103 protein-coding genes, 1 tRNA gene, 1 pseudogene and 1 riboswitch (2 of these 106 only partly in view) are annotated in these 113,920 nt (G+C 68.9%); of the genes and pseudogenes, 57 read left to right on the top strand and 48 right to left on the bottom strand.

The window, feature by feature from the left end; genetic code table 11:
- On the top strand, positions 1 to 892 hold the 3' portion of the coding sequence (gene arc / locus OG558_RS35290; RefSeq protein ID WP_329476840.1) for a proteasome ATPase. It extends 854 nt beyond the left edge of the window; only the last 892 of its 1,746 coding nucleotides appear in the window; its start codon lies beyond the left edge, outside the window; its stop codon occupies positions 890 to 892.
- Positions 893 to 955: 63 nt separating this feature from the next.
- Here arc and OG558_RS35285 read toward each other — a convergent pair whose 3' ends face one another.
- Entirely contained in the window at positions 956 to 1,807 is an 852-nt protein-coding gene (locus tag OG558_RS35285; protein WP_405066855.1) for an alpha/beta fold hydrolase, read from the bottom strand.
- A gap of 124 nt (positions 1,808 to 1,931) precedes the next feature.
- Between OG558_RS35285 and OG558_RS35280 the strand changes: the two genes are divergently transcribed.
- Both OG558_RS35280 and OG558_RS35275 read left to right on the top strand, forming a co-directional pair.
- The gene (locus tag OG558_RS35280) at positions 1,932 to 4,760 is read left to right on the top strand and encodes an AAA family ATPase (protein ID WP_405066854.1); all 2,829 of its coding nucleotides are present in this window, start codon (positions 1,932 to 1,934) and stop codon (positions 4,758 to 4,760) included.
- Positions 4,761 to 4,820: 60 nt separating this feature from the next.
- Complete coding sequence (locus tag OG558_RS35275; RefSeq protein WP_405066853.1) at positions 4,821 to 5,174, top strand: hypothetical protein; 354 nt, start codon at positions 4,821 to 4,823, stop codon at positions 5,172 to 5,174.
- Positions 5,175 to 5,189: 15 nt separating this feature from the next.
- Here OG558_RS35275 and OG558_RS35270 read toward each other — a convergent pair whose 3' ends face one another.
- From OG558_RS35270 to OG558_RS35260, 3 genes are all read right to left on the bottom strand, one after another.
- Complete coding sequence (locus OG558_RS35270) at positions 5,190 to 6,032, bottom strand: hypothetical protein (RefSeq protein WP_405066852.1); 843 nt, start codon at positions 6,030 to 6,032, stop codon at positions 5,190 to 5,192.
- A complete protein-coding gene (locus OG558_RS35265; protein ID WP_405066851.1) occupies positions 6,029 to 6,610 on the bottom strand; it encodes an RNA polymerase sigma factor in 582 nt (193 codons plus the stop codon). Before OG558_RS35265 ends, OG558_RS35270 begins: the two co-directional genes overlap by 4 nt.
- A gap of 154 nt (positions 6,611 to 6,764) precedes the next feature.
- Positions 6,765 to 7,256: an NUDIX domain-containing protein gene (locus OG558_RS35260; RefSeq protein WP_329484912.1), complete on the bottom strand. Its 492-nt coding sequence runs from the start codon at positions 7,254 to 7,256 to the stop codon at positions 6,765 to 6,767.
- An 82-nt stretch (positions 7,257 to 7,338) separates the two neighbouring features.
- Here OG558_RS35260 and dop point away from each other — a divergent pair, with 82 nt between their 5' ends.
- From dop to OG558_RS35225, 7 genes are all read left to right on the top strand, one after another.
- Positions 7,339 to 8,859 (top strand): depupylase/deamidase Dop, encoded by a 1,521-nt coding sequence (dop, locus tag OG558_RS35255; RefSeq protein WP_405066849.1) that lies wholly within the window; start codon positions 7,339 to 7,341, stop codon positions 8,857 to 8,859.
- Positions 8,860 to 8,918: 59 nt separating this feature from the next.
- Complete coding sequence (locus OG558_RS35250; protein WP_328520636.1) at positions 8,919 to 9,128, top strand: ubiquitin-like protein Pup; 210 nt, start codon at positions 8,919 to 8,921, stop codon at positions 9,126 to 9,128.
- An 8-nt stretch (positions 9,129 to 9,136) separates the two neighbouring features.
- Positions 9,137 to 9,979 carry a proteasome subunit beta gene (prcB, locus tag OG558_RS35245; protein WP_329476854.1) on the top strand — a complete coding sequence of 281 codons (843 nt, stop codon included), beginning with the start codon at positions 9,137 to 9,139 and terminating at the stop codon, positions 9,977 to 9,979.
- 38 nt (positions 9,980 to 10,017) lie between these two features.
- The gene (prcA, locus tag OG558_RS35240; protein ID WP_405066848.1) at positions 10,018 to 10,866 is read left to right on the top strand and encodes a proteasome subunit alpha; all 849 of its coding nucleotides are present in this window, start codon (positions 10,018 to 10,020) and stop codon (positions 10,864 to 10,866) included.
- Positions 10,863 to 11,477: an NUDIX hydrolase gene (locus OG558_RS35235; protein ID WP_405066847.1), complete on the top strand. Its 615-nt coding sequence runs from the start codon at positions 10,863 to 10,865 to the stop codon at positions 11,475 to 11,477. The genes prcA and OG558_RS35235 overlap by 4 nt, the downstream gene beginning before the upstream one ends.
- Positions 11,478 to 11,489: 12 nt before the next feature.
- On the top strand, positions 11,490 to 13,238 hold the full coding sequence (locus OG558_RS35230) for a beta-N-acetylglucosaminidase domain-containing protein (RefSeq protein WP_405066846.1): 1,749 nt from the start codon (positions 11,490 to 11,492) through the stop codon (positions 13,236 to 13,238).
- A riboswitch (ZMP/ZTP riboswitch) is annotated at positions 13,239 to 13,327 on the top strand.
- 29 nt (positions 13,328 to 13,356) lie between these two features.
- Positions 13,357 to 14,202, top strand: a complete 846-nt coding sequence (locus tag OG558_RS35225; protein WP_405066845.1) for a bifunctional 5,10-methylenetetrahydrofolate dehydrogenase/5,10-methenyltetrahydrofolate cyclohydrolase — start codon at positions 13,357 to 13,359, stop codon at positions 14,200 to 14,202.
- A 1-nt stretch (position 14,203) separates the two neighbouring features.
- Here OG558_RS35225 and OG558_RS35220 read toward each other — a convergent pair whose 3' ends face one another.
- Positions 14,204 to 15,079, bottom strand: coding sequence for a phytanoyl-CoA dioxygenase family protein (locus OG558_RS35220; protein ID WP_329476864.1), 876 nt, complete (start codon positions 15,077 to 15,079; stop codon positions 14,204 to 14,206).
- A 100-nt stretch (positions 15,080 to 15,179) separates the two neighbouring features.
- On the opposite strand from OG558_RS35220, the gene OG558_RS35215 reads away from it, so the two are divergent.
- The 8 genes from OG558_RS35215 to OG558_RS35180 all read left to right on the top strand — a co-directional run bounded on the left by OG558_RS35215 (position 15,180) and on the right by OG558_RS35180 (position 21,537).
- Positions 15,180 to 16,118, top strand: a complete 939-nt coding sequence (locus tag OG558_RS35215) for a helix-turn-helix domain-containing protein (RefSeq protein WP_405066843.1) — start codon at positions 15,180 to 15,182, stop codon at positions 16,116 to 16,118.
- A 32-nt stretch (positions 16,119 to 16,150) separates the two neighbouring features.
- Complete coding sequence (gene aroH, locus OG558_RS35210; protein WP_328520645.1) at positions 16,151 to 16,519, top strand: chorismate mutase; 369 nt, start codon at positions 16,151 to 16,153, stop codon at positions 16,517 to 16,519.
- Between the two features lie 118 nt (positions 16,520 to 16,637).
- A complete protein-coding gene (locus tag OG558_RS35205) occupies positions 16,638 to 17,702 on the top strand; it encodes a prephenate dehydrogenase (RefSeq protein ID WP_405066842.1) in 1,065 nt (354 codons plus the stop codon).
- Positions 17,703 to 17,750: 48 nt separating this feature from the next.
- Positions 17,751 to 18,437 carry a (d)CMP kinase gene (gene cmk, locus OG558_RS35200; RefSeq protein ID WP_329476870.1) on the top strand — a complete coding sequence of 229 codons (687 nt, stop codon included), beginning with the start codon at positions 17,751 to 17,753 and terminating at the stop codon, positions 18,435 to 18,437.
- Positions 18,438 to 18,453: 16 nt separating this feature from the next.
- Positions 18,454 to 19,182 carry a lysophospholipid acyltransferase family protein gene (locus OG558_RS35195; protein WP_405066841.1) on the top strand — a complete coding sequence of 243 codons (729 nt, stop codon included), beginning with the start codon at positions 18,454 to 18,456 and terminating at the stop codon, positions 19,180 to 19,182.
- Positions 19,175 to 20,554: a ribosome biogenesis GTPase Der gene (gene der / locus OG558_RS35190; RefSeq protein ID WP_405066840.1), complete on the top strand. Its 1,380-nt coding sequence runs from the start codon at positions 19,175 to 19,177 to the stop codon at positions 20,552 to 20,554. Before OG558_RS35195 ends, der begins: the two co-directional genes overlap by 8 nt.
- Before the next feature lie 81 nt (positions 20,555 to 20,635).
- Positions 20,636 to 20,709, top strand: a tRNA-Pro gene (locus OG558_RS35185).
- Positions 20,710 to 20,757: 48 nt separating this feature from the next.
- Positions 20,758 to 21,537, top strand: a complete 780-nt coding sequence (locus tag OG558_RS35180; protein ID WP_405066839.1) for a group I intron-associated PD-(D/E)XK endonuclease — start codon at positions 20,758 to 20,760, stop codon at positions 21,535 to 21,537.
- A 37-nt stretch (positions 21,538 to 21,574) separates the two neighbouring features.
- On the opposite strand, the gene OG558_RS35175 is transcribed toward OG558_RS35180, so the two are convergent.
- Complete coding sequence (locus OG558_RS35175) at positions 21,575 to 23,749, bottom strand: MMPL family transporter (protein WP_405066838.1); 2,175 nt, start codon at positions 23,747 to 23,749, stop codon at positions 21,575 to 21,577.
- A 69-nt stretch (positions 23,750 to 23,818) separates the two neighbouring features.
- Positions 23,819 to 24,367 carry a TetR/AcrR family transcriptional regulator gene (locus OG558_RS35170; protein ID WP_405066837.1) on the bottom strand — a complete coding sequence of 183 codons (549 nt, stop codon included), beginning with the start codon at positions 24,365 to 24,367 and terminating at the stop codon, positions 23,819 to 23,821.
- A gap of 119 nt (positions 24,368 to 24,486) precedes the next feature.
- Here OG558_RS35170 and OG558_RS35165 point away from each other — a divergent pair, with 119 nt between their 5' ends.
- The gene (locus OG558_RS35165) at positions 24,487 to 25,431 is read left to right on the top strand and encodes a trypsin-like peptidase domain-containing protein (protein ID WP_328520653.1); all 945 of its coding nucleotides are present in this window, start codon (positions 24,487 to 24,489) and stop codon (positions 25,429 to 25,431) included.
- Here the strand turns inward: OG558_RS35165 and OG558_RS35160 are convergent.
- Entirely contained in the window at positions 25,428 to 25,964 is a 537-nt protein-coding gene (locus OG558_RS35160) for a GNAT family N-acetyltransferase (RefSeq protein WP_405066836.1), read from the bottom strand. The two genes, OG558_RS35165 and OG558_RS35160, sit on opposite strands and share 4 nt — an antisense overlap.
- 23 nt (positions 25,965 to 25,987) lie before the next feature.
- Here OG558_RS35160 and OG558_RS35155 point away from each other — a divergent pair, with 23 nt between their 5' ends.
- A complete protein-coding gene (locus tag OG558_RS35155; RefSeq protein WP_405066835.1) occupies positions 25,988 to 26,623 on the top strand; it encodes a tetratricopeptide repeat protein in 636 nt (211 codons plus the stop codon).
- A gap of 6 nt (positions 26,624 to 26,629) precedes the next feature.
- Here OG558_RS35155 and OG558_RS35150 read toward each other — a convergent pair whose 3' ends face one another.
- Together OG558_RS35150 and OG558_RS35145 are read right to left on the bottom strand one after the other, a co-directional pair.
- Positions 26,630 to 27,004, bottom strand: coding sequence for a VOC family protein (locus OG558_RS35150; RefSeq protein WP_405066834.1), 375 nt, complete (start codon positions 27,002 to 27,004; stop codon positions 26,630 to 26,632).
- A gap of 76 nt (positions 27,005 to 27,080) precedes the next feature.
- A complete protein-coding gene (locus tag OG558_RS35145; RefSeq protein ID WP_405066833.1) occupies positions 27,081 to 27,740 on the bottom strand; it encodes an MBL fold metallo-hydrolase in 660 nt (219 codons plus the stop codon).
- A gap of 235 nt (positions 27,741 to 27,975) precedes the next feature.
- Between OG558_RS35145 and uvrA the strand changes: the two genes are divergently transcribed.
- A complete protein-coding gene (gene uvrA / locus OG558_RS35140; RefSeq protein WP_329476886.1) occupies positions 27,976 to 30,969 on the top strand; it encodes an excinuclease ABC subunit UvrA in 2,994 nt (997 codons plus the stop codon).
- 14 nt (positions 30,970 to 30,983) lie between these two features.
- Here the strand turns inward: uvrA and OG558_RS35135 are convergent, their stop codons facing one another.
- Positions 30,984 to 31,880 (bottom strand): hypothetical protein, encoded by an 897-nt coding sequence (locus tag OG558_RS35135; RefSeq protein WP_405066832.1) that lies wholly within the window; start codon positions 31,878 to 31,880, stop codon positions 30,984 to 30,986.
- 293 nt (positions 31,881 to 32,173) lie between these two features.
- Between OG558_RS35135 and OG558_RS35130 the strand changes: the two genes are divergently transcribed.
- Positions 32,174 to 32,731, top strand: coding sequence for a Rieske (2Fe-2S) protein (locus tag OG558_RS35130; protein ID WP_329476890.1), 558 nt, complete (start codon positions 32,174 to 32,176; stop codon positions 32,729 to 32,731).
- A gap of 62 nt (positions 32,732 to 32,793) precedes the next feature.
- Here OG558_RS35130 and OG558_RS35125 read toward each other — a convergent pair whose 3' ends face one another.
- Positions 32,794 to 34,017: a S8 family peptidase gene (locus tag OG558_RS35125; RefSeq protein WP_405066830.1), complete on the bottom strand. Its 1,224-nt coding sequence runs from the start codon at positions 34,015 to 34,017 to the stop codon at positions 32,794 to 32,796.
- 149 nt (positions 34,018 to 34,166) lie between these two features.
- Complete coding sequence (locus OG558_RS35120) at positions 34,167 to 34,637, bottom strand: DUF6194 family protein (RefSeq protein ID WP_405066828.1); 471 nt, start codon at positions 34,635 to 34,637, stop codon at positions 34,167 to 34,169.
- Between the two features lie 82 nt (positions 34,638 to 34,719).
- Between OG558_RS35120 and uvrC the strand changes: the two genes are divergently transcribed.
- Genes uvrC through yvcK form a run of 3 tightly spaced genes read left to right on the top strand, consistent with a single transcriptional unit; the run spans position 34,720 to position 38,554 of the window.
- Entirely contained in the window at positions 34,720 to 36,750 is a 2,031-nt protein-coding gene (gene uvrC / locus OG558_RS35115; protein ID WP_405066827.1) for an excinuclease ABC subunit UvrC, read from the top strand.
- Positions 36,750 to 37,616: an RNase adapter RapZ gene (rapZ, locus tag OG558_RS35110; protein WP_328520663.1), complete on the top strand. Its 867-nt coding sequence runs from the start codon at positions 36,750 to 36,752 to the stop codon at positions 37,614 to 37,616. The genes uvrC and rapZ overlap by 1 nt, the downstream gene beginning before the upstream one ends.
- On the top strand, positions 37,613 to 38,554 hold the full coding sequence (yvcK, locus tag OG558_RS35105) for a uridine diphosphate-N-acetylglucosamine-binding protein YvcK (protein WP_405066826.1): 942 nt from the start codon (positions 37,613 to 37,615) through the stop codon (positions 38,552 to 38,554). Before rapZ ends, yvcK begins: the two co-directional genes overlap by 4 nt.
- 1 nt (position 38,555) lies before the next feature.
- On the opposite strand, the gene OG558_RS35100 is transcribed toward yvcK, so the two are convergent.
- Both OG558_RS35100 and OG558_RS35095 read right to left on the bottom strand, forming a co-directional pair.
- Positions 38,556 to 39,995, bottom strand: a complete 1,440-nt coding sequence (locus OG558_RS35100) for a hypothetical protein (RefSeq protein ID WP_405066825.1) — start codon at positions 39,993 to 39,995, stop codon at positions 38,556 to 38,558.
- A complete protein-coding gene (locus OG558_RS35095) occupies positions 39,992 to 40,501 on the bottom strand; it encodes a SigE family RNA polymerase sigma factor (RefSeq protein ID WP_405066824.1) in 510 nt (169 codons plus the stop codon). Before OG558_RS35095 ends, OG558_RS35100 begins: the two co-directional genes overlap by 4 nt.
- Positions 40,502 to 40,637: 136 nt before the next feature.
- On the opposite strand from OG558_RS35095, the gene whiA reads away from it, so the two are divergent.
- The 9 genes from whiA to OG558_RS35050 all read left to right on the top strand — a co-directional run bounded on the left by whiA (position 40,638) and on the right by OG558_RS35050 (position 48,326).
- Positions 40,638 to 41,621, top strand: a complete 984-nt coding sequence (whiA, locus tag OG558_RS35090; RefSeq protein ID WP_329476904.1) for a DNA-binding protein WhiA — start codon at positions 40,638 to 40,640, stop codon at positions 41,619 to 41,621.
- A 91-nt stretch (positions 41,622 to 41,712) separates the two neighbouring features.
- Positions 41,713 to 42,099, top strand: a complete 387-nt coding sequence (locus OG558_RS35085) for a hypothetical protein (protein WP_329476906.1) — start codon at positions 41,713 to 41,715, stop codon at positions 42,097 to 42,099.
- A gap of 462 nt (positions 42,100 to 42,561) precedes the next feature.
- Positions 42,562 to 43,569 carry a type I glyceraldehyde-3-phosphate dehydrogenase gene (gene gap, locus OG558_RS35080; RefSeq protein ID WP_405066823.1) on the top strand — a complete coding sequence of 336 codons (1,008 nt, stop codon included), beginning with the start codon at positions 42,562 to 42,564 and terminating at the stop codon, positions 43,567 to 43,569.
- An 84-nt stretch (positions 43,570 to 43,653) separates the two neighbouring features.
- Positions 43,654 to 44,856 (top strand): phosphoglycerate kinase, encoded by a 1,203-nt coding sequence (locus OG558_RS35075; RefSeq protein WP_405066822.1) that lies wholly within the window; start codon positions 43,654 to 43,656, stop codon positions 44,854 to 44,856.
- 4 nt (positions 44,857 to 44,860) lie between these two features.
- A complete protein-coding gene (gene tpiA, locus OG558_RS35070; protein ID WP_405066821.1) occupies positions 44,861 to 45,673 on the top strand; it encodes a triose-phosphate isomerase in 813 nt (270 codons plus the stop codon).
- Entirely contained in the window at positions 45,670 to 45,903 is a 234-nt protein-coding gene (gene secG / locus OG558_RS35065) for a preprotein translocase subunit SecG (protein WP_328520671.1), read from the top strand. Before tpiA ends, secG begins: the two co-directional genes overlap by 4 nt.
- A 13-nt stretch (positions 45,904 to 45,916) precedes the next feature.
- Complete coding sequence (locus tag OG558_RS35060) at positions 45,917 to 46,276, top strand: RNA polymerase-binding protein RbpA (protein ID WP_405066820.1); 360 nt, start codon at positions 45,917 to 45,919, stop codon at positions 46,274 to 46,276.
- A gap of 178 nt (positions 46,277 to 46,454) precedes the next feature.
- Positions 46,455 to 47,435 carry an SMP-30/gluconolactonase/LRE family protein gene (locus OG558_RS35055; protein WP_329476912.1) on the top strand — a complete coding sequence of 327 codons (981 nt, stop codon included), beginning with the start codon at positions 46,455 to 46,457 and terminating at the stop codon, positions 47,433 to 47,435.
- Between the two features lie 36 nt (positions 47,436 to 47,471).
- Positions 47,472 to 48,326 carry an LLM class flavin-dependent oxidoreductase gene (locus OG558_RS35050; RefSeq protein WP_405066819.1) on the top strand — a complete coding sequence of 285 codons (855 nt, stop codon included), beginning with the start codon at positions 47,472 to 47,474 and terminating at the stop codon, positions 48,324 to 48,326.
- On the opposite strand, the gene OG558_RS35045 is transcribed toward OG558_RS35050, so the two are convergent.
- Together OG558_RS35045 and OG558_RS35040 are read right to left on the bottom strand one after the other, a co-directional pair.
- Positions 48,298 to 48,795 (bottom strand): DUF6328 family protein, encoded by a 498-nt coding sequence (locus OG558_RS35045; RefSeq protein WP_405066818.1) that lies wholly within the window; start codon positions 48,793 to 48,795, stop codon positions 48,298 to 48,300. The genes OG558_RS35050 and OG558_RS35045 overlap by 29 nt on opposite strands.
- Before the next feature lie 99 nt (positions 48,796 to 48,894).
- Positions 48,895 to 49,098, bottom strand: coding sequence for a cold-shock protein (locus OG558_RS35040; protein ID WP_012921273.1), 204 nt, complete (start codon positions 49,096 to 49,098; stop codon positions 48,895 to 48,897).
- Positions 49,099 to 49,546: 448 nt separating this feature from the next.
- Between OG558_RS35040 and OG558_RS35035 the strand changes: the two genes are divergently transcribed.
- Positions 49,547 to 49,822, top strand: coding sequence for a protealysin inhibitor emfourin (locus OG558_RS35035; protein WP_329476918.1), 276 nt, complete (start codon positions 49,547 to 49,549; stop codon positions 49,820 to 49,822).
- Here OG558_RS35035 and OG558_RS35030 read toward each other — a convergent pair.
- The 3 genes from OG558_RS35030 to OG558_RS35020 are packed head-to-tail and all read right to left on the bottom strand — an operon-like array spanning position 49,819 to position 53,272.
- Positions 49,819 to 51,276 carry a beta-N-acetylhexosaminidase gene (locus tag OG558_RS35030; protein ID WP_405072258.1) on the bottom strand — a complete coding sequence of 486 codons (1,458 nt, stop codon included), beginning with the start codon at positions 51,274 to 51,276 and terminating at the stop codon, positions 49,819 to 49,821. The genes OG558_RS35035 and OG558_RS35030 overlap by 4 nt on opposite strands.
- A 42-nt stretch (positions 51,277 to 51,318) precedes the next feature.
- Positions 51,319 to 52,092, bottom strand: coding sequence for a fructosamine kinase family protein (locus OG558_RS35025; RefSeq protein ID WP_405066817.1), 774 nt, complete (start codon positions 52,090 to 52,092; stop codon positions 51,319 to 51,321).
- A complete protein-coding gene (locus tag OG558_RS35020; protein WP_405066816.1) occupies positions 52,052 to 53,272 on the bottom strand; it encodes an MFS transporter in 1,221 nt (406 codons plus the stop codon). The genes OG558_RS35025 and OG558_RS35020 overlap by 41 nt, the downstream gene beginning before the upstream one ends.
- 51 nt (positions 53,273 to 53,323) lie before the next feature.
- On the opposite strand from OG558_RS35020, the gene OG558_RS35015 reads away from it, so the two are divergent.
- The gene (locus tag OG558_RS35015) at positions 53,324 to 53,968 is read left to right on the top strand and encodes a CGNR zinc finger domain-containing protein (protein WP_405066814.1); all 645 of its coding nucleotides are present in this window, start codon (positions 53,324 to 53,326) and stop codon (positions 53,966 to 53,968) included.
- A 175-nt stretch (positions 53,969 to 54,143) separates the two neighbouring features.
- A complete protein-coding gene (locus tag OG558_RS35010; protein ID WP_405066813.1) occupies positions 54,144 to 54,560 on the top strand; it encodes a VOC family protein in 417 nt (138 codons plus the stop codon).
- Between the two features lie 48 nt (positions 54,561 to 54,608).
- Here OG558_RS35010 and OG558_RS35005 read toward each other — a convergent pair whose 3' ends face one another.
- Positions 54,609 to 55,355, bottom strand: a complete 747-nt coding sequence (locus OG558_RS35005) for a phytanoyl-CoA dioxygenase family protein (RefSeq protein ID WP_405066812.1) — start codon at positions 55,353 to 55,355, stop codon at positions 54,609 to 54,611.
- Between the two features lie 70 nt (positions 55,356 to 55,425).
- Between OG558_RS35005 and OG558_RS35000 the strand changes: the two genes are divergently transcribed.
- Positions 55,426 to 56,259, top strand: coding sequence for an AraC family transcriptional regulator (locus OG558_RS35000; protein WP_405066811.1), 834 nt, complete (start codon positions 55,426 to 55,428; stop codon positions 56,257 to 56,259).
- On the opposite strand, the gene OG558_RS34995 is transcribed toward OG558_RS35000, so the two are convergent.
- A complete protein-coding gene (locus OG558_RS34995; RefSeq protein WP_405066810.1) occupies positions 56,260 to 57,108 on the bottom strand; it encodes a DinB family protein in 849 nt (282 codons plus the stop codon).
- A gap of 64 nt (positions 57,109 to 57,172) precedes the next feature.
- Between OG558_RS34995 and OG558_RS34990 the strand changes: the two genes are divergently transcribed.
- The gene (locus tag OG558_RS34990) at positions 57,173 to 58,114 is read left to right on the top strand and encodes a helix-turn-helix transcriptional regulator (RefSeq protein WP_405066809.1); all 942 of its coding nucleotides are present in this window, start codon (positions 57,173 to 57,175) and stop codon (positions 58,112 to 58,114) included.
- Here OG558_RS34990 and hrpA read toward each other — a convergent pair.
- From hrpA to OG558_RS34975, 3 genes are all read right to left on the bottom strand, one after another.
- Positions 58,111 to 62,205, bottom strand: coding sequence for an ATP-dependent RNA helicase HrpA (gene hrpA, locus OG558_RS34985; RefSeq protein ID WP_405066808.1), 4,095 nt, complete (start codon positions 62,203 to 62,205; stop codon positions 58,111 to 58,113). The genes OG558_RS34990 and hrpA overlap by 4 nt on opposite strands.
- A 43-nt stretch (positions 62,206 to 62,248) precedes the next feature.
- The gene (locus OG558_RS34980) at positions 62,249 to 63,118 is read right to left on the bottom strand and encodes an LLM class flavin-dependent oxidoreductase (RefSeq protein ID WP_405066807.1); all 870 of its coding nucleotides are present in this window, start codon (positions 63,116 to 63,118) and stop codon (positions 62,249 to 62,251) included.
- 79 nt (positions 63,119 to 63,197) lie between these two features.
- The gene (locus OG558_RS34975; RefSeq protein WP_329476939.1) at positions 63,198 to 63,605 is read right to left on the bottom strand and encodes a universal stress protein; all 408 of its coding nucleotides are present in this window, start codon (positions 63,603 to 63,605) and stop codon (positions 63,198 to 63,200) included.
- 245 nt (positions 63,606 to 63,850) lie between these two features.
- Between OG558_RS34975 and OG558_RS34970 the strand changes: the two genes are divergently transcribed.
- Positions 63,851 to 64,702 (top strand): LLM class flavin-dependent oxidoreductase, encoded by an 852-nt coding sequence (locus tag OG558_RS34970; RefSeq protein ID WP_405066806.1) that lies wholly within the window; start codon positions 63,851 to 63,853, stop codon positions 64,700 to 64,702.
- Here the strand turns inward: OG558_RS34970 and OG558_RS34965 are convergent.
- From OG558_RS34965 to OG558_RS34950, 4 genes and pseudogenes are all read right to left on the bottom strand, one after another.
- On the bottom strand, positions 64,689 to 66,293 hold the full coding sequence (locus OG558_RS34965; protein WP_405066805.1) for an AMP-binding protein: 1,605 nt from the start codon (positions 66,291 to 66,293) through the stop codon (positions 64,689 to 64,691). The genes OG558_RS34970 and OG558_RS34965 overlap by 14 nt on opposite strands.
- On the bottom strand, positions 66,290 to 66,703 hold the full coding sequence (locus tag OG558_RS34960) for an SDR family NAD(P)-dependent oxidoreductase (protein ID WP_405066804.1): 414 nt from the start codon (positions 66,701 to 66,703) through the stop codon (positions 66,290 to 66,292). Before OG558_RS34960 ends, OG558_RS34965 begins: the two co-directional genes overlap by 4 nt.
- An 82-nt stretch (positions 66,704 to 66,785) precedes the next feature.
- A pseudogene (locus OG558_RS34955) lies at positions 66,786 to 67,178 on the bottom strand (SDR family NAD(P)-dependent oxidoreductase); the annotation flags it as partial.
- A gap of 10 nt (positions 67,179 to 67,188) precedes the next feature.
- Entirely contained in the window at positions 67,189 to 67,983 is a 795-nt protein-coding gene (locus OG558_RS34950; protein ID WP_405066803.1) for an alpha/beta fold hydrolase, read from the bottom strand.
- Between the two features lie 76 nt (positions 67,984 to 68,059).
- Here OG558_RS34950 and OG558_RS34945 point away from each other — a divergent pair, with 76 nt between their 5' ends.
- Positions 68,060 to 69,187, top strand: a complete 1,128-nt coding sequence (locus OG558_RS34945; protein WP_405066802.1) for a M24 family metallopeptidase — start codon at positions 68,060 to 68,062, stop codon at positions 69,185 to 69,187.
- Positions 69,188 to 69,190: 3 nt separating this feature from the next.
- On the opposite strand, the gene OG558_RS34940 is transcribed toward OG558_RS34945, so the two are convergent.
- Positions 69,191 to 70,189, bottom strand: a complete 999-nt coding sequence (locus OG558_RS34940) for a helix-turn-helix domain-containing protein (protein WP_329476953.1) — start codon at positions 70,187 to 70,189, stop codon at positions 69,191 to 69,193.
- A 71-nt stretch (positions 70,190 to 70,260) separates the two neighbouring features.
- Between OG558_RS34940 and OG558_RS34935 the strand changes: the two genes are divergently transcribed.
- The 3 genes from OG558_RS34935 (at position 70,261) to OG558_RS34925 (ending at position 76,142) form a co-directional block, all read left to right on the top strand.
- Entirely contained in the window at positions 70,261 to 71,535 is a 1,275-nt protein-coding gene (locus tag OG558_RS34935) for an MFS transporter (RefSeq protein WP_329476955.1), read from the top strand.
- Between the two features lie 50 nt (positions 71,536 to 71,585).
- Positions 71,586 to 72,065: a redox-sensitive transcriptional activator SoxR gene (gene soxR / locus OG558_RS34930; protein WP_328520696.1), complete on the top strand. Its 480-nt coding sequence runs from the start codon at positions 71,586 to 71,588 to the stop codon at positions 72,063 to 72,065.
- Between the two features lie 1,947 nt (positions 72,066 to 74,012).
- A complete protein-coding gene (locus OG558_RS34925) occupies positions 74,013 to 76,142 on the top strand; it encodes a RecQ family ATP-dependent DNA helicase (protein ID WP_405066801.1) in 2,130 nt (709 codons plus the stop codon).
- Here OG558_RS34925 and OG558_RS34920 read toward each other — a convergent pair whose 3' ends face one another.
- A complete protein-coding gene (locus OG558_RS34920; RefSeq protein WP_405066800.1) occupies positions 76,143 to 76,934 on the bottom strand; it encodes an ArsR/SmtB family transcription factor in 792 nt (263 codons plus the stop codon).
- Between the two features lie 108 nt (positions 76,935 to 77,042).
- On the opposite strand from OG558_RS34920, the gene OG558_RS34915 reads away from it, so the two are divergent.
- The 3 genes from OG558_RS34915 to OG558_RS34905 are packed head-to-tail and all read left to right on the top strand — an operon-like array spanning position 77,043 to position 79,352.
- Entirely contained in the window at positions 77,043 to 77,834 is a 792-nt protein-coding gene (locus OG558_RS34915) for a GNAT family N-acetyltransferase (protein WP_405066799.1), read from the top strand.
- Between the two features lie 12 nt (positions 77,835 to 77,846).
- Positions 77,847 to 78,593, top strand: coding sequence for an SDR family oxidoreductase (locus OG558_RS34910; RefSeq protein ID WP_405066798.1), 747 nt, complete (start codon positions 77,847 to 77,849; stop codon positions 78,591 to 78,593).
- 18 nt (positions 78,594 to 78,611) lie between these two features.
- Positions 78,612 to 79,352, top strand: a complete 741-nt coding sequence (locus OG558_RS34905) for a TioE family transcriptional regulator (RefSeq protein WP_405066797.1) — start codon at positions 78,612 to 78,614, stop codon at positions 79,350 to 79,352.
- Here OG558_RS34905 and OG558_RS34900 read toward each other — a convergent pair.
- The gene (locus OG558_RS34900) at positions 79,297 to 80,859 is read right to left on the bottom strand and encodes an adenylate/guanylate cyclase domain-containing protein (protein WP_405066796.1); all 1,563 of its coding nucleotides are present in this window, start codon (positions 80,857 to 80,859) and stop codon (positions 79,297 to 79,299) included. The genes OG558_RS34905 and OG558_RS34900 overlap by 56 nt on opposite strands.
- A gap of 154 nt (positions 80,860 to 81,013) precedes the next feature.
- Between OG558_RS34900 and OG558_RS34895 the strand changes: the two genes are divergently transcribed.
- Complete coding sequence (locus tag OG558_RS34895) at positions 81,014 to 82,780, top strand: M1 family metallopeptidase (protein ID WP_405066795.1); 1,767 nt, start codon at positions 81,014 to 81,016, stop codon at positions 82,778 to 82,780.
- A 7-nt stretch (positions 82,781 to 82,787) separates the two neighbouring features.
- Here OG558_RS34895 and OG558_RS34890 read toward each other — a convergent pair whose 3' ends face one another.
- On the bottom strand, positions 82,788 to 83,651 hold the full coding sequence (locus tag OG558_RS34890) for a GNAT family N-acetyltransferase (RefSeq protein ID WP_405066794.1): 864 nt from the start codon (positions 83,649 to 83,651) through the stop codon (positions 82,788 to 82,790).
- Positions 83,652 to 83,742: 91 nt separating this feature from the next.
- Here OG558_RS34890 and OG558_RS34885 point away from each other — a divergent pair, with 91 nt between their 5' ends.
- Positions 83,743 to 84,420, top strand: coding sequence for a GntR family transcriptional regulator (locus OG558_RS34885; RefSeq protein WP_405066793.1), 678 nt, complete (start codon positions 83,743 to 83,745; stop codon positions 84,418 to 84,420).
- Here OG558_RS34885 and OG558_RS34880 read toward each other — a convergent pair.
- The 10 genes from OG558_RS34880 to OG558_RS34835 all read right to left on the bottom strand — a co-directional run bounded on the left by OG558_RS34880 (position 84,402) and on the right by OG558_RS34835 (position 98,595).
- A complete protein-coding gene (locus tag OG558_RS34880; RefSeq protein WP_405066792.1) occupies positions 84,402 to 86,159 on the bottom strand; it encodes a gamma-glutamyltransferase family protein in 1,758 nt (585 codons plus the stop codon). The two genes, OG558_RS34885 and OG558_RS34880, sit on opposite strands and share 19 nt — an antisense overlap.
- Complete coding sequence (locus OG558_RS34875; protein WP_405066791.1) at positions 86,156 to 87,148, bottom strand: ABC transporter ATP-binding protein; 993 nt, start codon at positions 87,146 to 87,148, stop codon at positions 86,156 to 86,158. The genes OG558_RS34880 and OG558_RS34875 overlap by 4 nt, the downstream gene beginning before the upstream one ends.
- Positions 87,148 to 88,140 carry an ABC transporter ATP-binding protein gene (locus tag OG558_RS34870; RefSeq protein WP_329476986.1) on the bottom strand — a complete coding sequence of 331 codons (993 nt, stop codon included), beginning with the start codon at positions 88,138 to 88,140 and terminating at the stop codon, positions 87,148 to 87,150. Before OG558_RS34870 ends, OG558_RS34875 begins: the two co-directional genes overlap by 1 nt.
- Positions 88,137 to 89,018, bottom strand: a complete 882-nt coding sequence (locus OG558_RS34865) for an ABC transporter permease (protein WP_405066790.1) — start codon at positions 89,016 to 89,018, stop codon at positions 88,137 to 88,139. Before OG558_RS34865 ends, OG558_RS34870 begins: the two co-directional genes overlap by 4 nt.
- A complete protein-coding gene (locus OG558_RS34860) occupies positions 89,018 to 89,971 on the bottom strand; it encodes an ABC transporter permease (RefSeq protein WP_405066789.1) in 954 nt (317 codons plus the stop codon). The genes OG558_RS34865 and OG558_RS34860 overlap by 1 nt, the downstream gene beginning before the upstream one ends.
- 64 nt (positions 89,972 to 90,035) lie before the next feature.
- Entirely contained in the window at positions 90,036 to 91,727 is a 1,692-nt protein-coding gene (locus OG558_RS34855) for an ABC transporter substrate-binding protein (protein ID WP_405066788.1), read from the bottom strand.
- A gap of 187 nt (positions 91,728 to 91,914) precedes the next feature.
- On the bottom strand, positions 91,915 to 92,415 hold the full coding sequence (locus tag OG558_RS34850) for a GNAT family N-acetyltransferase (RefSeq protein ID WP_405066787.1): 501 nt from the start codon (positions 92,413 to 92,415) through the stop codon (positions 91,915 to 91,917).
- 169 nt (positions 92,416 to 92,584) lie between these two features.
- Positions 92,585 to 93,703: an SWIM zinc finger family protein gene (locus tag OG558_RS34845; RefSeq protein ID WP_405072257.1), complete on the bottom strand. Its 1,119-nt coding sequence runs from the start codon at positions 93,701 to 93,703 to the stop codon at positions 92,585 to 92,587.
- A gap of 77 nt (positions 93,704 to 93,780) precedes the next feature.
- Positions 93,781 to 96,618, bottom strand: coding sequence for a DEAD/DEAH box helicase (locus tag OG558_RS34840; protein ID WP_405066786.1), 2,838 nt, complete (start codon positions 96,616 to 96,618; stop codon positions 93,781 to 93,783).
- 90 nt (positions 96,619 to 96,708) lie between these two features.
- Positions 96,709 to 98,595 (bottom strand): ABC transporter ATP-binding protein, encoded by a 1,887-nt coding sequence (locus OG558_RS34835; RefSeq protein WP_405072255.1) that lies wholly within the window; start codon positions 98,593 to 98,595, stop codon positions 96,709 to 96,711.
- A 171-nt stretch (positions 98,596 to 98,766) separates the two neighbouring features.
- Between OG558_RS34835 and OG558_RS34830 the strand changes: the two genes are divergently transcribed.
- Genes OG558_RS34830 through OG558_RS34815 form a run of 4 tightly spaced genes read left to right on the top strand, consistent with a single transcriptional unit; the run spans position 98,767 to position 104,062 of the window.
- Positions 98,767 to 99,537, top strand: a complete 771-nt coding sequence (locus OG558_RS34830) for a TetR/AcrR family transcriptional regulator (protein WP_405066785.1) — start codon at positions 98,767 to 98,769, stop codon at positions 99,535 to 99,537.
- A 42-nt stretch (positions 99,538 to 99,579) separates the two neighbouring features.
- Complete coding sequence (locus tag OG558_RS34825) at positions 99,580 to 100,251, top strand: TetR/AcrR family transcriptional regulator (protein WP_405066784.1); 672 nt, start codon at positions 99,580 to 99,582, stop codon at positions 100,249 to 100,251.
- A complete protein-coding gene (locus OG558_RS34820; RefSeq protein WP_405066783.1) occupies positions 100,251 to 101,984 on the top strand; it encodes an ABC transporter ATP-binding protein in 1,734 nt (577 codons plus the stop codon). The genes OG558_RS34825 and OG558_RS34820 overlap by 1 nt, the downstream gene beginning before the upstream one ends.
- Positions 101,981 to 104,062 carry an ABC transporter ATP-binding protein gene (locus OG558_RS34815; RefSeq protein WP_405066782.1) on the top strand — a complete coding sequence of 694 codons (2,082 nt, stop codon included), beginning with the start codon at positions 101,981 to 101,983 and terminating at the stop codon, positions 104,060 to 104,062. Before OG558_RS34820 ends, OG558_RS34815 begins: the two co-directional genes overlap by 4 nt.
- 188 nt (positions 104,063 to 104,250) lie before the next feature.
- On the opposite strand, the gene OG558_RS34810 is transcribed toward OG558_RS34815, so the two are convergent.
- The 3 genes from OG558_RS34810 to OG558_RS34800 are packed head-to-tail and all read right to left on the bottom strand — an operon-like array spanning position 104,251 to position 107,231.
- Entirely contained in the window at positions 104,251 to 105,063 is an 813-nt protein-coding gene (locus OG558_RS34810) for an alpha/beta fold hydrolase (protein ID WP_405066781.1), read from the bottom strand.
- A 48-nt stretch (positions 105,064 to 105,111) separates the two neighbouring features.
- The gene (locus OG558_RS34805; protein WP_405066780.1) at positions 105,112 to 106,314 is read right to left on the bottom strand and encodes a M20 family metallopeptidase; all 1,203 of its coding nucleotides are present in this window, start codon (positions 106,312 to 106,314) and stop codon (positions 105,112 to 105,114) included.
- Entirely contained in the window at positions 106,311 to 107,231 is a 921-nt protein-coding gene (locus OG558_RS34800) for a 5'-3' exonuclease H3TH domain-containing protein (RefSeq protein WP_405072253.1), read from the bottom strand. Before OG558_RS34800 ends, OG558_RS34805 begins: the two co-directional genes overlap by 4 nt.
- A 71-nt stretch (positions 107,232 to 107,302) precedes the next feature.
- On the opposite strand from OG558_RS34800, the gene OG558_RS34795 reads away from it, so the two are divergent.
- On the top strand, positions 107,303 to 107,743 hold the full coding sequence (locus tag OG558_RS34795) for an Lrp/AsnC family transcriptional regulator (RefSeq protein ID WP_328520724.1): 441 nt from the start codon (positions 107,303 to 107,305) through the stop codon (positions 107,741 to 107,743).
- 148 nt (positions 107,744 to 107,891) lie between these two features.
- Positions 107,892 to 108,575, top strand: a complete 684-nt coding sequence (locus tag OG558_RS34790; RefSeq protein WP_405066779.1) for an HAD family hydrolase — start codon at positions 107,892 to 107,894, stop codon at positions 108,573 to 108,575.
- Here OG558_RS34790 and OG558_RS34785 read toward each other — a convergent pair.
- Complete coding sequence (locus OG558_RS34785) at positions 108,569 to 110,227, bottom strand: hypothetical protein (protein ID WP_405066778.1); 1,659 nt, start codon at positions 110,225 to 110,227, stop codon at positions 108,569 to 108,571. The genes OG558_RS34790 and OG558_RS34785 overlap by 7 nt on opposite strands.
- 160 nt (positions 110,228 to 110,387) lie before the next feature.
- A complete protein-coding gene (locus OG558_RS34780; RefSeq protein ID WP_405066777.1) occupies positions 110,388 to 111,875 on the bottom strand; it encodes a KamA family radical SAM protein in 1,488 nt (495 codons plus the stop codon).
- 145 nt (positions 111,876 to 112,020) lie between these two features.
- Here OG558_RS34780 and OG558_RS34775 point away from each other — a divergent pair, with 145 nt between their 5' ends.
- Positions 112,021 to 113,064, top strand: a complete 1,044-nt coding sequence (locus tag OG558_RS34775; protein WP_405066776.1) for an L-erythro-3,5-diaminohexanoate dehydrogenase — start codon at positions 112,021 to 112,023, stop codon at positions 113,062 to 113,064.
- Positions 113,065 to 113,067: 3 nt separating this feature from the next.
- On the top strand, positions 113,068 to 113,920 hold the 5' portion of the coding sequence (locus tag OG558_RS34770; RefSeq protein ID WP_405066775.1) for an amidohydrolase. It continues 737 nt past the right edge of the window; 853 of the gene's 1,590 nt are visible here — the first part of the coding sequence; the start codon lies at positions 113,068 to 113,070; its stop codon lies beyond the right edge, outside the window.

The following is a 113,920-nucleotide window of genomic DNA, read 5'->3' as shown; positions in this document are numbered from 1 at the left end:
GAAGGTCGCCGAGCGGACCGGGGTGGACGGGCAGAAGTCCTTCTTCCTGAACATCAAGGGCCCGGAGCTGCTGAACAAGTACGTCGGCGAGACCGAGCGGCACATCCGGCTGGTCTTCCAGCGGGCCCGGGAGAAGGCTTCCGAGGGCATGCCGGTGATCGTGTTCTTCGACGAGATGGACTCGCTGTTCCGCACCCGCGGAAGCGGTGTCTCCTCCGATGTCGAGAACACCATCGTCCCGCAGCTGCTGAGCGAGATCGACGGTGTCGAGGGCCTGGAGAACGTCCTGGTCATCGGTGCCTCCAACCGCGAGGACATGATCGACCCGGCGATCCTGCGGCCGGGCCGGCTGGATGTGAAGATCAAGATCGAGCGCCCCGACGCCGAGGCGGCCCGGGACATCTTCTCGAAGTACCTGACCACCACCCTGCCGCTGCACGCCGACGACCTGAGCGAGTTCGGCGGCGACAAGGCAGAGTGCGTGAACGGGATGATCCAGCGCACCGTCGAGCGGATGTACACCGAGGCCGACGAGAACCGGTTCCTCGAGGTCACCTACGCCAACGGTGACAAGGAGGTCCTGTACTTCAAGGACTTCAACTCGGGCGCGATGATCCAGAACATCGTCGACCGGGCCAAGAAGATGGCGATCAAGGCCTACCTGGACGAGAACCAGAAGGGCCTGCGGGTGCAGCACCTGCTGCAGGCGTGCGTGGACGAGTTCAAGGAGAACGAAGACCTCCCGAACACCACCAACCCGGACGACTGGGCCCGCATCTCCGGCAAGAAGGGCGAACGGATCGTCTACATCCGTACCCTCATCTCCGGCAAGCAGGGCACCGAGCCCGGCCGCTCCATCGACACCGCCACCAACACCGGTCAGTACCTGTAAGAACACCGCGAACGGCCGCCGATCAGCCCCTGAGCTGACCGGCGGCCGTTCGGCATTCCAGGACTACCCGGCGACCCGCCGGCTGAGCGCGGCCAGTTCCCGGTTGAAGTGCTCGGGTTGCTCCAGGTGCACGGTGTGGCCGACTCCGTCGTACCAGGCGGCCTCGGCGGTCGGGCAGGTCGCCAGCACGTGTTCGGCCATCGCCGGGAGCACCACCGTGTCGGCGCGGCCGTGGGTGACCACGAGCGGCACTGTGAGGGTCCGCAGTACGTCGTCCTCGTCGATCTCGCGGGCCGCCAGGTTGGCCCGGATCCGGGCCGGGACGGTCATGCTCGCCGCGAGCAGCAGCTCTGTGTCTTCGGCCGTGAACGGGGTGGCAGGGAAGGCCTGGATCAGACCGCGTGCACCGCGGATGTTGGCCGGCAGGTCGTCGGCGATCAGGTCGGGGAAGTTGTCCAGGAAGCCGGGGCCGATCAGGGTGCCGTACGCCGCTGGACCGAGCCGGACCGTGCCGCCGACGAAGTCGATCCCGCCGATCCGGTCCTCGCCGTACGCTCGCACATAGTCGCAGATGACGAACGCGCCGTACGACCAACCGACTAGGACCGGCCGGTCGAGCTGCAGCCGCTCGATGACCGCCGCGAGGTCATCGGCCCACAGGCGGGCGTCGGTGTACTGCTCCTGCTCCAGCGGTGCCTCTGACATGCCGTGGCCGCGCAGGTCGTACGCGACGAGCCGGAACTCGCCGGCCAGCGCGCTCTCGTACTGCTTGCGCCAGCACAGATGGCTCTGCGACAGACCGTGGATGAACACGATCGGCGGCCCGTCCGTCCGGCCCCATTCGCGCACGTGCAGGCGCAGACCGCCACCGCCCGGCACGGTATGGATTGTCGGCTGCTCGATGACTGCTGTCATGGCCCCTCCTCGGCTCGTTCGGTCGACTCGATCGTGACCGTGCGGCGGCAAGAACGGCATCCGGAACGGGCTACGTATCCCTTCTCCGCCGCCTACGTAGCCGATGCGGCGTGATACTGACCAGATGAAGGCTCGCGCGAGCGATGTGTTCGTCGGCCGCGCCCGTGAACTCGAGGCGCTCGAGGGCGTACTGGACGCTGCCCGGACCGGCCGCGGCGGGACTGTCCTGATCGCCGGCGACGCCGGCATCGGTAAGACCCGCTTGACCGCCGAGCTGTCCGCACGCGCCCGGGACGCCGGCTTCGAAGTCCTGCTCGGGCGCTCGATCGACCTGGTCGGCACCGAGCTGCCGTACCAGCCGTTCGCGCAGGCGCTGCGTCCGGTCGGTGACCTTCCTCGGGCTGACGGCCAGCAGTTCCGTGTCTTCGAGAACATCCTGGGTCTGCTCACGGACCGGGCGGAGTCCGCACCGGTGCTGCTCGTGCTCGAAGACCTGCACTGGGCCGACACGTCCACGCTCGATCTTGTGGTGTACCTCGCGCAGTACTTCGACGACCGGTCGGTGCTGCTGGTGGCGACGTACCGGGCGGACGAGCCGTCGTCGAGTGAGCGCATGCTCCGGCTCGCCAACGGAGTACGCCGTTCGGGATCGGCAGTGCTCGTGGATCTCGGACCGCTCGACCGTGACGAGCTGGCCGCACTCGTCGCGGCGTACGACGTTCCGCCACGGGCCACCGCCAACGCTGATGCGATCGTGGTCCGGTCCGAGGGCAATCCGTTCTTCGCGCAGGAACTGATCGCCGCGGCCGGCGACGGCGGTCTGCCGCGAGGCCTGCGTGAGCTCTTGCTGCAACGGGTCGACCGGCTCGATCAGCAGGCCCGGGCGGTCGTCCGGATCGCCTCGGCCGCCGGCCGGGAGGTGGGATACGCGCTGCTGCGAGCGGTCGCGCTGATGCCCGAGCAGGACGTTCGCGCAGCGCTGCGGCAGGCGGTCGAGTACGGCGTGCTGGTCGCCGAGCCGACGGCGAGCAGCTTTCGATTCCGGCATGCACTGCTGGCGGAGGCGGTCTACGCGACTCTGCTGCCGGGTGAGCGCGAGGAGATCCACGAACACCTCGCTGAGGAGCTGGCGCGCACTGACGCGGCCGCGCCGGCTGAGCTGGCGCCGCACTGGGCGGCCGCGGGGCGCGCGGCGGAGGCGCTGGCGGCGTCGGTCGCCGCCACTCGCGAGGCGGTAGCCGTTGCCGGTCTCGCCGAGGCGCGCACCCATCTGGAAAGGGCGATCTCGCTGTGGCCGGCGGTTGCGAACGCGGCCGAGCTCGCCGGGTCCGATCTGGCCGGCATCTGTGCGTGGGCCGCAGAGCTCGCCGGCGAGACCGGCGAGGCGCCGCGGGCGGTCGAGCTCACGCGGCGCGCGATCGACCTGGCCGGACTCCGCGATCGGCGCCGGGCGGCGCTGCTGCAGGTACGGCTGGGTGAGTACCTCCACGGGGTCGGCAGCGACCTGTCCGGGCTCGCCGCGCTCGAGCGGGCGGTCGAGCTCGCACCGGCCGAGCCGCTGCCAGATCGGGCGTACGTACTCGCCTCGCTCGCCGGCGGCCTGATGGTCGCCTGGCGCCACGCGGCATCCGCACGGCTGGCCGAGGAGGCGTTGGTGCTCGCGCGTGACGCCGGGGCCGGCGAGGCATTGGTGCGGGCGCTGACTGTGCGCGGCGCCAGCCACGTTTATCTGGGCAGGACGGAGGAGGGTTTGTCCGACCTTGGCGCGGCGCTGCGGCTGGCCGAGGAGATCGGCGACCGGGTCGGGCTGGATCGGGTGTACACCAATCTGACCGATTCCCTGACGATGCTCGGTCGGCTACGGGAGTCCGTCCAGGTCGGCCGCCAGGGTCTGGAGGCGGTCCACCGGTACGGCATCGACAGCGCCGTACTGGTCTCGAATGTGATCGAGGCGCTGCTCGCGCTGGGCGAGTGGGACGAGGCCGACGCACTGAGCACGGCCGCGTTGCGATCGACCCTGGCGAGCTTCCCCTACATGCTGCTGATGCTTCGAGCCGATCTCGAGATCGGCCGCGGCGACTTCGCCGCGGCCCGGGAGCACCTCGACTCCGCGCTCGAGACCCTGCGTCCGGACCGTGGGCTCGGCATCTACGACGTTGACCTGGCCGAACTCGCGCTGTGGGAGCGGCGTTGGGCCGACGCCGCGGATCACACGAACGGGGCCTTGGAACGGATCGGCTCTGTCGGGGCCGCGCAGCTTCGGGTTTGGTTCTGTGCAAAGGGTTTGCGGGCACAGGCAGAGCTTGCCGCGGTCGCCAGGACCCGACGCGATGCCGCCGCGGAGCGGAGCGTGCTCGACCGCGCCGATGAACTGATCGCGCTCGCCCGCCGTGCTGCCGAGGACGCCGCATCGGTGACGCCGGTCGGCAGCGCCTGGTTCGGGCTGGCCGACGCTGAGTACCAGCGCGCCCGGGGCGTCGTCGGTCCTGAGCTGTGGGCCGACGTCGCGGGCCGCTGGGCAGACCTCGACCGTGTACCGCTCACCGCCTACTGCCGGTGGCGCCAGGCGGAGGCCTTGGTCACGGCCGGAGCGTCCCGGGCCGAGGCGAGCATTCCTGCCCGTTCGGCGTACGAGATCGCGGTCCGGATCGGTGCGCAGCCGTTGCGGCGCGAGCTCGAATTGCTCGCCGAACTGGCCCGCCTGCGGCTGGCAAACCCGTCGGCCGGGATTGAGCCCACCGAAGGTCTTGACGAGGTTCTCGGGCTGACAGGACGCGAGGCCGAGGTGTTGACCCTGCTGTCCCGCGGCTGCACCGACCGTGAGATCGCGGTGGCGCTGGTGATCAGCGTTCGGACGGTCGGCGTCCACGTGTCGCACATCCTGCAGAAACTCGGCGCGGCCAACCGGATCGAGGCCGCCGCGATCGCCCACCGGATGTCCGCGCCCAGCTGAAGGGTGCGACCGGGGTTTCCCCTGATTACGGGGAGGTGGGGGCGGGTTTAGCTTGCTGGTATGGCGACGGACGAGGTACGGAAGGACCTGCGTGCGGCGGTGGCCGCGCGGCAGGAGCTGGGACCGGAGTACGAGGCGGAGCTGATCGACAGCTTCCTGGAGAAGCTGGATGCACGCGCCGCCCAGGTCCCCGTCGCCGCGCCGGCCAAGCCGGTCAAGGAGAGCCGGGAGAGCGATCCGGGCGGTCTCGCGCTCGCCATCGTGTCGGTGGTCATGGGGATTCCGATCACCGCGATCGCGGCCACTCAGGAGGGCACGATCGCGGTGATCGTCTGCTGGGGTGGTCTGGTCGGGATCAACCTGGCTCGCTCGATCTCGCGGATCGCGGGCAGGCCGGACTACCGCCGGCGCTGACTCGTCCCGGCCCGGCTACCCCTTGACCGGAACCAGTTTGCCGGCGGCGTCGAACGCGCGGACCTCCGCCTTGAGGCGCTGGCCCACCGTGAACCTCCCGTGCGCCTGGACCTCCGTGTAGGCGAAGCCGCCGTCGACGACCCCCTTGGTCCACTCACCGGCCTTGCCGTTCAACACGTACCGGGCTTCGACTCTGGCGATATCCGGCCCGGCCCGGTAGATGGTCCACGCCTGCAGGGTGCCGAGGTCGTTCGTGAAGTCGGTGTCCGACCCGCCGAGCGCCACCAAGCCTCGCTCAGCCGTCGGGCGGGCGGTCCAGGCCTGATCGGCGACGATACCGACGCTGCCGACGGCGCCGAGCTTGGCGGACGGCGGCACGCGTGTCATGCAGAACCTGTACCCCAGCCTGGCGGATGCGGGATGACTGCCCGTTGAGTTCAGGGCCACCGCCACCGACGTCGTGCTGTCTTTGGTGATGCCTCGTACGTGGCGGCTCCAGAGGATCTTGACGATGCCCTTCTCCTCCGGGAACGTGCAGTCGCGGAGGAGCGTGGACGCGTCGCCCCGCGGCACCGCTCCGAGATCGACGCCGATCCTGGCGCGCGCCTGCGCCTGCGCCTGGGTCGGGGTCTGGGCCGGTGTGCCGGCGACTCCGGGATCGCTGGAAGGCTTGCCGGTGATCACGAGCGTGCCGGCGACCACGGCTGCCACGGCGGCGACGGCAACCACCGGCGCGACCCAGCGCCGGGTCGACTGGTCGCGCGTGGGCCTGGACTTGTCCATGACCCGGTTGCGGAGCTGGGACCGCTGGGACGAGGTCAACGGGGGGACGGGTGGCGGGTCGAGCCGGATGTTCATGAGAGCTCCTCGGTGAGCGCGACCCGCGTCAGCAGGTCCGGGAAACGGCGACGGGTGCGGTGAAGCCGGGCCTTGACCGTTCCGACCGGTACGCCGAGCGCGTCCGCGGCCTCGGCCATCGTGAGACCGGACCAGACAACGAGCTCGAGGGTCTCCCGTTCGTGCCTGGGGAGTTTGGCCACGGCACGACGGACTGCAGACATGCGGCGCTCGTCGTCCAGCCGGCGAGCGACCTCGGGGGCGTGATCGCCCTCGGGCGCCGGGTCGGGCAGACGATCCAGCAATTTGCGCAGCCGGCTCGCTGTACGGAAGAGGGTCCGGCACTCGTTGCTGGCTACCATCAGCAGCCAGCCGCGGGCGCTGGGCCCGGTCAGCGGGCCTGGTGGGTTGCGCTGGAATCGCCGCCAGGTGCTCAGGAACGTCGCCTGGACCACGTCCTCGGCAGTACTCCAGGAAGCGGTCCGCCGGAACGCGAAGGCGTGCACGTCGTCCCCGTAGCGGTCGAAGAGCTCGCCCAGCGCGAAGTGGTCGCCGGTGCGCAACCGCTCCCAAAGCTCCGGATCGGATCCCGTAGCCATGACCGGCTCCGTATCGTCAGTCAGGATGATCTTCACACCGGGTAATGACCGGACACCAACCCGATGGTTGCATCAGAGCGCGGCCAAGATGTCGCTGAGTCCGCGAACCACGGGCCCTCGATCCAGGCGTGGCTGTCCCAGCCCTGCGTGATCGTCACACCAGACTCCTGACCAGCGGGCCGAGCAGGGCGGCGGTGTCGGGCATGAAGGACCAGGTGGGGTCGTCCAGCTTGGCGACGAGGTCGGCCGGGGACATCCACGCGCCCCAATCGACCTCCTCCGGCTGGTGCTTCACCGGGCCGTCCCAGACGCAGCTGTACAGGTACGCGCGGTAGCGGGTGTGCTCGTCGGCATAGTCGCCCTCCGGCAACCGCACCAGCTCGGCACCGGTGATCCCGAGCTCCTCGGCCAGCTCTCGGACCACGGCGTCGTACGGGTCCTCGCCGGCCGCGACGACGCCTCCGGCGGCGAAGTCGTACCGGCCGGGGTAGACGTCCTTGGTCGGCGTACGACGGTGCACGTAGATGTCGCCGGCCGGATTCCGGACGAGTACGCCGGTGGCCGCGTGGCGCAGGTTGTCCCGGCGCATGACCGAGCGGGGCGCCGATCCGGCGACACGGTTGTCTTCGTCCAGGATCGCCACCATTTCGTCCACGGGCGCAGTTTCACACGTAACCCTGTGGACACGGCAACACCTTTAGTCGGCCGCACCGCGTAGGCTCGTTCGCATGAGTGTTCGGCGGATCATGGGAACCGAGACCGAGTTCGGCATCTCGGTGCCCGGCCAGCCCGGGGCCAACCCGATGCTGACCTCGAGCCAGGTGGTGAACGGTTACGCCCAGACGCAGCCGCTCGCGCGGAAGACCCGGTGGGACTTCGACGAGGAGCACCCGCTGCGGGACGCGCGCGGCTTCGACCTCAGCCGGGAGGTGGCCGATTCCAGCCAGCTCACCGACGAGGAGACCGGCCTGGCGAACGTGATCCTCACCAACGGCGCCCGGCTGTACGTCGACCACGCCCACCCGGAGTACTCCGCCCCCGAGTGCACCAATCCGCGCGACGTCGTGGTGTGGGACAAGGCCGGCGAGCTGGTGATCATGGAAGGCGCCCGGCAGGCCCGCCAGATCCCCGGCGCCCCGCCGCTGAACCTGTACAAGAACAACACCGACAACAAGGGCGCGTCGTACGGCTCGCACGAGAACTACCTGATGCGCCGGTCCACGCCGTTCGCGTCGATCGTGCGGCACCTGACGCCGTTCTTCGTGAGCCGTCAGGTGGTCACCGGCGCCGGCCGCGTCGGCATCGGCCAGGACGGCGCCGCCCATGGTTTCCAGATCAGCCAGCGCGCCGACTACTTCGAGGTCGAGGTCGGGCTGGAGACGACGCTGAAGCGGCCGATCATCAACACCCGCGACGAGCCGCACGCGAATCCGGACCGCTACCGCCGCCTGCACGTGATCATCGGCGACGCGAACCTGTCCGAGGTCTCGACGTACCTGAAAGTCGGGACGACGTCGCTCGTGCTGTCGATGATCGAGGACGGCTGGCTGACCGACGACCTCGGCGTCGACCGCCCGGTCAGCACGCTGCACGAGGTCAGCCACGACCCGACCTGCACACACCTGTTGACGCTCAAGGACGGCCGCAAGCTGACCGCGGTCCAGTTGCAGACGGAGTACCTCGAGCAGGCCCGCAAGTACGTCGAGGACAAGTACGGCGACGACGCGGATCGGCAGACCAAGGACGTGCTGCACCGCTGGGAGCAGGTGCTCGACCAGCTCGCCACCGACCCGATGAAGCTGGCCGACCAGCTCGACTGGGTGGCGAAGTACAAACTGCTCCAGTCGTACCGCGACCGCGACGGCCTGGACTGGGACGACTCGAAGCTCCATCTCGTCGACCTGCAGTACGCCGACCTGCGCCCGGACAAGGGTCTTTACTACAAGTTGGTGAAGGCCGGCCGGATGCAGCGGCTGGTGTCCGACGAGGAGATCCGGATGGCGGTCTCGCACCCGCCGACCGATACCCGGGCGTACTTCCGCGGCCGCTGCATGCAGCAGTACGCGCCGCAGGTGGCGGCCGCCTCCTGGGACTCGGTGATCTTCGATCTGCCCGGCAAGGAGTCGCTGCAGCGGATCCCGACGCTGGACCCGCTGCGGGGTACGAAAGCGCATGTCGGGGCACTTCTTGACCAATGCGACACCGCGAGTGACCTGGTTCGCACCATCACTGGGGGTGCCGCCGGGTAGGGTCGCTGTAGAAGGGTCGGTTGGGCGGCCTTTCCAGCGGTTCTAGGAGGTGTGTGGCCATGGCGAAGGACGGCGGTCAGCAGCACAAGCAGCCGAAGCGTTCGTCGACCGAGGAAGAGGTCGAACAGGTCGAGGCGTCGGAAGACGCCCAGGAGCGCAAGGAGCGGCTCGACGACGACGTCGACTCGATCCTCGACGAGATCGACGAGGTGCTCGAGGAGAACGCCGAGGAGTTCGTCCGCGGATTCGTGCAAAAGGGTGGGGAGTGAACCGCTCGATGACTTTTGATGCCTCCGGCCGGTTGCCGGAAGCCTTCCTGATCCCAGGTGGCTCGTCGTTCATGGACTTCCTGGCCGGGCACGCGCCCGACCTGTTGCCGGGACGGCGCAGCCTGGGATCGGCCGACTTTTCCGCCGACGTCCCGCACGGTACGACGATCGTCGCGGCCACCTTCCCCGGTGGCGTGGTGATGGCCGGCGACCGGCGGGCCACGATGGGCAACATCATCGCCCAGCGTGACATCGAGAAGGTGTTCCCCGCCGACGAGTACTCCGCGGTCGCGTTCGCGGGCACCGCCGGCTTCGGGATCGAGATGGTCCGGCTGTTCCAGGTGGAGCTGGAGCACTACGAGAAGCTCGAGGGCGCGACCCTCAGCCTGGACGGCAAGGCCAACCGGCTGAGCGCGCTGATCCGGGGCAACCTCTCGATGGCGCTGCAGGGCCTGACCGTGGTGCCGCTGTTCGCGGGCTACGACCCGGACATCAAGGGCGGCCGGATCTTCTCCTACGACCCGACCGGCGGGCGCTACGAGGAGCACCACTTCCACAGCGTCGGCTCGGGCTCGGTGTTCGCCCGCGGCGCGCTGAAGAAGCTCTACCGCGAGGACAGCTCGGTGACCGACTGCGTCACGGCCGTGATCCAGTCCCTGATCGACGCCGCCGACGACGACTCGGCGACCGGCGGTCCGGACATGCTGCGGCGAATCTTCCCGGTGGTCGGTGTGGTCACCGCGGACGGCTACCGGCGGATGCCGGAGGACGAGGTCGCCGCGATCGTCGACGCGGCCTGGGCCGAGCGCCACAATCGTCCGGACGGCCCGGCTTCGGCATCCCTGACCTGACCTTGATCCCGATCGACTGATAGAGGACGACACCTTCGATGAGCGTTCCGTTCTACGTCTCGCCCGAACAGCTGATGCGGGACCGGGCCGACTTCGCCCGCAAGGGCATCGCCAAGGGCCGCAGCGCGATCGCCCTGCAGTACGCCGACGGCATCCTGTTCGTCGCGGAGAACCGCTCGCCCGCGCTGCACAAGGTGGCCGAGATCTACGACCGGATGGCGTTCGCCGCCGTCGGCCGGTACAACGAGTTCGAGAACCTGCGGATCGCCGGCGTCCGGCTGGCCGACATGCGCGGGTACTCCTACGACCGGCGCGACGTCACCGGCCGGGCGCTGGCCAACGCGTACGCGCAGACCCTCGGTGCGATCTTCTCCTCCGGCGGTGAGAAGCCGCTCGAGGTGGAGATCCTGGTCGCCGAGGTCGGCACCAGCACGGCCGAGGACCAGATCTACCGGCTCACCTACGACGGCTCGATCGCGGACGTCCGCGGGTACGCCGTGATGGGTGGACCGGCCGAGCAGGTCGCGGACTACGTCGGCGAGCACTTCAAGGAGGGCATCTCGCTGGCCGGCGCGCTCCGGCTGGCCGTGGATGCGCTCGGCCACGACGGCACCGAGGTCCGCCAGTTGACCCCGGATCAGATCGAGGTCGCCGTCCTGGACCGGACCCGGACCCAGGTGCGCAAATTCAAGCGGATCTCCGAGGAGACGCTGGCGCGCATCCTGTCCGAGTCCAGCCCGGACAAGACTCCCACTGAGCCTGTCGAGGCGAAGCCTGCTGAGGACGCCACGCCGGCTTCCTCGGCCGACGACAGCCCGGTCGGGCCGGCGGACGACGACGTACCTATCGCGCCACCTGAGGAGCCGGACGACAACCGGCCGCTGTGAGCGAGTCAGCTGAAGGTTCAGCCGCCGCGGACTCCGCGGCGGCTGACCTGTCTCGTCCCGGCGATCCGCAGCCGTGGGAGTTGCTCGGCGAGGAGCCTGGGTTCCACCGGTTCCTGACCGTGAACCTTCGGCGCTACCGGCTGCCCGACGGGCGCGAGGTGGAGTGGGACGTGTTCGGCCCGAAGTCCGCCGAGGGCATCACGGCGGGCATCACTGTCCTGCCGCTGACCCCCGAGGGCCGGATCGTGACCGTCCGGATGTTCCGGGCCGGACCGGATCGAATCGTCACGAACCTTCCCGGCGGGCTGGTCGAGCCGGGGGAGGACCCGGCGCTGGCCGGCGCGCGGGAGCTCGAGGAAGAGACCGGGTACACCTGTGAGTCGCTCGACCTGGTCGGCTGGCAGTGGTCGTCCGCGTCCTCGATCTATCGCAAGTACGTCGCGATCGCGCGCGGCTGCCGTCCGGACGGGAAGCAGGCGCTGGACGAGACGGAGGACTGTGTCCCGGTCGAGCTGACGGTGGACGCGTTCCGCACCGAGCTCCGGACTCCTGGTGCGATGACGGGAATCGATGCCGCGTACCTCGCTCTCGACCACGCCGGACTTCTCTGAAAGCTTGGGATCGTGACTCCAGAACCGCAGCAGACCACCCGCCGCGACGACGGCTTCGACCTCGGCGACACGATCGGGCTGGTGCACGGTCCGACCACTGACCCGGACGCCGAGCGCGTCGTCCGCGAGACCCTGACGCGCGCCGGCGTACAGACGATCATCGACGGAGAAGCGGCCGTCACGATCCGGTTGGGCGGAGGCGGCCTCGACGTGCAGACCGCTGAAGGGCTGCCGGCCGAGGGGTACGTCGTTGCCGTCGGGAGCAATCAGGTCGTGCTCGAGGGCGTCGACGGGCGCGGTACTTTCTATGCCGCGCAGACCTTCGCACAACTTGTCCAGGGCAACCACCTGGACGGCGTGGAGATCCGCGACTGGCCGACGATGCGGTACCGCGGCTCGATCGAAGGCTTCTACGGTACGCCGTGGTCGCACGCGGACCGGCTCGACCACCTGGACTACCTCGGCGCGCACCGGATGAACACGTACCAGTACGCCCCGAAGGACGACCTGTACCACCGCGAGCAGTGGCGCGACCCGTACCCGGCCGACAAGCTGGCCGAGCTCGGCGAGCTGATCGAGCGCTCGCTGCGGAACAAGGTCGACTTCACCTTCGCGCTCTCGCCCGGCCTCTCGATCCGCTACACCGACGACACCGAGTTCCAGGCGCTGATCGCCAAGTTCGAGGCGCTCTACGAGCTCGGCGCGCGGGCGTTCAACGTGCCACTGGACGACATCGAGTACGAGAAGTGGCACTGCGCCGAGGACGAGGAGAAGTACGGCGCCGGTGGTGGCGGGGCCGGGAGGGCGCAGAGCGACCTGCTGAACCGGATCCAGCGCGAGTGGGTGGCGACCAAACCGGATCTCGCCCCGCTGCAGATGGTGCCGACTGAGTACTACGACGTGACCGAGTCGCCGTACAAGCAGGCGCTCCGGGAGCAGTTGGACAGCGCGGTCGTCGTGCACTGGACCGGGATCGGTGTCGTCCCGCACTCGATCACGAGCGCACAAGCGGCCGAGGCGAAGGCGGTGTTCGGGCACGACATCCTGATCTGGGACAACTATCCGGTCAACGACTACGCGCACGGCCGGATCCTGCTCGCGGACTACAGCAACCGCGAGCCCGGCCTGGCCGACCAGGTCGTCGGCGTGATCTCGAACCCGATGAACCAGGCCGGGGCCAGCAAGCTCGCGCTCTACTCGTTCGCGGAGTTCGGCTGGAATCCGGCGACGTACGACCAGCAGGCGTCGTGGCGTCGCGCGATCGCCGAGCGGGCCTCCGGCGACCCGGAGACGATCGCCGCGCTCGAAGTCTTCGCCGATCTGACGACCTACGACGGGAAGCTGCACCTGGCGAACGCGCCGGTGCTGGCCGCGAAGATCGCCGAATTCTGGGCGACCTGGGAGGGCGGCGACCTGGCCGGCGCGATCGCGGAGCTCGAGCCGTACTTCGAGGCGATCGAGAACGCTCCGGCGCAGATCCGCGCTGGAGTGTCCGACCCGTCCTTCGCCGACGAGACCGATGCCTGGCTCGACGCGAGCTTCTACTGGGGTCAGGCGCTCCGCGAGGCCCTCCGCGTCCTCGAAGCAGGAGCCGAGGGCAACAGCTCGGACGTCGCCACCAGCCAGGCCCAGATCAACCACCTGGTCACCCAGGCCGAGGAGATCCGCGACATCCGCCTCCCGCACTCCCAGACCTACCCCCGCATCGGCGACGGTGTCGCCGACACGTTCATCGCCGAGGTGACCGCCCGGGTATCCTGACCGGTGGGCCGCGACTGGCGTTGAGGTGGGTAACCACCGGGGAACGGCCTGCCGGAGATCCGGCTGCGCCGCGCGCCTGGGCATCTGACCTGTTGTCGACGCCCGAAGGAGTGCGCGCATGACCACCGCCGAACTGATGACCGGGACCCACCTCGCCGCGGAGATCGTGGCTCACGCCGCCGCCAGGGCGAAGGCCCTGCAGGAGAAGACCGGCGTGCAGCCGTGTCTGGCGACGGTGCTGGTGGGCGATGACCCCGCGTCGGCGACGTACGTGCGGATGAAGCAGAACCGGTCGAAGAAGGCCGGCATCGCGTCGCGGAGCGTCGTACTGCCCGCGGAGACGACCACCGACGAACTGGTCACCGAGATTCACAAGCTCTCCAGCGACCCGGCGGTGCACGGGATCCTGCTGCAGCACCCGGTGCCGGCGCAGATCGACGAGCGGGCCGCGTTCGAGGCGATCGATCCGGCCAAGGATGTCGACGGCGTGACGATGCGGTCGTTCGCCGCGATGGCGTTCGGCGATCCCGGGTTCCGGTCCGCGACGCCCGGCGGGATCATGCGCCTGCTCGAGGCGTACGACGTACCGATCGCCGGCGCGCACGCGGTCGTGATCGGCCGCAGCCCGATTCTCGGCAAGCCGGTCGGGATGTTGCTGCTGGCATCGAACGCGACCGTCACCTACACGCACTCGCGGACCGTCGGCCTGCCGGAGATCGTCCGGACCGCGGACATCGTGGTGGCGGCGGTCGGCAAGCCGAACTTCGTCCGCGGCGACTGGCTGAAGCCGGGAGCGGTCGTGGTCGACGCCGGGTACAACGAGGGCAACATCGGCGACGTGCATTTCGAGGAGGCGGCCCAGGTCGCCCGCCTGATCACGCCGGTCCCGGGCGGCGTCGGACCGATGACGATCGCCCTCCTGCTGGAGCAGGCCGTCGACGCCGCCGAGGCTCAGGCGGGCTGAGTCAGCGGTCGCACCCGCCGTCCTTGTCCCGCCGGGAGTGCGGGCGAGCGAGATCGTCGATGCCCTTGTAGGCGTACGGATCGGTCCCGGCCACCATCACGATGTCGCGGTAGTCGTGCTTGCCGACGTGGACTCCAGGTGGCACGGACTGCCAGGGGAGCAGCGACTCCGCGCTCATGTAGTGGTTGGCGAGCGCCCGGCGGAGTCCGTGCCGGCCGGTGTTCGGCAGTGATCGGTGCAGCAGATAACCGTTGAAGATCACCGCTGAACCCGCGGGCACCTCGACCGGGACGGCATCGTCGTCGGTGTACGGGAAGTCGAACGCCTCCACCGTGCAGTCGAAGCGGAGATCGTCCTGCTCCCGGTCGGGGTAGATGACACCGCGGCGGTGGGAGCCCGGCAGAACCCACAGGCAGCCGTTCTCCACGGTGGCATCGTCGAGCGCGATCCACACCGCGGTCAGCGAGCGGTCCCTGGTCGGAATGAAGAACTCGTCCTGGTGCCATGCCTGGCCCGGCTTCCCCTCGGGCTTGATGAACAGCATCGATTGCATGGCCTTGACGTTCGGCCCGATCACCGCGGTCAGCGCCGCGACCACCCGTGGCGCCCGTAACGCCGCGAGTGCCACGTCGGACACCTTGTGTGGTTGGTGGATGCACAGGTACTTGCGCAGGACATCCGCTGTCGGCTCGGCGGCTGGACCTCCGTCGATGACGCCCAGGTCACCGCGGCACAGAGCCTCGGCCGCGGCATGGAGCGCGGTGACCTGGTCGGGCGACACGGCCTGATCGAGGACGACGAAGCCGTCCCGCCGGAACGACTCGACCAACTCGTCGGTGACCTCGGCGAAGCTGTGTACGGCGGTGACAGACTGCATCTGATGCTCCATCCGGCCTTTGGGGGCGATGACCGGCTTCACGGTCTCAGAGCAGACCAGGCCCGGCCAATGTCGCGGGCGTGCGCATTACTATCTGTTCGTGACCTCGCGACCCCCGGTGATCAGCGTGAACTCCGTGGTCCAGGTCGCGGACTATCCGCCCGGGGCAACCTATGGCCCACGCACGCTGCCGAACTACGAACTGCTGTGGATCCTGAGCGGTTCGGCGCGGTGGCGGACCGAGGTGTACGACGATGCCGGCCTCCGGCAGGCGACCGTGGAGGAGGACCTTCGCCCGGGCACCGTGGCATTGGCTCGGCGCGGGAACCGGGATGCTTATATCTGGGACTGCGATCGCTCGTCGCGACACGCGTACGTGCACTTCCAGATCGAGGACTTCGGCGGACTCGGCGATCCGTCGAGTTGGCCGTCGGTGCGATCCCAGTCCGATCCGAGCCTGCTGGACGGGCTGTGCACCTACCTGCTGGACCTTGCCGGCGTACCGTCATCGTCGGTCCGGGGACACAGTGACCGGCTGGTGGCGACGATGCTGGAGGTCTTCCTCAGCGCTCCGGCCGGTCAGTCGCGCGAGGAGATGCCGGTTGCTGTCCGCCGCCTGGTCGACCATGTTGCGACCGTGTGGGCGAGGAGCGGCCCGCGAATCATCTCCGTCCCGGAGTTGGCCGCTGCGGCGAACCTGTCGGCAGGGCACCTGCACCGGCTCTTCCGGGAGCGGTACGCCTGCGGACCGGCGTACGCCCTGGATCTGATCCGGCTGGCCCGGGCCGCGACCGCGCTCCTGCGCACCAACGCGACGATCGCCGAGATCGCGTCCGACTGCGGCTACAGCAATCCGTACCACTTCTCCCGCCGCTTCTCCCTCACGTACGGCCAACCGCCGGGATCGTTCCGGCGTCGTCGGCAACTGACCGATCCGCTCGCGCCGGTCCGGGAGGCCGGGCTGCTTCCGGTGGCCCGGACGCTGCTCGAGGCGGCACTATCCGAGACGGCTGTCCACCCTCTGACCACTCTGCTCTAGGGTTGGAGACAGACGACCAAGGAGGCGAAGACGTGGCGGTACGGGCGATCCGGGGTGCCACCCAGCTCGACGTGGACGAGCGCGAGCATCTGCTCGAGCGGTCCGCGGAGCTGGTGCGGGCGGTCCTGGAGGCGAACGATCTGGAGAACGAGGATCTGATCAGCATCCTGTTCACCGTCACGCCGGATCTGCACTCGGAGTTTCCCGCCGTGGCCGGCCGCCAGATCGGGCTGACCGACGTACCGCTGATGTGCATGCAGGAGATCGCCGTCCCGCACGCCCTGCCGCGCGTGGTCCGGCTGATGGTGCACACCGAGACCCCGCGTTCCCGGGAGAAGATCCAGCACGTCTACCTGCACGGCGCGGTAGCTCTCCGTCCAGACCTGACGGGCGCCCAGTGACTGTGCTTTTGGCCGGGCCTCCGGCGCCGGCGCGGTCATGGGGCTGTGACTCCCGCCCTTCCCTCGTCGCTTCAGTCGCTTCGCTCCCTACGCTCCTCAGTCCAGGGCGGGAGGCCCCATGACCGAGCTGCGCGGTCCGGTTCGGATCGTCGGCACCGGACTCATCGGTACGTCGATCGGCCTGGCGCTGGCGCGGTTGGGTGTCGTGGTGGAGCTCGTCGACGCCGATCCGGACAACGCGCTGATGGCCGAGCGGATCGGCGCGGGTTCGCGGCTGGTCCAGATCGAGCCGCAGCTCGTGGTGGTCGCCGTACCGCCGGATCACGTCGGCGCGGTAATCGCCGAGCAACTGGAGCAGACCGACGCGGTCGTCACCGATGCCGCCAGCGTGAAGTCGAAGCCCCTCGCCGACGCGGGCAAGCTCACCGGTGACCTCAGCCGGTACGTCGGCAGCCACCCGATGGCCGGCTCCGAGCGGAACGGGCCACTCGCCGCCCGCGCGGACCTCTTCGACGGCGCGACCTGGGCGATCACTCCGCACGACACCAGCTCGCCCGAGGCGATCGAGCTGGTACGGCGGCTGGCCGAGGCGGCCGGAGCCCGGACCGTCGAGCTGTCTGTCGAGGACCACGACCTCGGCGTCGCCCGGGTGTCACACCTACCGCACCTGATGTCGGCGCTCGCCGCGGGCACGCTCGCCGACGCGCCGACCTCGCACCTGCAGCTGTCCGGCCAGGGCGTCCGGGACGTGACCCGGATCGCGGCCGGCGACCCCAAGCTGTGGACCCAGATCGTGTCCGCGAACTCGACCGCCCTGACGGGTCTGCTGGAGCAGATCCGCGGCGAGCTCGACCGCCTACTCGTTGCCTTGGGCAAGGAAGAGGCGGCGGAGGAGCTGACCTCGATCCTCGGGCAGGGCGTTTCCGGTGCGGTCCGGGTGCCGGGCAAGCACGGTACGCCGCACATCGACCTGGTGACCGTTCTGGTGACCATCCCCGACCGGCCGGGGCAGCTGGCCCGGTTGTTCGCGGACGCGGCCGAGTCCGGCGCGAACGTCGAGGACCTGCGGATCGACCACAGTCCGGGCCGTCCCGTCGGTGAGGTCGAGCTGGCGGTCAAACCCGGTTCGGTCGACCAGTTGGTCGACGTACTGACCGAGCGCGGCTGGGTCGTCCACCGGTAGCCGGTCCTGATCGGTGGAATGTCCCCCGCCACAGGTAATCTTCGGGGCATGATCATCGCTGTGGACGGCCCGAGCGGCTCCGGTAAGTCGAGCACCGCGCGAGGCGTCGCCAGCCGGCTGGGGCTGCGCTACCTGGACACCGGAGCGACGTACCGGGCGGTGACCTGGTCGGCGCTGGAGCACGGACTCGATCTGGACGACACCGCGGCGGTCGCGCAGCGGTCCCGGGAGCTGCGCCTCGAGGTCAGCATCGACCCGGCGAACCAGTTCGTGATCGCCGACGGGACCGACGTGACGACCGCGATCCGGGAGCCGCGGATCAGCGAGACGGTCTCCAAGATCGCCACCAACCTGGACGTCCGCAAGGAGCTGATCCGGCGCCAGCGGGAGATCATCGACGACGCCCAGCCGACCGGCGGGATCGTGGTCGAGGGCCGCGACATCGCCACCGTGGTCGCGACCGACTCCGAGCTCAAGGTGCTGCTCACCGCCGACCAGGACGCCCGGATGGCGCGCCGCGGCGCCGAGCTGGCGGCCGGGGCGGTGACCGCCGAGCAGCTCCGCGACCAGATCGTCCGCCGGGACGCCGACGACGCGACCGTGTCGGAGTTCCTGGTCGCGTCCGACGGCGCGGTCACCATCGATTCGACGCATCTGTCCCTGGAGGAGGTCATCGACGTGATCAGCCGTCTCGCGAAGGAGGCCGAGGCCGCCCCGAGAGGGCCGAAGTCATGACAGAGCGCATCGCCGCATGACCGCGGAGCTGACCGGGCACCTGGAGTTGCCACGCACCGACGATCTGCCTCGGCTGCCGTACCGGCTCGCGCTGCCGATGCGCACGGTCGCCAAGCCGTACTTCCGGCGCAAGTACAAGCTGACCATTCACGACGAGGACCGGTTCCCGCGGACCGGTCCGGTGCTGATGACTCCGAACCATCTGAGCCTGCTCGACGGGCCGCTGCTCGGGGCGATCGCGCCCCGGATGCTGCACCAGCTCGGCAAGATCGAGGTGTTCGGCGGGCTCCAGGGGAGGATTCTCCGGCGGATCGGGCAGATCCCGGTCGACCGATCGGCGTACGACGTCCTCGCGGTCCGGCAGTCGATCAAGGTGCTCCGCGACGGCCGGGTGCTGAACATCTACCCCGAGGGCACTCGCGGTCCGGGCGACTTCAGCCGGATCCGGACCGGCGTGGCGTATCTGGCCATGGTGACGGGTGCGCCGATCCTGCCGGTGGCCCTGCTCGGGACCAGGCTGCCGCGCGGCGACGTGGAGGGTTTCCCACCGGCCGGGAGCCGGGTCGATGTGGTCTATGGCGAGCCGTTCACGGTGGAGCGCGTACCCTTTCCCAGGAGGCATTCCGACGTACGCGCGGTTGCCGACCAGATCGGCGACGTGCTGCGAGCCCATGTGAGGGCGGCCGTCGAAGCCACCGGCCACCCCCTCCCGGGCGCGCCAGACAAGAAGGACCCTGATGACTGATCTGCCCACCGGCTACGACTTCGCCGAGCCTACGCACGACCGTGAGGACACCGGGCCGCTGCCCGTGCTCGCGATCGTCGGCCGGCCGAACGTGGGCAAGTCCACGCTGGTCAACCGCATCATCGGCCGCCGCGAGGCCGTCGTCGAGGACACCCCGGGCGTGACCCGGGACCGTGTCTCGTACGACGCCAACTGGGCCGGCCGCGGCTTCACGGTCGTCGACACCGGCGGCTGGGACCCGGACGCGGTCGGGATGGCGGCCCTGGTCGCGGCGCAGGCCGAGGTCGCGATCAACGCGGCCGACGCGGTGCTGTTCGTGGTCGACGCGACGGTCGGGATCACGGATGCGGACGAGGCCGTCGTACGGGTACTGCGGAAGTCCGGGAAGCCGGTCGTGCTCGCGGCGAACAAGGTCGACGACCAGCGGGTCGAGGCCGAGGCGATGAACCTGTGGAGCCTCGGCATCGGTGAGCCGTTCCCGGTCTCGGCGATGCACGGCCGCGGCACCGGTGACATGCTCGACGCCGTACTGGCAGCCCTGCCCGAGGCGCCGCCGGAGCGCGACCCCGAGACCGGCGGCCCACGCCGGGTCGCGATCGTCGGCAAGCCGAACGTCGGCAAGTCCTCCCTGCTGAACAAGGTCGCCAAGGAGGACCGCGTCGTCGTCAGCGACGTCGCCGGTACGACGGTCGACCCGGTGGACGAGCTGATCACGCTGGCCGGCAAGGAGTGGCGGTTCATCGACACCGCCGGCATCCGCCGCAAGGTGAAGAGCGCCCAGGGGCACGAGTACTACGCCTCGCTGCGGACCAACGCGGCGATCGAGCGGGCCGAGGTTGTCGTGGTCGTGATCGACGCGTCCGAGCCGATGACCGAGCAGGACCTGCGGATCATGAGCGCGGTCGAGGAAGCCGGCAAGGCGCTCGTGATCGCCTACAACAAGTGGGATCTGGTCGACGAGGACCGGCGGTACTACCTGGAGCGCGAGATCGACCGCGACCTGGTGCAGTTCCGCTGGGCGCCACGGGTGAACATCAGCGCCCTCACCGGCCGGCACATGGAGAAGCTGGTCCCGGCCATCGAGGCCGCGCTGGACGGCTGGCAGACCCGCGTCCCGACCGGCCAGCTGAACGCGTTCCTCGGCCGCCTGGTCGCGGCGCACCCACACCCGGTCCGGTCCGGCAAACAGCCGAAGATCCTGTTCGGCACCCAGGCGACGACGATGCCGCCGACGTTCGCGATCTTCACCTCCGGCCAGATCGAGGCGTCGTACCAGCGCTTCATCGAACGCCGCCTCCGCGAGGACTTCGGCTTCGTCGGCAGCCCCGTCCACGTCCAGATCCGAGCCCGCCAAAAGAACAAGAAGCGCTGACCCGCCGACCTGGAACCCGGTTAAGACCACTCCACAAGATGCGGTAAGGTTTACCCCGCTCGGCTCTTCGGAGGCGGGCATCGGGCTGTGGCGTAGTTTGGTAACGCGTCTGGCTGGGGGCCAGAAGACCGCAGGTTCAAATCCTGTCAGCCCGACCCAAGAGGGGCACCGATTCTGTCGGTGCCCCTCTTTAGGTTTCTTCCATGAAGACATCGGGGGACAGGCGCACCTGGGACGATCTGCAGCTACGTCAGGCAGTAGAGGAGAACCACTCGTGGCGCGCGGTCGCTCGCGCACTGGGATTGAACGGCACGTCCGCAGGCACAATCCGTGTGCTCAAACGACATGCGGACCGGCTTGAATTGGACACCGCCCACTTCACGGGCCAACGTCGGTGGTCTGACCGAGAGCTGCGTGCAGTGATGCGCGACGCCACCTGCTGGGCGGATGTATTTGCCGGGCTGGGCGTCAGCGACGGCACCGAGACCCGGGTTCGGATCAAGGGGCATGCGGTTCGGCTCGGCCTGGACTGCACCAATCTGAGGCCGTCCGAGCCGCGGTCACTGTCAGGTGAGGTGTTCGATCAGCCTGTGCGTCCTGAGCTGCTGCGAACTGCGGCGCCTGCGATGGCGATGGCCTGGCTCACCTTGCGGGGCTGCTCGGTGGCGTTGCCGATCGAGCCCGAGGTGTATGACCTGCTGGTGACTACGAGGAAGGGCGTGCAGCGCGTGCAGGTCAAGAGCAGCGCTCGCCCCGATGCCAAGGGGCACTGGGGTGTCGAGATCGGACGGCGGCCGTACGTGCTGGACAAGTCGGCAAGCAAGATGCCGTACGACCCGGACGATATCGATCTGTTCTTCATCGTGCTGGGCGACGGCAGCATGTATGTGATCCCCAGTTCGGTGCTGGCAGGACGAATCCGCATCTATGCAGAGACCTACGCGCCGTACCGGGTGGGTGATGCTTCGGGACTGTTGCGCTGAGGAGCACCGGCCACGTGCGGGTGCGCCTCACCACAGTTCAGTGGATGTCGGCGAGTTGTTTGGGCTCGGGGGTCTCGTCGATGTGGAGGGATTCGCCTTCGATGTCGACCTTGGGGGTGATGCGGTCAAGCCAGCGGGGGAACCACCAGGCGCGGTCGCCTAGGAGAGACAGCACCGCCGGCACGAGGGTCATGCGGACGACGAAGGCGTCGATGAGGACGCCGATGGTGAGGCCGAAGCCGATCGCCTTGATGATCGGGTCGTGGACCATGATGAAGCCGGCGAAGACCGACGCCATGATCAAGGCGGCCGCCGTCACCACGCGGGCGCCGTGGCCGAGCCCCTCGATGGTTGCCTCGGTCGCGTGTTTGCCGTGCACGAACTCCTCGCGGACCCGGGACACGATGAACACCTCGTAGTCCATCGCCAGCCCGAACAGCACGCCCAGCATGATGATCGGCAGGAAGCTGACCAGCGGCCCGGGGGAGTCCACGCCGAGCAGGTCGGCGCCCCATCCGAGCTGGAACACCGCGACCGTGATGCCGAACGTCGCCCCGACCGTGAGCACAAAGCCCAGCGTCGCCTTGAGCGGCACGAGCACCGACCGGAACGCCAACAACAACAGCAGGAACGACAGCCCGATGACAACCAGCAGGTAAATCGGCAATGCGTTGGACAGCTTGTTCGACACGTCGACCCCGACCGCGGTATTGCCTGTCACCGAGATGCTCGCGTCACCGGTGGCCAACGGCTGCACCGCCGACCGCAGGTTCTTCACCAGCTCTGCGGTCTCCTGACTCGCCGGGCCGCTCTTGGGGATGACCTGCAACAACCGCGTCGATCCGTCCGCACTGGCCGGCCCGGGCTGGGCCGCCACGACATCCTTCAGCCCTTGCGACTTCGCGAGTACCTGCTTGACCAGCGCATCGGACGTCGCCGGGTTGGTGCTCTTCACAACGACGACGAGTGGACCGTTCGCGCCCGGCCCGAAGGCGGCCGCGGTCAGGTCGTAGGCGACCCGCTGGTTCGTGCCGGCCGCAGCCGAGGCACCGTCCGGCAGCGCGAGCTGCATGTCCTTGACCGGGATCGCCAGCAATCCGAGCCCGAGGATGCCGACGGCAACGATCGGGACGCGGAACCTGGTCACGAGCCGGCCCCAACGGAAGCCGAAACCTTCCTTGACCGGAGCGGCCGTCGGCGCCTTGCGGATCTTGCGGGGGAGCACCCGGTTCCCGACGAACCCGAGCATGGCCGGCAGCAGCGTGAGCGCGACCAGCACCGCGGTGAGCACGGTCGCCGCGGCCGCCAGCCCCATCGCGGTCAGGAACGGTACGCCGACCACACTCAACCCGGCCAGCGCGATCACCACCGTCGCGCCGGCGAACAACACCGCCGACCCCGCGGTCGCTGTCGCTCGCCCGACCGACTCCTCCGGATCCATGCCCTGAGCAAGCTGTGTCCGATGCCGCGAGCTGATGAACAACGCATAGTCGATACCCACCGCGAGTCCCAGCATCAACGCCAGGATCGGCGCGGTCGACGACACATCAACGAACGCGGTGACCAGGAACAGCCCTGCCATCCCCGCCAGTACGCCGAGCAGCGCGGTCAGCAACGTCATCCCGGCCGCGACCAGCGAACCGAACGTGACGACCAGTACGACGGCCGCGACCGCGACCCCGATCACCTCGGTGGCTCCGATCTCGGGTACGCCGCCGGCCACCTGGCCGCCCGGGACCACCTGAAGATCCCCGGTGCTCAGTCCGCTGAGTCCGTCGTACGCCGTGGTGCTGTCCTTGGAGAGCTCGTCGGCGGGCTTGTCGAACTGGACGCTGATCAGGCCGGTCGTGCCGTCGGGACTGATCGCCTTGCTGGTGAACGGATCGATCGCGGCGATCACCTCCGGCACCTTCGCGACCTTGCCGACGGTCGCGCCGACGGCCGCCTTCACCGCCGGATCCGCGAGCGTCTTGCCGTCGGGTGCCTTCACCACGACCGTGGCCGAGGCACCGCTCGCCGCGGGCAGTTCCTGCTTCAGGGCGTCGAGCGCGCGCTGCGACTCGGTGCCCGGGATGGAGAAGGTGTTCGCAGTCTTGCCGCCCAGCGTCAACGCGCCGACACCGAGCAGGACGAGGAACAACGCCCAGACGGCGGCGACGAGGCGCCGGCGCTGGTAGGAGAACCGGCCGAGCCGGTACAGCAGATTGGCCATCGGGAGTGCGTCCGTTTCGAGTCGGTACGTGCGAGCAGGGGAGACCGTCCGCCGGCGGTCGGGATGGGTTCAGCTGCGTCCGAGCAGTCGACGGAGGGCGATGTCGCAGAGTCTCCGGAGTTCGTCGTTGGTGCGTTCGCCGGGACGCCGGCACTCGCCGAGCAGGCCGTTGACGGCGAACTTGGCCAGGTCGTGCTCGAGCGGGTCGTCCGAGCCGGCCAGGTAGTCGGTCATCTTCATGCCGTCGGCGACCAGTCCGGCGATCTCGGGCATCTCCACCATCACCGGGATGACGTCCTGGATGACGTCGATGACGCCGCGGTGCACCACGGCGAGGTCGATGAAGCGCTGGATCGCGAACTCCTGCGCCTCCGTCTGCGGCAGCGCGCCGGCCGCGGCGATGAGCTCGGCCAGGTCGGCGGCGGCCGGCTCGAGGACCGCGGCCAGGACGGCGGGCTTGCCGCTGAAGTGGTAGAGCACCGTCGCCTTCGAGCAGCCGGCCGCGCTCGCGATGTCCTGCAGTGACGTCGCGTTATAGCCCTTGGCCTGGAACAGGTCCATCGCCTGCCGCACGATCTCGTGCCGGGTCCGCTCCCGGGCGGGGGTGGTGACTGCCATGTCAGCCATCATCCTGACCGATCGGCCAGTTTTCAACCGATCGGTCAGGATTGTGGCTTCCCTCACGCGATGGCCGCGGCTTGCTTGCGGTGTAATGATGTAATTCGGGAGGCAGAACCATGGCTGATGAGATTGCCGGCGACGACGTACTGGATGCCTACTCCCGAGTGGTCTCGGGCGTGGCGGAACACCTCATCCCGCGGGTGGCGAGCCTACGGATCCACAGCCGGCGCGGCGACTCGTCGGGATCGGCGGTCGTGCTGACCGGCGATGGCCACCTGCTGACCAACGCGCATGTCGTCGGCGAGGGCGAGCAGGCGAACGCCGAGTTCGCGGACGGTACGACGGCGCAGGCCCGAGTGGTCGGGGTCGACCGGCTGTCCGATCTCGCCGTACTGCGAGCCGACCGGGAGATCCCAGATCCGCCGGAGTACGGCGATGCGGATCACCTCAAGGTGGGGAACCTGGTGGTTGCCGTGGGCAACCCGTTGGGGCTGGCCGGGAGTGTGACCGCGGGCGTGGTGAGTGCGCTCGGCCGGTCGTTGCCGGTGCGGAGCGGGTCGGCGCAGCGGATCATCGAGGACGTGATCCAGACCGACGCAGCGCTGAACCCGGGCAACTCCGGCGGTGCACTTGCCGACGGCAACGGCCGGGTCGTCGGCATCAACACCGCGGTGGCCGGCATCGGTCTCGGGCTGGCCGTTCCGATGAACCAGACCACGCGCCGGATCATCTACTCGCTCCTGCATGACGGTCGCGTCCGCCGCGCGTACCTCGGTCTCGTCACGACCCCCGCGCCGCTGCGGCCCGCCCTGGCCGAACGCTTCGACCAGCGCACGGCTCTCCGCGTCGTCGAGGTGATCGCGAACAGCCCCGCCGCCGACGCCGGCCTTCGCCCCGGCGACCTGGTCCTGGCTGTCGACGGCGCCCCGCTCCGCGACGCTCAGTCCCTCCAACGACTCCTGTTCGCCGACGCCATCTCCCGCCGCACCGAAATCACCGCCATCCGCAACAACGCCCTCGTGGATGTCATAGCCCATCCCACCGAACTGACCGACCGCTAGCTCAGTTCGGCCCGGAGGAGGACGCCGCTGCCGGGTTTGAGAGGGGCGCGGGGGAAGGTGAAGTCGCGGGTGACTTCGGTGAAGCCGAAGCTCTGGTGGAGGTCGAGGATCGGGCCGTTCGCGAGGTTCGCGAAGTAGTAGACGGCGTCGGCGCGCTCGGCCGTCCAGCGGATGCGAGCGGTGGTGAGGAGTTCCCCGATGCCGTGGCGGCGCCAGTCCGGGGACACGATCAGGCCGACAAGGTAGTAGCCGGTGGGGGCCGTGGTTGGCGGGTCGTCGGATGAGACCTCGTGGTGGATCACGGCGGCGTAGCCGACCACCTCAGTCTCGACGCACGCGACGACGGAGTAGCGGGTCGGATCCTGAAGGTCGGACAGCAGACGGCTTCGGCGCTCGGCGACAGATCCGCCGGTGCGCGAGACGATCAGTTCGGCGCAGGCGTCGAGGTCGTCGGCGCCCATCGGGCGGATCTCGATCGGAGTGTCCGGGACCTGACGGCCGGCGTCCGGCTCGTATTCGGCGAAGTTGCTCACGACGGCAGCCTAGGCTCTGGCGGGTGGACGAACATTTGGCGTGGGCGAAGGACTTGTACGAGCGGGCGATCTTCAACGGGGCATACGACGCCCTGTCGCAGGCCGATCGTGAGCTCGACGCGGTCGAGGCCGCGTTGTTGATCGGTCGTGGCCGGGTCATGCATGGCCGCTACCTGGAGACACGGATCGAGGTCCCCGAGGAGTTGCCGGCCTTCGAGCGAGCGGCCGACCTCTACCGCGCCCTGGGCGACGAGCGCGGCGAGGCCGAAGCCCAGTTCTGGATCGGCTGCTTCCACCAGGTCGTCCGCGACGACAACACGTCCGCCGTCCCACCCCTGACTGCCGCGAGCGAGTTGGCCAGGAAGACCGGGGACCAGCTGACCCTGTCCAACGCCCTCCGCCACCTGGGCATCGCCGCCCACACGGCCGGCGACCTCGACCGGGCCCGCGCCTTGCTCGAGGAGTCCACCGCTCTCCGCCGTACCCTCGGCTTCACGGCAGGTGTGGCCGCCAACTTGGTCGGTCTCATCTACCTGGCCGCCGCACAAGGACGCTCCGACGACGCGCAGGCGCTGGCAGATGAGGCGGCTGCCCTGGCCGCTTCGGTGGGAGCCGTGATGATCAGCGCCCAGATCGAAGCAGCCCGCTCGCGGAGCTGATTCAGGTCAGCGGCCGAGTTCCGGTTTGGCGGTGTAGTCGGTGAAGCCGATGACGTTGCCCCAAGGATCGCGGACCTCGAACGCCCAACCCGTAGGGATCCGGAACGGTTGTGCCAAGGGCGCCACTCCCTTGGCGGACAGCTCGTCCGCCGCCGCACGGGCGTCCGGTACCTCGAACCACACCTTCTGCCCACCGGCGGTCGGCGACTCGGAGACACCGACACCCAACCCGGGTGTCTCGTCCCCGATCCGGAAGAGAACCATGCCGATCTCGTCGAAGCGCTTGGCCACTGGTAGTCCCACCGCGTCCTGGTAGAACGCCACCGCCTGGGTGAGGTCCCCTACCGGCAGGAAGACATTGTCCACGCCGAGTACCTTCATTACAGCTCCCTTCGTCGGTCGATGCCATTCCCACCATCGACGGACCCAGGGGCTGGGGGCAGGGGCGAAGGTCCCGCTACCAGCCGCGTTCGCGCCATTCCTTCAGGTGGGGGCGTTCGGTGCCGAGGGTGGTGTCGGAGCCGTGGCCGGGGTACACCCAGGTCTCGTCGGGGAGGTCGGCGAAGAGTTTGGTCTCGACGTCGTTGATCAGGGACGTGAAGCGCTCTGCGTCACCCTGGGTGTTGCCGACGCCGCCCGGGAACAGTGAGTCACCGGTGAAGAGGTGAGGTGCGCCGTCCGGGTCGTCGTACACGAGGGCGATCGAGCCCGGTGTGTGGCCGACCAGATGGATGATGCGCAGGCTGCACCGGCCGACGGCGATGTGGTCGCCGTCGTCGACGAGTTGGTCGGTGGGGACCGGGATGCCCTCGGCGTCGTACCGGCCGGCGACCGTGGTGGCGCTGGTCCGGGCGACGACCTCGGCGAGCGCCTCCCAGTGGTCCTGGTGGCGGTGAGTGGTGACGACGCGGGCGAGCCCACCGTCGCCGATCAGCTTGAGCAGCGTATCCGCGTCGTTGGCGGCGTCGATCAGCGCCTGCTCGTCGGTCTGCCGGCAGCGCAGGAGATAGGCGTTGTTGTCCATCGGGCCGACCGCGACCTTGGTGATCATCAACCGGGCCAGCTCGTGTGTCTGAGCCGGTCCGCCGACCTTGACGTTCCCGTGGTACTCCGGCATGCGCCCTCCCTGGAAGTCGTGACAGCCCCGATCCTTGCACTCCGGCGACCGTCCGGTCATCTCGGGGCCGACTTGCATGAACTACCGCCCGCGATCGAATATACTTTCGAAGCGGCCGGTGCGGTCGGGCGTCCTGCGGGCACCTCGATCCGCCGCCGGAAGTTTTTGTCGGTGGGCCTCGTTAGCATGACCGGGCATGCCCTGGATACCCTCGAGAACGGCTGAGAGTGAGCTTGTGTCTGACCGTCTGATCGTGCGTGGAGCGCGTGAGCACAACCTGAAGGACGTCTCGGTCGACCTGCCCCGGGACGCCATGATCGTCTTCACCGGGCTGTCCGGGTCCGGCAAGTCCAGCCTGGCCTTCGACACGATCTTCGCCGAGGGCCAGCGCCGGTACGTCGAGTCACTGTCGGCGTACGCGCGGCAGTTCCTCGGTCAGATGGACAAGCCCGACGTCGACTTCATCGAGGGTCTGTCCCCGGCCGTCTCGATCGACCAGAAGTCCACCTCGCGGAACCCGCGCTCCACCGTCGGCACGATCACCGAGGTGTACGACTACCTCCGCCTGCTGTTCGCCCGGGCCGGCCGCCCGCACTGCCCGGAGTGCGGCGAGCCGATCGCGCGCCAGACCCCGCAGCAGATCGTCGACCGGGTGCTGGAGCTCGAGGAGGGCACTCGCTTCCAGGTGCTGGCCCCGGTCGTCCGCGGCCGCAAGGGGGAGTACCTCGACCTGTTCCGCCAGCTGAGCGGTCAGGGGTTGTCCCGGGCCCGGGTGGACGGTGAGACGATCCAGCTCACCGACCCGCCGAAGCTCGACAAGCAGAAGAAGCACGACATCGATGTGGTCGTCGACCGGCTCGCGGTGAAGAGCTCGGCCAAGCAGCGGCTGACCGACTCGGTCGAGACCGCGCTCGGTCTGGCCAGTGGTCTGCTCGTGCTGGACTTCGTCGACCTGCCGGAGGACGACCCGCACCGCGAGCGCCGGTTCTCCGAGAAGCTCGCCTGCCCGAACGACCACCCCCTCGCCATCGACGAGCTCGAGCCACGGTCGTTCTCGTTCAACTCGCCGTACGGCGCCTGCCCGGTGTGCACCGGTCTCGGCACCCGGATGGAGGTCGACCCGGAGCTGCTGATCCCCGACCCGTCCAAGTCACTCGACGAGGGCGCGATCCAGCCGTGGTCCGGGCAGAACGTCTCGCAGTACTTCGAGCGTCTGCTGGCGGCGCTGGCGAGGGACCTGAAGATCAAGACGAGCACGCCGTTCGGCGAGCTGCCGGCGAAGGCGAAGAAGTCGCTGCTGACCGGCCACGACAAGCAGGTCCACGTCTCGTACCAGAACCGCTACGGCCGCGAGCGCTCGTACTACACCACCTTCGAGGGTGTGATCCCGTACGTCGAGCGACGGCATGCGGAGGCGTCGAGCGACACCGGCCGGGAGCGCTTCGAGGAGTACATGCGCGAAGTGCCGTGTCTGGCCTGCAACGGCGCCCGGCTGAAGCCGATCTCGCTCGCGGTCACGCTCGGCGGCAAGAACATCGCGGAGATCAGCGCGATGTCGATCGACGAGGTGCACGGCTTCCTCGCGCAGATGGAGCTATCGCCGCGGGAGAAGCAGATCGCCGAGCGGGTGGTCAAGGAGATCGGCGAGCGGCTGCGGTTCCTGCTCGACGTCGGCCTGGACTATCTGGCGCTGAGCCGGCCGGCGGGTTCGCTGTCCGGTGGTGAGGCGCAGCGGATCCGGCTGGCGACCCAGATCGGCTCCGGGCTTGTCGGCGTTCTGTACGTCCTCGACGAGCCGTCGATCGGCCTGCACCAGCGGGACAACCGGCGGTTGATCGAGACGCTGGTCCGGCTGAAGGAGCTGGGCAACACGCTGATCGTCGTCGAGCACGACGAGGACACCATCGACCACGCCGACTGGGTGGTCGACATCGGCCCGGGTGCCGGTGAGCACGGCGGCCAGGTCGTCGTCTCCGGCACGGTCGAGGACCTGCGCAACCACCCGGACTCGATCACCGGCCAGTACATCTCCGGCCGCCGCGAGATCCCGATCCCGCCGGTCCGGCGACCGCTCACCGAGGGCCGCGAGCTGACCGTGTACGGGGCCCGGCAGAACAACCTCCAGGACATCGACGTGACCATTCCGCTCGGGGTGTTCGTCGCGGTGACCGGGGTGTCCGGGTCGGGCAAGTCGACGCTGGTCAACGACATTCTCTACACCTCGCTGGCGCGGCAGATCTACGGTGCTCGGGCGGTGCCGGGCCGGCACACGAAGATCTCCGGGATGGAGCTGGTCGACAAGGTCATCCACGTCGACCAGTCGCCGATCGGCCGGACGCCGCGGTCCAACCCGGCGACGTACACCGGTGTCTGGGACCACGTCCGCAAGCTGTTCGCGGACACGCCCGAGGCGAAGGTCCGCGGGTACCAGCAGGGCCGGTTCTCCTTCAACGTCAAGGGCGGCCGGTGCGAGGCCTGTTCGGGTGACGGCACGCTGAAGATCGAGATGAACTTCCTCCCGGATGTGTACGTGCCGTGCGAGGTGTGCCACGGCGCCCGGTACAACCGCGAGACGCTCGAGGTGCACTACAAGGGCAAGACCGTCGCGGATGTGCTGGACATGCCGATCGAGGAGGCGTCGGAGTTCTTCGCGGCGATCCCGGCGATCTCGCGGCATCTGACCACGTTGGTCGAGGTCGGCCTCGGGTACGTCCGTCTCGGGCAGCCCGCGCCGACGCTGTCCGGTGGTGAGGCGCAGCGCGTGAAGCTGGCGTCCGAGCTGCAGCGGCGGTCGACCGGGCGGACGGTCTACGTGCTCGACGAGCCGACGACCGGTCTGCACTTCGAAGACATCCGCAAGCTGCTCGGCGTGCTCGGCGGCCTGGTGGACAAGGGCAACTCGGTGCTGGTGATCGAGCACAACCTCGACGTGATCAAGACCGCCGACTGGATCATCGACCTCGGGCCGGACGGCGGTCGCCGCGGTGGCACGCTGGTCGCGGAAGGTACGCCGGAAGAGGTCGCGGCGAACCCTGCGTCGTACACGGGTGAGTTCCTGGCGGAGATCCTCGAGGGTCGCGCCGCGAAGCCGAGCGCGAAGCAGCAGGCCGCCGCCGCGAAGAAGGCGCCGGTCAAGAAGACCGCGGCGAAGAAGACGGTCGCCAAGAAAGCCGTTGCCAAGAAGGCCCCGGCGAAGAAGGCACCGGCCCGGAAACGCGTCGCCAGCTGATCAGCCCGCGAGTATCACCGGCCGAAGAGCTGTCCGAACAGTTGTCGCAACCACGTACGGCGCGGATGCGGCGTCAACACAGAGGGCAGTACGACGGTCGGTGGCGTGGCCAGCGTGACCGGCACCTGAACTATCCGATCGCCCTGTAACCAAAAGAGATCCGGGCAGCACTGGTCCGGTGCGTCGCGGTACGTCTCGGTGACGAACCGCGCCAACGCGTCGGCCCGATCCTGGCCCGCATCGGCCGGGCAGTAGGCAACTGTGCTCAACCGCGGCACCCCGACCAGCACCCCCGCGCCCAGAGATGCCTGCGGCAACAAGGTCTCCCGGTCGACGATCGCCATCGACACCAGCGGATCGCCGTCCCGGCTGAGGACGGCGAACCCGTCGTGCTCGACCGGCTCCAGGTCCGCGATCTCCGCCAGACTCAACCGCACCGGCGACGGCACGCCGGGATCACCCAGCCCGAGCATCGATCGCCGTACGACGGTCAGTCGCCGGAGTTCCTTGCCGGTCCGGACGAACACCACGACCTCGAAGTGTTCGCCGAACGGGATCAGGGCGTCCGCGACCGGTCCGGCCGTTCGCGCAGACCATCCGCGCTGCACGAGCAGAGCACGTTGCCGCTCCGCGACGTCGCCGTACCGGTGTTCCTCCGTGGCCAGCTCACCTTCGGCGACGACGGCCAGCAGCCAGGCCTCGATCTGTTCCGGCCAGCGTTGCTGTGGGAGGTGCAGACAACGGTCGACGATCTCGCCGACGCCGACGACCGCGGACATCTGCAGCGCGCCGCGTCCCCAGCCGACTTCGACCGTCCGCTCCTCGGTGTCCACCACACAGCCCGGCAACCACATCGGCGCGAGATCCGCGATCACCTCGACGACAGCGAAACTTTCGCTCGTGTCCGTCATGTCTTGACCTCCGCCACCACTGAAGTGTCTCGCGCATCCGTTCCAGAAGTACGAAGCCCCCCGGCGTCCGCGGGCTGGTCAGCGGGCCACACCTTAGTGGCAGTCCGGATCACGCACCCGCACTACCAGCTGATTCACAGCAAACTCTCAAACGCCGGTTGAATCCGGCGCTGGTTGAACCGATCCGATGATCCAGTCGTTTGACCCGGTATCGGCCCGGTTTGGCAGGGTCGGCTACACAGAAGCAAAGCGTTCAACCACTTCGACCGGCAGGCTCCTGGAGGTCCAGATTCATGAGCGATGACACGATGGCACCAACCACCCCGCAGCAGACCCCGGCGGGGGACAACCTGCGCGACCGGAGGTCGGTGCTCCGCTGCGCGGCAATCGCCGCCCTCGCGGGTGCCAGCGCACCGATCCTTGCGGCCTGCGGCGGCAGCGACAACGCGAGCGGGAGCAGCGGCTCCAGTTCCGCACCCGCGACCGGCACGAGCTCGGCTCCGACCAGCGCACCGACCAGTACGGCGCCGTCCTCGAGCGCGCCGGCGAGCACCAGCGGCGGCACGGTCCTCGGCCCGGTGTCCGACGTACCGGTCGGTGGCGGCAAGGTGTTCTCCGACGCCAAGGTCGTGGTGACACAGCCGACCGCGGGTCAGTTCAAGGGCTTCTCCGCGATCTGCACCCACCAGGGCAACCCGGTCGGGTCGGTGCAGGGCGGGCAGATCGTCTGCCCGTTCCACAACAGCCACTTCAACATCACCGACGGCAGCCCGGTCAGCGGCCCCGCGCAGTCGCCCCTCCCCGCGGTAAACGTCGCGGTTCAGGGCAGCAACATCGTCCAGTCCGCCTGACAACCGTAACGTCCGAAGAAGTGAGGCCCATAGCCCTCACTTCTTCGGACGTTAGCGGTTTGTCAGCTGTGGGTGGCTGGGTCGAGCTTGCCGACGTAGAGGAGTTGGTTGGGGGAGCCGGTGCCGGGGTCACCTACCTTGTCCGGCGTTGAGGCACCGACCAGGGCCGTTGCGACATCGGCCGGCGTGGCGTCCGGGTGGTCGGCCAGGTAGAGCGCGACCCCACCGGCCACGTGCGGCGTGGCCATCGACGTACCGCTCATCTTGGCGGTCGCCTCGGGGTCGGTGATGCCGACCGACGTGATGTCGACGCCCGGCGCGAACAGGTCGACACACTTGCCGAAGTTGGAGAACGTCGCCTTCTTGTCCTGGTCGTCGGTCGCGCCGACGGTGATCGCCGAGGGCTCCCGGGCCGGCGAGCCCTGGCAGGCGTCCGCGCTTTCGTTGCCAGCGGCAACGGCGTAGGTGACGCCGGAGCCGACCGAGGCCTTCACCGCCGCGTCCAGCGCGTCGTCGGCGCCGCCGCCCAGGCTCATGTTCGCCAAGGCGGGCTTCTTCGCGTTCTTGGTGACCCACTCGATGCCGGCCACCACGGACTCGGTCGAGCCGGAGCCCGAGCAGTCGAGCACCCGGACGCCGTACACATGCGCGCCCTTGGCCAGGCCGTACGTCGTTCCGGCGATGGTGCCGGCCACGTGGCTGCCGTGCCCCATGCAGTCGACGCCGTTCTGGCCGTCGCCGACGGTGTCGGTGCCGACCGAGGCGCGGTCGCCGAAGTCCTTGTGCGCGGCGTAGATGCCGGTGTCGATCACGTAGACGTTCACGTTGTCCGCGGTGGTGGACGCCTCGTACTTCTTGTCCAGTGGCAGGTCACGCTGGTCGGCCCGGTCCAGGCCCCACGGCGGGTCGTCCTGCGCGACGGTGATCTTCTGGTTCTGCTGGACGTAGGCCACCCGCTTGTCGCCGGCCAGCTTCTTCGCCTGGTCCGCACTCATGCTCGCGGAGAAGCCCTTGATCGAGGCGTCGTACTGGTCGCGCACCTTGACGTCGTAGCTGGTCGCGAGACTGGCGTTGGTGGCCCGGGTCTCGGCCTGCGAACGCTGGTCGGCCAGGACGACGATGTAGCTGCCGGGGATGGCGTCCGGGGTGGCGGCGCCGCGGATGGTGACGGCGGCCGTCTGCGACGCGTCACTGCCGGCCGCGGTGGCGACGATCCCGGTGACGGCGAGCGCGGATGCGGCGACCGCTCCGAACACGGCACGCGGTCTGCGAATTCTGGGGGACATGGGCGGAACTCCCTCGAGTCAGCGCAAGGCCCGGTTGCCTCACGCAAAGGTCCTGCACGTCTACCCTGGGTCAGACGCTAGAACTCCCGCTCATCCCAACCGGGGGTCAAACCAGCCTTATGGGACAACCCGCAACACGACCGCAACGTTCACTTGCCCAATAGGGGGTTACTGCGGCGTGCCTGGAAGTTGGCGTGCTTGCGGATGGCGAAGTCGTAGGCCTCCTGCAGCAGCGGCAGCAGGGGAGTGGCGTCGGACGGCGAGACGATGCAGACCCAGTGCTGCGAGGCGTAGAAGGGGTGCGGTATCAGGGTGTCGCGGGCGGTGTAGTCGTGGCCGGAGTCGAGTACCCAGTCGGCGTCGCGCTCGGTCGGCACCGCACCGAACAACGAGGTGTACGTCGCCTTGGTCAGGCCGATGTTGAGTCGCCAGGCGCCGGGGTCGTCGAGCCGGGACACCTTCTCGTAGTGGTCGCCGGTGACGATGGTGGCGAACGGCTGCTGCCGTTCCGGCGGCAGGTCCGCGGCCGGGTCGTACAGGTAGAACAGATCGCCCTGTGCCTCGAGCACCCGGATGCCGCCGTACGCGCGGATCACCCGATCCATCTCTTCAACAGTCATGCCTTCAAGTGTGTCATTGAAGTCACAATTGAGACTTTGGCGGGATTCCGGATTTGTCGGCGGCCCGAACTAGGGTGGTTGAGTGGCTGATCCGTCCTCGTACCGTCCCGCTCCAGGGTCGATCCCCGACTCGCCTGGTGTTTACCGCTTCAGCGATGCCGCCGGGCGGGTGATCTACGTCGGCAAGGCGAAGAACCTGCGCGCCCGGTTGTCGTCGTATTTCCAGGATCTGGTCAACCTGCATCCGCGCACCCAGGCGATGGTGACGACGGCCGCGAAGGTCGAGTGGACCGTCGTGGCCAGCGAGGTCGAGTCGCTGCAGCTGGAGTACTCCTGGATCAAGGAGTACGACCCGCGCTTCAACGTGAAGTACCGCGACGACAAGTCGTACCCGTGGCTCGCCATCACCCTCAACGAGGACTACCCGCGGGTGATGGTCGGCCGGGGCCAGAAGAAGAAGGGCGTGAAGTACTTCGGTCCGTACAGTCACGCCTGGGCGATCCGCGAGACCGTGGACCTGCTGCTGCGGGTCTTCCCGATGCGCTCGTGCAGCAAGGGCGTGTTCAACCGGCACCGCCAGATCGGCCGGCCCTGCCTGCTCGGCTACATCGGCAAGTGCGCCGCCCCCTGCACCGGTCAGGTGAGCCAGGAGGAGCACCGCAAGATCGTCGACGACTTCGCCGCGTTCCTGTCCGGCCAGACCGCGACGTACGTGCGCCGGCTGGAGAAGGAGATGAAGGCGGCCGCGGCCGAGCTCGAGTACGAGCGGGCCGCGAAGATCCGCGACGACCTGGCCGCGCTGGAGAAGGCCCTGGCCAAGAACGCGGTCGTCCTCGGCGACGGGACCGACACCGACGTGATCGCGCTGAGCGAGGACCCGCTCGAGGTCGCGGTGCAGATCTTCTACGTCCGCGGCGGCCGGATCCGCGGTGAGCGTGGCTTCATCGCCGACAAGGCCGACGGTACGGCGACCACCGGCGACCTGGTCTCCCGGTTCATCCAGCAGACGTACGCCGGTGACTCGGGCGACGCGATCCCGCGGGAGATCCTGGTCCCGACCAAGCCGGAAGACGCGGACGCGCTGACCGAGTGGCTCGAGGGGATCCGCGGCGCGAGGGTGGAGATCAGGGTCCCGCAGCGCGGCGACAAGAAGGCGCTGATGGAGACGGTCGAGCGGAACGCGCTGCAGACGCTGACCATGCACAAGACCAAGCGGGCCAGTGATCTGACCACCCGCAACCAGGCGCTGGAGGAGATCCAGGCCGCGCTCGACCTGCCCGAGGCGCCGCTGCGGCTGGAGTGCTACGACGTCTCGAACCTGCAGGGCACCGAGGTGGTCGCGTCGATGGTCGTCTTCGAGGACGGTCTGCCCCGCAAGAGCGAGTACCGGCGGTTCGTGATCAAGGGCGTCGACGGGCAGAACGACGTCGCCTCGATCGCGGAAGTGCTGACGCGAAGGTTCAAGCGGCTGCTCGACGAGCGGGCCACGCTGCAGGAGGACGAGGACCCGTCGGCGGCGCTGATCGATCCGGAGACCGGACGCGCCCGCAAGTTCTCCTATGCTCCCGGACTGGTCGTCGTCGACGGCGGTCCGCCGCAGGTCGCGGCCGCGCGCCAGGCGATGGACGAGCTCGGCCTGGGCGACATCCCGGTCGTCGGCCTGGCCAAGCGGCTGGAGGAGGTCTGGGTCCCGGACGAGGAGGACCCGGTCATCTTCTCCCGCACGTCCGAGGGGCTGTACCTGCTCCAGCGCCTGCGTGACGAGGCCCACCGGTTCGCGATCACCCACCACCGCAACCGGCGCTCGAAGTCGATGGTCGAGAGCGTCCTGGACGAGGTCCCGGGGCTCGGCGAGGTCCGCCGGAAGACGCTGCTGCGGCATTTCGGCTCGCTGAAGAAGTTGCGGCAGGCGACGATCGACGAGGTGGCTGAGCTGCCCGGATTCGGCCGCCGGACGGCGGAGTCCGTCGTACTCGCGGTGAACGCTGCCGCAACGACGGCCGAAACCGGCCGGGCGCCGTCGGTGAACACCGCCACGGGCGAGATACTGGGCGACGACGTCCCGGCGCCGGCCGGGGCGCCCGACGGGGACCCAGGGAGAACTGAGAGCTGATGGACGACACAGGCGGCAACCTGATCATCGTGTCCGGGATGTCCGGCGCGGGACGGAGTTCGGTCGCCGACGTACTGGAAGACCTGGGCTGGTTCGTCGTCGACAACCTGCCGCCGATGTTCCTGACCACCCTCGTCGAGCAGGTCATCGGCACCGGCGCGGCACCACGGCTCGCGGTCGTCGTCGACGTCCGGACCGGCTTGTTCTTCGAGGAGCTGAGCTCGGCCATCCACGACCTGCGGCTGAAGGGGTACCGGCCGCTGACGCTGTTCCTGGAGGCCTCCGACGACGTGATCGTGCGCCGGCAGGAGAGCGTCCGCCGGCCGCACCCACTGCAGGGCGAGGGCCGGTTGCTGGACGGGATCCAGCGCGAGCGCGCGCTGCTCGGCGACATCCGGGCCGGCGCCGACCTGGTCATCGACACCTCGAACCTGAACATCCACCAGCTCGCCGCGAAGATCGTGAACGCCTTCGGCGACGAGGAGAACGCCGAGCTCCGGGCGACCGTGGTGTCGTTCGGGTTCAAGTACGGCATCCCGGTGGACGCCGACGTGGTCGCCGACATGCGCTTCATCCCGAACCCGTACTGGCAGCCCGACCTGCGCCCGATGACCGGGCAGGACAAGCCTGTGTCAGACTTCGTGCTCGGCCATCCGCTGGCCCAGCAGTTCCTGCAGAACTACGTGGACGTGCTGGACACCCTGCGGACCGGCTACCTGAACGAGGGCAAGCGCTTCGTCACCGTCGCGATCGGCTGCACCGGGGGAAAGCACCGCAGCGTCGCGATGGCCGAGGAGATCGCCCGGCGGCTGCGTGAGAGAGGGTCACCGACGTTGGTCGTACACCGGGATCTGGGGCGGGAGTGACGCGAGCTCCCCGGGTCGTCGCACTGGGTGGGGGACATGGCTTGGCCGCCTCCCTGTCCGCACTTCGGCACGTCACCGACCAGCTGACGGCAGTCGTGACGGTCGCCGACAACGGCGGCTCGTCCGGTCGACTGCGGCGCGAGCTCGGCGTACTGCCACCCGGGGATCTGCGGATGGCGCTGGCCGCGCTCTGCCGTGACGACGAGTGGGGCCGGACCTGGGCCGACGTGCTGCAGCACCGGTTCCAGAGCAACGGTGAGCTGCACGATCACGCGCTCGGCAACCTGCTGATCGTCGCGTTGTGGGAGCTCCTCGGCGAGGCCGTCGACGGACTCGACTGGGTGGCGCGATTGCTCGGCGCACAAGGGCGCGTGCTGCCGATGTCCGCCGTACCGCTGGACATCACCGCGCGGGTGCTCGGACTGGACCCGGACCATCCGGAGGCGATCACCGAGATCCGCGGCCAGGCCGAGGTGGCGACGACCGAGGGGCAGGTCGTCGACGTCGCGCTCGACCCGGCCGACCCGCCGGCCTGCCCCGAGGCGCTGGTGGCGATCGCGGAGGCCGACTGGGTCGTGGTCGGACCGGGGTCCTGGTTCACGTCGGTGATCCCGAACCTGCTGGTCCCGGCGTTGTCCCGGGCTCTCGAGCAGACCAGCGCGCGTCGTCTGGTGACGCTCAACCTGGGCGAGCAGAAGGGCGAGACCGACGGCTTCTCACCCGAGACCCACCTCGAGGTGCTGGCCGCGCACGCCCCCGACCTCCGCATCGACGTCGTGCTGGCCGATACCGACCATGTCCCGGATCCCGCATTGTTGCGCCGTACGGCGGAATCCCTCGGAGCGGAGGTGGTCATCGCCGACATCGCCGACGATGACCGTCACCTCCACCACGCCCCGGACAAGCTGGCCAAGGTCTACCGGGAGATCTTCAGCTGACTCAGCCGGCGTCGACCGACTTCTTCGCGTCGTACACCTGCTTGCCCTGGGCGTCGTACCCGCGGACCTGGACTGTCTTGACGTCGGACTTTCCGCCGGTCGGTCCCCAGGTGTAGAAGCCGTTGGCCATCAACACCCGGGTCGGTCCGGCCGGCAGATCGATGATCATCTGCGCAACGCCCGCGGGCACCATCGCGAACCCGAGGTTGTCCGCGACCTTGCCGTCCGCGTCCACCGCGTGCCGGGTGTAGTCGGACTCGCCGCCCTTCGTGGTGGGCGTCGTCATATGGCACCACACGGCGACCCGCTGGTCCGCGGAGATGAGCACGGCGGTGAACTTGTCGCCGGTGCCGGTCTTCAGCGCCACGTCCCACGACTTCGTGATCGGACCGGCTGCCTTCGCGCGCGGATCCTGCGGCCCCTGCCCACCGTAGGCGGGGTTGGTGGCGATCTCCTGCTCCCAGAGGCGGCAGCGATCGCGGATCTGGTCATCACTGAGCGGACTGACCGGCGGTGCGGGAGCGAGGGCCTTCCCGGTTTGCGGATCCTTCGTGAGCACGACCTGGGGTGTGATCGGGTCGGCGGTCTTGACGGTCACCTTCGGATCGACGGCTGGCTGCGCCGGGGGAGTGATCGGCTTGACGATCTGGTCGTACACCCTCGTGCCGCCGGCGTCGTAGCCCCGGATCCGGGTCAGCGTGATCAGCTTGTCGTTCTTGCCGGGGTGGCCGAAGGTGACGAATCCGTCAGTGCCGACCAGGGCCTCACGCGGACTGCTTTCGCCGGCAAGGTCCACCAGCACCCGGGTGACACCGGTGACCGGAAGCAGGAGGCCGTCGTGCACGGTCAGCGGCTGCTGGGTCCGACTCCTGGACGAGACGTCTGCCGTCATGGTGCGCCCCACGCTCGCGGGCTTCTCCGGACTGTTCATGATGCATGTCGAGACGACCGACTGGTCCGGTGAGAGGAACAGCGCGTTCAGCACGGACTGGTCGCCACTCTTCACCACGATCTTCCACCGGGCGTCGACCGGACCGGCCTTGTCCATCGTCTTGTGCGTCTGGGCCTGGTGCCGGTACGCGGGGTCGTACGGCTTGCAACGGCGTAGGACCTCGGCATCGGACAACGGGCTCACCGGAGGTGCCGGCGTGACCGTCTTGCCGGTCTCGTTGTCGACGATCCGGCCGGTCTTCGCGTCGATCGTGATGGTCTGGTTCTTCGGCGTGCCCGCCGGACCCGCGCTCTCGGAACGCGTCGCGGACCAGGCGGCGACGCCGCCGAGGATCGCGGCGGTGGTGACGATTGCTGTGGACGCGGCGGCGATCCGGCTCTTGCGGACCGAACGCCGGGCACGGACGAGAACGTCCCCGACGTCGGTGTGCAGCGGCTGGTCCGAGTCGTCGGCCGCGGCAGCCAGCAGGCGTTCGAGGTCGGTGCTCACGAAGCGCTCCTTTCGGTCTGGTCGAGTAGTAGTTCGCGCAGGCGGCCGAGGCCGCGGGAGGTCTGGCTCTTCACGCCGCCGACACTGATGCCGAGGATGTCGGCGGTCTGTTCGAGGCTGAGGTCGGCGTAGTGCCGCAGCACGACGCACGCGCGCTGGCTGGGCGACAGGTGGTGCAATGCCTCGATGACGAGCAGGCGGTCATCGACCGATCCGACTGCGTCCGGTAGCGGTCTGAGGTCCTCGCCGGTGTCGTCGAGACGCTCGCGGCGCCACGGCTTCCTGGACTGGTCGAGGACCGCGGTGACGACGCAGCGATGCGCGTAGCCGATCAGGCTGTCGGTGCGGTTGATGCGGTTCCAGTGCCGGTAGACCTTCACCAGAGCGTCCTGCGCCGCGTCCTCGGCCCGGTGCCAATCGCCGCACATCAGGTACGCCGTACGCCGCAGCCGCCGGATCGTGATCGCCGCGAACTCGGTGAACTCGGCTTCGTCCCGTGCTTTCATGCCCCTCCTCGTACTCTCGCGGAAGGAACGCGACCAACCACGAGAAAGGTTGCAGCCCCCGTAACAGGTCCCCGATCGGCCCGTTGGTCCTGGTACGACCCCCGAGGGTCTTTGACAGCGGTGGGAGGATGCCTTCATGGCGATGACAGCACAGGTGAAGTCCGAGTTGACCAGTATTCAGGTCACAAAACCCTGTTGCCGCAAGGCCGAGGTGTCGTCCGTGCTGCGATTCGCGGGCGGGCTGCATCTGGTGTCCGGCCGGATCGTCGTGGAGGCGGAGCTGGACAGCGGTGCCGCGGCCCGGCGGCTGCGCAAGGACATCGCCGAGATCTTCGGGCACCCGTCGGACGTGGTCGTGATCTCCCCGTCCGGAATCCGGAAGCAGACCAAGTACGTCGTCCGCGTCGTGCGCGACGGCGACGCGCTGGCGCGGCAGACCGGCCTCGTGGACAACCGCGGCCGGCCCGTGCGGGGTCTCCCGCCCGCGGTCGTCTCCGGCGCGTCCTGTGACGCGGTGGCGGCTTGGCGCGGCGCCTTCCTGGCGCACGGCTCGCTGACCGAGCCCGGCCGGTCGTCCTCGCTCGAAGTGACCTGCCCCGGTCCGGAAGCGGCGCTCGCGCTGGTCGGTGCGGCTCGCCGGCTCGGCATCGGCTCCAAAGCCCGCGAGGTGCGCAACGTCGACCGCGTCGTGATCCGCGACGGCGACGCGATCGGCGCCCTGCTGACCCGGCTCGGCGCGCACGAGTCGGTGCTCGCGTGGGAGGAGCGGCGGATGCGGCGCGAGGTCCGCGCGACCGCGAACCGGCTGGCCAACTTCGACGACGCGAACCTGCGCCGCTCCGCCCGCGCGGCGGTCGCGGCGGGCGCCCGGGTCGAACGCGCGCTGGAGATCCTCGGCGACGACGTACCCGATCACCTGCAGGTGGCCGGCAAGCTGCGGCTGGAGCACAAGCAGGCCAGCCTCGAGGAGCTCGGTCAGCTGCACGACCCGGCCCTCACCAAGGACGCGGTGGCCGGCCGGATCCGCCGCCTGCTGGCGATGGCCGACAAGCGCGCCGCCGACCTCGGTATCCCGAACACCGAGGCCAACCTGACCCCGGAGATGCTCGACCCGGCCTGACCGGATCGTTATCTGCGGCAGCCCACGCCGAACTTGTCGCGTTGGTTGGATTGCCCTACGGGGGTTCCATCCGATGAACAGATGAGGACAGATGGGTACCCAGGAAGAAGAAGCCAGGGCGCTGGCCGAGCTCGAGCGCGTCCGCACCGAGAACGCGATCAAGGAGATGCAGCGCCAGGAGGAGCTCCGCAAGCTCCAGGAGCAGCAGAACCAGAACAAGATGGTCGCCGACGGGCCGGCGGCGATCGGCTGGCCGGACAACGAGGTCCAGGCCCCGCCCAGCCGGCTGGACGCGGTGAAGGGTGCACTCGGCGTTGGTGCGCCCGGCGACGCGGCGTTCGCCGGCCGACTCCTGAACGACGGTCGGCCCCCGGCGACCGATGCCGTGGCGGACACGGCGGGTGTTCAGACCGACGGCGCCAAGGAACGCCGCGGCGCCACCGTGAACACCCGGGCGGCTCAGGCCTTCGGACGCTGACAAACCAAGGACGCCGACCGCGGTCCGTCGGGATCAGCCCGCCGTACGGCCCGTCTCCGAGGACGCTCCGCACTGCCTGCGGGACGCGGACGACACCGTCCACGATGCGGGCACCGCACTAGGGGTCAACCATCCAGATGGTGGGTTGCCCACTCAGAATCCGAGGGGGCAACCCACCATCTCCGTGGTCAGCCCCTCAAATCGCCATGGCTCCACCCTTGCGCCCGTCTCGCGGTGAGCATGTCCGGAAGGCGCGTTACTCGTTGCCGCAGAGTCCGGAACGCGGACAGCGACCGACTTCACGCAGGAGGAGCGCGTACCAGCCGGTGGTCTGGTCTGAAACCGTGGATGCGGCGTTGGTGGTCTGCTGTGGACACTACCAGTTGGCTCACTGGGCTGTTGGGCTAATGTTCGGGCTGTAGCGGCAGTGCTCGAAAGCTAGTTCTGAGGAGACGCAGTCCCGTGACCGTACGCGTAGGTATCAACGGCTTCGGCCGGATCGGCCGTAACTTCTTCCGCGCCGCGCAGGCGTCCGGTGCCGACATCGAGGTCGTCGCCGTCAATGACTTGACCGACAATCAGACCCTCGCTCACCTGCTGAAGTACGACTCGATCCTGGGCCGCTTCCCGGGCGAGGTCTCCGCCACCGACGACGACATCACCGTTGCGGGCAAGAGCTTCAAGGCGTTCGCCGAGCGCGACCCCGCGAACCTGAAGTGGTCCGACGTCGGCGCCGACGTGGTGATCGAGTCGACCGGCTTCTTCACCGACGCCACCAAGGCCAAGACGCACGCCGACAACGGCGCCAAGAAGGTCATCATCTCCGCCCCGGCGAAGAACGAGGACCTGACCGTGGTGATGGGCGTGAACCACGAGCTGTACGACGCCGAGAAGCACACCGTGATCTCGAACGCGTCCTGCACCACGAACTGCATCGCCCCGCTGGCCAAGGTTCTGCACGACGCGTTCACGATCGAGCGGGGTCTGATGACCACGATCCACGCGTACACCCAGGACCAGAACCTGCAGGACGGTCCGCACAAGGACCTGCGCCGCGCCCGCGCCGCCGCGCTGAACATCGTGCCGACCTCGACCGGCGCCGCGAAGGCGATCGGCCTGGTGCTGCCGGAGCTCAAGGGCAAGCTGGACGGCTACGCGCTGCGGGTCCCGGTCCCGACCGGCTCGGCCACCGACCTGACCGTCACCGTCGGCCGCGAGGTCAGCGTCGACGAGGTCAAGGAGGCCTACAAGGCGGCCGCCGCCGAGGGCACGCTGAAGGGCTACCTGACGTACACCGAGGACGAGATCGTCTCCACCGACATCGTCACCGACCCGGCCTCCTGCATCTTCGACGCGGGCCTGACCAAGGTGATCGGCAACCAGGTCAAGGTCGTCGGCTGGTACGACAACGAGTGGGGCTACTCGAACCGCCTCGTCGACCTGGTCAACCACGTCGGCGCTTCGCTCTGACCCTTCACATCCACAGCCTGCGTCCGGACAGCCTGGTGCTCACCCGGACGCAGGCTCGTGCCCGAGCCTGAGGAAAGCTGAACCGTGAAGACCATCGAAGACCTCGGCGACCTGGGCGGGCTGCGGGTGCTCGTCCGCTCCGACCTGAACGTGCCGATCAAGGGCGAGACGATCGGCGACGACGGCCGCATCCGCGCGTCGCTGCCGACGCTGATCAAGCTGGCCAGGGCGAGCGCGAAGGTGATCGTCACCGCGCACCTGGGCCGCCCCAAGGGCAAGCCCAACCCGGAGTTCACCCTGGCCCCGGTGGCCAAGCGGCTCGGCGAGCTGCTGCAGCCCGAGGGCATCACCGTGCACTTCGCCACCGACGTCACCGGTGACAGCGCGCAGACCGCCGTACAGAACCTGGACGAGGGTGAGGTCCTGCTGCTCGAGAACGTGCGGTACGACCCGCGCGAGGAGAGCAAGGACGAGGCCGAGCGGGGAGCTCTGGCCGACGAGCTGGCGGCGCTCGCGGACGTGTTCGTCAGCGACGGCTTCGGTGTCGTGCACCGCAAGCAGGCCAGCGTGTACGACGTCGCCCGCAAGCTGCCGCACGCCGCCGGTGGCCTGGTGCTGGCCGAGGTCGGCGTACTGAAGAAGCTGACCGAGGACCCCGCCCGCCCGTACGTCGTCGTGCTCGGCGGCGCGAAGGTGTCGGACAAGCTCGCGGTGATCGACAACCTGCTGGCCAAGGCCGACAAGCTGCTGATCGGCGGCGGCATGGTCTTCACCTTCCTGAAGGCGCAGGGCCACGAGGTCGGCAAGAGCCTGCTCGAGGACGACCAGCTGGACGCGGTCAAGGGCTACCTGGAGACCGCGAAGTCGAAGGGTGTCGAGATCGTGCTGCCGACCGACATCGTGGTCGCGCCCGAGTTCAAGGCGGACTCGCCGGCCACCGTGGTCGCCGCGGACGCGATCCCGGCCGACCAGCTCGGTCTGGACATCGGCCCGGAGTCCGGCAAGGCGTTCGCCGCCGAGATCGCCGGCGCCAAGACGGTGTTCTGGAACGGGCCGATGGGTGTCTTCGAGATGGCCGCGTTCGCCGGCGGAACCAAGGCCGTCGCGCAGGCGTTGACCGAGGTGGACGGGCTGAGCGTCGTCGGTGGCGGTGACTCGGCCGCGGCGGTGCGCCAGCTAGGCTTCGCGGACGACGCGTTCGGGCACATCTCCACCGGTGGTGGGGCGTCGCTCGAATACCTGGAGGGCAAGGAGCTCCCTGGTCTCGCCGTACTGGAAGAGGACTGAGCACATGGCCGACAGCACAGCTGCCCGTACGCCGTTGATGGCGGGCAACTGGAAGATGAACCTCAACCACGTCGAGGCCGTGCACCTGCTGCAGAAGCTGTCGTGGACGCTGCAGGACAAGAAGCACGACTACGACCGGGTCGAGGTCGCGGTGCTGCCGCCGTTCACCGACATCCGCAGCGTGCAGACGCTGGTCGACGGTGACCGGATGAAGATCAAGTACGGCGCCCAGGACGTGTCGACGCACGACGCGGGCGCCTATACCGGCGAGATCTCGGCGGCGATGCTGAGCAAGCTCGGCTGCACCTACGTGCTGACCGGTCACTCCGAACGCCGGCAGTACCACAACGAGGACGACGCGCTGGTCAACGCCAAGACGGCCAAGGCGCTCGAGGCCGGGCTGATCCCGATCGTCTGTGTCGGCGAGGGCCTGGAGGTCCGTAAGGCCGGTGAGCAGGTCGAGCACACGCTGGCTCAGGTGGACGGCGCGCTGGCCGGGCTGAAGCGGGACGACGTACGGAAGCTCGTGTTCGCGTACGAGCCGGTGTGGGCGATCGGCACCGGCGAGGTGGCCACTCCGGAGGACGCGCAGGAGGTCTGCGCGGCGATCCGGGGCCGGCTGGAGGAGACGATCTCACCCTCGGTGGCCGACTCGGTACGCATTCTTTACGGTGGATCGGTGAAGATGGCCAGCGCAAGTGGCATCATGGCCCAACCGGATGTCGACGGCTGTCTGGTCGGGGGCGCGAGCCTCCAGGCCGACGAGTTCGCCGGTATCTGCCGTTATCTGGACCTTCAGTTAGGCTACTCCTCGTGATTCTCGCTTTCTCGATCGTCGTCATCATCTGCAGCCTGATGCTCACCCTGCTGGTGCTGCTGCACAAAGGCCGCGGTGGCGGTCTGTCAGACCTGTTCGGTGGCGGTGTGTCGTCCAGCCTGGGCGGCTCGTCGGTCGCCGAGCGGAACCTGGACCGGATCACGATCGGCATCGGTCTGGTCTGGTTCGCCGCCATCGTCGCGCTCGGCCTGCTCTACAAGCTCGGCTGAGGGGCGGGTTCCCGTGGCTGGTGGTGGCAGTGCTATTCGTGGCAGCCGGGTCGGTGCCGGGCCGATGGGCGAGGAGGAGCGTGGTGAGACCGCGCCCCGGCAGCGCATCGTGTTCTTCTGTGCCAACGGGCACGAGACCGCGACGGTGTTCGCGGTCGAGGCGGCCATCCCGGAGGCGTGGGACTGTCCGCGGTGCGGTCTGCCGACCAGCACCGACGTGAACAACCCGCCTCCGCCGCCGAAGATCGAGCCCTACAAGACGCACCTGGCCTACGTGAAGGAACGGCGCTCCGAGCAGGAGGCGGCCGAGATCCTCGAGGAGGCCCTGGAGAAGCTCCGCGCCCGGCGTGCCCGCGGCGAGGTCATCTTCTGACGTACGGCGCAACAGCCCGGGACGGATCGTGAATCGTCCCGGGCTGTCGCTATCCCACCCCTCTTGGGGGCTGACCCGTCAGACGGTGGGTTGGCCCACTGCATGCCGTGGGCTGACCCACCACGCCGTGGGCTGACCCACCGGAGGTGAGCGGTTGCAGCGCGCTAAGGTCTGCGGCATGAAGTCGTCGATCGCGCCCGTCCGCTGGACACCGCCGCCCGCGCCGCCGGTGCGGCACCCGAAGACCGTCGACGTGGAAGTGATCGCGATGCCGGGGCCAGGCCCGGAAGACGCGCTGATCGACGATGACGGCAGCGTGCTGACCGGTCTGCTGGACGGGCGGATCCTGCGCGTGAGTGCGGACGGCAAGACGATCACCACCGTCGCCGACACCGGCGGCAGGCCGCTCGGGCTGGAGTGGCTGCCTGACGGCAAGGTGCTGATCTGCGACGCGAACCGCGGTCTGCTGACGCTCGACAAGGACGGCCGGGTGACGACCCTGCTGTCCGAGATCGACGGCCGCCCGATGCGCTTCTGCAACAACGCGGATGTGACGCCGGACGGCACGATCTACTTCACCGACTCGTCCACGCGGTTCGGCGTCGACGAGTGGATGGCGGATCTGCTCGAGCACTCCACAACCGGCAGCGTCTACCGCCTGACTCCGGACGGCGAGGTGACGCGGCTGACGACCGGCCGTGCCTTCCCGAACGGCGTGGCGCTCAGCGGCGATCGCCGTACCCTCTTCTGGGCCGAGACAGCGACGTACGCGCTGTACAAGCTCGATCTCACGGTAGAGGGCGCTGAGCCCGTGCAGGTGGCCGCGATCCCTGGGTTGCCGGACAACATCGCTCGCGGCTCGGACGGCCTGATCTGGGTGGCCGTCGGCTCGCCGCGCAACGCGGTGCTCGACTTCCTGCTCCCCAAGCAACCCGCCCTGCGCAAAGTCGTCTGGAGCCTGCCCGACGCCCTGAAGCCGAAGGCCGCCGACATCATCGAGATCCAGGCGTACGACGACGCCGGCACGCTGGTGCACGACCTCCGGGCCAAGCACCCCGACTTCCACATGCCCACCGGCGTGCGGGAGCGCGACGGCAGAGTCTGGCTCGGCAGCATCGGAACCAGCTCCCTGGCCACTTTCCAGACCCCGACGCGCTAGCCGGCTGCCTGCAAGCCCATTCGTTAGGGTGCGGGCATGCGATTCGGGATCACGATCCTGCCGGAGTACCGGTGGAAGGACGCCGCGCGGTTGTGGCGACGGGCGGAGGAGCTCGGCTTCGACCATGCCTGGACGTACGACCACCTGACCTGGAGTGGCCTGCAGGACTCGCCCTGGTACGGGACGACGCCGACCCTGACGGCGGCGGCGCTGGTGACGACCACGATCAAGCTCGGCACCTTCGTGACCTCGCCGAACTTCCGTCATCCACTGGCGCTGACCCGCGACATCCTCGCGCTCGACGATGTGTCCGACGGACGGTTCCTCTGTGGCGTCGGCTCGGGCGGCAGCCTCGACGCGACCATCCAGGGTGGTCCGGACCTGACGCCGCGGCAGAAGGTGGATCGCTTCGAGGAGTTCGTCGTACTGCTGGACAGGCTGCTGACCACCGACGGCGTCGACTTCCAGGGCGAGTACTTCGAGACTCGCAACGGCCGGACGTTGCCCGGGTGTGTGCAGCAGCCGCGGGTGCCGTTCATCATGGCCGCCAACGGGCCGCGTTCACTCCGGCTGGCGGTGAAGTTCGGCGCCGGCTGGGTGACGACCGGCCCGAAGTCGCCGGACTTCGAGACCTGGTTCGCTGCGGTCACGGACCTCAGCCGCCGCCTGGACGACGTACTGGAAGGCCGGCCGTTCGACCGCTACCTCGCCCTCGACTCGGCCCGCTACTCGCTCTCCAGCCCCGCTGCCTTCGAGGACGTCGTGAGCCGTGCCGCCGCCCTCGGCTTCACCGACGTGATCACCCACTGGCCCCGCCGTGAAGGCGTCTACGCCGGCTCCGAGGACACTCTGGAGAAGATCGTCACCGACCTGATTCCCCGCTTGCGCTAGTACGGCGGACCCAGGCGGGGACGGCGTACCAGAAGACGGCGAACCAGAGTAGGACGAGCACGACGATCAGGATCGCGATCGCGCGGGGGAGGACGACGTCGAGGGCGAGCAGGACGCCGCCGGCCATCGCGAGGACGAGGAAGACGAGGCCGCCGATCGCCATCCGGTTCGCCACCGGCAGCATCCGGTCGCGGATCTTGTGCCGGTAGACGATCCGGTGGAACGACACCGGTGCCAGGAACAGGCCGACCGCGAGCGCGGATGCGATCAGGGTGACGGCGTACACGCCGTGGGTGAAGGCGTCGGCATCCTGGAACCTGTTCTGGAAGGCGATGCTGAGCAGGAACGCGAACAGGATCTGCGTGCCCGTCTGCGCCAGACGGAGCTCCTGGAGCAGTTCGTTCCACTGCCGGTCCAGCCGTTCGCCGGCGTCCTCGTCCGGTCGGCTGTACCGCTCGCTGTCGGTCACGGTCCCATTGTTCGTCACCCGGTGGCGGAAACGGCGAAGGGGCCGCACACCGGTGTGGTGTGCGGCCCCTCCAGCAGTTGCGAGAAGGGTGATCCAGGATCAGATCGGACGGATGTTCTCCGCCTGCAGGCCCTTCTGGCCCTGGGTGATCTCGAACTCGACGCGCTGGTTCTCGTCCAGGGAACGGAAGCCCGAGGTCTGGATGGCCGAGTAGTGCGCGAACACGTCCGCGCCACCGTCATCCGGGGTGATGAAGCCGAAGCCCTTGTCAGCGTTGAACCACTTGACAGTACCGACAGCCATTTGTGTCTATCTCCTTGATGGCTTGTAACAAACCGCGACCCACACCTCATGAGCCACGTGTCGCCGAAAGGCCCCAGAAGACAGAACCGGCCATGCAGCACAGCGAAAGTCAGTGGGAGTCCAAAAGTGCAACGCGATAACTGTAGCCGATCTGCGGCCGCGTGGAAGGGGTGACCAGGAACACGTGTCGCTGATTGTCGCCGCCCGCCACGCTGTGTGGCCGGTCGGATCCAGGTCCGCAAGGGCCGCTCCGGACCGGAAACCCCGCGCCGACCTGCTGGTTCGCGCCCGCGAGCGGGGTTCGCGGGATGGCAACGAAGGACAATCCATCGGTACGCCGGGTGATGGGCGCGTTGTACTGATCGAATTTCCCGGCGTGTCGCGCGGCTCTGGACATTCGTTGCGCCGCGCGCAATCGTGAGCCACCACAAGCCGAGGGAGACGTTGGTTGATCGTCAAGGTAACTCGCAGCGGCGGTTTCGCCGGTCTGAAGGCTCACGGCGAGCTGGACACCAGCGCAGAGCCGGACACGGATCGGCTCGAGGCCGCAGTGCAGGCGCTGGGCTCGGCTGACCTCGGCTCCGGCCGTCCACAGCCGGACCGCTACGTCTACCGGCTGGAGGTGCGTGACGCCCCGGATGCGGACGCCACGCACCACACCGTCGCCGAACAGGACCTGGACGAGACCACCGCGTGGTTACTCGACCGGGTCCTGCGGCACTAAGCCCAGTCGATCTCCGGCGCGCGGTAGAAGTTGACGCCGAGCATGTCCCACCGCGCCGCCTGACGGGCCAGACGGTCCTTGTACGTCGTCCAGTCCAGCGCGGACGCCGGCGACCAGCCGAGCTCGGCGATCCCCGGCAGCCGCGGGAAGGCCATGAACTCGACCTTGGCCATGTCGTCGAGGGTCTCCGACCACAGTGGCCCCTCGACCCCGATCACGGCGCTCTCAGCGAGGCCTGGGATGAGCGTCGCGGGGTCCCAGCGGTAGGACTTCTCCACGCTGATCAGACCGGCCCAGTCGAGCCCGTACGGCGTGTCCTGGTCGTACTTCATGTCCAGGTACGCGCGGTTGGCCGGCGACATCACCACTTCGGCGCCCTGGGTTACCGCCTTGCGAGCCAACTCCTGGTCCCCTTCTTCGTCGGTGCCCCAGTACTGCACGATGCTGCCGGCGGGCAACGAGGCGTCGGCGATCTCGTGCCAGCCCATCACCCGCTTGCCGTGCTTGACGACCAACGCGGCCGCCTTCGGCACGAACGTGAGGTAGTCCGAGTGCGGCGTCGAGTGCGCCTCGTCCCCACCGAGGTGGATCACGTCACCCGGGGTCTGCTCGGCCACCTCCCGGAACACGTCGTCCAGGAACTCGTAGGTGAGGTCCTTGTCCACGGTGAGCGAGCTGAACCCGACCTCCGTGCCGGTGTACAGCGGCGTCGCCTCACCGTCAGCGTTGAGCTCCGCGTACGACGACAGCGCGGCGTTGGTGTGTCCCGGAGTGTCGATCTCCGGCACCACGGTCATGAACCGGTCGCCGGCGTACATCACGATCTCGGCGTAGTCCGCCTTCGTGTAGTGGCCGCCCGGCCCGCCACCGACCTCCGAGCTGGCCCCGTGCTTGGTCAGGTCCGGCCACGAGTCCACCTGCACGCGCCAGCCCTGGTCGTCCGACAGGTGCAGGTGGAGCCGGTTGAGCTTGTAGAGCGACGCGAGGTCGACGCACCGCTTGATCTCCGCGACGGAGCGGAAGTGCCGGGACACGTCGACCATGACGCCGCGGTACGGGTAGCGCGGTGCGTCGGAGATCTCTACACCGTCGATCTCCCACGGACCTGCCTGCTCGGTGCCGGCCTCGGCCTTGGCGGGGAGCAACTGACGGAGTGTGGTCACTCCGCGGAAGAGGCCTTCCGCGGAGGCGGCGGTGACGGTCACAGCCGTGCCGTCCACGCGGAGCTCGTAGCCCTCCTCCCCGAGCGAGCTCGGTCCGTCGGTGGAGAGAGTGATGGTGCCGGTGCCTGGCTCGACAGGCAGTGGGAAGCCGGTGGAGACGCGTACCTGGGTGGTGAACTGCTCGGCCACTCGGTTGGCGGCTTCAGAGTCACCGACCACGCCGACAGTGGCAGAGGACTGGAGCGTGAAGGTGTGGTCGGGCAGGGGGCTCTGGGTGACAGGTTGCGGAATCAGGGTGGGCTCCGGAGGGTGCGTGAGTTGTTAGGAAGAGTCTCATTCATATTTGTGCGCCATGGCGATCGCCTGCGGCACATAACTCCCACCGAACATCACCACGTGCGTCAGCAACAGGTGCAAGCGGTGCAGTCCGACCCGGTCGCGCCAGCCGTCCGCGAGTCGGTGTGCCTCGTCGTACGCGCGGAGCACACGCTCGAGCTGCGGTAGGCCGAAGAGGCCGAGCATGGCGAGGTCCGTCTCCCGGTGACCGCCGTGGGCGGCCGGGTCGATCAGGTGGACTCCGTCGGTTGCCCAGACGACGTTGCCCGACCACAGGTCGCCGTGGATCCGGCTCGGCTCGTCGGACGGGTCGTCGTACGCACCTGCCTCCAGACGTGTGCACACCTGCTCGAAGAAGTGCAGTTGGTGGCCGTCGATCGTGCCCTGGTTGTAAGCGGCCCGCAGATACGGCCGCAGCCGCAGGTTCGCGTAGAACTCACCCCACGACTTCAGCGGCTCGAGTGCATGCGGCAGTCCGATCGTGCCGATGTAGCCATCTGCTTGCCAACCGTCAGGGGGTACGCCGTAGTGGTGGGCGCCGGCGTCATGTGTGACAGCCAACCGCCGACCGAACTCGTCAGCGGCTGCACCGGTCGGCGGCCGCAGGTCGAGCTTGACGGTGGTCAGGTGGTCGGGCGAGACGTCGAGCGGCTCCGCGACCGGTACTCCACCAGGCACGGCGAGCCAGCGCAGTCCGGCCGCCTCGACCTCGAAGTACCCCGCCGGCGCGTCAAGCCGCCTCTTCACGAACCTGTCGCCCAGGACCGTCATGCTCGCACTCTCCCATCACGATGCCGCGCCGAGCCAGCACCGGTTGGTCGGCAGTCATGATCACCAGAGCTACGACCGCGAGCAGGGCGCCGACAAGTGCGACACTCCGCACGCCGGTGCTGTCGAGCAGCCCACCACCGATGAACGCACCTCCCGCGATCCCAATGTTGAACGCCGTGCTGGTACCCGCCGACGCGAGGTCTGTGTTGCCGGGAGCCACCTGCATAGTCCTGCTCAGTACGGCGACCGCCAGCGCGCTGAAGGCCATTCCGGCAGTGGCGACGAGCAGGACTGCCGGCACCTGCCAGTGTCCGAGCGTGTAGAGGCCGAGCAGCGCCGCACTGATCAGGGCGAGCGGCAGGACGATCGCAGCCCACGGATGCTGGTCGAGGACCCGGCCGACGAGCAGAGTCCCGGTCAGTCCGCCCAGTCCGCTCGCCAGGAGGACTGGACCGAGTGCACCGGAGGTGAAGCCGCTGACATCCAGCAGGAACGGCGCGACGTAGGTGTTGAAGGTCAGGAAGCCGGCTACTCCGAGAGCCGTGGCGGCGACGAGCACGGCGTATCGGCGACCGTCGGGAGCGCTGCCGCGACCCGACGCGGACTCCTGGGCGTTGACCCGGGGCAGCAGGATCGCGATGCTCAGACAGGTCGCGGTCCCGAGCACTGCCATGAGCGCGAAGGGGATCCGCCACCCGAACTGCTCACCGAGCCAGGTACCAAGCGGTATGCCGATCACGGGAGCGAGCGCCGAGCCTATCGAGAGCTTCGCGACGACCCGTCCGCGGACAGCCGGCGGGAACAGTCCGGTCGCGATCGGGAAGATGATCGACCAGAAGAGCGCGTGTGAGAGCGCTGTGAGCAGCCGTGCGACGAGGAGAACCTCGTACGTCGGTGCCAGCGCGGTGATAGCGGCTCCGACGGCCATCAAGCCGAGTGTGGTGCCGAGGACGAGTCGGCGCGGGAGCCGCAGGGTCAGCCGGGCCAGCGGGATCGAAGTCAGGACGACGACGGCGGCGTACCCGGTGACGAGGAGACCGACGTCGGAGCGTGAGCGGCCCAGATCGGCGGCGATCACGGTCAGCAGTCCGATCGGAAGCACTTCGATGGTCACGTAGGAGAACGTGCCGACACCGAGCATGACCAGCGCGGCACGGGCTTTGCGGGACGTGATGAACATGACGTCACCTGCGATTCCAGTAAAAGTGGTTATGGTGGTAGCATGTCATGCATGGCAGACAACCGCAACGACGTACTCCGGATCGTCGGCGGCCATCCGGCCCTCGACTTGGTGAATACGGTCGCGCCCCGCGTGCCCGGTGGTACGGCCGAGGAGCTCGACTACCTTCGGGCGCCTGCTGCACTGCTGGCCTGGAGCCGGCGGATCGGGTTGACCGACGACAGTGAGGCGACTGCGGTCGCGGCGGCGTGGGACAGCGCTGCTGGGACGGCCGAGCAGGCACTCCATGCGACGATCGAGATCCGCGAGGCTGTCTATACCGTGCTGGCCTGGCGGGACGAATCCGCTGAAATGGCTGCTGCGCTTGAGCTTTTGACGTTGCGATGGTCGGCAGCCGCGGCTCGGTCGGTGCTTGTGCCCGGCGGCGCAGTCGCCGAGCTTCAGGTCGGTACGTCGCCGGCGCTGATGATTCCGGACCGATTGGTGGCGGCGGCGGTCGAGTTGCTGCGGACGGTTGACCTGCGCCAGTTGCGGGCCTGTCCGATCGAGGAGGGAGGCTGTGGCTTCCTGTTCCTCGACCGCAGCCGGAACGGTTCGCGGCGCTGGTGCGCGATGGAGGACTGCGGCACCCAGGCCAAGATCCGGAAGCTGAGCGAGCGCCGCCGGGCTACCACCGTCGAGGGTGTTCAGCGGTAACAACAGCGGCTGTTGACTGTCCGCGACCGGCTGACTGGCCAAGAAGGCGTGTCGAAAGATGCGAAGTGTCCACTCGACCTGTCATCGTAGGCGGCCGGGCCTTCCGACCAGATGGGCCCTGGCCGGTCCTGCCCCGACACGGGCAGGCAGTCATGAAACAGAAGCTGGAGGACAGATGACGCAGGTGGCAGAGCAGCCGGGCAGTACTGCCGGGCGGCTCGGCTCGGTGGTGCTGGACTGCCCGGACCCACTCGAGCTCGCCCAGTTCTACTCGGCGCTGCTGGGGCTGGACATCGACGAGAACGGTGACGACGACTGGCGGAGCCTGACCGGCGCCGGGTCGTTGCTCGAGTTCTCGACGCTGGCCTTCCGGCGCTCGGAGGAGTACGTGCCGGCCACCTGGCCCGGCACCGACGCGCAGGATCTCCACCTCGACCTGATCGTCGAGGACCTCTCCAGCGGCCACGCCACCGTGGTCGCGCTCGGGGCTGAACCGCTCGACCCCCTGGACCCGCCGCCCGCCGAGAACGATCGCGGCTGGCGCATCTACGCCGACCCCGCGGGTCACCCGTTCAGAATCTGCCTCGAATAGGCATCGACATCTGCCCGCCCCGGGCTCGCCGGGGCGGGCTTTCGTGTGTCAGGACCACGCACTGCGTCCGGTGAACGGGAAGTGGCGGCCCTCGACGTACGCGGGCCGTGGCTGGTAGCTGTTGACGCCGGGCTCGCCGCGCAGGTGGAAGGCGCTCGGGTAGGGCACCTCCGGATCGGTGATCCGGGTCGACGTCGGGATGTAGCGGATCGTCAGTCCGCAGCGCCGGTTCGGCGATGTGTTCGCGTTGCTCCCGTGCACGATGTTCGGGTGGTGCACCTCGACATCACCGGGCGCCAGCACCATGTCGACCGCCGCTGACTCGTCGACCTCGACCGCGATCTCCTTGCCGAGGACGCTCTCGACCTCGGTGTTGTCCCGCATCCCGGCGACCCCCGACCGGTGACTGCCGGGGATCACGCGCACGCAGCCGTTCTCCGGCGTCGAGTGGTCGACGGCCAGCCACAGCGTCACGACCTGCATCGGCTCGAGTGGCCAGAACGCCGCGTCCTGGTGCCACAGCACCGGCTGCCCCGAGTACGGCGGCTTGGAGATGTAGTGCGACGCGAACAGTGCGAGGTCCGGTCCGACGAACTGCTCCGCGATATCCAAGAGCCGGTCGTCACTGATCAGCCGGACCCAGAACGGGTCGTCGCGCAGGTACACGTGCCCGAGTTGCTCGGGCCGTACGTCGGGATGCCGGGCCTGCAGCCACTCGACATGATCATTCACTTCCTTGATCAGTTCTTGGTCGATGACGTCGCGGAAGATGACGTAGCCGTCGGTCTCAAACATGTCTTCATGCTCCGGGTGGGGCACGGCTCGGTACTAGCAACGAGCTGACGAGAACTTGTAGCGTGTTGATGTGGAGCAGGCGCTGCGGTTCGAGTCGCACGCGTTCGGCCGGCCGTACCATGCGGCCCGGGTGCGGATCCCGGCGCGGACCCGCGACACCGAGTTGCACACGCACGCTGACTTCCACGAGTTCATGGGCGTGGTGTCGGGCCGCGGTGAGCACCTGCTGACGCGCGGGGTCGACGATCTGGTCGCCGGCGACGTGGTGCTGGTCCGGCCGCACGATCGGCACGCGGTCCGTGGCTCGGCGCCGGACGGACTCGAGTTCGTCAACGTCGCCTTCCCCAGCTCGGCCTGGCGGGGCTTCCTCGACCTGACCAGGACCGACCCGGCCGGCAGTTGGGCGGCGTCGCCCGGTCCGGTCACGTTCCACACCCCGGCCGCGACCGCCGTCTTCGAGCACGCCCTCGGACGATTCCAGGACGAGCCCGGCCCGTACGACCTGATGCGGTTCTGGATCGACCTGCTGCCGTTGATCTCTCCCGTCGAGACCGCAGCCCGCCCGGGCACGCCCAACTGGCTGGCGAAGGCATGTACGGCGATGCGTGCCGAGGAGAATCTCCGCGGCGGCGTGCCGCGGCTCCTGCAGCTGGCCGGCGTCAGTCCGGCCCACCTGTCCCGCTCGCTGCGGTCCGCGTACGGCGTGACTCCGACGGCCTTCGTCACCGACCTCCGCCTGGAGCACGCCGCTTCGTTGCTAGCAGCAACCAATACCACGGTCGCGACGATCGCCACCCGCTGCGGCTTCACCAGCCAGTCCTATTTCAGCCGCTGCTTCAGCACGGCCCACCAACTGTCACCCCGCGACTTCCGCCGCCGTTCCCAGCGCGCCTTCGTGCCCTGATCAGAGCTTGCTGAGGAACTCGACGGCCTCGGGCTGCTTGAACCACTTCGCCCAGCCGAGGACGTCGGCACCGAACCGGGGATCCGTCGCGGACAGATCCGCGCCGTGCTCCACCAGGAACCGCAGTGTGTCCAGCGATCCGGTCCCGGCGGCCAGGTGCGCTGCGGTTCTGCCGTCCGCCGTCCGTTCGTTGACGCCGAACCCCAGGTCGGCGAGCTTCGGGATGATCTCCCAGCGCTGCGCCGCGGCGGCCTCGGCGAGCAGCGCCGGGCGCTCCGCCGGCGTCACCTCGCCGGCCAGGGCGGCGGCGAAGGGATCCTCGGCTCGCAGTCCGCGGTAGAAGTCCCGGACAGTCCCGACCTCAGCGCCGTGGTGGATGAGTTCGTCCAGGATGTGCAGGACGAACGCGGTGCCGTCGTGCTCGGCCCACGGACCCGCGATCTCGCCCATAGGGCGGTCGAGATCGTCCTGGCTGACCGCAGCAAGACGTCGGCGCCAGACGTCGTACGCATGGTCGAGCGCTGCCAGCGCGGCCTCGGCCGATTCCGGCACCGGCGGTTCGCCGTCGTCGGCCGCCGGTTCGTGTCCGAGCCACGTGGCGGTGCGCTCCTCCTGCAAGATGTCGACGATATGGGTGATCCGCCACGCGAGGGTGGTGAACGGCGCCGGTTCCGGTGGGATCCAGGGCCCGTCCGCGGCCAAGCCCGTGTCGGTCTTCCGGACCGTCCAGCAGCCGTCGAAGGGCTCCCAGAAGTACTCCTCGTCGGTCAGGCCCTTCGCCCGGTCGCGCAGTCGCTGCCAGGCGAAGTCGGACAGGTCCAGGAGGTTCTGCTTCAGCGTGGTGGTCATGAGGTCACCGTAGAACGACCTGCGGACAGGATCGGTCCGCAGGTCGAGGCAGAATGGTCGGACCATGGATACCGCGGCCCGGTTGCTCCGCCTGCTGTCGCTGCTCCAGTCGCGCCCGCAGTGGGACGGCGCCGACCTGGCGGCCAGGCTCGACGTCACGCCTCGCACCGTACGGCGTGATGTCGCCCGGCTGAGATCACTCGGCTACCCGGTCGACGCCGAGGCCGGGATCGGTGGTGGTTACCGCCTCGGTCCCGGCGGCCGGCTGCCGCCGCTGCTGCTCGACGACGAGGAAGCGGTGGCGATCGCGGTCGGCCTGCGCGTCGCGACGACCACGACGGTGTCGGGGGTGGAGGAGGCGGCGATCTCCGCGCTGGCCAAACTGCATCAGGTGCTGCCCACTCGTTTGCGCGCGCAGGTCGCCGCGATCGGCGCGCACACGACCCAGTTGCCGCAGGGCGACCTGCCGACCGTCGACGGCGAGGTGCTGGTCACACTGGCCGCCGGGTGCCGCGATGTGGAAGGGATCCGGTTCCGCTACCGCACCCACGACGGCACCGAGTCCGAGCGCACCGTCGAGCCGCTGCAGATCGTGCACACCGGCCGGCGCTGGTACCTCGTCGCCCGCGACCGCGATCGGCAGGCCTGGCGCACCTTCCGCGTCGACCGCATCGCGGCCCCCGTGCTCACCGGCTCGCGCTACCACTTCGACGACCCGCCCGATCCGGTCGCACTCGTTGCCGAAGGCACCGGAGTGGCTCCCTGGGACATCGTCGCCCGGATCCGCGTCCACGCGGATGCGGCCACGGTGACCAGGATGATTCCGCCGAGCCAAGGGGTGGTCGAGCCGATCGACGCGACCACCTGCGAAGTCCGCATCGCCGCCAACGAGCTAGGCCCGTTGGTTGCCCAGGTCGCCCGGATCTACTGGCCTTTCGAGATCCTGGACCCACCCGAGCTACGCGCCGCCGTCCACGACCACGGCCGGCGTTTGCTCGATTCCTAGCTCTCCGCGAGCGCCTTCCGGATCCGCTTCTCGGAGACCGGGTACGGCGTGCCGAGGGTCTGGGCGAAGAGGCTGATGCGGAGCTCCTCGAGCATCCAGCGGACCTCGAGGAGTTCAGGGCTCGGGTACTTGCCGGTGGGCACGGCTCGGAGATGCTTCTCGTACTCGTCGGTGAGGTTCTGCACGATGGCCATGCCGGAGCGGTCGCGCATCGCATTGGCGCCGATCTTGTCCAGGCGTTGCTCCATGCCACGCAGGTAGCGGACCAGATCCAGAAGGCGCTTGGCCCCGGTCTCGGTGATGAAGCCAGGGTGGACGAGCGCTTCGAGTTGGCCGCGGACATCGGACAGCGCCGCGAGAAGGGCCGGGCTCGATGCGCGGGAGATCTGCTTGTCCACAGTCCGCGCATGTGCCAGTACCTGCTCGACCTGGCGCAGGATCGTCAGAACCGTGTCCGCAAGCTCCGACCGTACGGCGTCGCGCAGTACGGAGAAGGCGGTCAGATTCCACGCCGGGCCATGTGCGTCGGCCATCAACTGGTCGACAGCCGCCGCGATCGCGTCGTCGAGCAGTTCACCGACGTTGCGGTGTGGTCCTGCCATCAGCGTCATCTTCTGCTGGTTGGTCAGATTCCGCTGGACGACGTCGATCACGGACGGCATCGTCAGCAGCAGAAGCCGGCGGGTGCCGTTCCACATCGCGGCAGCCTGGTCGCGTTCGGTCTCCTGCAGCCGGATCGCGACGCTCTTGCCTTCGTCGACCAAGGCGGGGTAGCCGGCCACAGTCAGGCCGTTGCGGTGTTCGGAGAAGCTCCGCGGCAGGTCGCCGAAGGTCCAGTCGGTCAGCCCGGACTTCTCCAGCCCGCTGACGGCCTTTGAGGCGACCTTGGAGATGGCGGCCGTGGTCTTCGGCTTGAGGCGTTCCTTGAGCTTGGCGAGATCCTTGCTCTCGGCCACGGTCTTGCCCTTGTCGTCCACCACCCGGAACGTCATCCGCAGGTGCTCGGGCACCCGGGACCAGTCCCAGTCGGCGGTCTCGATCACCACACCGCGCAGCTCCCGCAGTTCGCGGGCGAGCGCGTCGGTGAGCGGACCGGAGGACGGGTCGAGGTGGGGGAGGACCTGCCGGGCATGGTCCGGGGCGGGCACGATGTTCCGCCTGATTGCCTTCGGCAAGGACTTGATCAGGGTGGTGACGAGCTCCTCGCGGAATCCGGGCACGCTCCACTCGAACCCGTCCGCGGTGACCTGGTTCAGCACCAGCAGCGGGATGTGCACGGTCACGCCGTCCGCGTCGGTGCCGGGCTCGAAGGCGTAGGTGAGGTCGAAGGTCATCCCGTTCTGCGTCCAGTGCAGCGGGAACTCCTCCGCCTTCACCTCGGCGCCCTCGCGGACCACCAGCGACCGCTCGAAGTCGAGCAGGTCCGGGTCACGCTGGCGGGCCTTCTTCCACCAGGTGTCGAAGTGCGTGCCGGTGACGACCTCGGCGCCGATGCGTTCGTCGTAGAAGGCGAACAGCGTCTCGTCGTCGACGAGCAGGTCGCGGCGCCGGGTCCGTTCCTCGAGCTCCTCGACTTCCTCGATCAATTTGCGGTTCTCGTGGAAGAACTTGTGGTGCGTGTCCCAGTCGCCCTCGACCAGCGCGTGCCGGATGAACAGCTCGCGCGAGACCTCCGGGTCGACCTTGCCGTAGTTGACCTTGCGCCGGGCCACGATCGGTACGCCGTACAGCGTGACCTTCTCGTAGGCCATGACGGCGCCGGCCTTTCGTTCCCAGTGCGGCTCGGAGTACGTGCGTTTGATCAGATGCTGGGCGAGGTCCTCGGCCCACTCCGGCTCGATCTTCGCGTTCACCCGCGCCCACAGCCGCGACGTCTCGACCAGCTCGGCGGCCATCACGAACTGCGGCGGCTTCTTGAACAGGCCGGAGCCGGGGAAGATCGCGAACTTGGTGCCGCGGGCACCGATGTACTGGTGCTGGTTGGCCGGATCCTTCATGCCGAGGTGACTCAGCAGTCCGGACATCAGCGAGACGTGCACACTCTGCGGGTCGGCGGGTTCACCGCTGTTGAGCGTCACGCCGATCTGTGCGGCGACCTGACGGAGCTGGGCGAAGATGTCCTGCCACTCGCGGACGCGGAGGTAGTTGAGGTACTCGCTGCGGCACATCCGGCGGAACTGGTTGCCGGAGAGCTCCTTCTGCTGCTTCTTCAGGTAGTTCCAGAGGTTCAGGAACCCGAGGAAGTCGCTGTTCGGGTCGCGGAACCGGGCGTGTGCCTGCTGGGCCTGCGCCTCGGCCTCGGTCGGGCGTTCGCGCGGATCCTGGATGGAGAGCGCGGCGGCGATCACCATCACCTCGCGGACGCAGCCGTTCTTGTCGGCTTCGACGATCATCCGGGCGAGCCGTGGGTCGAGCGGGATCTGGGCGAGCTGGCGGCCGATCGGGGTGAGCCGGCGGTGCCGCTCGGACGCCTTCGCGGGCTCGATCGCGCCGAGCTCGGTGAGCAGTTGCAGGCCGTCGGTGATGCTGCGCTTGTCCGGCTCGTCGATGAACGGGAACGCCGCGATGTCGCCGAGGCCGATCGAGGTCATCTGCAGGATGACGGACGCGAGGTTGGTGCGCAGGATCTCCGGATCGGTGAACTCCGGCCGGTTCTCGAAGTCCTCCTCGGAGTACAACCGGATGCAGATACCGTCGCTGGTCCGGCCGCTGCGGCCCTTGCGCTGGTTGGCGCTGGCCTGTGAGACGGGCTCGATCGGCAGGTGCTGGACCTTGGTGCGGTGGCTGTAGCGCGAGATCCGCGCCGTACCCGGGTCGATCACGTACTTGATACCGGGCACGGTCAGCGAGGTCTCGGCCACGTTGGTGGCGAGGACGATCCTGCGGTTCGAGTGCGATTGGAAGACGCGGTGCTGTTCGGCGTTCGAGAGCCGCGCGTACAGCGGCAGGACCTCGACCGCGCCCGGTCGGCCGCGCTGGTGGGCGAACTTGTCGTTCAGCGCGTCCGCAGTGTCGCGGATCTCCCGCTCACCGCTCAGGAAGACCAGTACGTCGCCGGACGCCTCGACGGAGAGTTCGTCGACGGCGTCCAGGATCGCCTGGGTCTGGTCGCGGTCGATCGTGCTCGGGTCGTCCGGGTCGTTGATCGGGCGGTAGCGCACCTCGACCGGATAGGTCCGGCCGGAGACCTCGACGATCGGCGCCGGCGTGCCCTGGCTGTCCGCGAAGTGCTCGGCGAACCGCTCGGGGTCGATGGTCGCCGAGGTGATGATCACCTTGAGGTCGGGGCGGCGGGGGAGGAGCCGCTTGAGGTAACCGAGGATGAAGTCGATGTTCAGGCTGCGCTCATGCGCCTCGTCGATGATGAGCGTGTCGTAGCGGGTCAGGTCGCGATCGCGCTGCAGCTCGTTGAGCAGGATGCCGTCGGTCATCAGCTTGACCAGCGAACGGTCGCTGACCTTGTCGGTGAACCGGACCGCGAAGCCGATCGTCTCACCCAGCTCGGTGCCGAGCTCCTCCGCGATCCGCTCCGCCACCGTCCGGGCCGCGAGCCGCCGCGGCTGCGTATGCCCGATCATGCCCTGCACACCGCGGCCGAGCTCGAGACAGATCTTCGGAATCTGCGTCGTCTTTCCGGACCCGGTCTCACCCGCGACCACCACGACCTGGTGATCCCGGATCGCCGCCGCGATCTCGTCCTTCAGCTGACTGACCGGCAACTCCGGCGGATACGTGATCTCCGGCACGGCCGTCCGCCGTACCTCGACCCGCCGCTCGGCCTGCTCGACCGCGCCGATCACACCCTGGAGCGCCTCGGCCCGCTTCCGCGCGTCCTTGGTCGTCCGCACCCGCTCGAGCCGCCGCCCGAGCTGCTCCCGGTCGTAGGTGGTCAGCCCATCGAGCCGAGCCACCACCTCAGCCAGCGACAGCCCGTCCTCAGCGGCCGGGTTGTCGGTGGCTTCGGTCCGCCCGGCTCTCGGCGCACCCGCCTTCGAACCACGCCGGCGACGAGGCCGACGACGTACGGCGGGGTCCTGGACGGGACCGGTGGCTGGGGAAGGACTCGACGACTCGGTCCGGGCATCAGGCATAACCCGTCCAGTTTAGGCGGCCGGGCACAGCCACTCACCCGGATTACCAAAGGCGCCCTGCCAGCGCCTTGAAGGCCGCGAGCTGGTCGGCGATCGGGGTCTCGACGATGTTCAGATCCCAGTCGACGCGGCTGATGCCGGACTCGGCCGCCAGTTGGAGGTCGTCGAGGATCGCCGCCGGGGTGAAGGTCAGTGGGCCGTTGAGCATCGGGTGCGGTTTCAGCGGGCCGGCGCGGAGGATGATCGGGCCGGAGCCGCCGGCGTCGTGGTACCAGCCGATGGCCACGCGGGTGGACTCCCAGTCGCGGTGGGCCAGTGTGAGCCCGTCGGCGATCCGGGCGGCCCGTTCGATCGCGGATCGCGTGACACCACCGCCGTACAGGGTGAGCGGTGCCAGTGGTTTGGGCCCGATCTTCGCCGGCGGGACGGTGAAGTGCTGACCGGCGAGCTCGACCGGATCAGGTCCCCAGCACGCCCGCAGTACCGCGACCGCCTCCTCGTACGCCGCCACCCGCCCGTGATCGGGGACGCCGGTCGCGACGAACTCCTCCGGTAGCCAGCCGAGCCCGATGCCGAGATCCATCCGGCCGCCCGAGAAGTGGTCGATCGTCGCGACCCGCCGCGCCAGCACCACCGGCTGCTGGAACAACGGCATCAGCACCGCCGTATGCAATCGCACCCGCTCGGTCCGCGCCGCGACGTACGTCAACGTCTCCGACGCGTCGTACGCCGGATACTCCGGCAAGCCGGCGTGGTTCACCCAATCCGGCGCCGCCGGCAACAGCAACCGCTCGAACACCGACACCGCGGCGAAGCCAACTTGCTCCGCCGTCACCGCGATGTCCGCGATCGCCGCCGGACTCGCCTCCGGCCCGATGATCGGCAGTCCGACTCCCACCTGGGGGTAGGCCATCAGCGCATCCTTTCCGACCGAGGGCACACCGACAGCGCCCTCTCCACCCACTGGTCGGAGCCGATTACCGCGGTTTGCGTCAGTCGTCGTGCCGGGACGAGGACTTGACTGCGAGGACCGGCACGGGGGACTCCAGGAGGACTCTTTGGGCGGTGCTGCCGAGGATGAGTTTGCCGACGGGGCTGCGGCGGCGGAGGCCGAGGACGATCAGGCCGACGTCCTCGGCGGCGGCCGCCTTGAGGAGTTCGCCGGCTACGTCGCCACTGGTGACGGCCTGCTGGATCGCCACCTCGACGCCCAGCTCTCGCAGCCTGGCTTCGGCGGCGGCCAGCTCGTCGGCGTTGGCGTAGCGGGTGTCGACGTACGAGTCACCGCGACTGGTGTTGAGCAGCAGGACGGACGCCCCCCGCATTTCCGCCTCAGCGGCCGCGGCCGTCAACGCGGCCTCGCCCTCGGGAGTTGGCACGTAACCGACCAGGATCTTCACGCCCTCACTCTCCCATCAGTCTCCAAGCCACTCACCCCTCCACGCCGGACCTGTACCACTCACAGCCAAACAACCGAGCGCCGGGCAGCTCACGTTCGGCCACCGGTCGGCAGCGGTCGGACACGTGCGTTGATGAGTGGCACAAGTCCGGCCCGGGCGAGAAAGCGCACTCGCGTCACCCGGTGGTCCCCCGCTGGGCGGTCCCGCGATCGTCGTGCAGGTGCCCCTGGCTTAGGGTCGTGCGCATGGTGGAACTGCAGGTGGTCCTGCCGGACGAGTCGGCGGCCATGGCTCCCGAACGGTTGGTCGAGCTCGCCGTAGCCGCGGAGGAACTCGGCTACGGCACGGCGTGGTTGCCGGATCATCTGCTGCCGCCGGGCGAGTTCGGCTCGACGTACGGCGGGGTCTACGAGCCACTCGTGACCATCGGCTACCTGGCCGCGCGCACGACCCGGATCCGCTTCGGCACGTCCGTACTCGTGCTGCCGATGCGCAGCCCGTACGTCGTCGCCAAGCAGGCCGCGACGCTTCACCGGCTGTCCGGGGAGCGCCTCGTCCTCGGCATCGGCGCCGGCTGGGACGCGACCGAGTTCGCCAGCGTCGGAGCGACGTTCGAGGACCGCGGCCGCCGCACGGACGAGTCCCTCGCGATCATCCGCGACCTGTTCGCCGGCAGGGACCGCGGCGGTGTCTTCGAGCCGAAGCTCCGCGCCCCCCTTCCGATCATGATCGGCGGTACGACGAAAGCCGCCCTCCGCCGAGCCGCCCGCTACGGCGACGAATGGCAGGGCCTCGGCCTGGACGCCACAGCCTTCGCCACCGCCGTAACCCGCCTTCGCGTGCTCCGCGAGGAGTCCGCGACTCCGAGCGAAGAGTTCGCAGGGCGCGGCGGAGTGGAGCCGGCCCGGGTTGACGCAGCGCGGCCCGTGCGGGTTGGTACTCGGCTGGACTGGTCCGGCGGAGATCCAGGCCCGGTCGTCGAGCTGGCCTACGAGCTCACCGACGCCGGAGCGGAGACCGTGGCCGTCTCCTTCGGCGACGAACACGACGCCCTGGACCGGATGACCCGCTTCCGCAGCCTGTTCACGGCGGGCTGAGTTTGTTGCGGAGGACCTTGCCGGTGGCGTTGCGGGGGAAGTCGTCGAGGATGACGATCTGGCGGGGAGTCTTGAAGCGGGCCAGGTTGGCGCGGACGTGGGCGATGAGGTCGTCCTCGGTGACCGGCTCGTGGAGTACGACGTACGCGACCAGGCGCTGACCGAATTCGTCGTCGGGGACCCCGGTGACGACCGCCTCCGCGACCGCGGGGTGGGCGGCCAGGCATTGCTCGACCTCGACCGGGTACACGTTCTCGCCGCCGGAGACGATCATGTCGTCCTCGCGGCCGTCGACGAACAGCCGCCCGGCCTGGTCCAGGTGGCCGAGATCACCGGTGCTCATCCGCCCGTCGACCACCGTCTTGCTCGAGCCGTCGGAGTACCCGCCGAACACCAATCCACCGCCCGCGAAGATCCGCCCGGTCTCGCCGGTCGGCACCGGCCGGTCCTGGTCGTCGAGGATCCGGATCGAGCTGCCGAGACACGGCCGCCCGACGGTCCCGGGCGCCGCGATCAGATCGGCCGACGTCGCGATGGTGGCGATCCCGACCTCGCTCGACCCGTACGCATCGCACAACACCGGTCCGAACCGTTCGATGAACCGCTCCGCCAGTGGCGCGCCCAGCGCGGACGCCCCGGAGATCACAACCCGCAGCGCCCGTAGGTCGTACGTCGCGATCTCCGCCGGCCCGAGGTCGAGCATCCGCCGCAGCATCACCGGTACGGCGAGGATCGTGCCGGCCCGGGTCCGGTCGGCATCCGCGAGTACCGCAGCCGGGTCGAACCGCGGCCGCAGCACGAGCGGTGAGCCAAGAAACAGCGCGAGCATCGACGTGAGCAGGCCGAGTCCGTGGAACAGCGGCGGACAGATGACGATCGGCTCACCCGACCGGAGACCGAACCGATTGAGCGCGCTCCCGGTCAACCCGGCAAGCCCCAGTGCGGTCGGCACCCGCGGCGCGGCCTTCGGCGTACCCGTGGTGCCCGAGGTCAGGATCGTGATGTGGCCCGGGGAGTCCGGCGACGGTACGGCGGCGGCCGTCGACCCAGCCAGGTCGTCGAGATCCGAGCGGACCGCCGGGACGCCCGCGGGCGGTGTGAACTCGGCGTCGTGGATGAGCAGATCCGGCCGGTGTCGCTCGAGCACCGCCTGCAGTTGCGGGGGAGCGAACTCGGTGTTCACGAAGAGCACGTCCGCGCCGATCCGGGAGGCGGCCAGCGTCGCCTCGATGAACCCGCGGTGATTCCGGCACAGCACGGCGACCTTGCCACCGGCAACGATTCCGTGCCGGTCGTGCAGACCGGCCGCGATCCGCTCACAGCGCCGGTCGAGCTCGGCGTAGGTGATCTCGCCGGCCTCGTCGATGACCGCGGCGCGTTCGGGATAGCGGATCGCCGCGATGGCGCCGAGCGCGGCCATCGACTGACCCCAGGCGCGCAGCGCTCGCTCGATGCCGATCAGCTGCGACGGCCGGGCCGAGCGCCACAGGCCGGACTTGATCAGCGCAACCGACAGCCCGCCGACCTCTGCCGCTCCCTGGATCAGCCACTCCGGCGGACGCATCGGCGCGATCGGGCGGGGCTTCCTCATGGCTTACCCCGCTTGGTCCCGCCTCCGGTACGACGGAAGTACTGCTCGAGCAAGCGGTCCGTCGGAACGCGCAACAGGTTGCCCAGGGCATCGGCCGGGCGGACCATCGGGGGAGTGATGTTGTGCGGCCGTTCCGCGACCGCCGTACAGACCTGATCGGCGGCCTGTTCCGGAGTGAGCCCGGGCATCTTGTTCAGCAAGGGGGTCGGCTCGCTCATCCGGGTGTGCACGAGGCCCATGTAGACGGTCGACGTGGTCACGCCGTCGCCGCGGATCTCCTGCGCGACACAGCGCAGCCAGACATCGAACGCACTCTTCGACGCCAGGTACGCCGACCACCGCGCCATCGGTGGGGTCCGCACGCCCGCGGTCGAGACGTTGACGATGTGCCCGGAGCCGCGCTCGCGCATCGACGGGAGCAACTCCGAGCACGAGCTTGGCCGGGCCGAGGTAGTTGACCGCGTTCGTCCGCTCGATGTCGTGGAAGCGCTGGTACGAGTCCGCGACCGACCGGCGGATCGACTTGCCCGCGTTGCTGACCAGTACGTCGACACGGCCGTGCTCGGCCAGCACCGTGCGAGCCAGCTCCTCGACGGCCACCGGATCGGCCAAGTTCGCCTGGTAGACGAACGCCGTACCGCCGGAGGCCCGGATCTCGCCCGCCACAACCTCCAACTGATCCGCCGTCCGCGCCACGAGCAGCACGGTCGCCCCGGCCCGGGCAAGCCGCTGCGCGGTCGCCTCGCCGATCCCGTACGACGCACCGGTCACCAGGACCACCTGGTCGCGAACGGCCGCGGCCAGCCGGTCGTCGGCGATCCCTGCCCGCCCATTGGTCAACGCGACAAGCAACGACCACCCGATCGGACGCTTCCCAGTCACCATGCGGCTGACATTACCCGCTGGTAGCCGCGGATGGCAGGCGCTGCAGCCATTCGCGGATCAGCGCGCCGAACAACTCGGGCTGCTCGAGTTGCAGGTTGTGCCCGGCGACGTCGAGAGCCGCGAAGGTGGCGCGAGGGTAGTGCGGGAGCAGCGCGAACTGATCCGCGTACCCGGTCACGGCGTCTTGTCTGCCGCAGACGATCAGTGTCGGTCCGGCGTAGACAGGTCCGCTCTCAGGCCCGATCGACAACGCCCAGTTCCGCTGGATGCGGTCGAGCGCCTCGGTGTCGGCGACGGCGAGGCCGGGCGCCACGTCGGAGCGGTACGCCGCCAGGGCGGCCGCCGTCTGGACCACGGCGAGATCGGTGAAGTCCTCGCCCTCGGTCAGGGACTCGACGACGCCCGGCTCGGTGCGCAGGACGACGTGTTCGGGCACGGTCCGCTCGCTGTGGACCAGCTTGCCGACCGGGCAGACCAGGCCGAGGCCGAGGATCTGCTCTGGCCGCTCCGCGACCAGGCCGCGGGCGAGGTAGCCGCCGTACGACTCGCCGATCACGATGAACGGCTCGGTGCCGATCTGCTCGTCGATGAACGCCCGGACGGCGGCCTGGATGCCGTCGGAGCTGTCGATGTCGCCGGCCGGGCTCTGGCCCATGCCGGGCAGGTCGGGGTAGAGCCGCCGGTATCCGGGCAGTTCGGCGAAGATCGGCTCCAGGCATCCGGTCATCAAGCGGTGGTCAGGGGTCCAGCCGTGCAGCGCCAGGACTGGAACGCCGTCGCCGTACGACACGTGGTGCAGTGTCATCGTGGTTACCTTTCGCCGAGCTCGATGCGAGCGGACAAGTTTTAGCAACCGCCACCGACAGTCTTAGAGTCGCCTCATGTCGAGTCGCACACCTCAAGGTCCCGCACCCGAAGCTTCCATCCTTCATGCCCGCCTGGAACGCGCCCGCGAAGCGGCCGCCGGCACCGGTCTGCTGATCGCGCCGGGGTCCGATCTGCGCTACCTGATCGGTCAGGCCGGTGGCTCGTTCGAGCGGCTGACCGCGCTGGTGATCCCGGCCGACGGCCCGGTCGCGCTCGTCGTACCGAAGCTGGAGGCGCCTGGATTCGCCGGCTCGCCACTGGACGAACTGGGCGTCGAGGTCGTCACCTGGGTGGACGGCGACGACCCGTACGGCGTTGCGGCGGATCGGCTGCGCGGCGTGGATCTGGTCGCGGTCAGCGATTTCACTCCGGCGTTGCATGTGCTCGCGCTACGGGATGCGATGCCCAAGGCCGAGCAAGTGCTGGCCGGGCCGATCGTGCGTGAGCTGCGGATGCGCAAGGACGCGGCCGAGATCGAAGCGCTGCGGAAGGCCGGGGCGGCGATCGACCGGGTGCACGCGCGGGTCGGCGAGTGGCTGCGACCAGGCCGGACCGAGGCGGAGGTCGGCGCCGACATCGCGGCTGCGATCGTCGAGGAGGGCCACATCCTGGCCGACTTCGTCATCGTCGGTAGCGGACAGAACGGCGCAAGCCCGCACCACGCCGTGTCCGACCGGGTGATCGAGGCAGGCGACGTGGTGGTCGTCGACATCGGTGGACCAGTTGCCGAGGGCTACAACTCGGACTCGACCCGGACGTACGCCGTCGGCCAACCCCGGGACGCGGATGTCGCCGCGACGTACGCCGTACTACAGCAGGCGCAGCAGGCGGCGGTGGACGCCGTGCGGCCCGGCGTCTCGGCGGAGTCGGTCGATGCTGCGGCGCGGGAGGTCATCGTGGCGGCCGGATTCGGCGACCTGTTTATCCACAGGACGGGACATGGGATCGGGCTCGACGTGCACGAAGAGCCATACATTGTCAGTGGGAACGGGTTGCCGCTGGAGCCGGGGATGGCGTTCAGCATCGAGCCGGGCATCTACCAGCCGGGGCGCTGGGGTGCGCGGATCGAGGACATCGTGGTGGTCACCGCGGACGGCGTCGAGTCGATGAACAACCAGCCGCACGAGCTGGTCGTGCTCTGAGGCTCAGCCCGCGCGGAAGGTCTTGCGGTAGGTGAGGGGAGACACCCCGAGCTCGGAACGGAGGTGATGACGCAGGGAAGCCGCGGTACCGAGGCCGGCCGACTCGGCGACGCGATCCACGGTCAGGTCGGTCGTCTCCAGCAGGTGGCATGCGTGGCGCACGCGTTGCTGCAGCAGCCAGGTGCCCGGGGACTGCCCGGTCTCGGCCTTGAAGCGCCGGCTGAAGGTGCGCACGCTCATCTGCGCATGAGCGGCCATCGCCGGCAGGCTGAGCGCCCGGCCGAGCCGCTCGAGCGCCCACGCGCGCGTCGGCGCGGTCCCTTCGCTGCCTTCCTCCGGTACGACGCGCTCGATGAACTGCGACTGACCACCGTCCCGCCACGGCGGTACGACGCAATGCCGCGCGGCCCGGTTCGCCACCTCACTGCCGAAGTCGCGGCGGATCAGATGGAGGCAGAGGTCCACGCCCGCCGCGAGGCCGGCGGACGTGAGGATGTCGCCGTCGTCGATGAACAGCCGGTCCTCGTCGAGCTGCACCTGCGGGTAGACGCTGCGGAAAAGCTCGGCCCGCTGCCAGTGCGTGGTCGCGGGCCGATCGTCGAGCAGTCCGGCCGCACCGAGGACGAACGCGCCGGTGCAGATCGATGCGATCCGCGTGCCCGGCCGGATGGTCGCTAGCGCGTCGGCCAGGTCGTCAGGCAGGGTGCCCTCATAGCGCGGCTGCGCGATGTACGTGCCCGGGATGATCACGGTGTCCGCGTCGGCCAGTGCCTCGGGGCCGTAGTCCGGGATCAGGCTGAAACCGGCGCTCGCCCGGATCGGCGCGATCTCCAGTCCGCAGATGCGGACGTCGTACAGCGGGGTGCCGTCCGCCTGCGTGGCCGCCCCGAAGACCGTCGGCGGGATCGTCAGGTCGAACCCGACGACCGGCGCAAGAGCCAGGACGGCGATCCGGTGCGGGCCGACCGCGGAGAGGTGCCGCTTGCCGCGAACTGGAGTCATGGCCACATCTTGACACATGCTGGCATTCTGGCCACTAGTTCGACGGCGGTCGAACCGGCAGACTTGGCCGGGTGACGCAGATTCTGGAGACGAAGAAGGCTGCCCGGGTCCATCTGGCCTGGGCAGTCGCCGCCGTGGGGTTCGTGACGCTGATCGGTGCGGCCGGCTTCCGGTCGGTGCCCGGGGTGCTGCTGGATCCGCTGCACGACGAGTTCGGGTGGTCGCATGCGACGATCTCGTCGGCGGTGTCCATCAACCTGCTGCTCTACGGCCTGATGTCACCGTTCGCGGCCGCGCTGATGGACCGGCTGGGCCTGCGTCAGGTGGTCAGTGGGGCGCTCGTACTGATCGCGCTTGGCAGCGGGCTGACCGTGTTCATGACCGCCTCCTGGCAGCTGCTGCTCTGCTGGGGTCTGCTGGTCGGCATCGGCACCGGGTCGATGTCCATGGTGTTCGTCGCGACGATCTCCGGTCGTTGGTTCGTCCGCCGTCGCGGTCTGGTCACCGGGGTGCTGACGGCCGCCGGTGCGACCGGGCAGCTCATCTTCCTGCCGCTCATCGCGAGTCTGGCGGGCCATTACGGCTGGCGTGTCCCGGCGCTGGTTGCGGCCGGCTCTGCGCTGGCCGTCGTACCGCTGGTTCTGTTCTTCTTGCGGGACTACCCGAGCGATGTCGGACTGCGCGCGTACGGCGCTCCCGAGGGCAGCACGGCCGGACTGCGGGTCGAGTCGACCGGCAGTAGTGCGGTACGGGCGCTCAAGGCGTTGCAGACGGCCATGCGTCGGCCTGCGTTCTGGTTGCTTGCCGGTGGTTTCGCGATCTGTGGTGCGTCGACCAACGGACTGATCGGCACGCACTTCGTCACGGCTGCGCACGACCATGGCATGCCGGCCACGACCGCGGCGTCGTTGCTGGCGCTGGTGGGTGTGTTCGATGTCGGGGGGACGATCGCGTCCGGCTGGCTGACCGACCGGTGGGATCCGCGGTACCTGCTCATCGCCTACTACTCGCTGCGTGGGCTTTCGCTGCTGGTGCTGCCCTCGCTGCTCGGTCCGACCGCCCAGCCGAGTGTCTGGGTGTTCATCATCTTCTACGGGCTGGACTGGGTCGCGACCGTTCCGCCGACCGTGGCGCTGTGCCGGGAGTGGTTCGGAGTGGACGGGCCGATCGTGTTCGGCTGGGTGTTCGCATCGCACCAGATCGGTGCCGCGCTGGCCGCAACGGGTGCCGGTTGGATCCGGGATGCCCAGGGCAGCTACAACCTGGCCTGGTATCTGGCCGGCGGATTGTGCGCGGCCGCGGCGCTGATGTCCGCGAGCATCGGTCGCCGCCTCGTGACCGCTTGAGACCGTCTGTCCGCTAGCCTCGATCTAGGTTGAGGTTGGAGGGATGGACGATGGACATCGAGCCGGGTGAGCTGACAGTCGGGCAGTTGTCGCAGCGCAGCGGCGTGGCGATCTCGGCTCTGCACTTCTACGAGCGCCAGAACCTGATCGTGAGCCGTCGTACGTCGGGCAACCAGCGCAGGTACCGGCGGGACACCCTCCGCCGCGTGGCGTTGATCCGGATCGCGCAGCGGGTCGGGATCCCGCTCGCGGAGGTGGCCGCGATCCTTGCCTTGCTGCCGGACAACCGGACGCCGACGCGCGCGGACTGGGAGCGCATCTCCGAGTGCTGGCAGGCCGAGCTCGATCGCCGGATCCTGCACCTGGAGCAGTTGCGCGACGACTTCAAGGACTGCGTCGGCTGCGGCTGCCTCTCCCTCGACCGCTGCGCCCTCGCCAATCCGTACGACGCCTTGGCCGCGAAGGGTCCGGGTCCGCAGCGACTGGTAACCGCCGAGGGCGAACCATGCCATCCCGGCAAGTGCGCCTGAGCCCAGCCGCACCGCCCGCCTGCCGCCTACCCCCGTTCGAGGGGGGATCCTGCTCTCCAGCTGGATGTGTGGGGTGATCGTCAGCGGGGTGTGCTGGTTCGGGATAGGGGGCGATGTCCGGGGTGGGCCGGGGTGGAGGGTGTGGCGAGGCTGGGCCGGGGTGGAGGGTGTGGCGAGGCTGGGCCGGGGTCGAGGGTGTGGCGAGGCTGGGCCGGGGTGGAGGGTGTGGCGAGGCTGGGCCGGGGTGGAGGGTGTGGCGAGGCTGGGCCGGGGTGGAGGGTGTGGCGAGGCTGGGCCGGGGTGGAGGGTGTGGCGAGGCTGGGCCGGGGTGGAGGGTGTGGCGAGGCTGGGCCGGGGTGGAGGGTGTGGCGAGGCTGGGCCGGGGTGGAGGGTGTGGCGAGGCTGGGCCGGGGTGGAGGGTGTGGCGAGGCTGGGCCGGGCGGTTCCGGCGGACTTGTTGTGCGCGGATCGGTTCACGTTTGGTGACCTGGGACAGGTCGTCGCGGGCCGAGACAGGCAATAACGTGTCCCGACCCGCCAGTACGTGTCCCAGGCCCCGGCAGTTGGTCAGCCGCTGGCCCAACCCCATCCCAGGGGACCACCACCCCGCCGGCTGCACGACAGCCCGGCGCCACGCGTCCCCGCCGACCCGGTCCGCCGACCTAGTCCGCCGACCCGGTCCGCCGACCTGGTCCGACGCGGACTGGGGGTCCGGGATCGCGGTCACTTTGTGCACCAGATCCGTACGGCGACGGCCTCGGCGTACGGATCTGGTGCACAAAGACGATCCTCGCCGTCGGCTCGAACGGGCGCCGCACCGAGTGGTGCTGTCGAGTTGCAGCTCGGCGCTCGGCGGACCAAGTGGTGCGGACGAGTTGCTCGTCTGGTCAGTGCGTTGGTCGTCCACAGCTCCGATCCACCCCGGGCCGAGGACGGCGCGGGGTAAGGGACTGGATGGCACGGACCCGACCAGGGCACGGAGGTTGGCCGGGTCCGTGGCGCGGATCTGTGTCACTCACCAAGCAGACACCGCCCTGGCCGGTCACGCTCAGACCTGCGCCGGTGATGACCCGACGGTGGGGTTGGTGAGTGCCTCAGGTCCGCACCAGCAACGATCCCGCCAGACCGACACCGACACCGACACCGCAAGGACCGCTCACCCACGGAAACGACACAAGAGCCGCAATTCCTTGTCCCAACCCACGGTGCTTCCGGCCCCACCCCGCCGCCGGCCCCACCCCGGCGGCCCCACCCCGCCGGCACCACCCTGCCGGCCCCAGCCCGGCGGTTCCGGTCTCCGCCCGGTGCTGTGTGTCGGCGCGGACCTGTCCCGAGCGTCCCCTTTGGTGGGTTGACGTCCGAGATGGCGGGTTGGCGCCCCGGAATCCCGTACGCCAACCCACCACATGGGACGTCAACCCACCAAAAGCCCAAGCCGGGGTCGCCGACCACTCGGGGCGGGTTGCCGAACGCCGGACAAGCAACGCGACGGCCGGTCCGGCGAACCTGTCCCCTGGGCCTTGAGCGGCCGGATGTCGGTCTGCCCGGTGCTCTCACCGATGACTTACCGCAACCGGCCAGCCGCCACGCAACCGGCTAGCGGGCAGCTGCACAGCCCGGCACACCGCTGTCCCGAGCAGCGTGCTCGCCTTCCTCGACGGCCCACACAACTCACCACGCCACCGCGTGCACCAGTTCAAGGCCCGTCACATCACCCACACATAAAGCAGAAGAGCCAGCCGGATATCCCCTCGGGTTGCGGGTTCTCTGTTGGTACACCAGGCGAGAACTCTCCAATCGTGGGGATATCCGTCCCACAGCGGGCGGGGGGATCACGGGCCCGTCGCCGTCGCCGTCGCCGCAGCCGGCGGGTCCAGGGAGGCGGGTTTTCCACAGGTCGACGGTTGGAGCCAGCGAAGTGTAGGTGGGGGCGTCTAGGGTCTTGGCATGGCTGAGACCAACGCGACGCTGACTCTGACCGACGAGCGCGCCAAGATCGCCGGCGGTGTGATCCAGGCGATCGCGGGGGAGAGCGCGCGGCTGCGGGCGGATCAGGAGACCGCGGTCGCGGCCCTCTGCGAGCCGGCCGCGCGAGTGCTCGTAGTGCAGGCGACCGGTTGGGGCAAGTCGGCGGTGTACTGGGCGGCGACCGCGATCAGACGGGCCGAGGGCGCCGGTCCGACCCTGGTCGTATCGCCGTTGCTGTCGTTGATGCGCGATCAGGTCGCGGCCGCGAGCCGGGCCGGTCTGCGCGCGGCCACGTTGAACTCGAACAACATCGACGAGTGGTCCAGTATCGAGAACGATCTGCGCTCCGGGGCGATCGACGTCCTGCTGGTCTCACCGGAGCGGCTGGCCAACCCCGGCTTCGGGCGGCGCGTGCTCGACGGGCTGGCCGGGCAGATCGGGCTGTTGGTGATCGACGAGGCACACGCGGTGTCCGACTGGGGTCACGACTTCCGGCCGGACTATCGGCGGGTCTCCGACGTACTGCAGCAGCTGAACCCGAAGACTCCGGTCCTCGCGACCACCGCGACGGCGAATGCGCGGGTGACCGAGGACGTCGCGCATCAGCTGGGCGAGTCGACGCTCGTACTGCGGGGTCCGTTGGCGCGATCGAGTCTGCAACTGGCGGTGGTCGATGCGTTGTCGCCGCTGGATCGGTTCGCGTGGGTGGTCGAATATCTGCCGAAGCTGCCGGGCTCGGGCATCGTCTACACGCTGACGGTCGCCGACGCGCAGCGGCTGGCCGCGGTGATTCAGGAGGTCCACGGTCGCGACGTACCGGTTGCGGCGTACACGGGTGGGTTGGAGGCGGGGGAGCGCGAGAGCCTCGAGGACGCGCTGCGCGCCAATCAGTTGAAGGCGCTGATCGCTACGTCGGCGTTGGGCATGGGGTACGACAAGCCCGATCTCGGGTTCGTCGTGCACGTCGGGTCGCCGCCGTCGCCAGTCTCGTATTACCAGCAGGTCGGTCGTGCGGGGCGCGGGATCGATCATGCGGTGGTGGCGTTGCTGCCGTCCGATGCGGATGCCGGTGTGTGGGACTACTTCGCGACGGCGACGATTCCGATCCCGGAGAACGTGCAGCGTCTGCTGCGCGGCTTGGACGGGTACGGACCGGATCAGCCCGCGACCGTTCCGGCGCTCGAGGCCGAGACGGGACTGCGTCGTACTCGCGTTGAGCTGATGCTGAAGCAGTTGGCGGTGGACGGCGTCGTCGACCGGGTCGAGCGGGGCTGGGTGCGGACCGGGGCGGAGTGGACGTTCGACGCCGCTCACTACGACGGGATCGTTGCCGTCCGGCGGCGCGAGGCGGACATCATGCGTGCGTACACGCGTGGTGATCGTTGCCTGATGCAACTTCTGCAGGAGTCGCTGGACGATCCGTCGGCCGAGGCGTGCGGGCGGTGTTCGGTGTGCCTGGGGGAGTTGCCCGATCCGCTGGGGGAGCGGCCGGAGGCGGAGACCGTGGCGACGATCACGCGGTTGCTGCGCGGCGAGGTGCACGTGCTGGAGCCGCGGAAGATGTGGCCAGGTGGCGCGTTCGGTGCGAAGGGCCGCATCCCCGCGGAGCTGGGCGCCGAGCCGGGCCGGAGCCTGATCTATGCCGATGCTCCCGAATGGCGCGAGGTCGTCCGCGCCACCTTCACCGACGCCGAACCGCCCGCCGAAGCACTCGAAGCGCTGAAGGCCGGTGCTGTCGCGGCCCTGTCCCGCTGGCGCGGCTCGTGGTCAAGTCGCCCGGAGGTGGTCGTCGCGCTACCCACCGCAGGCCACCGTCAGCTGACTGTCGCGATCGCCGAGCACGTTGCCGCCGTCGGTCGCCTGGACCAGGCAGAGCTGACGGTCGACCGCAGCGGGTTCACCGACGACCTGTCATCCGCAGAGGAGGCCAAGGTCTGGCGCGACGGCCTCCAGGTCGACGGCACCACCGCCCAAGCCGTCACCGCTCGCACCGTCCTCCTGCTCGTCGACGCCACCTCATCCCAATGGCCCATCACCGTGGCCGCCGCCAAACTCCGCGAGGCGGGCGCCGCAGCAGTCCTTCCGCTCCTCATCCACAAACGTCCGTAGTCAGCCGGCTGCCAGTTCAGGGCTGGTCTCGGCGAACGACTTCAGGTCGGAGATCAGGCGGGTCCAGCCGTCCTCGATCATGGCGCGGATGGCGCTGCCTGGTTCGAAGCCGGTGTGGATGACAGTCAGTTTGACCTGGTCGTCGACCGGCTCGAGCTCGAAGGTGGCCTTCGAGAGTGGTTCGCGGCTGGTCTTCTGGTAGAGGTCGTCGTCCATCTCGACCGCCTTCGCGAACTCCGGCGTGATGTGGTGCCAGGTGAAGGACAGCCGCGTGTACGGGTCGTGCTCGAGCACCACCTGTCCCGGCCCGGCCATCGCGACGTCGCCCAGGTGCCACACCATCTCCGAGCCGACCTTCCAGTCGGTCTCGTGCTGGACGTGCCAGTACTGCTCGGTGAACTTCGGGTCGGTCAGCGCCCGCCACAGCCGCTCCGGCGTGGTCTTGATGTACGTGGTGTAGACGAAGTCGTTGTCGCTCATGGTTTCGGCCTCCAAAGCCGTTTTGAGATCGGCGAACAGCTCGACCCGCCGGCGGTCGTACCGGTTGATCCAGCGGTCCGCGATGGCGTTGATCGGCTCGGCGTTGAGGTGGTGCAGCTTCTCCCGGCCGCGCCACACGGTGGTGACGAGGTTCGCGGCCTCCAGTACGGCGAGATGCTTGCTCACCGACTGCCGGGCCATCTCCAGGCCGGCGCAGAGCTCGCGCAGTGTCTGCCCGTTGCGCGCGTTCAGCATGTCGAGCAGTTGCCGGCGGTTCGGGTCGGCCAGGGCGCGGAACACCTCGTCGTCCATCACGCTCCGATCAGTTCATGCAGCCGCCTGGCTGCATAAAGACCATAGGCAGCCGAACGGCTGCATGTCAATCCGGAATGAGATTGACGAGGGCAGGAGGATGGCCCTGTGGAGATCACGAGCCTCGGTTATCGGACCGACCTGTTGCTGCTGGAGCTGAGCGGAAGCGTCTTCCACGACGCCGGCGAGTACGTCGTGGTGCGGACGCCGGACAACCCGGGTTTTTGGTGGGGGAACTTCCTGCTCTACCGCACCCCGTTCGCGCCCGGTGACACGAAGACGCGCCTGGACTCCTTCCACCAGGAGTTCCCGGCCGCGAAACATGTTGCCCTGGGCATCGACAGCGTGGACGGCCAGATCGGCGCCGAGGACGAGCTGACCGCGGCCGGCTTCACGGTCGAGCGGAGCGTGGTGATGACCGCGAGCGAGGTCGTCCCACCAGGCCGGCCCAATGAGGAGTCGACGTACCGCTTGCTGGGCAGCGACGACGACTGGGAGCAGCTAGTTCAGCTGAGCCTGGCGACCGCGGACATGACGGTCGACGAGGGGTACGAGCAGTTCACCCGGCGGAAGCTGGTCGCGAATCGCGCTCTGGTCGAGGCTGGACACGGGAAGTGGTTCGGGGCGTTCGACGGGGGCCGGTTGCAGAGCTCGCTCGGGTTGATGTTCGACGGGAAGGGGCTGGCACGGTTCCAGACCGTGCAGACCGCACCGGAGGATCGCGGCCGCGGGCTGGCGAGCACGCTGGTCCACCGTGCGTCGACGTACGGCCTGACCGACGGTGGGGCGCGGACGCTGGTGATGGTCGCGGACCCGGAGTACCTCGCGATCCGGATCTACCGCGCGCTCGGATTCACCGACTCGGAGACCCAGTTGCAGTTCTCGCTGCCGCCGGCGTGACAGGGTGAGGGCATGACTGATGTACGGCGTGGGGTTGTCCTGGTCACCGGTGGGAGTCGAGGGATCGGTGCGGCGTCGGCGATCGCGCTCGCGGCGGACGGATGGGACGTCGGCGTCAACTACCGGACCCGCGAGGACGCGGCCGCGCGTGTGGTGAAGGCGTGCGAGGGGGTCGGCCGGCGGGCGATCGCCGTCCAGGCCGATGTGGTCGAGGCCGACCAGATCGAGCGGCTCTTCGACACCGTCACCGCCGAGCTCGGGCCGATCGGTGCCGTGATCAACAATGCCGGCATCGTGTCCCCGCGCGGCCGGGTCGCCGAGTACGACGCCGAGCGGCTCGACCGCGTGTTCCGGATCAACTCCGTCAGCGCGTTCCTGGTCGCAGGTGCCGCAGTGCGTCGGATGTCCACGGCGTACGGCGGTTCCGGCGGAGTGATCGTCAACGTCTCGTCGCGGGCAGCCGTGCTCGGGTCAGCCGGCGAGTACGTCGACTATGCCGCGAGCAAGGCCGCGGTCGACGCGCTCACCACCGGACTGGCCAACGAGGTCGCCAAGGAGGGCGTCCGCGTGCTCGGCGTCCGCCCTGGCCTGATCGAGACCGACATCCACGAACCGGGCCGGCTCGAGCGCATCGGTACGACGCCACCACTGGCCCGTCCCGGGAAGCCGGGAGAGGTCGCCGAGGTGATCGTGTTCCTCGCCTCCGACCGCTCGTCGTACATGACGGGTACCACCATCGACGTCTCCGGCGGGCGCTAGTTCCGAGGGAGAGACGAGATGGGACTACGCCCGGTTGATCTGGCGCGGCGAGCCGGCGTCTCGACGCAACTCGTCCGGAACTACGAGGCGGCCGGGATCCTGCCGCCGGCACCGCGATCCGATACCGGGTACCGGCAGTACGGGCCGGAACATCTGTCCGCGTTGCTGACCTATCGGGCACTGGCGCCGGGGTTCGGGGCGGAGACCGCAACGGAGATCATGCGCGCCGTGCTCACGGGCGACGAGGCGCTGGCCTACCGGCTCGTCGACGCAGCCCATGCCGCGCTGCATGAGCAACGGCTGGCCACCGATGCCGCGAGTGAGGCGCTCGGTGCGATGGCTGCGGAGTACGTCGAGGAGTCACCGGTGACCGGGCCTTCACTGCTGGTGGGGGAGCTCGCGCATCGGCTGGGCGTCCGCACCTCGGCTCTGCGGGTCTGGGAGGCTGCGGGCTTGCTGGCACCTACGCGGGAGCCGGGGACGAAGTACCGGCGGTATGGTCCGGAGCAGGTGCGGGACGCGCGGGTCATCCACATGCTGCGCCAAGGGCGGTACTACTTCGAGCAGATCAAGCCGGTGATCGACGGACTGCGGCGTACCGGGAGCACCGAGGCGTTGCGGGAGGCGATCGCGGAACGACGGGCCGCCCACGACCGCCAGACCAAGGCGATGCTGCACGGCGCGGCCCTGCTGCACGAGCTGATCACCGAGGAGCAGGGATCGCCAGCTGGGTCGGCGCGGAGCGGCCGCGGACAGTGACCCGGTCGGTCGGCTGCCAGTGATCGGCCTCCGCAGGCGCCGATTCGTCGACCGCGCTCATCGACGCGATCAGCCGGCCCGGCGTCGACTTGGCCAGCTCGCTCAGGCGAGCCGCCTCGTTCACCGGATCGCCGATCACCGTGTACTCGTGCCGCCGTACGTCGCCGACCGTGCCGGCCACCACGATCCCAGCCGTCACGCCGATCCCGGCCGTTGCCTCCGGCAACTCCTCGGTCAGCCGCCGGGCCAGCTCGCGACCTGCGCTCAGCGCGCTCCCGGCCGCGTCCGGCAGCTCGGCCGGCGCGCCGAAGATCGCCAGCGCGGCATCGCCGGCGAACTTGTTCACGAACCCGCCCTGCCGATCCACCTCGTCGACCACGATCTCGAAGAAGCGGTTCAGCAGGTGGACCACCTCGGTCGGCGGCCGGTCCGCCGCGAGCTCGGTCGACCCGACCAGGTCGACGAAGAGCACCGCGACGAACCGCTCCTCGCCACCGAGCTGGTCACTGGTGAGCGCCTCCTCCACGACGCCAGGACCGACGTACCGCCCGAACAGGTCGCGGATCCGCTCCCGGTCGCGCAGTCCCTCCGCCATCCGGTTGAACCCTGCCTGCAGCGATCCGAGCTCGGTGCCGTCGAAGACCGGGATGCTGACGTCGAGCCGCCCTTCACCGATCAGACTCAAGGCTGTCCGCACCGAGCGAACCGGCGCGACCACCGACCGGGCCGACAGCATCGTCAGCAGCCAGCCGTTGCCGAGCGCCACAATGCCCAGCGCCAGGATCACGACCGAGAGCCGGGTCGAGGAGACGTCCTTCTCGATCAGCGCGAGTACGGCGGCCAGCATCAGCCCGGCCACCGGCACACCGGACCCCACCGCCCAGAAGAACACCGTCCGAGCCTTCAGGCCGGCCGCGAGCAGCCGGCGCGGCGGCGGTGAGTCGACCAGCGCCCGGGCCGCGACCGGCCGGAGCGCGAACTCGGTCAGCAGGTACGAGACCGCGCAGGTGATGATCATGCCGTCGAAGACGGTGACCGCGATCCGCAGGGCGTTCTCCGGCTGGAGCACGAGCGTCATCACGGTGAAGATCACCCCGGCCACCAGCCAGAGCAGAACCTCGATCAGCGTGAGTCGCAGCGGCAGCTGAAGGGTCGCGATCTGCTCCGCGCGGGTGGCCGGCCGCTCCTCGTCCACCCAGCGGGTCACGCGCCGGGTCAGCCACGTGCTCCAGATGCAACCGACCGCGATCGCGATCAGGAAGTACGCCGGGATGGCGATCGCCTTGAACAGCTTCAGGTGGTCGAGCAGGGGCGGGCCGGGCAGCACGAACACGGCGAGCACGAAGACGACCAGGGCACCGATCAGGTTGGTCCCGATCGAGAACGTCGTCATCAGCGCCTGCAGCCGGAAGCGCAGCAGCCGCGTGCTTTGGTCGGCGGGCCCCAGCAGCCATGATCCGAACGGCCGCCTCTTCAGCGTCAGTTCGGGACTTCCCTGCGACATCATGGTTACAGTCTGCTAGGAGACATCCCGGTTTTCGCAACCGGCGTCAGGATCAAACCAGGGTTTTGGCACCATGGTGCGGCTGGCTCAGAATGGCCGCCTGATCGGGCTGTGGCGTGGGTACTGTTCCCCGGACACCTGACTCGGGGAGTAATCCGTGACGCACGATCGCCACTCCTACGCCGAACCTGCCCTGGTTCGGACCACCCATCTCGAGCTCGACCTCGAGCTGGACTTCGCTGCGAAGGTCCTGGCCGGCAGCGCCACGCACACGCTGGCCTGGACGGGCACTGGTGACCGGCTCGTTCTCGACACCCGCGACCTGACCGTGGTCGCGGTCGAGGGCGCGACCGGCGACGGCTGGGAAGCGCTGGAGTACAGCCTGGCGGTGCCGGACAAGGAGCTCGGCTCGGCGCTGACCATTCGCACCGCTCAGCATGAGCGCGTGCGGGTCAGCTACCGGACCGCACCGACCGCAACCGGTCTGCAGTGGCTGGAGCCGGCGATGACGGCGGGTGGCGTGATGCCGTTCATGTTCAGCCAGTCGCAGGCGATCCACGCCCGGAGCTGGGTGCCGGTGCAGGACACTCCGAGTGTGCGGTTCAGCTACTCCGCCCACGTCACCGCTCCGCCCGAGCTGATGGTGCTGATGAGCGCCGACAACGGTACGACGTCGCGCCGCACCGGCTCGTACGACGTGGTGATGCCCGAGCCGATCCCGTCGTACCTGCTGGCCATCGCCGCGGGCGACCTGGTGTTCGAGCCGATCGGCGAGCGGTCCGGGGTGTGGGCCGAGCCGGAGATGGCGCGGCGGGCGGCGACTGAGTTCGCCGACACCGAAGAGATGATGCGGGTCACCGAGGAGCTCTTCGGCCCGTACCGCTGGGGTCGCTACGACCTGCTCGTGCTGCCGCCGTCCTTCCCGTACGGCGGGATGGAGAACCCACGGATGACGTTCGCGACGCCGACCGTGGTGATCGGGGACAAGTCTCTGGTCAGCGTGGTCGCGCACGAACTCGCGCACAGCTGGTCGGGCAACCTGGTCACCCAGGACAGCTGGGACGACATCTGGCTGAACGAGGGCTTCACGTCGTACGTCGAGAACCGGATCGTCGAGGCGGTCTACGGCGCCGAGTTCGCGGAGATGGAGACGGCGATCAAGCAGCACGCCACGGTCGTGAAGCTGGACCCGCTGACCCCGGCCGAGCTGGCCGTCGAGCTGCCAGGATTGAACCACCACTCGGAGTACCACGGGACGACGTCGACCGGGCCGCTCAAGGGCTCGTGGTTCCTGTCGTGGCTGGAGGAGCGGTTCTCGCGCGAGGTGTTCGACCCGTTCCTGGGCGGGTACTTCGACCGGTACGCGTTCCGCAGCATCAACAGCGACGACTTCGTCGCGCACCTGCAGGAGCACCTGCTCGAACCGCACCCGGGGGTCGTGACTGAGGCCGAGATCTCGGCGTGGCTGAACGAGCCGGGGATCCCGTCGTTTGCCCGCCGGGCGGTGTCGGAGCGCTTCCAGGCAGTCGACGAGGCCCGGGACCGGTGGCTGACGACAGGCGAGCTCCCGGCCGGAGCGGAGCGGTGGACCACGCAGGAGTGGCTGCGGTTCCTCGACGCGGCCCCCGACGTACTCAGCCCGCTGCTCTTGCAGCAGCTCGATCGCGCGTTCGGCCTGACCGGCACGGCGAACGGCGAGATCGCCCGGCGGTGGTACCAGATCGTTGCCGCCAGCAGCTACGAGGCGTCGTACGCCGAACTGGCCGAATTCCTCACCAAGGTCGGCCGGATGAAGCTGGTCCTGCCCGTCTACCAGGCCCTGGCCGGCACGGACCGAGCCTTCGCCGCCGAAGTCTTCGCCAAGGCCCGCCCCGGCTACCACCCGATCACAACAGCCGCAGTCCAAAAGATCCTCGGCCAGTAGCCGACTGTTACAAGTCCAGGGTGCGGCGGTGGACGGCTCCGGTGGGTTTGTAGCCGAGGTGGGTGTTGGTGCGGCGCATCGGGGTGTTCGTATCGACGGTGTCGGTGAGGAGGGCGTCGAGGTCGGGGAAGTGGATGCGGGTCTGGAGGATCTGCTCGGCCTTCATCCACAGGGCCAGGCCGTGGCCTCGGTGTGCGGGGAGTACGGCGGTGCCGTAGTGCTGGGCGTCGCCCTTGCCGTCACCCGGTACGACGAGTTCGGTGAAGCCGGCGATCGCGCCGGTGGCGTCGTCCACGGCGGCCACCGTGGTCAGCTGGTCACCGCGTTCCTCGATGACCCGAGCGGCGTACCGCGTCCGCTCGACGTCCCACGGATCCTCGCCGTACGCGATGTCTCCGGAGGGCGCGTCGTTCATCCCGGTCCGCGCGTCCGTGAACGTCTGCGCCAACTCGTCCGGTACGACGCCTCGCCACGAGATCAGGTGATAGCCCGGAACATCCGGTACGGCGGGAGTCGCATCGTCCAACCGGAGACGCGCGTAGACGAGCGTCAGGCCGATCGCGAAGCCGTGGTGCTGGAGGAATTGATCGGCGGGGGAGCCGGCGGTCGCGTCTGCGAGCAGCGTGTGGACCTCGTGGTCCTGGGCGGCGTTGACGACCGCTTCGAGCAGCCGGGAACCGACACCGCGGCGGCGTTCGGCCGGGTGGACGTTGAGCTGCAGCTCGGCCAGGTGGGCTTGGCTCTCGCGGCTGTTGAGCCGGAGGAACGCGGACCCGATCGGGTTGCCGTCGGCGTCCGCGGCGAGCCAGGCGATCCGGCGGCTGAACGGCCGGTAGTCGGGATCCGTCAGTGGAGTCAGTCTGATGCTCAAGCCGACAAGATAACCCCGCGCCGGGATCACGTGCCGACGCCTGATCGATCGGCTAGCGTGGCGCGAAGCGAAGCGGGGAGAGGAGCCTGGGGTGGAGCAGCCGAGTGGGGGCCAGGTGCGCACGATCGGTGCCGACCATGTCGCTTTACGCGAGCAGGTACTCGCGGAATTGCGCCGGCGGATCGTCGACGGTGATTACGCGCAGGGCGAGCGGTTGACCGAGACCCGGCTCGCGGACGACTTCGGAGTGTCCCGCAATCCGGTGCGCGAGGCGTTGCGCGTGGTGGAGGCCGAAGGCTTCGTCCAGATCCTGCCCCGTCGCGGTGCGGTGGTGGCGACGCTCGACGACACCGCGGTTCGCGACCTGTTCGCCGTACGCGAGCAGCTGGAGACTCTCGCCGCCGGACTCGCGGCCGAGCGGGCGACGGCGAACGACATGGCGCACTTGCGCCGTCTGCTCGATCAGGCGAGCTCGGCGACCGATGCGAAGGACTTCGACCTGGTCGCCGAGCTGAACAGCGCGTTCCATCGCGGGGTGATCGAGGTCAGCGGCAACCGCTGGCTGCTCTCGATCTCCGCCGCGATGTATCACCACGTGCACTGGGTCTTCCGCGTCGGCGCCGCCCAGCGCGCACCGCACTCGTGGGAGGAACACATCCGCCTGGTCGAGGCGATCGAAGCCCGCGACCCGGCGGCCGCGACCACAGCGGCGCGCGAACACGTGGAAGCCGCCGCCAAGGCCGCGCTGACTCAGCGTCCGACCGCGTAGCCCTGCATCCCGCGCGGGTTGGCCGCGGCCGCCAGCACACCGTCAGGTTCCTTGCGTACGGCGCACAACCGGCCGAGGCTCCACGCATCGGTCTCGGTGACGGCGTGCCCGCGTCGTACCAGCTCATCGCGTACGGCGGTGCCGAGTCGGCTCTCCATCACCAGACCACCCGGCTCGGTCGCGCGCGGGTAGAACGACGACGGGAAGCCCGTGGTGTGCCAGGCCGGCGCGTCGATCGCCTCCTGCAGATCCATCCCCTGGCCGAGATGACGCAGCAGGAAGAGCAGCTGCCACTGGTCCTGCTGGTCGCCACCGGGCGAGCCGCAGGCCATCACCGGCCGGCCGTCGCGCAGGACCAACGTCGGCGTGAGAGTGGTGCGCGGACGCCTGCCAGGCGCGAGCGAGGCCGGCAGTCCTTCCTCGAGCCAGAACATCTGCGCCCGGCTCCCGAGGCAGAAGCCGAGCTCCGGGATCGTCGGCGACGACTGCAACCAGCCGCCACTCGGCGTCGCGGAGATGATGTTGCCCCACCGGTCGATCACGTCGACATGACAGGTGTCGCCACGCGTCTCACCGACGGACGAAACGGTCGGCTCTCCCGTGGTCGCGTCGCCCTGATCGTTGCCGACGGCAATCGAGGGCAGGATGGGCTGACGGCCGTCCGGGCGACCGGGCCGGAGCTCGAGGCTCGCGTCCGGGCCGATCAGCTTCGCGCGCTCGGCGGCGTACGCGGGGGAGAGCAGCGTCTTCAGCGGTACGTCGGCGTCGTCGCCGTACCAGGCCTCGCGGTCCGCGTACGACAGCTTCATCACCTCGACCGTCGTGTGGACACCCTCGGCACTGTCCAGGTCGACGTCGCCCAACTCGGCCAGTACGGCGAGCGACTGCAGCAGACCCGGTCCCTGGCCCCATGGCCCGGTCTTGGCGACGGTGTAGCCGTTCCAGTCGAGCGTGGCCGGCTCCTCCCAGCTCGCCTGGAAGGCAGCCATGTCTTCGCCGGTAATCAGGCCGCCATGGTCCGCACCACTGGAGTCGCGATGCGGCAGCCGAGAGAACGCGTCGACCGCCTCCGCGACGAACCCTTCCCGCCAGGTCTTCCGCGCCTGCTCGATCTGCGCCTGCCGGTCCGCGCCGGCCGCCTCGCCCTCGGTCACGAGCTTCTCGAGGGTTGCGGCGTACGCCTCGTTGCGGAACATGCCGGTCGGCGGACGCCCGTCCTTCAGCCACAGCGCGGCTGACGTCGGCCAGTGGTCCTCGAACAGGTCCCGCACAGTGTTGACCGTGTCACCGACCCGCGGCACCAGTGGGTGACCGTTGCGCGCATAGTCGACAGCAGGCTCCAGTACGACGCGCAACGGCAGCGTGCCGTGATCACGCAGCAGGAGCAGCCATGCGTCGACAGCTCCAGGCACTGTGGCCGCGAGCGGTCCTGAACCGGGGACAAGCGTCAGACCGAGTGAGCGATAGTGCTCGATCGTCGCACCGGCCGGAGCGACGCCCTGGCCGCTCAGCACCCGCGGTGTGGGGTCGTCAGCGGTCGCGATGATCGCCGGCACCTCACCACCGGGTCCGTTGAGATGCGGCTCGACCACGTGCAGCACGAACCCGGCGGCGGCGCCCGCGTCGAACGCGTTGCCGCCGAGCTCGAGGATCCGCATCGCCGACTGCGACGCCAGCCAGTGCGTGGACGAGACCATCCCGAACGTGCCGCGCAAGGTGGGCCGGGTGGTGAACCTCATCGAGTAACTCCTTCTTCGACTCTGCGTACGTCTGGTCCGGTGCCGTCGTCGTTCACGAGGTGACAAGCCACCTGGTGTCCACCTTCTCCGATTACCCGCGACTCCGGCACGACTGTCCGGCATGTGTCGATCGCGACCGGGCATCTGGTGTGGAAGCGGCACCCGGACGGCGGATCGATCGCGGAGGGCAGGTCGTCACCGAGCAGGACCGGCTTGCGCGCCCGCTGCTCGGTCGGGTCGGGTACGGGCGCCGCCGACAGGAGTGCCTGGGTATAGGGGTGAGCAGGCGCGCCGAAGATGCGGGATCGTGGGCCTTGCTCGACCAACTGGCCCAGATACATCACTGCGACCTCGTCGGCGAGGTACTCGACGGCGGAGAGGTCGTGGGTGATGAACAGGCACGCGAAGCCCAGGTCGCGTTGGAGGTCCGCGAGCAGATTGAGCACTGCTGCCTGGACTGAGACGTCCAGTGCGCTCGTCGGCTCGTCCGCGACGAGTAGCCGCGGCTCAGAGATCAGTGCACGGGCGATGCTGACTCGCTGGCGCTGACCGCCGGACAACTCGTGTGGTGAGCGCTGTGCAACCTCAGGCCGGAGTCCGACGCGGCGTAGTGCCTCTGCGACCTTGGCCGGGATGTCTTTGCGGCGCATGAGCCGGAGCGGTTCGCCGACAATGTCTCCGACCGAGAGCCGCGGGTCGAGCGAGCCGGCCGGGTCCTGGAACACGATGGATACGTCTCGTCGGTGCGGTCGGAGCTGTCGGCGGTTGAGGTGCGTGATGTCGGCATCGGCGAGTCTGACGGTCCCACCGCTCGGTTCGAGCAGTCTGACGATGCACCGGCCGACCGTCGACTTGCCGGAGCCGCTCTCGCCGACCAGTGCGACGACAGACCCTTGACGGATCCGCAGCGTCACACCGTCGACCGCCCGAACCGGCCCGAAATGCATGACCAGATCTTCGACTTCCAGGGCGAGGGCTGTGGTCTCCATCAGACCTCCACTGGTTCTCTGACTGGATTCCAGCACGCGACGCGGTGCGGACCACCGGTCAGTTCTGGCTGGGACGTCGTACAGGTGTCGAGTGCCCGCGGGCAGCGGTCGGCGAAGGTGCAGGCGTCGGGTTGTTCCTCGAGCACGGGCACCAGGCCTGGGATCTCGTTGAGGCGATGCGTCTCGGCATGGCGGCCGGCAGCCGGTGATGCGCCGAGGAGGCCGGTTGTGTACGGGTGCTGCGGATTCGCGAACAGGTCGTGCACCTCGGCTGTCTCGACGACGCGTCCGGCGTACATGACAGCCACCCGGTCGGCGAGGTCCGCGACCACGCCGAGGTCGTGGGTGATCAGGACGATGCTGGTGCCGAGTCGTTCGCGGAGTCCACGCAGTACGTCGAGGATGCCGGCCTGGATCGTGACGTCGAGGGCCGTGGTCGGCTCGTCGGCGATCAGGACCTTGGGATCGCAGGCGACCGCCATCGCGATCATCACGCGCTGGCGCATCCCGCCGGAGAGTTGGTGCGGGTAGTCGCTGACCCGGCGCTCGGCGGACGGGATCCCGACGAGCTTGAGGAGTTCGATCGAGCGATCCCGGGCGGCCTGGCGGCTGACGCCGACGTGGGTGCGGAGGACTTCGCCGATCTGGTGGCCGACGGTGAAGACCGGGTTCAGCGAGGTCATCGGCTCCTGGAAGATGTACGCCACCTCGCGGCCGCGGATCGACCGGAGCGTGCGTTTGCCGGCGCCGATCAGTTCGACGCCGTCGAGCTTGACCGAGCCGTCGACGGTCGCGGTCCGGGGGAGCAGGCCGGCCAGGCTCATCGCGGTGACGCTCTTGCCGCAGCCGGACTCGCCGACCACGGCGAGCACTTCACCGTCACCGACCTCCAGGCTGACCCGGTCGACGGCTGACAGCAGGCCGTCCTCGGTCCGGAAGGTGACGGACAGATTGCTGACTTCGAGGACATGCCCATTCGTCGATACAGTCATCGGCGGCTCGCTTTCGGGTCGAGCGCGTCACGGAGGCTGTCGCCGACGATGTTGAACGCCAGCGTCAGCAGCATGATCGCGAGGCCGGGCATCACCGCGGCCCACGGCGCCCGCGACGCGAACTGCTGCGCGTCGGACAGCATCGTGCCCAGGCTCGGCGCCGGCGGCTGGATGCCGAGCCCGAGGAACGACAGCACCGCTTCGCCGAGGATCGCCGCCGGCAGCGCGACGGTCGCCTGGACGATGATCACCGAGGCCGCGTTCGGCAAGATGTGCCGGCCGAGCACCCACGGATCGCCGGCGCCCTCGACGATCGCGGCCGCGACGAAGTCGAGCGACTTCAGCCGCAGCGTCTCGGACCGGACGATCCGGATCACGCCCGGGATCTGGGCGATACCGATCGCGATCGCCGCGTTGCCGAGACTCGCGCCGCGGATCGCCGCCAGCCCGACCGCCAGGATCAGGAACGGGAACGCGAGGACGAGGTCGGTGAACCGCGAGATCAGCGCGTCGATCCTACGGAAGTAACCGGCCATCAGACCCAGCGGTACGCCGATCACGAGTGAGGTGGCGACCGCGAGCAGCGCGACGTGCAGGGACGCTCGGAGCCCGAACATGATCCGGGAGAGCACATCGCGGCCGAGGTCGTCGGTGCCGAGGAGGTAGCCGGCCGTCCCGGGTGGCGCGAAGGCATTGTCGAGATGGGTCTGGGTCGGCTCGTGCGGTGCGAGCCAGGGGGCGAACACGGCGAGGATGATCGCGATGCAGAGGACGACGAGTCCGGTGATCGCGAGCGGATTGCGGAGCATCCGGCGTACGACTTTGCTGCGGTTGCTGCGCAGTGACGGGCTGGCGGTGAGGGTTTCGGCGACGGCCATCACACATCACCTCGAACGCGGATCCGCGGGTCGATCACCGAATAGAGCAGGTCGACCAGCAGATTGATGACGATGTACGCCGTCGCCGTGACGAGGACGACGGCCTGGATGACCGGATAGTCGCGCTGGAAGACGGCGTCGACGGTGAGCTTGCCGAAGCCAGGGAGCGCGAAGATCCGCTCTGTGACGACGGCGCCGGAGATGAGCGCGCCGAGCTGGAGGCCGACGATCGTGACGACGACGATCAGGCTGTTGCGGAGCGCATGACGGCCGATCACCGCGCGGGGCGCGAGCCCCTTCGCTTCGGCGGTACGGATGTAGTCGGCGCTCAGCGCGTCGAGCATCGACGATCGGGTCTGGCGCATGATCACCGCGGCCAGGCCGGTGCCGAGGATCAGCGCGGGCAGGATCAGGTGGTGCAGATTGTCGGCCGGGTTGCTGAAGAACGGTACGAAGCCGGACGCCGGAAAGAGGCCCAAGGCAACGGACAGGTAGAGGATCGCCATCAGCCCGAGCCAGAAGTTGGGCACCGACAGGCCGAGCAGCGCGAGCGCGTTGGCCGCCCATTCGGCCGGGCCGCCCCGGCGTACGGCGGCCACTACGCCGGCGCCGACGCCGATCACACTCGCCACCAGGATGGCCAGCACCGAGAGCTCGATCGTCACCGGCAACGCGCTCACGATCATCGTCCGGACCGGCTCGCCGGTCCGGATCGACTGCCCCAGATCGCCCCGGACCGCATGGCTGACGAACTGCCAGAACTGCACCAGCTCCGACTTGTCCAGCCCGTACTGCTGCCGGATCGCCCGCAGCGACTCCGGATCCCGGTCCTCACCGGCGAGCGCGAGCGCCGGGTCACCCGGCAGCGCGCGGACGCCGGTGAACACGACGATCGTTGCCAGGATCAACGTCACGACCGACTGCCACAACCGGTTGAGCAGATACCGTCGCACGAACCCCACCTCCTCTCGCTCGTCGTCATCCGCCCGCCGAAGGCGGGCGAACCGGAGGAAGCGCTCACTTCGCGAAGCCTGCGAAGGCTGTCCGGATCACGCCGTCCGGGTAGACCTGGATGCCGAGGAGCTTCTTGCTGACGCCGGTGAGGTTGCGCTGGCGGTACATGTAGATCAGCGGGTCGTCCTGCTGCAGCTTCGTGACGACGTCGCCGTACAGCTTGATCCGTTGTGCCGTGTCGGTGTTCTGACGGGCGTCGGTGAGGAGCTTGTCGACCTCGGGGCTGCTGTAGCCGGCCACGTTCTGGCTGCCGGTGGTGCCGACGAAGTTGTAGGTGTTCGCGTCGGGGTCGACCCGCCCGGACCACCCGAGCTGCAGGAGCTCGAAGTCACCGCGGTCCTGCTGGTCGAGCAACGCGGCGTACTCGACCGGCTTGATCACCAGGTCGAATCCACCCTCCTTCACCATCGCCTGCAGCGCCTGCGCGAGCCGCAGACTGTCGGGGTTGTTCGAGGTGATCATCGTGACCTTGTACGGCGTCGTCACGCCGGCATCCGCGAGCAGTTGCTTCGCCTTCGCGGTGTCGTGGGCCGGGCAGACCTGCGCGGCGTCGGAGGTGAACTCGCTCTTCGGCGAGATCGGCGAGCAGGCGACCGTGCTCAGGCCGTTGAAGATCGACTTCACCAGGGCCGCGCGGTCGATCGACAGGTCGAGTGCCTGGCGGACCCGCGGGTCCTTCGCGATCGGGGTATCGAGCTGCTTGAGCGGGTTGCCGATGCCGTTCGCGTTCGCGATGTTGATGGTCAGGCCCTGGTACCCGAGCGACTGCGACTGCAGCACGGTCATGCTGCTGTCCTTCTGCAGCGACGGCGCGTCCTGCGTCGACAGCGAGTCCGCGACCTGCGCGTCACCGGACTTCAGGTTGGCCGAGCGGATGCTCGAGTCGGTGATGATCCGGTACTCGATCGCGTCCAGGTGCACCTTGGCGGCGTCGTAGTACAGCGGATCCTTCACCACCTTGATGGAGTTCTGCGCGACCCGGCTGGCGAACTTGAACGGGCCGACGCAGACCGGCGCGGTGGAGAAGTTCGCGCCGAGCTTGGCGACCGCGGCCGGGCTGAGCACCATGCCGGCCCGGTCGGCCAGCGCGGCGGTGAGCGGGGCGAACGGCTTCGACAGCTTGATCACCACGGTGTTCGGGTCCGGGGTCTCGACCGAGGTGATCGGGCCGAGCTCGCTCTTCCGGCCGGAACCGGCCAGCGTCAGACCGCGGTTGATCGAGATCTTCACCGCGTTCGAGTCGAGCGTGCCGCCGTCGGCGAACTTCACGCCCTGCTTCAGCGGGATGGTCAGGCTCAGACCGTCCGCCGAGACCGTCGGCAGCGCGGTCGCCAGTTGCGGCACGATCTTCGCATCCGGGCCGAGGTCGTAGAGCTTCTCGCACATGGTGTGGAAGACATACCGCGAGTACAGGCTGCGCGACAGCGTCGGGTCGAGCTTGTCCGGGTCGGCGGACAGCGCGACCGTGAGCGTGCCGCCCTGCTTCACCTGTGCCGCATCGGCCGGGTCGCCGAACACGTCCTGCCCGGTCGGCGATTGGCTCGCGCCGCTCGTGTCGTTGCCGGCGGGTTCGACAGGGGAGCAGGCGGTCCCGGTGAGCGCCAGCGCGATCACCCCCGCCACGGCTCCGGCCACCGCACGGCGGCGGTTGCTCCAGCTGGAGCGGTTCAGTGCGAACGGAAGTCGACGAGTCATGGCGGAACTCCTGGGTAGGCGGTCTCGACGACTGTTTCATGTATACAAGGCACATGCGCAAGTGATTCGGCGAGTTTGACTGAACCTTTTACGAGTTCCCGCCGTACAGCTTGCCGAACGTTCAACGCCGACCGCCGCCCGGGCCGCCGGAGGCTTCCGCACGGCCTCCGACGGCCCCGGGCGCGGGTCAGGTCGTGACCGGGTAGGTCAGATCGCCGGCCGGTACGGCGTGCCCGTCGAGCGCGAGCGCCATCAGGTTCGGCCCGTCGTACTGCGGGTGATGGACGCCGAACTCGGTCGCCTGCCGGAACCCGAATCGCGGGTAGTAGTCCGCATGACCGAGCACGACAACGCTCTGCTCACCACGATCACGCGCAGTGGCGAGGGCTGCCGTGACCGAAGCGCTCCCGGCACCTTGTTTCTGGTACGCCGGAAGCACGGCGACCGGCCCCAGTGACAGGACCGGGATGCCGCCGATGTGGCAGCGGGTCAGCAGCGAGTAGGCGACGGGCTTGTCGTCGGGGGTGGTCGCGACGATCAACAACCCGGGAAGCCAGGCGATCGGGTCGGCGCGGTGGGCATCGAGGAAGTCGACCTCGAACTGGCGACCGAAGGCGCGCAGAGTGATGTCGCGGATGATGTCGACGTCGGCTGGAGTCTCGACACGGGTGTTCCAGGTGAAAGACAACGGAAATCCCTTTCGGGCGAGGGGTTCAGGCAGAACCCACGGTGAGTTGACTGATCGGACCGGCTGCCGGACGGACGGCAGCGCCGGTTGGCGCGGTCATCAACTCACCTCCTCGATCCTCCGAAGTTGCCGCGATCTTACTCAGGTCGCCGGCGTCGTCGCACGGCAATTACCGGTCGGCCGTGTCGTCGGCCAGCGCCGTGAGTGGATCGGTGGTCGCGGGTGCGGTTGGAGTCCAGCGATCGTCGATCAGGGCGTACGGATGCCAGCGGGCGTGGTGATCCAGGCGGAGCTGGACGGTGTTGCCGAGGGTGAGGCGGTTGTGGTTGGCCTGCAGCGTGAGCTCGTCGTCGGCGGCCAGCAGTTCGGTCCGCGCCCGGGCGATGTCGGTCGGGTCGGGCGTCCAGGTGTGTTCGAGCACGTCCAGGCCGGGTGCGCCGCCGTACCGCCAGGCTTTGATGCCGAGGGCAAGCGCTTCGGGCCGGCCGGTCGCCTCGGTCAGCGGCGTGGTCAGCTCGGGGAAGTCAGCGGCAAGCCGGACGGCGTCTGACCATTCGTCGAGTGGCTGTGGCTCCGGCGTACCGCGCAGGAGTGCGCTGAGGATTGCCCGGGCCCGGCGGGACGCATCGAGGACCAGCAGCGAAAGGGTCGCCGGTGTGAAGCCGGGCGGGGCCTCGATCCCACTGATGGCCAACTCGTCGGCTGTCACCTTCCCCGGCAGATCTGGCAGGTCAGGCAGCTCGCGTAGCGGCGCCGCGAGTACGTCCTGCGGGGATGCGCCTGGCTCGGCCGCTTCTGGCGCGGTGGCACTTGAGCTTCTGGCTTGGAGCTCGTCGAGGATGTCTTCGCGGGATCGGCCGCGGAGCAGCAGGAGGATGAACGGGTCGTCGTCGAGCAGCCAGGCGACCTGATAGCAGAGCGCGGCGGCGTGCTGGCAGGGCAGCTCCCAGCCGTCACAAGTACAGGTCGGGTCGAGGTCACCAATGGCGGGCAAGAGCGCCACGCCGGCATCGGCCGCAGCCTCAACCAGATCGTGCGGCATGTCACCGTCGAGCAAGGCGGCAATGTGCCCGGCACGGGCGGCCACCTCATCCAGGAACCTCCGCCACGCGTCCTCGCTCAGCGGATCGATCTGAACGACGGCCTCGTAGGTGTCGTCGGGCGAGTCGACCAGCGCCGCGATCCGCCCCGGACTGATCGTGATCGCTCCAACCTGCCCCGAGTTCGCGTACCGCCGCCCCTTCCGCAGCTGATCCGAATCCAGCGACGTATCCTCCAACGCCTGCACCCAGGCCCGAGCCCACCAGGACCGCCCCCGAGTACTCCGCCGCTGAGCTCCGAACGGCCCAAACCCCCGCGCATCACTCATCGGCCACCTCCGCGGAGTTCGACCAGGTTGGCGAGGTCAGTGTCGGAGAGTTCGGTGAGGGCGGCCTCGCCGGTGGCGAGGACTGCGTCGGCCAGCTCGCGTTTGGTGGTCAGCATCGTCGCGATCCGGTCCTCGATGGTGCCTTCGGCAATTAATCGGTGGACCTGCACCGGGCGGGTCTGCCCGATCCGGTACGCACGGTCGGTCGCCTGGTCCTCGACCGCTGGATTCCACCACCGGTCGTAGTGCACGACGTGATCGGCGCGAGTGAGGTTGAGTCCCGTCCCGGCCGCCTTCAGCGACAGCAGGAACACCGGCACCTCACCGGCCTGGAACCGTTCGACCATCTCCTCCCGCTTCGCCACGGGCGTCCCACCGTGCAGGAGTTGCGTGCCGATGCCACGATCGGACAGGTGGCGCTCGAGCAGTCGCGCCATAGCGACGTACTGCGTGAAGACGAGGACGGCACCGTCTTCGGCGAGGATCGTCTCGAGCAGTTCGTCGAGGAGTTCGAGCTTGCCGGAGCGGCCGTTCAGCCGTGCGTCGGCGGGCTCCTTCAAGTACTGCGCCGGGTGATTGCAAATCTGCTTCAGCCCGGTCAGCAGCTTCACGATCAGACCGCGCCGGGCCATCCGATCGCTCGCCTGCACTTCCGCCATCAGCTCGCGGACGGTCGCTTCGTAGAGGACCACTTGCTCGCGGGTGAGCGACACCGGCTGATCGGTCTCGGTCTTCGGCGGCAGCTCAGGCGCGATGCCGGGATCGGACTTGCGCCGTCGCAGCAGGAACGGCCGCACCAGCTTCGCGAGCCGCGCCGCGACCTCCTCGTCCTTGTCCGCCTCGATCGGCGTGGCCCACTGGCTCCGGAACGTCCCGAGCCGGCCGAGCAACCCAGGCGTCGTCCAGTCGAGGATCGCCCACAACTCGGACAGGTTGTTCTCCACCGGAGTGCCGGTCAACGCCACCCGCGCCCGCGACGGCACGGTCCGCAGCGCCTTCGCCGTACTGGACGACGGGTTCTTCACGTGCTGAGCCTCATCGGCGACGACCAGTCCCCACCGATGTTCAGCCAGTCGTACGGCGTCCCGCCGCAACGTGCCGTACGTCGTCAGCACGAAGCCCTCCCGTGCGTCGTCGAGTGACCGCGACGAACCGTGGAAGCGCCGTACCGGCGTACCGGGAGCGAACCGCTGGATCTCACGCTCCCAGTTGCCCAGCAGAGACGCCGGGCAGACGACGAGTGTGGGGCCTGCGGTGCCGGGTGACTGCCGGCGGTGGAGGTGGAGCGAGATGAGGGTGATCGTCTTGCCGAGGCCCATGTCGTCGGCCAGGCAACCGCCCAGACCGAGCGAGGTCATCCGGGCCAGCCACCGCAGGCCGCGCAGTTGGTAGTCGCGCAAGGTGGCGTGCAGGCCGGCGGGCGCGTCGATCGGTTCGTCGACCCGGTCGGGATCGGCGATGCGGGCACGCAGGTCGTCCAGCCAGGCGGTCGGGGTGACCGTGATCTGGCGGCCGTCGATCTCGGTGCTGCCGGTCAGTGCGACACCGAGCGCGTCGATCGCCGTGACCGGCTTGAGGATCCGCTCGCGGGCCTTCCGGGCCAGGTCGGGATCGATCAGCATCCACTGGTCCCGCAGCCGAACCACCGGGCGGGTCGCCTCCGCGAGCTGATCCAGCTCCGCCTCGGTCAGCGGGTCATTGCCAAGAGCAACCTGCCAGCTGAAGTCGAGCGTCGCCCCACCGCCGAAGAAGCCAGGCAGGTCGCTCGGCGGTCCATCCGCCGAGGTGATCGCCGCCCGCGCCGTGAGCGCCCGCCCGAGACTCCGCGGCCAATGCAGATCTACCCCGGCCGCCGCCAACCGCTGCGCCGTTTCAGCCAACAGCTCAGCGACGTCCTCATCCGCCAACTCCATCCGATCCGGTACGGCGGAATCCAGCAACCGACAGAGTGGCGTCCACACGCGGGCCGCCCGGCGAATCGCCAGCGTGGCGTCGATCCGGGCCCGTGGTCCGAACCCGGCGACGTCCTCGGCCCAGACGTCGTACGCATCCCGAACCAAGGTCGGATCCTTCAGGCTGTGCAACTGCACCACAGCGCTGAAAGCCGGCGACTCGGCCATCTCGATCCGCAACGAGATCCGCACCCCGGTGTCGAGCCCCACCGACACCTCATCAGCCCACGACCGCAACCGCTCAGCCCGCTGCGGCGCGACCCCCGCGAACAGCCCCACCTTGTGGGCCTTCGCAGCCGCCGGCGACCGAGGCATCCCATCCGCCACCGCATCAAGAAACTCCCGCAACAACTCCTCCGCCACAGGCAGCCGTACCCCAACACCCGATCCCGGGAGGGCGCCGGACGGAGTCGGAGCGTCACCCGAGAGTGAGCCGAAACGCGGGTCCTGGGGCGAGGCCGAGCCGGTGGTCGGGTTCTGGAGCGTGAGGAGGGGGAGGGCGCGGGCGGTCGGGGGCATTGCTTCGGCGAGGGTGAGGACTCGGGTGACGTCGTCGGCGTCGAGTGGGCCGACCCGCCAGGCGTCGTGGCCGGCGGGGGAGAGGCCGGGTAGGAGTTTGCCTCGGGCAACCAGTTGAAGCGCGGCCAGGGCTGCGGCTCCCCAGAAGGCTGCCGACGGGTGGGAGCCGGCTGCCTGGCGGGCACGGCCGAGGAGTGGGACGGCGTCGGCGACCGGGAGTTCGATCGCGCGGACGGTGCGTGGAGCCGCGTCGACGATCAGGTCGAGCTCGGTCTGTTCACCGACGCCGAGGGGGAGTGGCCCACCCTCGGGATCCCAGAACGCGACGCGGCTCTCCCGCGGCGGATCCGCCGGCCTGAACACCACTGCACACCCAGCCAGCTCCTGCCCCGTACCCACCAACCCGACGCCCTCCTACCGAAAACAGAACCCAACGACATCCACACCCGTGCCTCAGACCGTGACTACCTCCGCGTTCCCTGTGCCGGGCTGGTCGAATTGGGTTCGGTAAAGCTCTTCGTAGCGGCCGCCGGCGGCGAGGAGGGCAGAGTGGGTGCCCTGCTCGACGATGCGGCCCGACTCGATCACGAGGATCTGGTCGGCGGCGCGGATCGTGGACAGGCGGTGCGCGATGACGACCGCCGTACGACCGGCGAGGGCCTCCGTCAGAGCAGCTTGGACAGCAGCCTCGTTGGTGGAGTCCAGGGCGGCGGTCGCCTCGTCCAGGATGACGACGCGTGGCTGGGCGAGGAGCAGCCGGGCGATCGTGAGGCGCTGGCGCTCACCGCCTGACAGGCGATAGCCGCGCTCGCCGACCACCGTGTCCAACTGGTCCGGCAGCGACCGGATCAATTCACCGAGCCGCGCCCGAGAGATCGCATCCCACAGGTCGTCTTCGGTTGCCTCGGGGCGGGCGAGCAGCAGGTTCTCCCGGATGCTGTCGTGGAAGAGGTGACCGTCCTGCGTGACCATGCCGAGCGTGTCCCGCAGCGACTCCGCCGACACGTCACGGACGTCCATCCCGGCGAGCTTCACGGCGCCCGAGTCGACGTCGTACAAGCGCGGAATGAGCTGCGCGATCGTCGACTTCCCGGCGCCGGACGACCCGACGAGCGCGATCATCTGCCCCGGCTCGGCGCGGAACGACATGTCGTGCAGCACCTCGACACCACCCCGCGTGTCGAGCTTGGCGACCTCTTCGAGCGACGCGAGGGAGACCTTGTCCGCCGACGGGTACGCGAAGCGGACCCCCGCGAACTCCACCGACACCGGTCCGTCCGGCACGCGCCCCGCGTCCGGCTTGTCCTTGATCAGCGGCTCCAGATCCAGCACCTCGAAGACGCGCTCGAAGCTGACCAGCGCGGTCATCACCTCGAGCCGCGCACTCGCCAGCGCAGTCAGCGGCGAGTACAGCCGCGTCAGCAGCAACGCCATCGACACCACGGCACCGGCGTCGAGCTGTCCACGCAACGCGTAGAACCCGCCCAACCCGTAGACCACGGCGAGCGCCAGCGCGGACACCAGCGTCAGCGCAGTCACGAAGATCCACTGCACCATCGCGGTCCGCACCCCGATGTCGCGCACCCGCCGGGCCCGGACCGCGAACTCCGCGGACTCCCGCGCCGGCCGCCCGAACAGCTTGACCAACGTCGCACCCGGCGCCGAGAACCGCTCGGTCATCTGCGTACTCATGGTCGCGTTGTAGTTGGCCGCCTCCCGCTGCAGGCCCGCCAGCCTGGCGCCGATCCGGCGGGCCGGTACGACGAAGATCGGCAGGAGGATCAGCGCGAGCACAGTGATCTGCCACGACACCCCGAGCATCACCACCAGGGTCAGCACGAGCATCACCACGTTGCTGACCACGCCGGACAGTGTGTCGCTGAACGCCCGCTGCGCCCCGATCACGTCGTTGTTCAGCCGGGAGACCAGCGCGCCGGTCCGGGTCCGGGTGAAGAACGCGATCGGCATCCGCTGGATGTGGTCGAACACGGCCGTCCGCAGATCCAGGATCAGCCCCTCACCGATCCCCGCCGACAACCAACGCGTGAGCATGCTGATCCCCGCCTCGGCGATGGCGATGACAGCGATCAGCACAGCCAGCTTCAGTACGACGCTGAACGCCTTGCCACCCACGATCGCGTCGACCACGCGGCCGGCCAGCACCGGTGTGGCGACCGCGAGGACGGCCGCGCCGATGCTGAGCACCAGGAACCAGATCAGCTGCCGCCGATGCGGCCGTGCGAACGCCAGGATGCGTTTGAGGGTGGCCCGCGAGAACGGGCGTTTGTCGTCCTGGGCGTGCATCGCGTGGTACAGCGAGTTCCACGCGGTCATCTCCATGCTCACGGTTGTGCTCCGCTTCCGGTCGATCGGGACAGCCGATGATTCCGGAGACCACCGACAGTTCCCGACCGTAGGACCTCGACAATGCTTGAGGTCAACTGAATACCTAACTGAGTACGCTGTACGAAGTAACCGCACGACTATAGCCAATCCGAGAGACTCCCGCACATGAACCAGGAGTACAGCGGCAGCGGCGACCCGGCGAAGAGCCTCGAGTTGCTGTGGCGCCGCCGGCCGCAGCCGACCCGCGGGCCCAAGCCGGCGCTGACGGCCGACCAGATCGTCGAGGCCGCCCTGCGGGTCGCCGACGCGGAGGGCATGACCGCGATGTCGATGCGCCGGGTCGCCGACGAGGTCGGTGCCGGCGCGATGACGCTGTACCGCTACTTCCCCGGCAAGGGCGAGCTGCTCGACGTCATGCTCGACACCGCGTACGGCGAGCTGCCGCGCCGCGACGTACCGGGGGACTGGCGAGCCAGGCTCGATGAGGTCGCGCGGGCGAACCGGGAGCTGTACCTCCGGCATCCGTGGATGCTCCACGTCGCCGTCAGCCGCCCGCCGCTCGGTCCCAACGTGATGGCCAAGTACGAGTACGAGCTGACCGCGGTCGAGGGGATCGGCCTGACCGATCTCGAGATGGACGCGACCGTCGCCCTGGTCAACGGTTACGTGCACGGCGCCGTGCGTACGGCGGTCGAGGCGCGCCAGGTGATCCAACGGTCGGGGATCACCGACCGTGAATGGTGGTTGGCGCACGTGCCGCACCTGGACCGGATCAGTGACACCAAGAAGTTCCCGCTCGCATCCCGGGTCGGGACCACGGTCGGGAATGAGTTCGACGCGCCGTACGACTCCGATCACGCGTTCGAGTTTGGTCTCGAACGGCTCCTGGACGGCGTTTCCACGCTGCTGGAGAACCGGTCTGCGCCAAAAGGGTGAACGAGGTTGTGAGTGAGTACTCACTCAGTTACCCTCGAACCTGTGACACCACGAGCGACTCCACTACCTCCCGAGGAACGGCGCGCCGCCATCATCGAGGCCGCGCTGCCGCTGCTCGAGGAGTTCGGTCCGGACGTCAGCACCAAGCAGATCGCCGAGGCGGCCGGGATCGCCGAGGGCACCATCTTCCGGGCCTTCGGCAGTAAGGACGCGCTCGTCGAGACTGCGATGGCGACCGCGTTCGACACCACCGACCTGATCCGGGCGCTGGAGCGGGTGGACCGCTCGCTGCCGCTGCGGGAGCGGACCATCGCCGCGGTCGACATCGGCCAGAAGCGGCTGCGCGGCGTGTTCAAGCTGATGTTCGCGCTCCGGATGCGCCGGCCGCCGGAGTGGAAACACACCACGCCGATGGACGAGGCGCGCCGCAAGCGGCAGTCCGACCTGGCCAACGCCGCGTTCGCCGACCTGCTCCGGCCGGACCAGGACCAGCTGCGTTACTCGCCCGAAGAGGTGGTCCGGCGGATCGGGCTGATCACCTTCTCGGCCACCCACCCAATGATTTCCGGCGGCGTCGTGCTGACCGCCGAGGAGATCGTCGACTTCGCGTTCGACGGCCTTCGCAAGCACACCACAGGTCAGCCCTTGGCCACCGAGGACATCGCCGAGTTCGCGCTCGACGGTGGCCGCCATCACGACTCTGGGGAAGATTGATGTTACTTCGCATCTTGCGTGCGCGCCTGCGTCCGTACGCGGGAAACCTGTCCCTGGTGGTCGTCCTGCAGCTGATCGGGACGATCGCCTCCCTCTACTTACCCAAACTGAACGCCGACATCATCGACAACGGCGTGTCCAAGGGTGACACCGCGTACATCATGCGCATCGGCCTCTGGATGCTCGCCGTCAGCCTGCTGCAGATCACCTGCACGATCATCGCGGTGTACTTCGGCGCCAAGACGGCAGCGTTGTTCGGGCGCGACGTCCGTGCCGCGGTCTTCCACCGGGTCGGCGAGTTCTCCGCCCGCGAGGTGAACCAGTTCGGCGCGCCGACGCTGATCTCGCGCAGCACGAACGATGTCACCCAGATCCAGATGCTGGTGGTGATGGGCTGCACGATGCTGGTCGCGGCGCCGATCACCATGATCGGCGGCATCTTCATGGCGGTCCGCCAGGACATCGGGCTGTCCTGGCTGGTGGCGGTCGCCGTACCGTTGCTGGCGGTGTCGGTCGGGTTCATCGCCAGCCGGATGGTCCCGCAGTTCCGGAAGATGCAGAAGAACATCGACGGGGTGAACCGGGTGCTGCGCGAGCAGATCACCGGCATCCGGGTGGTCCGGGCCTTCGTCCGGGAGCCGCACGAGGTCGAGCGCTTCGGCGAGGCCAACGCGAAGCTGACCGACACGGCCATCCGGGCCGGCCGGCTGATGGCGCTGGTCTTCCCGGTGGTGATGCTGATCCTGAACGTGTCGAGCATCGCCGTGCTGTGGTTCGGCGCCTCCCGGGTCGAGGACGGGACTATCCAGGTCGGCGCGCTGACCGCCTTCCTGAGCTACCTGATCCAGATCCTGTTCTCGGTGATGATGGGCGTGTTCGTGATGATCATGGTGCCGCGGGCCTCGGTCTGCGCGGACCGGATCACCGAGGTGCTGGACACCGATTCCTCGGTCAAGCCGCCGGTCACCCCGATCACGACCTTCACCGGGCGTGGGCAGCTGGTCTTCGAGGACGCCTCGTTCCAGTACCCCGGAGCGGCGGAGCCGGTCCTGCGCGACATCAGCTTCGTCGCGTCGCCGGGCCAGACGACCGCGATCATCGGCAGCACCGGGGCCGGCAAGACGACGCTGCTCTCGCTGGTGCCGCGGCTGTTCGACGCGACCGGCGGGCGGGTGCTCGTGGACGGTATCGACGTACGCGACATCGAGCCGGAGGCGCTCTGGGAGCGGATCGGGCTGGTGCCGCAACGGCCGTACCTGTTCTCCGGGACGGTCGCCAGCAACCTGCGCTACGGCAACCCGGACGCGACCGACGAGGAGCTCTGGGAGGCCCTGGAGATTGCCCAGGGCAGGGACTTCGTCGAGGCGATGGCCGAGGGGCTGAACGCACCCATCTCGCAGGGCGGGACGAACGTGTCCGGAGGTCAGCGGCAGCGGCTCGCGATCGCGCGGGCGCTAGTCCGCAAGCCGGAGATCTACCTGTTCGACGACTCGTTCTCGGCGCTCGACCTGGCCACCGACGCCCGGCTGCGGGCGGCCTTGCGGCCGATCACGGCGAACGCCTGTGTGGTGGTCGTCGCGCAACGGGTGTCCACGATCATCGACGCCGACCAGATCCTCGTCATCGAGGACGGCGCGATCGTCGGCAACGGCACGCATGACGAGTTGCTCGAGACGTGTCCGACGTACGTCGAGATCGTCGAGTCCCAGCAATCCGCGGAGGAGGCGGCATGAGCGAGGAGAACCAGACACCGCCGGCCTCTCCCAACGGCCAGGCTCCGTCGGTGAACGGCGAGGCCGGCGGTACGCCGAAGACCGTGAAGGCGACCGAGCGGCCGACCACCGGCCGCGCGTTCGGCCCGCCCGGTGGGATCCCGGGCGACAAGTCCCTGAACTTCATGCCGTCGGCGAAGCGGCTGCTCGGCCGGCTGCGGCCGCGGATGCTGCAGGTGAGTACGGTGATCGTGCTCGCTATCAGCAGCGTCACGCTGTCGGTGCTCGGGCCGAAGATCCTCGGCCGCGCGACCGACATCATCTTCTCCGGCGCGATCGGCAAGCAGTTCCCGAGCGGCATGAGCAAGGAGCAGGTGATCGAGCAGACCCGGGCGGCCGGCAACGGACGGCTCGCGGATCTGCTGGGCGGGATCGATCTGATCCCGGGCGTCGGCATCGACTTCGATGCCCTGCGCAACGTCCTGCTGGGGGTGCTGGCGCTGTACGTCGGCGCGTTCTTCCTGTCCTGGATGCAGGGCTACATCCTGAACGGCGTCGTCCAGCGGACGATCCTGGACCTGCGGTCCGAGGTCGAGGCCAAGCTGAACCGGCTGCCGCTGAGCTACTTCGACGGCGCGCCCCGCGGTGAGCTGCTCAGCCGGGTGACCAACGACATCGACAACATCTCGACCAGCTTGCAGCAGACACTGAGCCAGTTGCTCACGTCCGTGCTCACGGTGATCGGCGTGGTGACGATGATGATCGTGATCTCGCCGGTGCTGGCGCTGATCGCGCTCATCACGATCCCGATCTCGATGGTCCTGACCGCGGCGATCGCCAAACGCTCGCAGGTGCGGTTCGTCGCGCAGTGGCGTCATACCGGCGCCCTGAACGGCCAGATCGAGGAGGCGTTCACCGGGCACGAGCTGGTCAAGGTCTTCGGCCGGCAGAAGGAGATCGAGGCGAGTTTCGCGCAGAAGAACGAGGAGCTGTACCAGGCCGCGTTCGGCGCCCAGTTCATCTCCGGGCTGATCATGCCGCTGATGATGTTCATCGGGAACGTCAACTACGTGATCATCGCGGTCCTCGGCGGTCTGCGGGTCGCCTCCGGCACGATGTCGCTGGGCGACGTCCAGGCCTTCATCCAGTACTCGCGGCAGTTCACGCAGCCGCTGACCCAGGTGGCATCGATGGCCAACCTGCTGCAGTCCGGAGTCGCCTCGGCCGAGCGGGTCTTCGAGGTGCTGGACGCCAAGGAGCAGATGCCGGACGACGCGACACCGGAGAAGGTCACCGATGCGCGTGGGCGGGTCGAGTTCGAACACGTGTCGTTCTCGTACGACCCGGACAAGCCGCTGCTCACCGATCTGAGCCTGGTCGCGGAGCCCGGCCAGACGGTCGCGATCGTCGGCCCGACCGGAGCCGGCAAGACCACTCTGGTCAACCTCATCATGCGGTTCTACGAGCTGAACGGCGGCCGGATCACGCTCGACGGCGTGGACATCACCGAGCTGACCCGCCACGACCTGCGCTCGCGGATCGGCATGGTGCTGCAGGACACCTGGCTGTTCGGCGGGACCATCCGGGACAACATCCTCTACGGCAATCTGGAGGCCACCGAGGACGACATGCTGGCCGCGGCCAAGGCGACGTACGTCGACCGGTTCGTGCACAGCCTGCCCGACGGGTACGACACGGTGATCGACGAGGAGGGCAGCAACGTCAGCGCCGGTGAGAAGCAGCTCCTCACCATCGCCCGTGCCTTCCTGGCCGATCCGCAACTGCTGATCCTGGACGAGGCCACGAGCTCGGTCGACACCCGCACCGAGGTCCTGGTCCAGCGTGCGATGGCCGCGCTGCGGTCCGACCGGACCAGCTTCGTGATCGCCCACCGCCTGTCCACGATCCGCGACGCGGACCTGATCCTCGTGATGGAGGACGGCTCGATCGTCGAGCAGGGCAACCACCAGGAACTGCTCGCTGCCGACGGCGCGTACGCCCGCCTCTACAACGCCCAGTTCAGTGGCGCGGTAGTAGACATCGACGAGGAAGCCGCAGCCATCCCAACCCCAGTCGGCGCCCCCGCCGCCCGCCGCTAACACCGGAAGGGGACGCCGCCCAAGGCGTCCCCTTCGAGAATCTTGATCGGGTTACCGGAAACAAAAGTGCGCTATCTGACCGGAATGTTCCGAAGATCTGTAGCGGTCGCGCGAGCCGGTCAGGTTGAGCACATTGGGTTCGGCGGGCGGCTCGGGCGCCGCAGCAGAAGCGGTGGCGGGGGACCGCGTCACAGCGGCAGGGAGCGCGTGATGAACTGCTGGAACTCCTCGGGTGCGGAGAACATCGGCATGTGATCGGCACTCGGGATCACCGTGAGGTCGGCGTTCGGAGCCTGGGTGGCGAGGCGGCGGGCCCAGAGTTGGGAGCCATGGAAGTCGCGTTCGCCGATAAGGACAGAGATCGGAGTCACGAGCTCGGCGAAGCGGGTCTTGACCGGCGGGTCGAGTTCGAGGCCGTGGTAGACGTCCATGGTGCGCACTCGGGAGTTGGCGATCTGCAGACCGATCAGACGGCGTCGGTCGTTCGCGGGCGCGGCGGGACACCACGCGTCGACGTCGAGTGCGGAGACGGCCGGGATTCCGTCGGTCGCGAGGACCTTCTCGCACTCGGCGAAGTGGCTCCGCATCACCTCGCGGGCGGCGGATTCCTCGGGCGTCGGATCGGGGAACTCACCGAACGACGCGGCGACCGCACACGCGCGCGTCACCCGCTCCGGGTGCCGGTGCGCGAAGCCCAGCGCCCGCCGGCCACCCTCGGACGAGCCGATCAGAACGGCCCGGGAGACGCCCAGGGCATCGAGCACAGCGGCCAGGTCGCCGATCTCGTCGTACGCTCCGTACGCCGGTGCAGACAGACCCGTGTCGCGGTAGTCCCATGTCGTCACCCGGGCCCGCTCGGCCAGCCACTCGACGGTCGCATCCCACATCCGCAGATCGGCCAGCCCCCCGTTGAGCAGCACGACATCCGGACCGTGTCCCCACTGCTCGTAGTAGAGGTAGCCACCGGGAACGTCGACGAAGTCCTTCGTGTGATGAGACATGCCCGTAGTCTCTTGGCGTCTCGACGGCCAGTGAATCGGGATTTCTCCCTATTCGAGCCCGCGAGCGAGCCGCCGTACGGCGAGTTCGGCCAACAGCGCCGCGGCGTCGGGGAGGATGGAGTCGTCGAAGTCGGCCAGCGGGGAGTGGTTGTCCGCGGCCGCGTCGGGGTCGGCGGATCGGCAGGCGCTCAGGTTGAGGTAGACGCCGGGGACCTCGTTCAGGACGTAGGACATGTCCTCGGCGCCGCAGCGCGGATTGGACCGTTCGCGGAACCGGTCGGCGCCGAAGACGTCCACGATGGTGTCCCGCGCGAAGCCGTACTCCGCGGCGTCGTTCACCGTGACGGGGTAGCCGATCTCGTAGTCCACCTCCGCGACCAGCCCGTGAGCGGCCGCCATCGCCTCGACCAGCTGCGTCGACGTCCGCTGGACCTTGGTCCGGGTCGCCTCGGAGAACGTCCGCACGGTCGCGTCGAACACCGCGTCGTCCGGGATGATGTTCTCCTTCGTGCCACCCGCGATCCGCCCGACGGTGAGCACCACCGGGTCGAACACGTCGAACTGCCGGGTGATCATCGTCTGCAACGCGGTCACCATCTCGCACGCCACCGGGATCGGGTCCTTGCCGCGGTACGGCGTCGCGCCGTGCGTGCCGGCGCCGACGACGCGCACGTGCAACTGGTCGGCCGCGGCCATGAAGGAGCCGGGCTTGCTGCTCCACATCCCCAGCGGCTGGCCGGCGGACCCGACGTGCAGACCGTAGGCCGCATCCGCCCGGCGCCCGGCGGCGTCGAGCACGCCCTCGCGGATCATGATCGGCGCACCGCCGCTGGTCTCCTCGCCCGGCTGGAACATGAAGACGACGTCACCCGGCAACTCGGCCTGCAGCGCCGACAGCACCTTCGCCGCGCCGACCAGCCCGGCGACGTGCAGATCGTGGCCGCAGGCATGCATCATCCCGGGGTGCTGGGAGATGAACGGTACGTTGGTCCGCTCGGTCACCGGGAGCGCGTCCATGTCGCCACGCAGCAGTACGACGGGACCCGGGCCGCGACCACCGCGCAGTACGGCGGTCACCGAGGACAGCTCCTTGCCGAGAGTGATCTCGAGCGGCAGACCCGCCAGCGCCTCGAGGACGAGCTGCTGCGTCTTGGGCAGCTCGAGGTCGAACTCAGGCACCTGGTGCAGCGCGTGCCGGAGGGTGATGATTTCGTCGCTGAACTGCTTGGCCAGCTCCAGAGTCGCGCTCATGCCTTCGGTCCCAGCTTCAGCGCCGACATCACGCGCTGGGCGCTGCCGCCGAGCTCGAGCAGCTCGACCAGGTCGAGCCAGCGCTCGGGGTCCTTGACCTCGTGCGGGATCTCCGCGTCGAACGAGCCGACGGGCGCGTCCTTGGCGACCGCGACCACCTTCGGGGCGACGTCGAGGTAGTCGCTCGCCTCCAGGATCTTCCGCTTCACCGACGCTGACATCGGCGTACTCGGGTCGGCCGCCGCGGCCCGGATCGCGTCCAGGTCGCCGTAGGCCGTGACGAGTGAGGCAGCGGTCTTGTCGCCGATGCCCTTCACCCCGGGCAGGCCGTCGGACGCGTCACCACGGAGCGTGGCGAAGTCGGCGTACCGGCTGGCGGGGATGTCGTACTTCGCCAGCAGCGCCTTCTCGTCGTACACCTCGGCCCGGCCGACGCCACGGGCGGCGGTGTAGACGACGCGGATGCCGCGGCTGTCGTCGATCAGCTGGAACAGGTCACGGTCGCCGGTGACGACATCCACCGGCATCGTCGCCTGGTGCGACAGCGTGCCGATCACGTCGTCGGCCTCGTGGTCGGGCGCGCCGACGATCGCGATGCCGAGCGCCTCGAGGGTGGCGCGGATGTACGGCACCTGGACCTCGAGCCGGTCCGGCACGTCCTCGACCTGCTCACCCCTCGGCGTCACGAACTCGACCCGCTGCGCCTTGTACGACGGGATCAGCGCGACGCGCCAGGACGGGCGCCAGTTGTCGTCCCAGCAGGCGACCAGGTGGGTCGGCCGGTGGTTCTCGGCCAGGCGGGCGATGAAGTCGAGCAGCCCGCGGATCGCGTTGGTCGGCGTACCGTCGGCGGCCTTCATCGTGTCCGGCACGCCGAAGAACGCGCGGAAGTAGAGCGACGCGGTGTCGAGCAGCATCAGCCGCTGTCCTGTCTCAGCCATGGGGCGATGCTTTCATGCCGGGGCGTCGCGGCAGTAGGGTCTCCAGGATGGAGGACCTGGACCGCAAGATCGTCGGGCTGCTCGCGTCCGACGGCAGGATGAGTTTCACCGACCTGGGCAAGGCGACCGGCCTGTCCACGTCGGCGGTGCATCAGCGGGTCAAGCGGCTCGAGCAGCGCGGCATCATCCAGGGATACTCGGCAACCATCGACCACACCGCGCTCGACCTGCCGCTGACGGCGCTGATCTCGATCCGCCCGATCGACCCGTCCCAGCCGGACGACTCGCCCGAGCGCCTCCGCGACGTCCGCGAGATCGAGTCCTGCTACTCGGTCGCCGGCGACTCCAGCTACATCCTCGTCGTCCGCGTCGCCTCTCCGGGTGCCCTCGAGAACCTCCTCGCCATCATCCGGGCCCGAGCCAACGTTTCCACCACCACCACGATCGTCCTCAGCACCCCGTACGAACGCCGCCCCCCGGCGCTGTAGCGGGCAGATCGACAGGATGTGCGGCCGCGCTGGATCGGTCGCCCCGCCTGCAGCCAGGCTGGATCTGCTCGCGCGACCGACTACCTCCTGTCGAGCTGCTCCAGCCCGTTCTCCCGTGGATCGCCCGGAGGGCGGATAGGGTCGAGGGGTGCGCAGAGCCCTTCTGAGTGATCTCTTCAGCACTCTGGTCCCCGGCGGTGAGGTCGAGCGTGATGCGGTCCACGAGCAGATGGCTCACGTGCTGGGTGTCGACCCTCATGCGTTTGCTCGCGAGTTCGACGCGACCTCGCGGGAGCGGTTCACCGGCGCGTACGGCGACCTGCCGAACACGATCCGCGTGATCACCCGGCGCGCCGGCGGCGACCCGACGGACGAACAGGTGCAGCAGGCAACGACCGTCCGTCAAGGACTCTCCCGCCGCCTGGTGGACGCCGTACCGGCCGGCACGCTCGCCACCTTGGCCGCGCTGAGATCGGCGGGGTGGCGAATCGGCCTGGTCAGCAACATCACCGCCCACACCGAGCTCCAGTGGCCGGCGAGCCCGCTTCCGCCGTACTTCGACGCCACGGCGTTCTCCACCCAGGTCGGCGCGGCCAAGCCGGATCCGGAGATCTACCTCGCCGCGTGCAGCGCGCTCGACGTGCCGCCGGCCTCGTGTGTGTACGTCGGTGACGGACGGGACAACGAGCTACAGGCGGCCGCCGCGCTCGGCATGTACGCGATCCGTACGACGGAGCACGCGGACAGCGACCCGACCTGGACCGGCCCGACGATCTCGTCGTTCGCCGAACTCCCCGCGGTGATTCACCTGGCCGATCTCGCCGGTCAGTAGCCGCCGGCGTCGATGAGTTGGGACTCGAAGGAGAGGACCGTGATCTTGCCCGCGCCCTTGGCGGGGACCAGGAGGACGGCGTCGTGCAGGGTGGTCCTGGTGAGGCCGCCTTGGTACTTGACCGTGGCGGGGCTGAAGCCGAGAGGGTCACCGCTGGACCAGTTGAAGCTGTAGCCGGCGCCGTTCTCGAGCTTGAAGTCTTCGGTGACGGTCGCGAAGACGAGCGCCGCGCCGGACTTGGTGACGAACGCGGTCGGAGGGGTGTCGATGCTGAAGTCTTCGGTCACGTTCTGGTAGATCTTCGGCTGCTTCGCCGCCGTCGACCGCCAGTCGGCCGCACTCGCGAGAACCTTGGTGACACTGGCGTTCGGCGCGAACGACGCCGCCCGCGGAGACTTCGCGCCGGCCGTCAGGTACTCGGCGAGTGCGGTCGCGGCCGCTTGCGGGGCGGCGGCCAATCGCTTGGCGCCGCCGTTCGTGACCGTGCGCAGACCGGTGATGTCCGGGACCTTGGCCGCGGCCGGGGGAGCGGCGGCGAAGGTCAGCATCCACGGGCTGCCCGCGGTGGCGCGTTCCCAGACGCCGAGGTAGCGGTAGTCCTTGGTGTCGGAGATGCCCGCGGACACGACGAAGTGCATCGGGTACGTTCCGTACTCCGGCGCCCCGACCACGGGCTTGGTGTAAGTGAACGGCTTGACCAGGTCCTTGCCGGCCTTGTCCAGCGTCCGGCTGATCGCGTAACCGGCCTGGCTCTCCCGGACCACGGTCCCGCCCTCGATGGTCGCGATGAGCTTGTCGTCGCGGCGGTGGTTGGCGGCGTTGTTGACCTCGTTGTAGTGCTTGACGACGGCCGCGGCGGTCTCGTTGCCGATCGCCGGACGAGTGAGACTCGCGAGGGTGTCGCGCTCCGGGATCGCCGAGCAGCTACTCGCCAGCGCGACCACCACACCGACCGCCGCGACCCGGCGCATCGGCCCTACCGGCTGCCCCTGTCGCGCCGGTACGCCGGGCGCCGTGAAGACCTGGTGGGGAGCGCTGGGACGCCGGCGGCGGACCAGAATCAAGAGGATGCCGACGGCAAGCAAGACCAGTCCGGCCAGCAGCACACCGAGGGCAGCGAGGAACGCGTGCGGGATCTCGATGCCGAGGTTGACCTGGACGTCGGGGGCGGTCTTGCCGTCCGCGGTCATCACCACCACGTCGTACGGGCCGTCGGTGATCGGCCAGGCGATCGACTGGGTGCCGGCGCCGTTCGCCTTGGCGACCCACCAGTCGAGGGTGTCCGGTGCCGCGAGCGGGCCTGAGGCACCTTTCTGCTCCTGGGTAGTGAGAGCGATCGGGTACTGCACCTGGACCAGCGAGGTGTGCGCGAAGCCCTTGAGGTAGCTCGCGACGTCGAAGTCCCGGGCCACGCCGACGAAGACCGGCTTGCCGTTGGTGGAGTGCGCGTCGACGTGCAGCACCGGACCGTGGCGGTCTAGCAGTTCCGGTGAGCTCGCGATCGCGAGCCCTTTGCTGGTCACGTGCTGATCACCCGACTTCAGCGTGTTGTCCGGGCCGATCAGCCAGAAGGCCGCGGCGGCGCCGGCCAGGCCGACGAGTAGGCCGATGAGGGCAAGCAGGACACCAAGAACAGAGCGGACGACCCGCACACGGACTCCCGAGCTCGCGGCATGCCCCAGACATGCCGCACAATGGACGACGCCAGATGCTAGCGGTTGCCCGGGGCACCGTCAGGGGTGCGGGGGGTCGCGGGTTGCAGAACGCCTCCGGTGCCACCCCCTGCATCGGTGGCACCGAAGGCTGATTGTGTTAGTTGATCTCGAGGAGCTTCTGGGCCTCGGCGGCGTTGCGGGAGGCGGCGGCGCGCTTCTCGGCTTCGGCCAGAGAGATGCCGGCGTGCTGGCGCCACCAGTCCTGGCCCTCGGCCGGGAGGGTGTCGATCGGGTCGTAGTACTCGTAGGTGCGGTTCAGCGCTTCCGGGTCCTGGTGCTCGATGCCGGTGCGGTAGTTCTTCTTCCAGTACGAGATGCCGCGGACCGCGTCGTACTCCGACAACTGGTGCACCCACCGCTTGCCGACGTACGGGACGTCGCAGACGATGCGCGGGGTCGCGAAGCCGGGGAGGTACCCGAGGATGCCGTGCTGCAGGTGCTGTGCGTCCTTCACGGACACCCGCCAGTGCTCGGAGAACGGGATCATGTCGCACATGTAGAAGTAGTACGGCGAGATCGTCGCGCCATCGAGCAGCGCGAAGCACAGGTCGAGCAACTGCGGGACCGAGTCGTTCACGCCACGCATCAACACACCCTGGTTGCGCACGTCGCGCAGGCCGGCTTCGAACATCGCCTTCGTTGCCTCGGCCACCAATGGCGTGACCGACTGGGCGGCGTTGACGTGCGTGTGCATCGCGATCATCACGCCGCGCTGCCGGCCGAGCTGAGCGACGCGCTCGACGCCGGCCCGGACGTCGTCCGACAGCCAGTGCTGCGGCATCCCCATCAGCGCCTTGGTCGCCAGCCGGATGTCGCGGATGTTCTCGATCTCCAGCAGGCTGGTCAGGAACGACTCCAGCCGCGGCCACGGCATGTTCGCCACGTCGCCGCCGGACACGACCACGTCCCGGACTCCCGGCGTACGGCGCAGGTAGTCGAGCATGTCGTCGAGCCGGGTCTGCGGCTTCGCGACGAACTTGAGCTTCTCGATCACCGGCGTCGAGTTCCCGACCAGGTCCATCCGCGTGCAGTGACCGCAGTACTGCGGGCACGTCGGCAGGATCTCCGCGAGGACCTTGGTCGGGTAGCGGTGGGTCAACCCCTCCGTGGCCCACATCTCGTGTTCGTGCAGCGAGTCGCGTGTCGCATGCGGGTGCGACGGCCAGTCGCTGCGCCGGTCGGAGAACACCGGCAGCATGTAGCGGCGGACCGGGTCCGCGTAGAACGCCTCGGTGTAGTCCGGGGCGCCGTTCGGCACGATCGTGTTGAGCATCTGCGGCGGCAGCAGCATCGACATCGTTGCCCGCTCCGCCTGGTCCCGGGCGAGGTCCTCGTACAACCGCTCCTCGAGCAGGTCGCCCATCACGTCACGCAGTTGCTTGACGTTCTTCACGCAGTGCGACCGCTGCCACTGCACGGACCGCCACTCCTCGGCGGTGACGTCCTTCCAGCCGGGGATCCGGGTCCAATCAGGCTCCACCAGCTCGGCTCGCTGGTATGCGTACGGCTGGTCGGCGAGATCGTCGCGGGGCTCCGGTACGGCGCCACCCTCAAGCAGCTCAGCGGGGCTGATCAGGTCAGTCACGAGTCCTCCGGGGGCTTCAGGGGTGGCGCGGTCTCATGTGAGGATAGCGATAGAACTTCCCTCAGATCCAACAGTACGCCGCAAGAATTCTCGCCAGACTACCCTTTCAGTAGTATTTTGCCCGATCTCAACCGAGGAGGAGCCCGTGTCGTCCAGCCCTGTGGGACTGCACCGTGTACTCGCACCCGCCGGCGTCCTGCCGCAGGCGGCGGAGCAGTTGGACGCCCGCCCGGAGATCTGGCCGGACGAGGTCCGGATCGCGGTCGTGCGGCTGAACCTGGATGCGGCGTCCTATCGCCAGCTCGCCGAGGCGCACGGCGGCGACGGTACGGCGATCCGCCGCGCGGTGCTCGAGATCGTCGCGACCCGCGGCAAGATGCAGAACCCGGTCACCGGCTCCGGCGGCATGCTCGTCGGCGTGGTCGACGAGGTCGGTCCGGAGTCACCCCTTGGTGTGCAAAAGGGTGATCGCGTCGCCACGCTCGTCTCGCTCACGCTGACGCCGCTGCAGATCACCGATGAGCTCGCCGGCTGGGACGGCAAGGGCGAGCAGGTCCCGGCGCAAGGTCACGCGATCCTGTTCGCCCGGTCGATCGTCGCCAAGCTGCCCGACGACCTGAAGCCCGAGCTGTCGCTGGCCGTTATGGACGTCTGCGGCGCACCCGCGCTGACCGCTCGCGTGGTCCGCCAGTATGTCGACAAAGGCACAAAACCTGTCGTGTCAGTAATTGGCGGCGCAGGGAAATCGGGCTCGCTGTCACTGGCCGCCGCTCGCGCCGCCGGAGCAGCGCGCACGATCGGGATCGTGCCTGTCCAGCAGGAACACGACCGGCTCACCGACGCCGGGATCGCGGACGTCGTCACCCTCGCCGATGCCCGGGATCCGGTAGCGCTGGCGAAGGCGGTGGAGGACGCCGGGGGACCGTCGGACATCACGGTTGTGTGTGTCGACGTACCGGGTTGCGAGCACGGCGCCGTACTGTCGACGGCCGCGGGTGGCACGGTGATCTTCTTCTCGATGGCCACGTCGTTCTCGGCCGCGGCCCTCGGTGCGGAAGGCCTTGCCGCCGACGTGACGATGCTGGTCGGCAACGGGTACGTGCCGGGCCATGCGGACTATGCGCTGGAGCTGTTACGGGCCGAGCCGGGTGTCCGCGGACTGTTCGAGAGCAGGCTGGCGGAGGATTAGTTCGTGCGCACACTTCTGACGAACGGTTCCGTCTACTCACCTGCCGACCCGCATGCCACCGCGATCGCCTTCGACGACGGCGTGGTCACCTGGCTCGGTGACGACACCGGCGCGGGTTCGTACGCCGACGGCGCGGACGAGGTGATCGACCTCGACGGCAAGCTGGTCACGCCGGCCTTCGTCGACGCCCACGTCCACACCGCGCAGTCCGGCGCGCTGCTGACCGGCCTCGACCTCGCAGGTACGACGTCATTGGCCGAGACGCTCGACCGGCTCGCGGGGTTCGCGCGGAGCCTGCCGGCGGATGCGGTCATCGACGGCGCCGGCTGGGACGAGACGAAGTGGCCGGAGGGCCGGCCGCCGACCGCGGAGGAGCTTGATCGCGCCGCTGACGGCCGCCGCGTGTACCTGTCCCGGATCGACGGTCACTCCGGAGTGATCTCGTCCGCTCTGGTTCCGGCTGCGCAAGGCGATGGCTACGACCCGAGCGGCCGGGTGGAGCGCGACGCGCATCACGCCGTCCGGGACGCGCTGAGCGAACTCATCGGGCCGGACCAGCGCCGTACGGACATCGAGGCCGCTCTGAAGGCGATGGCATCGAAGGGGATCGGCGCGTTCCACGAGATGGCGGCGCCGCACATCGGCCCGCTGTGGGAACTGCCGATCGTGCGGGAGGTGGCCGACCGACTCGGGCTGGCAGCGACCCTCTACTGGGGTGAGCCCGGCGTCTTCGAGCACATCGCGACGTATGACCTGGCCGGTCTTGCCGGCGATCTCAACGCGGACGGCGCGCTCGGCTCGCGGACGGCGGCACTGCGGGAGGCGTACGCCGACCGCGCGGACCACCGCGGTCACG

Source organism: Kribbella sp. NBC_01510 (genome assembly GCF_045040325.1).
GTDB lineage: Bacteria > Actinomycetota > Actinomycetes > Propionibacteriales > Kribbellaceae > Kribbella.
This window is presented reverse-complemented; position numbering and strand designations above follow the sequence as displayed.

What these genes read in the sequence shown, in the direction of transcription:
- OG558_RS34965 (WP_405066805.1), bottom strand. Translation starts at nt 66,293, where the DNA reads ATGAGGAAGCCCCGCCCGATCGCGCCGATGCGTCCGCCGGAGTGGCTG.
- OG558_RS34800 (WP_405072253.1), bottom strand. Translation starts at nt 107,231, where the DNA reads ATGCTGCTCGACACCGCGTCGCTCTACTTCCGCGCGTTCTTCGGCGTG.
- OG558_RS35270 (WP_405066852.1), bottom strand. Translation starts at nt 6,032, where the DNA reads ATGAACATCCGGCTCGACCCGCCACCCGTCCCCCCGTTGACCTCGTCC.
- OG558_RS35275 (WP_405066853.1), top strand. Translation starts at nt 4,821, where the DNA reads ATGGCGACGGACGAGGTACGGAAGGACCTGCGTGCGGCGGTGGCCGCG.
- OG558_RS34920 (WP_405066800.1), bottom strand. Translation starts at nt 76,934, where the DNA reads ATGGACGACGAGGTGTTCCGCGCCCTGGCCGACCCGAACCGCCGGCAA.
- OG558_RS35050 (WP_405066819.1), top strand. Translation starts at nt 47,472, where the DNA reads ATGCGATTCGGGATCACGATCCTGCCGGAGTACCGGTGGAAGGACGCC.
- OG558_RS35225 (WP_405066845.1), top strand. Translation starts at nt 13,357, where the DNA reads ATGACCACCGCCGAACTGATGACCGGGACCCACCTCGCCGCGGAGATC.
- OG558_RS34875 (WP_405066791.1), bottom strand. Translation starts at nt 87,148, where the DNA reads ATGGAGACCACAGCCCTCGCCCTGGAAGTCGAAGATCTGGTCATGCAT.
- whiA (WP_329476904.1), top strand. Translation starts at nt 40,638, where the DNA reads ATGGCGATGACAGCACAGGTGAAGTCCGAGTTGACCAGTATTCAGGTC.
- OG558_RS34815 (WP_405066782.1), top strand. Translation starts at nt 101,981, where the DNA reads ATGAGCGAGGAGAACCAGACACCGCCGGCCTCTCCCAACGGCCAGGCT.
- soxR (WP_328520696.1), top strand. Translation starts at nt 71,586, where the DNA reads ATGGACATCGAGCCGGGTGAGCTGACAGTCGGGCAGTTGTCGCAGCGC.
- OG558_RS34980 (WP_405066807.1), bottom strand. Translation starts at nt 63,118, where the DNA reads ATGGCCTACCCCCAGGTGGGAGTCGGACTGCCGATCATCGGGCCGGAG.
- OG558_RS35145 (WP_405066833.1), bottom strand. Translation starts at nt 27,740, where the DNA reads ATGCCGGAGTACCACGGGAACGTCAAGGTCGGCGGACCGGCTCAGACA.
- OG558_RS34970 (WP_405066806.1), top strand. Translation starts at nt 63,851, where the DNA reads ATGGTGGAACTGCAGGTGGTCCTGCCGGACGAGTCGGCGGCCATGGCT.
- hrpA (WP_405066808.1), bottom strand. Translation starts at nt 62,205, where the DNA reads ATGCCTGATGCCCGGACCGAGTCGTCGAGTCCTTCCCCAGCCACCGGT.
- OG558_RS35150 (WP_405066834.1), bottom strand. Translation starts at nt 27,004, where the DNA reads ATGAAGGTACTCGGCGTGGACAATGTCTTCCTGCCGGTAGGGGACCTC.
- OG558_RS34925 (WP_405066801.1), top strand. Translation starts at nt 74,013, where the DNA reads ATGGCTGAGACCAACGCGACGCTGACTCTGACCGACGAGCGCGCCAAG.
- OG558_RS35260 (WP_329484912.1), bottom strand. Translation starts at nt 7,256, where the DNA reads ATGGTGGCGATCCTGGACGAAGACAACCGTGTCGCCGGATCGGCGCCC.
- OG558_RS35020 (WP_405066816.1), bottom strand. Translation starts at nt 53,272, where the DNA reads ATGTTCATCACGTCCCGCAAAGCCCGTGCCGCGCTGGTCATGCTCGGT.
- OG558_RS34960 (WP_405066804.1), bottom strand. Translation starts at nt 66,703, where the DNA reads ATGCGCGAGCGCGGCTCCGGGCACATCGTCAACGTCTCGACCGCGGGC.
- OG558_RS35120 (WP_405066828.1), bottom strand. Translation starts at nt 34,637, where the DNA reads ATGACTGTTGAAGAGATGGATCGGGTGATCCGCGCGTACGGCGGCATC.
- prcB (WP_329476854.1), top strand. Translation starts at nt 9,137, where the DNA reads ATGACTTTTGATGCCTCCGGCCGGTTGCCGGAAGCCTTCCTGATCCCA.
- OG558_RS35195 (WP_405066841.1), top strand. Translation starts at nt 18,454, where the DNA reads ATGACCGCGGAGCTGACCGGGCACCTGGAGTTGCCACGCACCGACGAT.
- OG558_RS34830 (WP_405066785.1), top strand. Translation starts at nt 98,767, where the DNA reads ATGAACCAGGAGTACAGCGGCAGCGGCGACCCGGCGAAGAGCCTCGAG.
- OG558_RS34945 (WP_405066802.1), top strand. Translation starts at nt 68,060, where the DNA reads ATGTCGAGTCGCACACCTCAAGGTCCCGCACCCGAAGCTTCCATCCTT.
- OG558_RS35265 (WP_405066851.1), bottom strand. Translation starts at nt 6,610, where the DNA reads ATGGCTACGGGATCCGATCCGGAGCTTTGGGAGCGGTTGCGCACCGGC.
- OG558_RS34910 (WP_405066798.1), top strand. Translation starts at nt 77,847, where the DNA reads ATGACTGATGTACGGCGTGGGGTTGTCCTGGTCACCGGTGGGAGTCGA.
- OG558_RS34795 (WP_328520724.1), top strand. Translation starts at nt 107,303, where the DNA reads ATGGAGGACCTGGACCGCAAGATCGTCGGGCTGCTCGCGTCCGACGGC.
- OG558_RS35040 (WP_012921273.1), bottom strand. Translation starts at nt 49,098, where the DNA reads ATGGCTGTCGGTACTGTCAAGTGGTTCAACGCTGACAAGGGCTTCGGC.
- OG558_RS35015 (WP_405066814.1), top strand. Translation starts at nt 53,324, where the DNA reads ATGGCAGACAACCGCAACGACGTACTCCGGATCGTCGGCGGCCATCCG.
- OG558_RS35095 (WP_405066824.1), bottom strand. Translation starts at nt 40,501, where the DNA reads ATGAAAGCACGGGACGAAGCCGAGTTCACCGAGTTCGCGGCGATCACG.
- OG558_RS35285 (WP_405066855.1), bottom strand. Translation starts at nt 1,807, where the DNA reads ATGACAGCAGTCATCGAGCAGCCGACAATCCATACCGTGCCGGGCGGT.
- OG558_RS35165 (WP_328520653.1), top strand. Translation starts at nt 24,487, where the DNA reads ATGGCTGATGAGATTGCCGGCGACGACGTACTGGATGCCTACTCCCGA.
- OG558_RS34940 (WP_329476953.1), bottom strand. Translation starts at nt 70,189, where the DNA reads ATGACTCCAGTTCGCGGCAAGCGGCACCTCTCCGCGGTCGGCCCGCAC.
- OG558_RS34855 (WP_405066788.1), bottom strand. Translation starts at nt 91,727, where the DNA reads ATGACTCGTCGACTTCCGTTCGCACTGAACCGCTCCAGCTGGAGCAAC.
- OG558_RS34950 (WP_405066803.1), bottom strand. Translation starts at nt 67,983, where the DNA reads ATGACACTGCACCACGTGTCGTACGGCGACGGCGTTCCAGTCCTGGCG.
- rapZ (WP_328520663.1), top strand. Translation starts at nt 36,750, where the DNA reads ATGGACGACACAGGCGGCAACCTGATCATCGTGTCCGGGATGTCCGGC.
- OG558_RS35135 (WP_405066832.1), bottom strand. Translation starts at nt 31,880, where the DNA reads ATGACGGACACGAGCGAAAGTTTCGCTGTCGTCGAGGTGATCGCGGAT.
- OG558_RS35170 (WP_405066837.1), bottom strand. Translation starts at nt 24,367, where the DNA reads ATGGCAGTCACCACCCCCGCCCGGGAGCGGACCCGGCACGAGATCGTG.
- OG558_RS35175 (WP_405066838.1), bottom strand. Translation starts at nt 23,749, where the DNA reads ATGGCCAATCTGCTGTACCGGCTCGGCCGGTTCTCCTACCAGCGCCGG.
- OG558_RS34805 (WP_405066780.1), bottom strand. Translation starts at nt 106,314, where the DNA reads ATGAGCGCGACTCTGGAGCTGGCCAAGCAGTTCAGCGACGAAATCATC.
- OG558_RS35025 (WP_405066817.1), bottom strand. Translation starts at nt 52,092, where the DNA reads ATGACGGTCCTGGGCGACAGGTTCGTGAAGAGGCGGCTTGACGCGCCG.
- OG558_RS35280 (WP_405066854.1), top strand. Translation starts at nt 1,932, where the DNA reads ATGAAGGCTCGCGCGAGCGATGTGTTCGTCGGCCGCGCCCGTGAACTC.
- OG558_RS34995 (WP_405066810.1), bottom strand. Translation starts at nt 57,108, where the DNA reads ATGACCACCACGCTGAAGCAGAACCTCCTGGACCTGTCCGACTTCGCC.
- OG558_RS35125 (WP_405066830.1), bottom strand. Translation starts at nt 34,017, where the DNA reads ATGTCCCCCAGAATTCGCAGACCGCGTGCCGTGTTCGGAGCGGTCGCC.
- OG558_RS34865 (WP_405066790.1), bottom strand. Translation starts at nt 89,018, where the DNA reads ATGGCCGTCGCCGAAACCCTCACCGCCAGCCCGTCACTGCGCAGCAAC.
- OG558_RS35205 (WP_405066842.1), top strand. Translation starts at nt 16,638, where the DNA reads ATGACCGAGCTGCGCGGTCCGGTTCGGATCGTCGGCACCGGACTCATC.
- OG558_RS35055 (WP_329476912.1), top strand. Translation starts at nt 46,455, where the DNA reads ATGAAGTCGTCGATCGCGCCCGTCCGCTGGACACCGCCGCCCGCGCCG.
- OG558_RS35220 (WP_329476864.1), bottom strand. Translation starts at nt 15,079, where the DNA reads ATGCAGTCTGTCACCGCCGTACACAGCTTCGCCGAGGTCACCGACGAG.
- OG558_RS34835 (WP_405072255.1), bottom strand. Translation starts at nt 98,595, where the DNA reads ATGGAGATGACCGCGTGGAACTCGCTGTACCACGCGATGCACGCCCAG.
- OG558_RS34900 (WP_405066796.1), bottom strand. Translation starts at nt 80,859, where the DNA reads ATGATGTCGCAGGGAAGTCCCGAACTGACGCTGAAGAGGCGGCCGTTC.
- tpiA (WP_405066821.1), top strand. Translation starts at nt 44,861, where the DNA reads ATGGCCGACAGCACAGCTGCCCGTACGCCGTTGATGGCGGGCAACTGG.
- dop (WP_405066849.1), top strand. Translation starts at nt 7,339, where the DNA reads ATGAGTGTTCGGCGGATCATGGGAACCGAGACCGAGTTCGGCATCTCG.
- OG558_RS35250 (WP_328520636.1), top strand. Translation starts at nt 8,919, where the DNA reads ATGGCGAAGGACGGCGGTCAGCAGCACAAGCAGCCGAAGCGTTCGTCG.
- prcA (WP_405066848.1), top strand. Translation starts at nt 10,018, where the DNA reads ATGAGCGTTCCGTTCTACGTCTCGCCCGAACAGCTGATGCGGGACCGG.
- OG558_RS34870 (WP_329476986.1), bottom strand. Translation starts at nt 88,140, where the DNA reads ATGACTGTATCGACGAATGGGCATGTCCTCGAAGTCAGCAATCTGTCC.
- der (WP_405066840.1), top strand. Translation starts at nt 19,175, where the DNA reads ATGACTGATCTGCCCACCGGCTACGACTTCGCCGAGCCTACGCACGAC.
- OG558_RS34810 (WP_405066781.1), bottom strand. Translation starts at nt 105,063, where the DNA reads ATGTCTCATCACACGAAGGACTTCGTCGACGTTCCCGGTGGCTACCTC.
- OG558_RS34990 (WP_405066809.1), top strand. Translation starts at nt 57,173, where the DNA reads ATGGATACCGCGGCCCGGTTGCTCCGCCTGCTGTCGCTGCTCCAGTCG.
- OG558_RS35085 (WP_329476906.1), top strand. Translation starts at nt 41,713, where the DNA reads ATGGGTACCCAGGAAGAAGAAGCCAGGGCGCTGGCCGAGCTCGAGCGC.
- OG558_RS35130 (WP_329476890.1), top strand. Translation starts at nt 32,174, where the DNA reads ATGAGCGATGACACGATGGCACCAACCACCCCGCAGCAGACCCCGGCG.
- cmk (WP_329476870.1), top strand. Translation starts at nt 17,751, where the DNA reads ATGATCATCGCTGTGGACGGCCCGAGCGGCTCCGGTAAGTCGAGCACC.
- OG558_RS35180 (WP_405066839.1), top strand. Translation starts at nt 20,758, where the DNA reads ATGAAGACATCGGGGGACAGGCGCACCTGGGACGATCTGCAGCTACGT.
- OG558_RS34905 (WP_405066797.1), top strand. Translation starts at nt 78,612, where the DNA reads ATGGGACTACGCCCGGTTGATCTGGCGCGGCGAGCCGGCGTCTCGACG.
- OG558_RS34880 (WP_405066792.1), bottom strand. Translation starts at nt 86,159, where the DNA reads ATGAGGTTCACCACCCGGCCCACCTTGCGCGGCACGTTCGGGATGGTC.
- OG558_RS35010 (WP_405066813.1), top strand. Translation starts at nt 54,144, where the DNA reads ATGACGCAGGTGGCAGAGCAGCCGGGCAGTACTGCCGGGCGGCTCGGC.
- OG558_RS35005 (WP_405066812.1), bottom strand. Translation starts at nt 55,355, where the DNA reads ATGTTTGAGACCGACGGCTACGTCATCTTCCGCGACGTCATCGACCAA.
- OG558_RS34820 (WP_405066783.1), top strand. Translation starts at nt 100,251, where the DNA reads ATGTTACTTCGCATCTTGCGTGCGCGCCTGCGTCCGTACGCGGGAAAC.